The sequence below is a fragment of the Xenorhabdus ehlersii genome, from assembly GCF_003610465.1.
In the GTDB taxonomy this organism is placed as follows: Bacteria; Pseudomonadota; Gammaproteobacteria; order Enterobacterales; family Enterobacteriaceae; genus Xenorhabdus; species Xenorhabdus ehlersii.
In genome coordinates this window covers 57,672-173,014 of sequence record NZ_RAQI01000007.1, presented here as the reverse complement: position 1 = coordinate 173,014, position 115,343 = coordinate 57,672, and the positions used below count along the sequence as shown (strand labels likewise).

Below are 115,343 nucleotides of genomic sequence, written 5' to 3'. Positions count from 1 at the left end.
CAGAGCAGCTTCGCCCACGTTAGGGATGTCAGCCGTAATCTCTTCAGGCCCCAGTTTAGTGTCACGAGACACACAAGCCAGTTCTTGAATGTGAATGGTGGTGAAACGGTCTTCCTGAACAACACGCTCAGATACGAGGATGGAGTCCTCGAAGTTATAACCATTCCAAGGCATGAACGCCACACGCATGTTCTGACCCAGTGCCAGTTCACCCAAGTCAGTGGATGGACCATCAGCCAGCACGTCACCGCGTTCTACCAGTTCGCCCAAAGAAACACAGGGTGTCTGGTTGATACAGGTGTTTTGGTTTGAGCGGGTATATTTGGTCAGGTTATAGATATCAATGCCCGCTTCACCTGCGTACATTTCATCTTCGTTCACCTTGATAACAATACGAGATGCGTCAACGTACTGAACCACACCACCGCGTTTAGCAACAGAGGTTACACCGGAGTCAACCGCTACCGCACGCTCCATACCTGTTCCGACCAGCGGCTTATCTGCGCGCAGAGTTGGAACCGCCTGACGTTGCATGTTCGCACCCATCAATGCACGGTTGGCGTCATCGTGTTCAAGGAATGGGATCAGAGAAGCACCGACGGACACGATCTGTTGTGTCGAAACGTCCATGTACTGAACCTGATCACGGTTGAACAAGCTGGATTCATCGTAATGACGGCAAGTGACCAATTCTTCAACGAAGTGGCCTTCTTCATCCAATACGGTGTTCGCCTGAGCAATGACGTAGTTGCCTTCTTCGATTGCTGACAGGTAGTGGATTTCATCAGTCACCACACCATCACGAACTAAGCGGTAAGGTGTTTCAAGGAAACCATACTCATTGGTACGCGCATAAACAGACAATGAGTTAATCAAACCGATGTTTGGACCTTCAGGTGTTTCGATTGGACATACACGACCATAGTGAGTTGGGTGTACGTCTCGAACTTCAAAGCCTGCACGCTCACGGGTCAGACCGCCTGGACCCAACGCAGAAATACGGCGTTTATGGGTGATTTCAGACAGTGGGTTGTTCTGGTCCATGAACTGGGATAGCTGGCTCGAACCAAAGAACTCTTTCACCGCCGCAGAAATTGGTTTGGCGTTGATCATGTCCTGTGGCATCAGGGTATCCAGATCGCCCAGAGACAAACGCTCTTTCACTGCACGTTCTACACGAACCAGACCGACGCGGAACTGGTTTTCAGCCATTTCACCCACGGAACGGATACGACGGTTGCCCAAGTGATCGATATCGTCGACTTCACCTTTACCGTTACGGATATCGATGAGCTTCTTCATCACGTCGATGATGTCTTCTTTGCTCAGGATACCGGAACCTTCAACCTCGTCACGATCCAACGAACGGTTGAACTTCATACGACCAACCGCAGACAGATCATAACGATCTTCAGAGAAGAACAGGTTCTCAAACAGGTTTTCTGCGGCTTCGCGTGTTGGTGGTTCACCCGGACGCATCATGCGATAGATTTCAACCAGTGCGCTCAGGCGATCATTGGTTGGGTCAACACGCAGGGTTTCGGAAATATAAGCGCCGTGGTCCAGATCATTGGTAAACAGAGTCTCGATAGATTTGTAACCAGCCTGACTTAAACGGGCCAGCAGATCCAAAGAGAGTTCCATGTTAGCAGCACAGATGATTTCACCTGTGTTCTGGTCGATGTAATCTTTTGCTACAACTTTACCCGCGATATATTCAACAGGCACCTCAATACGGTCTACCTGCTCTTTTTCTAACTGGCGGATATGGCGAGCTGTGATACGACGGCCTTTTTCAACATAAACTTTGCCGTTTGCTTCGATATCAAATGAAGCAGTCTCGCCACGCAGACGTTCTGGAACCAGCATCATCTGCAATTTATTGTCGCGAATTTCGAAAACGGTTTTTTTGAAGAACAGATTCAGGATGTCTTCAGAGGAATAATCCATCGCGCGCAGAATAATCGAAGCCGGTAACTTACGGCGGCGGTCGATACGCACAAACAGGTTATCTTTTGGATCAAATTCGAAATCTAACCACGAACCACGGTAAGGAATGATACGTGCATTATACAGTACCTTACCGGATGAATGGGTTTTACCCTTATCGCTATCAAAGAAAACGCCTGGGCTACGATGCAACTGAGATACGATAACGCGCTCAGTACCGTTGATAACGAAAGTCCCGTTATCAGTCATGAGTGGAATTTCACCCATGTAGACTTCTTGTTCTTTGATGTCCTTAACTGTGCCTTCTGGCGCTTCGCGCTCATAGATCACCAGACGCAACTTAACGCGCAGAGGTGCGGAGAACGTCACTCCACGGATCTGACACTCTTTGACATCAAAGACAGGTTCGCCAAGACGATAGCTTACATATTGCAGCTCTGAATTGCCGCTGTAGCTCTGAATTGGAAACACTGAACGGAAGGCCGCTTCCAGTCCATTTTGGCCTTCAGGATCTTGCTCGATAAACTTCTGGAACGAGTCAAGTTGGATAGAAAGAAGGTATGGAACATCCAAAACTTGTGGACGTTTACCAAAATCCTTACGAATACGTTTTTTCTCGGTATAGGAGTAAACCATAGGGTTCCTCAGCTCGCTGATAAGTGACCCACTCTGTCCGCCCTTAAGGACAGCACTCTGCAACACTATTTTTTCGAACAGAAAACAGAATATTTTCCGTAATACTCATTACTATTACTCTTAAATCATTTCATTGCGTTACCTTACTACCGAGCTACCCGAGTGGATCGTAGCTGAGAACGCAGTATATTAAGTCGTCAATAGGAAGAAGTATTTTGGGTTTATTAGCAGCCAAACAGTGTGAAATGCTACTAACTCCCTATTAATGCCTTTCAGGCAAATCTGATTTTCAGACAATGCCCTTACAGCGCAAAAAGGCTGGCGATTAAAAAACCGCCAGCCGCCAGCCTTAAAAAATCAGGCTGCGAACTTCAAACAGATCTTACTTGATCTCAACAGAAGCACCTGCTTCTTCCAGAGATTTTTTCAGAGCTTCAGCGTCGTCTTTGCTGATGCCTTCTTTCAGAGCTGCTGGTGCGCTTTCAACCAGGTCTTTCGCTTCTTTCAGACCCAGGCCAGTTGCGCCACGTACTGCTTTGATTACAGCAACTTTGTTAGCACCAGCGCCAGTCAGGATTACGTCGAATTCAGTTTTTTCTTCAACGGCTTCAGCAGCACCACCAACTACAGCTACAGCTGCAGCAGCAGAAACGCCGAATTTTTCTTCCATCATGCTGATCAGTTCAACAACGTCCATTACAGACATTTCTGCAACTGCGTCCAGAATTTGTTCTTTAGTGATAGACATAACAAGTGTTCCTAAAATTCAGAAAAAATTTATACGTTAAAAAGCAACGAAGGAAATAAGCAATTAAGCAGCTTCTTTCTGATCGCGTAGCGCAGCCAGAGTGCGAACCAGTTTGCCTGCAGCGGCTTCTTTCATGGTTGACATCAGGCGTGCGATTGCTTCTTCGTAAGTTGGGAGTGTTGCCAGACGATCGATGTTGCTCGCTGGGATAAACTCACCTTCAAAGGCTGCTGCTTTAATCTCGAATGCTGGGTTCGCTTTCGCGAAATCTTTGAACAGACGAGCAGCTGCGCCCGGATGTTCGTTAGAAAAAGCAATCAAGGTTGGACCAACAAACGCTTCCTTCAGGCACTCAAATTCAGTACCTTCAACAGCACGGCGCATCAGGGTGTTACGAACAACACGCATATAAACGCCAGCTTCGCGACCTGCTTTACGCAGTTCAGTCATTTTATCTACGGTAACGCCGCGAGAATCCGCAACAACCGCAGACAGCGCGCCTTTGGCTACTTCGCTGACTTCAGCAACAATCGCTTGTTTGTCTTGAAGATTTAGTGCCATTAGCTTCTTGCTCCTGGATTAACCGGGCAAACCCGGGACTCACTTCACTCAAAACACCAAATGTGCCTGAGCGCTGAAACACGGTGAGCAGAATCCAGAAAATAAATTTCATTTGGCTCTGTCACCGTCTACGCAGGATATTAAGTAATTACTTACGCCTGCGGTCTTGGACGGGGCTTGGATTAGGCCAAGCTCCAACCGAAAACTTGTTATTTGCCGATACGGCCTTATTTTTCGAAGGTTGTATGTTATAAAACACACTGATCAGCAAATTTGAAGCGTCAGATTTTAGACAAATCTGACGCTAAGGTAAAGCGTTATTCTCAGCTTAAATCATTAAACTGATGCGTTCAGACTAGACTGGTCGATCGCAACACCTGCACCCATGGTAGTAGACAGGCTAACTTTCTTAACGAAAACGCCTTTAGCAGAAGATGGCTTAGCTTTTTTCAGCGCAACCAGCAGAGCTTCCAGGTTTTCTTTCAGTTTGTCAGCGTCGAAGTCAACTTTACCGATAGTGGTGTGGATGATACCGTTCTTGTCGTTACGGTAACGAACCTGACCCGCTTTAGCGTTCTGTACAGCTTCAGCAACGTTAGGCGTTACAGTACCTACTTTCGGGTTTGGCATCAGACCACGTGGGCCCAGGATTTGACCCAGTTGGCCAACAACACGCATTGCATCTGGAGATGCGATAACAACGTCGAAGTCCATCTCGCCTTTCTTAACCAGTTCAGCCAGATCTTCCATACCTACCAGTTCAGCGCCAGCAGCTTTAGCTGCTTCGGCGTTTGCACCCTGAGTAAATACAGCAACACGGACTGAACGGCCAGTACCGTGTGGCAGTACAGTTGCACCACGAACGTTCTGGTCAGATTTACGAGCATCAATGCCAAGATTAACAGCTACGTCAACGCTTTCTACGAATTTAGCAGTAGCCAGTTCTTTCAGCAGAGTAACAGCTTCGTTGATGTCATATTGTTTAGTTACATCAACTTTTTCACGGATAGTGCGCATGCGCTTGGTCAGTTTAGCCATTGATTAATCCTCCACTACCAGGCCCATGGAACGAGCAGTACCTTCGATTGAACGCATCATCGCGTCAACGTCAGCACCAGTCATGTCCGCAGCTTTAGTTTCAGCAATTTCACGAATCTGAGCGCTGGTTACTTTACCAACTTTATCTTTGTTCGGTTTGCCAGAACCAGATTTGATACCTGCTGCTTTTTTCAGCAGAACAGCCGCTGGTGGGGTTTTGGTAACGAAAGTGAAAGAACGGTCTGCGTAAACAGTAATAACAACTGGAATTGGCAAGCCTTTCTCAATGCTTTCAGTTTTAGCATTGAACGCTTTACAGAATTCCATGATGTTAACACCCTGCTGACCCAGAGCTGGACCAACTGGTGGGCTTGGGTTAGCCATGCCAGCTGCAACTTGCAGCTTAACGTAGGCTTGTACTTTCTTAGCCATTTATTTTTTCCTCTATGCGGGTCTTATCGCCTCAAGATGAGGCTCCCCTGACAATTTGAACCCCGTCTATTAAAGACCAGGCCCCTAAGACTTTAACTAACCTAATATTATCTAAGTATCATCTAAAAATGATGCCTGGATAAAAAACAAAAGGCGCGAAATTGTACGCTAATTTCACACCCTTTGCAAGCATAAGCGCTTACTTAATCACCAGGTTAGGCTTTCTCTACCTGGCTGAAATCCAGCTCAACAGGTGTAGCACGACCAAAGATAGAAACCGATACTTTCAAACGGCTCTTCTCGTAATCAACTTCTTCCACCACACCATTGAAGTCTGCAAACGGACCATCGCTGACTCGAACCATTTCGCCTGGTTCGAACAGAGTTTTTGGCCGTGGTTTATCACCAACCTGTTGAAGGCGATTCATGATCGCATCAACTTCTTTATCGCTGATTGGTGCTGGGCGGTCAGAAGTACCACCGATAAAACCCATTACGCGAGGTACACTGCGAACCAAATGCCAAGTCGCATCGTTCATTACCATCTGTACCAAGACATAGCCAGGGAAGAATTTACGCTCGCTTTTACGGCGCTGGCCACTACGGATCTCAACAACCTCTTCTGTCGGCACCATCACTTCGCCAAAAGAATCTTCCATCTCTTGTAATTTGATATGTTCACGCAGAGATTGAGCGACGCGACCTTCAAACCCAGAAAATGCCTGGATGACATACCAACGCTTTTTTGGGGATTCAGACATTTTTAAAACCTCAGGCCTGTAATAAATGAAACTAAACGCACCAGAATACCATCAAGCCCCCATAAGATAAGAGACATGACAGCCGTCACAACTGCAACAATTAAAGTCGTATGCAGTGCTTCCTGGCGAGTTGGCCAAATGACTTTACGCATTTCAATGCGGGCTTCACGGGCAAAGGCTAATGCAACTTTACCTTTTACAGTCCACAATGCAACTGCTCCTGCAAGGGCAACAATAGCAACCACGGCTATCGCGCGCAGAGGCAGGTTATACTCTCGGTAATAGTAATTACCCACAATAGCAACCACCAGTAGCACTGCTACCAATAGCCATTTTGCTATATCAAGACCACGCCCGCTTTCTTGAGCATCGCTATTCGCACTCATAAACCAACCTGTAACTATATGTAAGTAACTATGATGTAAATAGATAGCCAGCTTGCCTCGCAAGAGCAAAACAAATCAGACCGAACCCAAAGATAATTGTAATTGTATCTGACTCGGCACCATAATTCAGCAGGACTTTTGTATATCGATGATATCTAAGCCCATCCGTTGTATCAGAGCCTATCTCACCAATAATTAAGAATAGCAATCAAATAGCAATTTATCTGCCATTAATTATCCAATTATGAACAACTATTGATGAGATAGGTTCTTCTTAAGACAACGTATAAAAAGGGCATCTATCGATGCCCTTCCAAAATGAACACATTAAAAAAATTATGCGATCACTTTAGCAACAACACCGGCGCCTACAGTACGACCACCTTCACGGATTGCGAAACGCAGACCTTCGTCCATGGCGATTGGCGCAATCAGGTTAACTACCATGTTGATGTTGTCACCTGGCATTACCATCTCTACGCCTTCTGGCAGTTCGATAGTACCGGTTACGTCAGTAGTACGGAAGTAGAACTGTGGACGGTAACCTTTGAAGAATGGCGTATGACGGCCACCTTCATCTTTGCTCAGGATATACACTTCAGATTCGAACTGAGTGTGTGGGTGGATAGAACCTGGCTTCGCCAGAACCTGACCACGCTCAACGTCATCACGCTTAGTTCCACGCAGCAGAACACCCACGTTCTCACCCGCACGACCTTCGTCCAGCAGTTTGCGGAACATTTCAACGCCGGTACAAGTGGTTTTAGTGGTTTCTTTGATACCCACGATTTCAACTTCGTCACCGACTTTAACGATACCACGCTCTACACGACCGGTAACTACAGTACCACGGCCGGAGATGGAGAATACGTCTTCGATTGGCAGCAGGAATGGCTTGTCAATGTCACGCTCTGGTTCTGGGATGTAAGAATCCAGTGCTTCTGCCAGTTCGATCACTTTCGCTTCCCACTCTGCATCGCCTTCCAGCGCTTTCAGCGCAGAACCACGGATGATTGGGGTGTCGTCGCCTGGGAAATCGTACTGAGACAGCAGCTCACGTACTTCCATTTCCACCAGTTCCAGCAGCTCTTCATCATCAACCATGTCACATTTGTTCAGGAACACGATGATGTAAGGAACGCCTACCTGACGACCCAGCAGGATGTGCTCACGAGTCTGTGGCATTGGGCCATCAGTTGCCGCAACTACCAGGATCGCGCCGTCCATCTGAGCCGCACCGGTGATCATGTTTTTCACGTAGTCGGCGTGGCCTGGGCAGTCAACGTGTGCGTAGTGACGAGTTGGAGTATCGTACTCTACGTGAGAAGTAGAGATGGTGATACCACGTGCTTTTTCTTCTGGTGCGTTGTCGATCTGGTCGAATGCACGCGCGCTACCACCGTAAGTTTTTGCCAGAACGGTAGTGATTGCAGCAGTCAGGGTAGTTTTACCGTGGTCAACGTGACCGATAGTACCAACGTTAACGTGCGGTTTTGAACGTTCAAACTTTTCTTTAGACACGACTCTATTCCTTAATACTGCTCCCCCGTCACAGAAATGAGGGAGCTAAAAAGATAGTAAACTCGAAAATTTATCTAGATTTACGAGCTTCGATAATAGCCTGAGCGACGTTGCTCGGCGCTTCGTTGTACTTCAAGAACTCCATGGAGTAAGAAGCACGACCTTGGGTCTGAGAACGCAGGTCAGTAGCATAACCAAACATTTCAGACAATGGTACTTGAGCACGAACAATTTTGCCCGTAGCTATATCATCCATACCATCGATCATACCACGGCGACGGTTCAGGTCACCGATGACGTCACCCATGTAGTCTTCTGGGGTTTCCACTTCGACTTTCATGATAGGTTCCAGCAGAACTGGTTTCGCTTTCATGAAGCCTTCTTTAAATGCCATGGATGCAGCAATTTTAAAGGCGATTTCTGAGGAGTCAACGTCATGGTAAGAACCATCGAACAGGGCAACTTTAACGTCAACGATTGGATAACCAGCCAGAACACCGCTCTTAAGCTGTTCCTGAACGCCTTTATCGACGCCTGGGATGTATTCTTTAGGAACAACACCACCAACGATTTCGTTCGCGAATTCGTAACCAGCACCACCTGCTTCCAGAGGCTCGATACGTAGCCAAACGTGACCGTACTGACCACGACCACCGGACTGTTTAGCGTGCTTACCTTCCTGCTCAACAGAAGCACGAATGGTTTCACGGTAAGCAACCTGAGGTTTACCTACGTTCGCTTCAACGTTGAATTCACGACGCATACGGTCAACCAGAACGTCGAGGTGCAGCTCACCCATACCTGCGATGATAGTCTGACCAGACTCTTCATCACTGCTCACGCGGAAAGATGGGTCTTCTTGAGCCAGACGGCCTAAAGCGATACCCATTTTTTCTTGGTCAGCTTTAGTTTTTGGCTCGATTGCAACAGAGATAACTGGCTCTGGGAATTCCATGCGCTCCAGAATGATTGGGGCGTTCATGTCACAGAGAGTATCACCGGTGGTTACATCTTTCAGACCGATAGCAGCAGCGATGTCGCCTGCACGGACTTCTTTGATTTCTTCACGTTTGTTAGCGTGCATCTGAACGATACGGCCAAAACGTTCTTTTTTGTCTTTCACCGGGTTCAGTACGGTGTCACCAGAGTTAACAACACCAGAGTAAACGCGGAAGAAAGTCAAGTTACCCACGAATGGGTCAGTCGCGATTTTGAACGCCAGTGCTGAGAATGGTTCATCATCGCTGGAGTGACGCTCAGCCGGAGTATCTTTACCGTCTGGCAACATACCTTTGATGGATTCAACATCAGTTGGTGCTGGCAGATATTCGACAACTGCATCCAGCATTGCCTGAACACCTTTGTTCTTAAATGCAGAACCACAGGTAACCAGGATAATTTCGTTGGCCAAAACACGCTTACGTAGAGCTGCCTTGATTTCTTCTTCAGTCAGCTCTTCACCGCCCAGGTATTTATCCATCAGCTCTTCTGATGCTTCTGCGGCGGATTCAATCAGGTTCTGATGCCATTCCTGAGCCTGCTCAAGCATGTCAGCCGGGATATCTTCGTATTCGAAGGTAATACCCTGATCTTCGTCGTTCCAGTTGATCGCTTTCATTTTCAGCAAATCAACAATACCGGTGAAAGTATCTTCTGCACCAATTGCCAATTGCAGAGGAACAGGGTTAGCAGCCAGACGAGTTTTGATCTGCTCAACAACGCGCAGGAAGTTCGCTCCCATACGGTCCATTTTGTTAACGAACGCGATACGTGGAACATTATATTTGTTCGCCTGACGCCATACAGTTTCAGACTGTGGCTGAACACCACCAACTGCACAGTAAACCATTACTGCACCGTCAAGAACACGCATAGAACGTTCTACTTCGATAGTGAAGTCAACGTGGCCTGGGGTGTCGATGATGTTGATACGGTGTGGCTCATACTGTTTAGCCATACCAGACCAGAATGCGGTAGTCGCAGCAGACGTGATGGTAATACCACGTTCTTGCTCCTGCTCCATCCAGTCCATAGTAGCAGCGCCATCATGAACTTCACCGATCTTATGGCTTACACCAGTGTAGAACAGAATACGTTCGGTGGTAGTGGTTTTACCCGCGTCAATGTGCGCACTGATACCGATATTACGGTAACGAGTTATAGGGGTTTTACGAGCCATTTTTTCCTCTCTCGTGGGCGTTCAATTTAGAGAACGGGTAGCCGGACAGCTACCCAGAACATATTCACTGCCGATGAAATACCCAATAAGGGATTACCAACGGTAGTGTGCGAACGCCTTGTTAGCTTCTGCCATACGGTGAACGTCTTCACGTTTCTTCACAGCAGCGCCTTTATTTTCAGCCGCATCAGATAATTCATTTGCCAGGCGCAGAGCCATGGACTTATCACCGCGTTTACGAGCAGCTTCAACGATCCAACGCATTGCCAGAGCATTACGACGAACCGGACGAACTTCAACTGGAACCTGATAAGTAGAGCCACCAACACGGCGGGACTTAACTTCTACAGTCGGGCGCACGTTATCCAGTGCCAGCTCGAATGCTTCCAGATGATCTTTACCAGCACGCTGAGCCAGGGTCTCAAGCGCACCATACACAATTGCTTCTGCGACAGACTTCTTACCGTCTACCATCAGGATATTTACAAATTTGGCCAGCAGTTCAGATCCGAACTTTGGATCTGGCAGAATTTTACGTTGACCAATTACACGACGACGTGGCATGGAAATACTCCGTTTCGAATTTCAGGGTTGTCCAAAACTCTACGAGTTTATTTTGACATTAATGTGAAAAATGTTTGGCCTTACTTAACGGAGAACCATTAAGCCTTTGGCTTCTTCACACCGTACTTAGAACGACCTTGTTTACGGTCTTTAACACCGGCACAGTCCAGAGCGCCGCGAACGGTGTGGTAACGCACACCTGGCAAGTCTTTAACACGACCGCCACGGATAAGGATAACGGAGTGTTCCTGCAAGTTGTGGCCTTCACCACCGATGTAGGAAGAAACTTCGTAACCGTTAGTCAAACGCACACGGCATACTTTACGCAGTGCGGAGTTTGGTTTTTTAGGAGTGGTGGTATATACACGAGTACATACGCCACGTTTTTGCGGGCAAGCTTCCAGAGCAGGAACGTTGCTTTTCACAACTTTCGAGCTACGAGATTTGCGAACCAGCTGATTAATAGTTGCCATTATTAAAAAAGCTCCTGGTTTTTTGCTTCGTAAACACGGATTTTACCCTCTCTCTGTCATTATGACAAAACAAGAGGACGCGGAATTTTATTGCTGACTTAACGAGGTGTCAAGAAATATACAGTTTTTCTATATCGGCAAAATATTATCGGTAAGGTACTGCCAGTAAAGCGTTAGGCTGGTAAAGTTACTGAAAAGTGCAATTCAGATCTACCAATCACATCTACCAGGCAAAATTTTGCTGATGTTTTACCGTTAAGCTAACAAAACCATTATAATCAATCACCCTTACACGGTCTGAAATTTGTTCAATCAGCCCCCGTGCATCGAGATCTTCCTTCAAAACATAGATGCCTGCCCCGGTACGGAGCAGTTCAGCCAAATAACGGTTATCATTAATACCTGATAACACACCATTCTGCATCAATAGAACATCATCGGTATCAGATACAAGGCCAAGCATTGCATTGAAGTCATCATGGTAAGGTGAGCGACTGACAGTATATAACATGTTACCCGCCTGAAATAGATTAAAATTTCAACACAAAATCATAACCCGCCAACAATTCTCGGATTGCTGCGGCAGAAAGAAGTTCAGCTTCCAGCACAAAATTATTTGCCGGGCTGCCTCCCCGAATCACCAGATCATCCAGACAAACGTAAAATTTATCAATGTCATAAAGCGGCAAGACCTTAAAGGTTGAGATATAGTCACGGGCCAGGATTTTATCCGGCTGCTGATTGGCTAATAATTGAAACACGCCATCAGAAATAAAAAATACACCGATCTGCTCAGTCAATGCCGACGTTGCAAGCAATGCATCCAGCCCTTCCCTGCCGGCAGAAGAGCCATGAGGAGCTTCAGTAAAAACAAAGGCAATTTTTTTCATCGATACCCACGAAGATTCTCAAACCTAACCAGCGCTAGAATTGTATGACACGATCACATAACATCATGGCTTCTGCCAATGATCCCAACCCACTAAGCTCAAACCCTTCGGCTAAATTAGCGGCAGGCAGATTCAATTCACGGGCTTGCTGTTCATCTACAACACCACGGCGCAATGCCGCTGCAACACAGATAAACAGATCGAATTGATGTTGGACTGCCAATACCTGCCAGGCCCTGACCAAATCAAACTCATCATTGGCAGGGGCAACCAATTGATTGCCGTTTTGGACACCTTCGCGATAAAAAAACACGCTATGCAGTTTATGACCTGAGGCGATCAATGCCTGAGCAAATTGGTAAGCGCTGCTGGCTTGTTGAGTACCGTAAGCTGGCCCAGTGACCAGCAAACAATAAGACAATGACAACATTACTTCTCCGAACCCGCACATTCACCATTTTTAAACTGACGAATGTAGAGGTATACCGTATGCTTGGAGATATTCAAACGATCAGCGACCTGATTGATGGCATCTTTAATATCAAAAATACCTTTCTCATAAAGGTTCAGCACTACCTGTCTGTTTTTCGCATTATTGGAAACATTACGATCAGCATTCACTTCTTCAATAGTGAATTCCAGAGTTTGTGCTACCAGATCATCCACGGAAGAGGCAAAATTGACGTTTGAAGCAACTTCATGCGTTTTTTCCGGGATAAAGGTCTGAATAATTTCAGAGAAAGGCACATCAAGGTTCATATTGATACACAAAAGCCCAATGACTCGACGCTGGCGATTGCGGATAGCAATCGTGACAGATTTCATCAACGAGCCACTTTTTGCCCGTGTGAAATACGCCCTGGAAACGCTACTGTCTTCATCTGTAATATCATGCAGCATTCGCAACGCCAGATCGGTAATCGGAGAACCAATTTTACGCCCCGTATGTTCGCCATTAGCTATTCTGACGGCTGAACATTTAAGATCTTCCAGTGAATGAAGAACTATTTCACAATGCCCACCAATCAACATAGCCAGGCCATCAACAGCAGCTTCGTAAGATTTTAAAATTTCGTGATCAGTTTCACTAAATGGTTGGTTTTCCAGTAAATCAATATCACTGTTATCACTAGAGATATTATCACCAGTTAATAGCGGGGTAGACATGTAATACACCATCCTTCAAATTCTGACTTTGCCTCACCAAAAACATCAGGGCAAGATTTATTATAAAATCACATGACTGCAACTCAGCATCTACTTCGGTAAACACCTATTGTTACAAGAAAGTTAAATAGCCTTATGTGATAAGCGCTAAAAACAAACAGTTAAAAATGTTTGTTCTATATTATTCTATTCGGACTATTCAGAGTAGTGACGTTAAAACCACATCGAACTGCCGTCAAGCTCTTGCTGAGTATAGCGCGGGGTTCTATCACAGCTTTATGCCGAATCCACCTGAAATACGAAAAGCAATATCTCATTTAATACCGTGGGAAATAATAAGCAAATAAATTTATTATTTTTTATCCATGCTTATTACTAATCAAATAGAGGTAAATATCAGCAGCAAATCGAAAGGTGGAAGAAATATGTGATAAAGCAGGAGCCTTAATCCCCTGCTAATATCTTTTAATTACAAGAATTATTTTGCCTTGGCAACAGGCTTAATATCCAGTAATTCAACATTAAAAACTAAAGTGGAGTTAGCTGGAATTTTAGGTAAATTTGCCTGATCATAAGCCAGCTTAGGAGGAATAACTAATGTGATTTTTCCACCTTTCTTCACATGCTGTATACCTTCTTTCCAGCCTGGAATAACGCTGTCCAAACGAATTGCCAGCGGCTCTTTACGGTCATAAGAGCTATCAAAAACCTGACCATCAATCAAAGAACCTTTATAGTTAACAACTACAGTATCAGTCTCTTTAGGTGCGTTACCAGTACCTTCTTTTTCAATTTTGTAAAGAAGCCCCGTTTTGGTTTCCACTACGCCCGCTTGTTTAGCAAACTCTTTGCGATATTGGGCACCTTTTTCACCATTTTCACTGGCTTCTTTTTCTGCCTTAGCCAATGCTGCACTTTTCACTTTAGATTCAAAGGCCATCAAGGTTTCCTGAATCTCTTTATCCGTCAGTTTGGCTTTATTATTTAATGCATCTTCAACACCAGCCAACAACTGTTCTTTTTCTATATTGATACCGAGCGCTTTCTGCTCTTGCAATGAGTTGGCCATGTAGCTTCCCAGAGAAGCACCCAGAGCATAAGAATTTTGCTGTTCTGCTGTTTTAAAAGCACTATTTAGTTTTACTTCGCCTTTGGTTTCGGTGTTAGCAGCCAAAACCTGAGGTATGCTAAATACCACCGCTAGAGTTGTTGCCAACAGAGTGGTTTTAAACAATGATTTCATCCTATTCTCCAATAAGTTTGGGTGGGGTTACCATCAGCATAGGTCATAACGTTTACTATAACCGCCTAAGGAAACCAATGACAATATTTGCTATACCTTGCCATAAAAATCGTTGAGACAACATTAAAGCAAAGAGATTTCGTGAAATCCTATTTCACTGGATATATGAGCATTATAGTGGCATCTTGACCGAATCATCGGTCCGTCATTTAAATTAATTGATTCAGAAGCAGGAGGAAAGATAATGGAGTTATCTGAATTTGAGCGAAGATTTGAGCAACTAGAAACCAAGCTGGCTTATCAAGAAGCCACCATTGAAGAATTGAATCAGGAAGTGATAAAGCAACAGCTCGAAACTGACAGATTGAAAGAACAACTAAAATTAATCGCTGAACGTCTGCAAACTCACCAGGCATCCATCATTGCACCGCTTTCTGAAGAAACACCGCCCCCCCATTACTGATATTCATCAGGGAAGCTCTCTGCCAAGGAAGGCTAGACGCAAAATAAAAAAGAGAAGCTGAAAACCCGCTTCCCTTTTTTTGCTTACTGATATTTCAGGTGACTAACGATTTTCAGTTATCCCCGATTAATCTTAATGGCAGCTACCGCCGCAGCATCCATGATCGTCGTGATCGTGATCACCACAGCCACCCTGACCGTGTACATGGCCATGAGCCAATTCTTCTTCGGTCGCCTCACGGATCGCTACAATTTCAACATTGAATTTCAGATTCTGACCAGCCAGCATGTGGTTCGCATCAACAACCACTTCATCACCTTCTATGGCAGTGATTTCTACTGGAATAGGCCCTTGATCCGTGTCAGCCAGGAAACGCATACCAACCTGAAGATCATCAACGCCAACAAACACATCTTTTGGTGCACGCTGAACCAAGTTATCATCATACTGACCGTATGCATCTGCTGCTTCTACACTAACATCAAAACGTTCACCCGCCTCACGGCCTTCCAGTGCTTTCTCTAATCCGCTGATCAGAGAACCACGGCCATGCAGATAGTCTAACGGTGCACTCACCGAGGACTCATCAACTAAAACACCATCTTCTGTTCTTACTTGATAAGCCAGGCTGACCACCAAGTCTTTTGCTACTTTCATGACAACTCCTACATACCCGAGGGAAAAAACCGTGAGGGAAAATTTTTACTGCTCAAAAAAATGCTGCCAATTGTAACGGAATTCTACGTTACTGTACCTAGGTAATGGCAAAATTTATCCACAATTCATTGTATATGTATTGAGTTACTGTGGTGTAAAGATCCCAATGACCTGTTCCTGCTCTCTGATATGAGATGTGACAGCTTCATCTGTCTGCCTCTGTATATGACCACAATGGACACACTCAACAACATCAACCTTATTTTCCTGCCACATTGCCAGCGTATCCTGTGATTGGCATTTTGGGCAAACCGCTCCTGCAATAAAACGCTTACGACTAATTGACATAATTCCCCCTAAGACGTGTCAGAACATCTATTTTCCGCTACCATGCACACCAGGCACTTAAAATTGAATACATATACCCAATAGCTTTCAAATTGCGGCACATCGATCACTATACGTATCAACGATCACTATGCATATCAATATACGATTGGTATGGGGAACGCAGTCAACAAAGCAGCAACTTGAAAGATGAAGGATATATAAATCTAACTATTAATTAACCTAACACATTATATATAGACGGCATCTATGATTGTTTTCTCTTCACTGCAAATCCGTCGTGGCATTCGCGTCCTGCTGGATAACGCCAACGCAACCATCAATCCCGGACAAAAAATCGGATTAGTTGGCAAAAATGGCTGTGGTAAATCTACCCTGCTTGCATTACTGAAAGATGAACTTCAAGCTGAAAGTGGCTCTGTCACCTTTCCCAACAACTGGGCACTGGCTTGGGTTAATCAGGAAACGCCAGCCCTGGAAACATCAGCGCTGGAATATGTCATCGATGGTGACCGTGAATTCCGGCAACTGGAGCAAAAACTCAAAATAGCCAACGAACAAAACGACGGTCACGCCATCGCCCATCTTCATGGCTTGCTTGATACTATTCAGGCGTGGACAATCCGCGCCAGAGCCGCCAGTCTGCTGCATGGATTGGGTTTTTCTCAGACTCAGCTAGAGCAACCTGTACGTTCGTTCTCTGGTGGCTGGCGTATGCGCCTCAACCTGGCACAAGCGCTGATCTGCCGCTCTGATTTGCTATTACTCGACGAACCGACCAACCACCTTGATCTGGACGCGGTTATCTGGCTCGAAAAATGGTTGAAGAGTTATACCGGCACCTTGATTCTCATTTCCCACGATCGCGATTTTCTCGATCCAATCATCGATAAAATTCTGCACATTGAGCAGCAGGATCTATACGAATACACCGGCAACTACTCTTCCTTCGAACGGCAACGTGTGGCCAAACTTGCTCAGCAACAGGCGCTATACCAAAGCCAACAGGAAAAAGTAGCTCATTTACAGAGCTATATTGACCGCTTCCGCGCCAAAGCCTCTAAAGCAAAACAGGCACAAAGCCGCATCAAAATGCTGGAACGCATGGAGCTTATCGCTCCCGCTCATGTTGATAACCCTTTCCATTTCAGTTTCCGCCAGCCGGATAACCTGCCAAATCCACTCTTAAACATGGATAAAGTCAGTGCTGGCTATGGTGAGAAAACGGTATTGAACTCGATCAAATTAAATCTGGTGCCAGGTTCACGGATCGGCCTGCTAGGCCGCAATGGTGCGGGTAAATCCACGTTGATCAAGTTGCTGGCAGGAGAGCTTGCACCTCAGCAAGGAGAAATTGCCTTATCGAAAGGCATTAAACTGGGTTACTTCGCACAGCACCAGTTGGAATACCTACGGGCAGATGAATCTCCATTACAACATTTAGCCCGCATCGCTCCCCAAGAAGCGGAACAACAGCTTCGGGATTATCTGGGAGGATTTGGCTTCAAAGGCGATCAAGTGACCGATCCAAGCGGACGTTTTTCCGGTGGTGAAAAGGCCCGTTTAGTACTGGCTCTGATTATCTGGCAGCGCCCTAACCTCCTTCTGCTTGACGAACCGACCAACCACCTTGATCTCGACATGAGACAAGCATTAACTGAAGCACTTATTGATTTCGAAGGTGCTCTGGTCGTCGTATCGCATGACAGGCACTTACTGCGCTCTACAACAGACGAACTTTATCTGGTACATGATGGCAAAGTAGAACTTTTTAAAGGCGATTTAGAAGATTATCAGCAATGGCTCACTGAACTGCAACGCCAGCAAATGCGGGATAGCCAGGAAAAAGAAAAATCAGAGACCGAATCTTCAACGAATAGCACTCAAAATTACAGTGCCCAAGAGCGTAAAGATCAAAAACGGCGTGAAGCTGAATTCCGTAACCAAACGCAGCCATTGCGTAAACAGCTTGCAGCCCTTGAAAAACAGATGGAAAAACTGGGTACGGCATTGACGGAATTAGAAGAGAAACTGTCAGACAACACGCTTTACGACAATGATCGTAAAACTGAACTGACTGAATGCCTGCATCAGCAAACGCAAACAAAATTCAAACTGGAGGATACTGAAATGGAATGGTTGGACATTCAGGAACAGCTCGAACAAATGACAGCAGAATTTAATGCGAGTTAAGGAGTCAGTTAATTTTTCAGGTATAAACCTGTAGGTATATAATCGGGTATTGCCATTCAACACCCGATTATTCCCTGATTACAAAGCAAAAATATAAAATTGCTTGCAAACAGCAAGAATACTCGCCGTAAAAAATAATAACTCATCAATTATGCAGGAGATTATTTATAATTGAAAAATGTTTCAGATTCTCATTTTTCGCTCCTTACTGAGAAAACTTTTACAAATTACACCTCAAGCTTGATTATCATAAGAGACAAAACAAAAATATTCCGTATAAAACAAAAAATAATCACGACTTATACATTAGCAACTAAGGCAGAAAAGTTTTCAGCATCTTCAATCAAAGACTCATCTATGGATTTTGCCCATACCACACCAAGATCAATTTTTTTATCCGTTTCAACAATTTCTAAAAAATTCATATAATACTCAGGAATAGAGCTAATAATCCGTTTAGGCACACAAGTATAGGCATTATTTTTTGTGATCATCTCTACTATCAACATGATATCATTTGTTTTTAATAGCAAATGCATATTGTCACCAGCACCAGTATAAATAGGAAAAACATTGAGACACTCCGTTAACTCAACCATCTCTTTTTTTTCTGGTGAATTTGTCGGAGTAACTCCGTTCCCAAACTTACTTAAGGCTGTTCTGCATTTAGATACCAGATAACTTCCTTTCTTAAAGATATAGATCAATCTTTCCGTAAACACCTTTTTTGGCTCTAACTGAGCAATAATAGATGATAGCGGCATCACTGCAACATGTAACATCCCTGCATTCAATAAATTTATCTGCTGCTCAACTGACAGTCCAGTCACCAATGACAGCACGACATTCCCTTTTTTTTCCACTATCTGATTCTCTATTTGAGAATAATTGTGGATAGGAAAACAAGAGCCGACGTATAAGTGCCTGACCATATCCTCTTTTGAATCGAAATGAACCTGACTTTTGAAGTGTTCATAGTGAGATAAAAACTTCCGGGTATTTTCCAACGTCTTCTGCCCAAAATCTGTCAACCTCGTTCCATTTGGTCCCCTTGTAAATAGTGACGCCCCAAGAATATCTTCCAACCCGTGGATTTTCTTCGTCAAGGCCGGCTGAGAAAGATAAAGCCTCTCAGAAGCCTTATGATAATTAAGAGTTTCAGCCAAAACGATAAAAGCTTCAAGATTGCGTATATCCATGTTCTTTAGCCCAATGATTGTTGAATAACTACAAAACATTACAGATTCATGGTGATAGCATTTTAACTTAGTGTTTTGCCAAAGGTTTTATCAGGTCAAATGGTCAAAATGTTAACTAATAAAATGTTAGTTAATAAGGGTACAATTCGCAAAACATTTATTATAATTATGTTTTAATTTCATTGTAAAATTATTTCAATAGTAACTAATTATTCTCGCAATATGGATATATTCCTTACTACCCATATTGTTTATCACTCTATTTCATTTTTTAAACTACAGCGTCATTAATATTTATGAAGTTTAAAAATAATCGAGATATAGCATACAAACAGATCCACAACTGATAACTTTTATTTATTGAGAATCTGCCAAATCAAATACCAGAGATCATGAAAGTTAAAATATCATGTTGTGAAACTATTGTGTGAATAATTTAATTGGAAAATATAAAGAAAAGCATATATATCTGGCTTACTCGTATAATGTAACAAACAGCAGATAATTCACACCAATTATATTATTAACAATTCATCCATACTTTACTTTTATGGCCATTTTAATATTTACTCTTATTACGTGTTAATAAGGAAATGTAATATTAAAAAATAGCAATACGACAATGGCAGGCTTTATAATGTGTTGCTAGTGATAGTGTATACTTATTCTTAACAAGTTTAAGATCTTTTTTATATCGGAATATTCTGTATTGACTTGTTATTTTATGGATAAAGCATGTTGATTTTTATCGAAAAAATAAAAAATACAAACAAAACAAAGTTGATGACCAATATAGTATATAATTTTACTTTCTCTCCAGTCGCATAGTTATCTAATAAACCGCCTTTAAACATGATATCGACAATTTTTGCCAATATAAAAGAGAAAGCGGAAAATAGTGTTTTTAATCTATTTTGGTGTATATTTTCTATTAAATGCTCAGTAAGATAATCTGACCCACATAAATCACTTCTTAGTTTCGATAAAATATGGCAGAAAAATGATGAAAATCGACTTGAGCAATATGATAACAGAGAGTCGTAATCCCGCCAGTACCCACATTGATCAACTCTCAACTCTCGATATGCTGCACGTCATCAATGATGAAGATAAAAAAGTGGCTATTGCTGTTGAAAAAACATTACCTCAAATTGCCAGTGTGGTTGATAAAGTTGCCGAGGCATTTCGTCAGGGTGGGCGCTTAATCTATAGTGGAGCTGGCACATCTGGACGCTTAGGTATCCTGGATGCCAGTGAATGTCCACCAACTTATGGTACAAAACCAGAACAGGTAATCGGCTTAATTGCCGGAGGGCATCAAGCCATTCTACAAGCTGTCGAAAATGCAGAAGATAATCGGCAATTAGGCACAGAAGATCTTAAGGCTCTACACTTTAACCAAAGAGATGTCCTGGTAGGGATCGCTGCCAGTGGCCGAACACCCTATGTATTAGGTGCAATGGAATATGCCAAATCAGTTGGTGCTACTGTCGCCTGTATCAGCTGCAATCCAGATAGCTCAATGGTGCAATTGGCTGATATTGCCATCACGCCTGTCGTAGGGCCAGAAGTGATAACGGGTTCATCCCGTATGAAGGCAGGAACGGCACAAAAATTGATACTGAATATGATCACAACAGGCACCATGATCCGTATTGGCAAAGTATATGGTAATTTGATGGTTGATGTAGAAGCTACCAATGCCAAATTAATCGAACGCCAGAAGAATATTGTCATCGCCGCCACGGAGTGCAGCAGAGAAATGGCAGAACAGGCCTTAAACACCTGTGGTGGTCATTGCAAGACCGCAATCGTCATGATTTTATCGGGCGTCAGCGCCAAAGAGGCCAAAGCATTATTGGCAGAACACCAAGGGCTTATCCGGCCAGCTATCTCAACAGACCGATAATCATTGCCTCTTTAGAGGGGGTTTAAATGGCTAAAATTCGTCAGGAAATGTTGGCTGAAATACTCAACGCCATTGGCGGAGCGGGTAACATTGCCCGTTGTGGAAATTGCATGACCCGCCTGCGGTTGACACTACGGGATGATTCACTTGCCGACATATTCTACTTGAAGAAGATTACCGGTGTCTTGGGCGTCATAGCGACTGATGACCAACTCCAGATTGTCCTTGGCTCCGGTAAAGCCCAAACAGCAGCAGAGATGATGAAAACGCTGTTAAGTGATACACGTCATCCCAGTGGATCTGAACTTTCCCCTGCTAAACCCCATTCTGACACACTAAAAGATATCGCCACCTCTAACAAAAAACATCTCAAAGAAAAACAAACCAGTTCAGTCCATAAATTTCTGGCTAAATTTGCCACCATCTTTACTCCCCTGATCCCTGGATTTATTGCCGTTGGCCTGTTATTGGGTTTTGCTACTCTGTTGGAACAAATTTTTATTAAAGAAGTCACTCATCCCAACGCTATATTGGTTGAGATGGTTGGCTATATGAAAATTTTCAGCAAAGGCATGTTCAGTTTCTTAGGTATCTTGATTGGCTACAATGCACAAAAGGCATTTGGGGGATATGGGGTTAACGGAGCCATCATCGCTTCTCTATTTGTGCTGGGTTATAACGCCGAAGCTACCAGTGGTTTCTACTCTGGTATCAGTCATTTTTTTGGCTTCGCCATTGACCCGCGAGGCAATATTATCGGGATACTGATTGCCTGTATTCTCGGTGCCTGGGTGGAAAAACAGATCCGAAAAATCATGCCCTCTGATCTGGATATGATCCTGACTTCCACAGTCACCCTACTTATTATGGGCGCTGTTGCATTTATCGTCATTATGCCTGTCGGAGGTTATTTGTTTACCGTGATGTCATGGCTGTTCATGAATTTGAATGGCAACCCATTCGGTACAGCCATCTTGGCAGGGCTATTCCTAATCGCCGTGATGTTTGGTGTACATCAGGGCTTTGTCCCCGTCTATTTTGCTTTGATGGAAGCACAAGGATTTAATTCCCTTTTTCCCATTCTGGCGATGGCAGGGGCGGGGCAAGTAGGTTCCGCACTGGCGTTATATGTCAAAGCCCAAAAAGGCGCGTTACTGCGCGCTCAAATCAAAGGCGCCATCATTCCAGGTTTATTGGGAATTGGCGAGCCCTTGATCTATGGTGTCACACTTCCCCGCGTCAAACCTTTTGTCACCGCCTGTCTCGGCGGTGCCATAGGTGGTTTTTTTATCGGTCTGATTGCCTGGTGGGGATGGCCTGTCGGATTGAATAGCGTTTTCGGCCCTTCCGGGCTAGTCGCACTGCCGCTGATGACATCCGACAGCGGCATATTCACGGGCATAGCAATATATGGTGCCGGGCTAATCGTCTCTTATATCGCTGGCTTCACGCTAACGCTATTCTTCGGCAGCAAAAATATCGATTTAAGTTAACTCAGCCAAACCAGATTAAAGGCACACAAGCGGCGGTCAGGACACCCATTGCGATATTAAATGTAAACCACGCGCGACGGCTTTTCAGTAACTGTCCAATCAGTGAACCGAGAACAAGCCAGATTGCACCAGCAAGGGTATTGACGATTAACATCACGATACTGATAACAAAAATGGAATGGTTATACAACTCTCCAGCCAGACTGTAACTACTGATTGCACCCAATCCCATCAACCATGTTTTGGGATTTAAGAACTGCAATAACCAACCTTGATAAATCTTTATTGGCTCTCCTGCCGATGTTGTGGTGTCCAGCCGCTTATAATGCGAAGTAGCTGTTTTCCAGGCTAGCCATAATAAATACAGACATCCGAGTATTTTCAGGCCCATGTGTATAGCAGGATAAATCAACAGTAACGCCGCAACACCAAACGCAGACAGCAGCAAAATTGTCTGCATTCCCAGAATAATGCCCAGACAAAGCGGGATAGAGCGGCGAATACCAAAATTAGCTCCCGATGATGTCAGTAACAAATTGTTTGGGCCCGGTGTGACAGCGGAAATAAACATAAATATACTAAGCGAAAATATCAGGCTTAAAGTCATGGGTAGATTCCCCTCCCACCCAGATAGTTGGCATTTCTTTTCAAGAAAAATAACAGTATGTTATTTCATATACAAGATAACTAATCATGAAATCAATTCATTATGAATCCCAGACTACAACTCCATTGGCAACATCTAAATTTACCCGATAATGAATTACAGTATTTTCAGGAGCAATCACAATGATTATCCCGTGGCAACAATTGGAAGCCGATACACTCCACAGCTTAATTGAAAGTTTTGTCCTGCGGGAAGGTACTGATTATGGTGAACAGGAAAAAACGCTCGAACAAAAAGTACAGGATGTAAAACGTCAGCTTGAACGAGGCGAGGTTCTGTTGGTATGGTCTGAACTACATGGAACCGTTAATATCTTGCCTAAAGAGATGTTCCGTCCGTAAAGCTCAGCTTGCTTTATTCATTCTAATTGACTGATTCGCCAGTTTTATTGATTAAGGAGTCTGTTCATGTCTGCCAAACACCCCGTCATCGCAATCACTGGCTCCAGTGGAGCAGGAACAACCACCACCAGTGTCGCTTTCCGTAAGATTTTCCAACAACTTGACGTAACCGCCGCACTGATAGAAGGGGATAGTTTCCATCGTTACACTCGTCCTGAAATGGATGCCGAGATACGCAAAGCAAGAGAACAAGGCAGACATATCAGCTACTTTGGGCCAGAAGCTAATGATTTCGGTATGTTGGAAAAAACATTCTTTGAGTATGGGGAAACGGGCAATGGCCGCTGCCGAAAATATCTCCATACCTATGATGAAGCCGTTCCCTATAACCAATCACCAGGTACGTTCACACCGTGGGAACCCCTGCCATCAAAGACAGACGTCCTATTTTATGAAGGGCTGCACGGTGGTGTTGTCACGCCACAACACAATGTCGCCAGTCATGTGGATCTATTGATTGGCGTTGTGCCTATCGTCAATTTAGAATGGATACAAAAACTCATCCGTGATACCGGTGAACGTGGGCATTCCAGAGAGGCTGTCATGGATTCCGTTGTCCGCTCAATGGATGACTATATCCGCTACATCACTCCTCAGTTTTCACGTACTCACATCAATTTCCAGCGTGTCCCCACCGTTGATACCTCCAATCCCTTCTCTGCCAAAGCCATTCCCTCGCTGGACGAAAGTTTTATCGTGATCCGCTTCCGTGGCCTCACTCAAATTGATTTTCCTTATTTACTCGCTATGCTTCAGGGCTCATTTATTTCCAGCATAAATACTATCGTCGTTCCAGGTGGAAAAATGGGGCTGGCAATGGAATTAATTATGGCACCGCTTGTTAAGCAATTACTGGAAGGCAAAAAAATTTCGTAATTTAATCCCTATTTAATTTTTAATAAGGCAGGTAACAAAAAATAACGTTACCTGTTTTATTTAAATAAACAGACCATTTTTTGTGACATAATTTTTTCCCTTTTATAAATGTAAAATCAATAAAACCAACTCTTCTGCCTGATTTCTGGTAATCTACCAGTCAGTTTAATATGCTGAAGCGATACAGGAGGAGACAGAAATGCTTTCCTGTGTTACAAACAAGGTTACAAGCGCGAACTGGCAAGGTATATGGGTTAAGATCAATATACCTACATTTTGACATCCTTATAATCCATATAAAATTCCCGCTTGTCAGTTTTTCAGCAGGTTAATATGTTAATCTATTGACTTTAAAAGCTAGCCTGAAGAGGAACTACCGTTTCTCACACTATAAAGGCAGAAATAACAACAGAGGATAAAGCGAATGGTTCTCGGCAAGCCACAAACAGACCCTACTCTTGAATGGTTTTTGTCACACTGCCATATTCACAAATATCCATCCAAGAGCACGCTTATTCATCAAGGCGAGAAAGCAGAAACGCTTTACTACATTGTTAAAGGTTCGGTTGCTGTTCTAATAAAAGATGAAGAAGGTAAGGAGATGATTCTCTCTTATTTAAATCAGGGAGATTTCATTGGTGAACTTGGATTGTTTGAAGAGGGACAAGAGCGTACTGCATGGGTGCGAGCAAAAAGTGCCTGCGAAGTGGCTGAAATTTCCTATAAGAAATTTCGCCAGTTAATTCAGGTGAATCCTGATATTCTGATGCGTTTATCTGCTCAGATGGCAAGTCGCCTACAAACCACTTCCGAAAAAGTAGGTAACTTAGCCTTTCTGGACGTTACAGGTCGTATCGCCCAGACGTTGCTCAATTTGGCCAAACAGCCTGATGCAATGACTCACCCTGATGGTATGCAAATCAAAATCACACGTCAGGAAATTGGGCAGATTGTGGGTTGCTCCCGTGAAACGGTTGGCCGTATCCTGAAAATGCTGGAAGATCAAAACCTGATCTCTGCACATGGCAAAACCATCGTCGTTTATGGGACACGTTAATTCCCGATAAACCAGAAACTACTCAGCCAGTGCAATCCGTTACTTCGCACTGGCTTTTTTTACTGTTATTTGTTTAACCAGCGGGATATCGCCATTTCCAGCCGCATCATACCCTCTGTGATTTCGTCCTCAGAAATGATCAATGATGGTGTAAAACGCAAGATGCTGTCTCCTGCACTTAATAACATCAATCCCAGTTCCACCGCTTGCTGCAATATTTCTCTGGCCTTACCCTGATATTCGGCTTTCAATACGGCCCCAATCAGCAAGCCTTTTCCACGAAATTCATGGAAGATACCATATTTTTGGTTCATCTTTTCCAGAGCATGAACGTACATATCGTGCCGTTTTTCCACGCCCATCAGCACTTCTGGCGTATTGATGATATCCAGTACGACACAACCGACGCTACAAGCCAATGGATTTCCACCATAAGTCGTTCCATGTGCCCCCGTTTCCATTGCCGCCGCTATTGTATCTGTCGTTAACATTGCACTAATTGGAAAACCGCCCCCCAGCGCTTTTGCTGTCGTCAAGATATCCGGCTGTACGCCATAATGCTGGTAAGCATATAACTTACCCGTGCGCCCCATCCCACTCTGAACTTCATCAAAGACCAACAAAGCCTGATGCTTATCGCACAATTCACGCACCCCATGCAGAAACTCCATCGTCGCAGGAGTAACCCCCCCTTCTCCTTGAATTGGCTCCAAAACAACAGCACAAGTGTGATCATCGATTTCCGCCCTGACGGCATCCAAATCATTAAAAGGCACGTGAACAATATCAGCAGGTTTAGGTCCAAACCCTTCGGCATATTTCGGCTGCCCTCCTACCGAAACAGTGAAAAAGGTACGACCATGAAACGCCTGATGGAATGCAATGATTTTGGTTTTATTGGGATAATGACGAGTAATCGCATAACGACGTGCTAATTTAAATGCCGCTTCATTGGCTTCCGCTCCCGAATTAGCGAAAAAGACTTTTTGAGCAAAGGTCGCATCAATCAATTTTTGCGCTAAAGTTAAGGCAGGCTCATTGGTAAAAATATTGCTGACATGCCACAATTTTTCACCTTGCTGTTTCAAGGCGTTCACCAAAGCCGGATGACTGTGCCCCAAAGCCAAGACAGCGATACCCCCGGCAAAATCAATATATTCTTTACCCTGTTGATCCCATACCCGACTTCCTTGCCCTCTGACAGGAATGAAATTCGCCGGTGCATAAATGGGCAACATCACTTGATCATAGGTATTTCGGTTTGCTGCTTTATTTTCTACCATTTCCCTCACCTTATTTTTATATTTGCCATTTCGAAGTGAAATAATAGTCATAAAATATGAATAAAAAATCACTTAAGGGCAAATAAAAAAATAACAGAATGAGGGAATGCGGAGGTATCTAACTAATATTTGAGGAAATTATTCAACAATTCGTGTCCCTGCTCACTAAGAATGCTTTCTGGATGAAATTGCACTCCTTCCAGTGGCAAAGTACGGTGACGAATTCCCATGATTTCATCTACGTCACCATTGCGCTGACTCCAGGCTGTCACTTCAAATGAAGCCGGAAGCGTTTCTGCGGCAATGACCAGAGAGTGGTAACGCGTGACCGTCAATGGACGATCTAATCCTTTGAATACCCCTTGCTGGCTATGGTGAATCAGGCTGGTTTTTCCATGCATCACTTCACGCGCTTTAACAACGCTCGCACCAAAAGCCTGACCTATCGCCTGATGTCCCAGGCACACACCGAGGATGGGCAATTTCCCTGCAAAATGTGAAATTGCTTCCAGCGAGATCCCTGCTTCATTCGGCGTACAAGGACCCGGCGAAATGACTAAATGAGTAGGCGCCAAATCTTCGATATCTTCAAGCTGGATCTCATCATTACGCTTAACTAAAACCTCTGCCCCTAACTCACAAAAATATTGATATAAATTGAATGTAAAAGAATCGTAGTTATCTATTATTAGTAACATAGGAGTATATCCTACTGATTATTATAGTCTTATAAGTTGCCCTACCCCATTGGGGTATTATGCATTCTGTATAATAGTAAAATCAGGTAAAGCAGTATTAACAGCAATGGGGGGCTAATCATACCACAGAAGCACTTTTAAAATAGTGGTACGGCGACCGCATTACCATAATGCAACATGATGTAACAACGTAGAAATGGCGGAGAGAAGGGGAATGCAAACGGTACTCAAACAACCAGTAATGATTATCCGAATACCGTATTATGTCGGTGTTCGGGCTGTTAAGATTCAACCTTGGCAGATAAGATCACAATTGGTTTTGCCGGTACATTTTGATAAGGGCCAACATTTTCTGTTTTGACTTGAGAAATTTTATCAACCACATCCATGCCTTTGACGACTTTGCCAAAGACCGCATAACCGAAGTCACGCTGCCCGTGGTCAAGGAAAGCATTATCAGTCACGTTAATAAAAAACTGGCTGGTTGCGCTGTCCTTATCTGCGGTACGTGCCATAGCAATAGTACCCCGCAGATTCCGCAGGCCGTTATCTGCTTCATTTTTGATTGGCTCTCTGGTAGCTTTTTGCTTCATATCCTTTGTAAAGCCACCGCCCTGGATCATAAAGCCTGGGATAACACGATGAAAAATAGTGTTGTTATAAAATCCCTCATTGACATATTCAACGAAATTCTTGGTAGTAATTGGTGCCTTATTGCTATCTAACTCAAGTTCGATTTCTCCAGCCGATGTTACCAGCTTCACGTGAGTTTCAGCGGCTAATGCTGGGACAGCTATCGCACTGATAGCACATGCAGTCATAAGCGACACAAAAATACGTTTAAACATTGATGGTTCCTTTATTTTTGAGGTCAACAATAAAACTCATAACAACAAAACTCATTAAGTGTAATTCCCAATGGAGTGAAGTTCCAAAGATTTACCTACATTTACGAGTATCTCAACTGCTCAAGGTGAGTATACACACTATTTTCCGACTATCTGCGCCATTCATTATCGGAAAAAATATCGGTATAAATGACGGTAAAATGTCGGTATAAAGTTACGCCTGTCCACAAGCGGTTGCTCTCGGTATAATCACCGCGCTATTTTTGTGTATTCCTCAGGGAGATAACCATTTTGACCATCAAGAACTACAACTATCATATGACCCACTTTATCACGAGTGCACCTGACATTCGCCACCTGCCTCAAGATGTGGGCATTGAGGTCGCGTTTGCCGGCAGGTCAAATGCGGGTAAATCTAGCGCCCTGAATGCACTAACCCGCCAAAAGAGCCTTGCGCGTACCAGTAAAACCCCTGGCCGTACCCAGTTGATTAACCTGTTCGAAGTAGAAGAAGGTGTTCGTCTGGTAGACTTGCCAGGCTATGGTTACGCTGAAGTCCCAGAAGAGATGAAACGTAAATGGCAGAAAGCCCTAGGAGAGTATCTCCAAAAGCGTGAATGCCTGTTAGGGCTGGTGGTTTTGATGGATATCCGCCATCCGTTGAAAGATCTGGATATGCAAATGATCGAATGGGCGGTCGTGATGCAAGTCCCCGTCATGGTATTGCTCACTAAAGCCGATAAACTGGCTTCCGGTGCCCGTAAAAGCCAACTAGCGAAAGTTCGTCAGGAATTGTCCTCTCTGAATGGTGATATTCAGGTCGAATACTTCTCCGCCCTGAAAAAAATCGGCACCGATAAACTAGAGCAAAAACTCAATCTTTGGTTCAATCAGCCTGCTATTGAGGCGGAGTAACATCCGCCTTCTGCCTTACTGCACTTCCATTAATCGGACATAAAAAAACGCCCCAGTCAAAAAATATGACTGGGGCAGCTAATATTCAGCTAAATCCGATTACGTGAAGTAAAAGGTCTGAAAGATAGAACATCTTACCTCTGTACCCTACATCGACAACTTTAACCTATTCTTTTCATCAAAAAAAGACTTTTTTGTAATTAATTTTCACTAATTACCTCGATTCAGCTGTTAACATTTAAGCAGAACAGGTTATTATGGCGTCATTCATGTAGTTTAATTACATATTTATGAGATCTAGATCTAATCTAAAATCTAACTGAAATTCTTGTCACACGCCTTTTCGCGGTGTAATTGAGATAATTCCAGTTCATTAAACACGCAGTATTTTCATAAAAATCATTCAATAAAAAAAGAACCGCATTTCTGCGGCTCTTTTTCAGCTTCTAAGATAAAAGGGACATCAGTGTGCCTGATCCCAATTATCACCAATCCCAACATCCACTTTTAACGGCACATCAAGCTGCATACTTTGTTCCATCAGCTCTCTGATTTTCTGCCCTGCTATCTCCAGCTCTGATTCATGTACTTCAAATACCAGTTCATCGTGAACCTGCATGATCATGCGCACATTTGGCTGTTCACTGACAATCCAGTTATCTACCGCAATCATCGCCAATTTGATGATATCCGCTGCCGTCCCCTGCATAGGTGCATTGATGGCTTCACGCTCTGACGCCTTGCGGCGCATGGCATTACGCGATTTGATATCCGGCAGGTACAACCGACGGCCTTCCAGCGTTTCGACAAATCCATGATCAGCCGCCTGCGCCCGTGTACGTTCCATATAAGCCAACACTCCTGGATAACGTTCAAAATAGAGGTCCATATAGCGCTGTGCTTCACCACGCGGAATACCTAACTGACGGGACAGGCCAAACGAACTCATGCCGTAAATCAGACCAAAGTTAATCGCCTTAGCACTGCGACGCTGTTCACTGGTCACTTGTTCCAATGGTACGCCAAACACTTCCGCAGCCGTCGCACGGTGGATATCTTTGCCTTGGGCAAATGCCTCCAACAAGCCTTTGTCCTGTGACAAATGCGCCATAATGCGCAATTCAATCTGTGAATAGTCCGCGGCCATAATGCAGTAACCTTCCGGCGCAACAAATGCCTGACGGATACGGCGCCCTTCGTCATTACGAACAGGGATGTTTTGCAAGTTTGGATCACGGGAAGAGAGGCGCCCCGTCGCAGTTACCGCCTGATGATACGAGGTATGAACACGATTTGTCAGTGGGTGCACCATCTGAGGCAGTTTATCAGTATAAGTGGTTTTCAGTTTTGCCAGACCACGATGTTCCAAAATCACCCTTGCCAATTCATGGTGCTCTGCCAACTCTTCCAGCACTTCTTCATTCGTTGATGGTGCACCATTTGGCGTCTTTTTCAATACAGGCAAGTTCATTTTTTCAAATAAGATGACTTGTAGCTGTTTTGGTGACGCCAGATTGAATTCTTCCCCTGCCAACTCATACGCAGATTTTTCCAGTTCATCCAAACGCGCAGTGATTTCCCTTGAATGTTCTGCCAACGTTTGGGCATGGATCAACACCCCTGTTCTTTCCATACGGGACAGCACCGGCACCAGTGGTATTTCGATCTTCTGGAAAACTTTTTGCAGAGTTGGAGCATTCTCTAACTGAGGATACATGGCCTGATGTAGCCTAAGAGTCACATCCGCATCTTCTGCTGCGTATTTTGCAGCTTCCTCCAATGGAATTTGATTGAAGGTGAGTTGCTTTTTGCCCTTGCCCGCAATTTCTTCAAATGTGGTGGTTTTATAGCCCAGATGACGATCAGCAAGGCTATCCATGTCATGCCGCCCTGCTACGCTGTTCAAAACATACGATTCCAGCATGGTATCGAAAACAATGCCATTTAAAGCAATGTCATAACGCGCCAAAACACCACGATCAAATTTCAGGTTTTGACCAATTTTAGGCAGATTGGCATCTTCCAGCAGCGGTTTTAATGCTGCGAGGACTTCATGCAGCTCCAATTGCTGTGGCGCATCCAGATAATCGTGTCCCAATGGCAGATAAGCGGCTTCAACTTCTGATTCCCCCACTGCAATGGCAAAGGACATCCCCACCAGATTAGCTGTTAGGGTATCAAGACTGTCGGTTTCAGTATCAAAAGAGAATGCCGGAACTTGTTTCAGCTTTGCAATCCATTCATCAAGGATCTGGCGCTCAAGGATGGTTTGATAATTTTCCGGTGAAATTTTAACAGCGGCTGGTGCAGCAGCCACTGATTCTGACTTAGTGCCAGCTGCAACAGGTTTCTGCCCATTACCTTCCAGCCAACTGCCATTCTGTACGTCACTGATCCAACGTTTGAATTCATAATGATTGAACAGAGACAGTAACTCATCCGTATCCGGAGGCATAACAGAAAGATCTAAACAGGTTCTATCCAACTCAACGTCGGTTTTGATTGTTGCCAATTGGTAGGAAAGATAAGCCACCTCTTTATGCTGTTCCATTTTACCACCCAGTGTTTTGGCTCCACGGAAACCAAGTGTGGCAATATCATCAAGCCGGGCATAGATCTCATCCAATCCGCCAATACCCTGCAATAGCCCCAGAGCGGTTTTCTCACCCACTCCCGGCACCCCCGGAATATTATCGGAAGAATCCCCCATTAGGGCGAGAAAATCGATCATCAGCTCAGGAGGAATACCATATTTTCCCTCAACCTCTTCCGGCCCCAAAATAGTGTTGGTCATGGTGTTAATCAGCGTGATATTTGGCGTCACCAATTGCGCCATATCTTTATCACCAGTGCTAATCAGCACCGAACGGTCCTCTTTTTCAGCCTGCAAAGCCAATGTACCGATAACATCGTCAGCTTCAACCCCTGGCACAACCAGAATTGGCAGTCCCATTGCCTTGACCATTTTGTGCAACGGTTCAATCTGCAAGCGCAAATCATCCGGCATTGGTGGCCGATGGGATTTATATTCAGCAAATAGCTCATCACGGAACGTTTTGCCTTTGGCATCAAACACAACCGCCACATGGCTGGGTTTATACTGAATAATCAAACTTCGCAACATGTTCAGTACACCATACATGGCGCCCGTCGGTTCTCCCGAACTGTTTGTCAGTGGTGGAAACGCATGGTATGCACGATAAAGGTATGAAGAACCATCAACCAAAATCAGGGGATTGTCTGCTATCTGTGCCATAAAATTTTCTTCGTCGTTCTGTGGGATGAATAAAGAATAGAATGCCATACTGTGTCGTTCTAGACGAATTTTGCGGGAATTTTCTCGTACTAACTTGCATTTTATGGCAAATATTCTGATAAGCACTCTGTGGATAACTTTGTGCACAAAAAAATGGCATATAAAACAGATTTATGTTTATTCCCACAAAAAATGGATAACAGAAGATAAAAAATCAATGAATTACGCGGAATATTAAATAAATATTACAACCGCTTTAAAATCACTGACTTGTGGATATTACCGGAGTTAATGAGATGGTCTTCCCCACCTTGTGAACCATACTCTTTATAGAGTATTTTTTCTGGAGAGTCCATCATGCAAAACGTCACCCTTATTGGTATCGATCTCGGCAAGCATTCTTTCCATATCCATTGTCAGGACAAATTCGGCAAGACTATGCTGCGTAAAAAATTTACCCGCCCAAAATTAATGGAATTTTTAGCTGGGTGTACATCGACTACCGTCGTGATGGAAGCTTGTGCGGGTGCACATTTTCTGGCTCGTCGGATCGCTGATTTAGGCCATGATGCGAAGCTGATATCTCCGCAGTTTGTTCGTCCTTTTGTCAAAAGTAACAAAAATGATTTCGTTGATGCAGAGGCGATATGTGAAGCGGCATCACGCCCCTCAATGCGTTTTGTCCAGCCGAGAACGGAGACGCAACAGGCGATGAGAGCACTGCATCGTGTCAGAGAATCACTCATCAAAGATAAGGTAAAGACCACTAACCAAATGCACGCCTTTTTGCTGGAGTTTGGTATCAGTCTGCCAAAAGGCGAGGCGGTCATTAAACGGTTATCTCTGGTTCTGGCAGAACACGACGTGCCCGATTATCTGAGCCGTTTACTGATGAAATTACATGCCCACTACCTTTATCTTGTCGAGCAAATAACCACGTTGGAATTAGAATTAAAACAGTCCATCAAAGCGGACGATGCGACTCAACGCATGATGACAATACCGGGGGTAGGACCCATTACCGCCAGCCTACTTTCATCCCAGCTTGGTGACGGAAAACAATTTTCATGCAGCCGGGATTTTGCGGCTTCGATGGGGCTTGTTCCCCGACAATACAGTACAGGGGGAAAACCGACTCTGCTGGGTATCAGCAAACGCGGCAACAAAAATTTGCGCCGATTGCTGGTTCAATGCGCCCGGGCGTTTATGATGCGGCTTGAGCATCAGCATGGGAGACTTGCCGAGTGGGTTCAGGCACAACTGAGCAAGAAACATTCGAATGTGGTTGCCTGTGCATTGGCTAATAAGCTGGCAAGAATAGCCTGGGCAATCACTACTCGACAAAATGAGTATCAGGCCTAATAGAGGCTGGCTGATTCAATAACTTGATGATTAAACAGTGAAATACACGTTACCTATCTGGTTTTGCGAAGACTGATTATTGATGACATGAACGGCCAATCGGCCTGATGAATAACCTAAGAAACAAAATGGCTCATTGAAGCCGGGGAGTTTTTAAGGTTCATCAGGCGCAGAACTCATCGTGGCGCGGGTATCCATACTCATAGAGACGCCGGATAGATTTAAGCAAGCCAACCATACATCAAAATGAGTGTTGCAAAAACGGGGAAGACCATAGATTATGTTACGAAAGGTGCTTTTTGGCAAGTATTGTGCCAACTCTCTCATGATCGGCACAATACCTATATTATTTTATATTAATCCTAGCGTTTTTATTTCGTTACGCCACCCTCTTGCAACTTATTTTTTATTCACCAGATAGTTCACTACCTCAGAGAATTTCTGCGAGTAATCTAAAGCTGAACGAGTTTCAATTCCACCGTTGTTAATCAAATACTTGCCATTAACAAAGATCGACGGAACACCGCGCAAGTTGAAATCCTGGGCTGACTGACGCTCTTTAGCGGCTACTGATTGCACGATAAAGCTGTTCAGGGCTGCATCATACTCTTCACCAGATACACCCGCTTTGATGAAGGCATTGCGGATATCTTCCTTGCTATTGATGGTTTGGCTTTTCTGAATGCCATCAAACAAAATAGGTGTGACTTTATCTTCAATCTTCATGACAATGGCGACTGCCCAGGCATCAGTCAATGCTTTTCCCAAAGGCCCCAGAAAATCCACATGATAACGTTCATGAGTCACACCTGCTGGCAGGTTTTTCTCAACAGTAGCAGGAACATGATAAATATTTTCAAACTGATAGCAATGAGGACAATAAAAAGAGAAAAACTCCACCACCTGAGGTTGATTTTCAACCGGATCTTTTAACTCGGTATACTGTTTGCCTTCAGAAAAACCGGAAGCAGATGCATTAAATGCCATAAACGCTCCCACCAGTGCTAGCCAAAATTTCTTCATAATGGTCTCCAAAAAAATTAATACATCGGGTTGAGCTGTAAAGGCGGCTCTTGTAACAGCCGGACTTGTTCAGAAAAAAGACTCAATTGCTTATGCCAAAAATCACTATCAGCCATCCACGGAAACGCTTTTGGAAAAGCCGGATCTTGCCAGCGACGAGCAACCCAGGCTAAATAATAGACCATTCTCATCGCACGCAGAGGCTCTATTAATGCCAATGTCTTGGGATCAAATGTCATAAACTGACCATATGACTCAAGCAAGATATCCAACTGGATCAACCTTTCTTGCCGTGAGCCATTGAGCAACATCCACAAATCCTGGATAGCGGGACCATTGCGGGCATCATCAAGATCCACAAACCATGCTTCATCACGCCACAAGATATTACCAGCATGGCAATCACCATGCAGCCGCAATACCTGCCAGTTATCATGCCATTGGCTTGCAACAGCCTGGTTCAATTCATCTAGTGCAGCCAGAAAACCCTGTTTATGCCTGGCGGAAATGAGTTCACATTCAGCCAAATATTGATACGGCTGATATAAATATTCATTCAGGTTAAGGGTGGGACGAGCAGAAAATGTTTTTTTTGCCCCAATTTGATGCATTCTTCCCAGCAATCGCCCAACATCTTCCAATTGGTCAAAACTATCTGACTCGTACTGGCGCCCTCCCACACTGGGAAAAATGGCGAAAAAGAAACCACCATAATTCAGTACCGTCTGCCCATCAAACATCAACGGTGCTGCCACGGGCAAATCAGCCTGTTGCAATTCATGTGCAAGATCATGTTCCTCCTGAATTTGCTGCTGGCTCCAGCGCAGGGGCCGATAAAATTTCACAACATAGCGTCTGCGATTCTCATCCATGAACTGATACACCCGATTCTCATAGCTATTCAGTTCGGTTAGACCAGAATCAAGGTACAGGCCAGACTGCCCCAATGCATCCATGATTAAATCTGGCGTAATATTTTGGAAATTAAAAGCCTTCGGTTCCGTCACAACACAGTTCTCTCTTCATTAATCTTTAATAATGCCCCGAGCACGCAACAACGCCGTCTTAAAATCTTCTTCATAATCTTTTTTCAACCCAGGGATTTCTGCATGGCTATCCGTACCGCGCATTTTCAGGTGATAAATCAGAATATCATCCGTCAATTCAGACAACTGCCCTGTGAATCCCGCTTCATCAGCCAGTTTTTGCAATAGCGCCAGCAGATTTAAATCCGGCTCATTCTTCCATACTGGATGTAAAAGTTCGATAACTTCATTGAGGCGGTGATAGGTCATTTCCAGTTCCTTATAAATCACGATACAAATTAGCAGGGTTAATGGCTCTGAGAAAGCATTGGTCTGTCAACCAGCGTAAAGTTATACTGCCACCTCAAGCAGCATGGTTAGATATTGATTCACAATTGAAAGACAAAGGGTATACCAAACATTAAATATTTCATTGCCCAATATCAGGTGATTTAACATGACGCATCCAAAAATAAGTGGCGCAATTCTGGCAGGGGGATTATCCACCCGCATGGGGGGAAACGACAAAGGATTACTGCAATTTAACAATGCACCACTATACCAACACATTGCTACAAGATTACAGCCGCAGATTCATGAACTGTTGATTAATGCCAATCGCAATCTGGAAATTTATCATCAGAGTGGCTATCCCATCATACCGGATATCATTGCCGATTTTTCCGGACCATTGGCAGGTATGTTGGCGGTTTTAAAAAGCGCCATCCACGAATGGGTGGTATTTGTCCCTTGCGATGTCCCCAATTTCCCTGAAAACCTAGTCGCAAAACTGTGGCACTACAAACAAAACGCTTGGGCTGCTTATGCACATGATTGCGTGCGTGCACATCCTACCCTGGTATTAATGCACCGCAGTCTAATCCCTCGTCTGGAAAGCTATCTCGCTTTGGGAGACAGAAAACTTATGTTCTTTATGCAGATGATTAAGGCAAAGGCGGTCTATTTTCCCAATCCCAGCGCTTTCACTAACTTAAATACACCTGAAGAATGCCATAACTGGAAACATCGTCATTGGGAATGCCTTCAGGAGCCAGCATGAACCACAGCAGCAATAACACAGCACTGCCTATTCTGGCTATCACCGCTTATAGTGGAACCGGAAAAACGACACTATTAAAGCAAGTCATTCCTCTGTTACGCCAGCAACATATCCGCGTTGGACTCATTAAACATACTCATCACAATATGGATGTCGATAAGCCAGGCAAGGACAGCTATGAACTCCGCAAAGCGGGTGCTGCACAAACGTTAGTCGCCAGTCAGCAACGCTGGGCTTTGATGACTGAAACCCCAGAATTACCAGAACCAGATCTTTACTATCTTGCCAGCCGATTTGATGCAAATTCGCTGGATCTGATTTTGGTTGAAGGATTCAAACAAGAACCAATCCCCAAAATAGCTCTTTATCGAGACGGCCTGAATCATACCGTTGATGAGATCCTCGATCCCTATGTAATAGCAATTGCCAGCGATATTGCGCTGGCAACACCACTTCCACAACTTAATATCAATCAGCCGGAACAAGTGGCAGCGTTTATTGCCGAGTGGTTACATCAATAACCGTGTGGGATGGTGAAAATATAGAAAAAATTCTAGTCAATATAAAACGCTTTAATTTAAATACCGTAAAACATTCCCGTTCAGATAGACATCCCGAATGTTACCTCCTCAACAATGGCTATTAACCAATTACAGAAGAAAAAAGCCGGCAGTGTTGGCGAGACAGAATGGAATCCGACTGATATCAATACATTTTTGGAGAATTGGAAAACTATTGTCTTACAAGACATCCTAACTTCAATAACCGCTCAACACACTATTACGATTTAAAAATCGCCTCTAACATTTGAAAGGATTTTCAATCTGGTTTATTGGCTCCAATGATAAAAACCATGCTTATCAGATTCACAGTAAAGAAGCAGAAATAATCATTTATGAATGATACGGAAAATAAGATAACGAAATGTGGGCTGTGATTGCAGAGTTTGGGTCATACAGAATCGAACTACTTTATGAAACACAGTCTTTTATAATGCATTTTCAGTAGTGACAAGTCAGGCTGATATTAAGACAATTCTGTTGAAAAATTTGCCAAAAACTATCCGAATAGAGTTTGATATCACTATCTAAAACGCTTGCCTTTTTCCATTCAAACTGACTGAATCCAGCTTTTTCAATAGCACGCTCATAATCTTCACGACTCCATTGGTAAAATGTGAAAGCACTTGGAGGTGTGCTAAGAAATTCCGCCTGATAACGGTACCCTCCTTGCCACGGTTCTTTGCTCAAAATATGTATGCCATAGATATCATAGTTATCTACTTCTAATTGATAATCAGGTGAAATCGTATAAGCGACTAATTTACCAGAAGGCTTGAGATGATTGGCAACTGACTGGAACATTTTCTCAAGATCTGCACACGACTCCGCATAATTGAACAACCAAGCAGCAACAACGAGATCAAACTTGCCAAATAATTCCATGTCGCAAACATTTCGAACATGAAAAATTCCACATCATCACCACATTGTTTCGATTTTGCTCTAGCAAGCGCTATCATTTTTTCTGAAATATCTATACCAACAACTTTTGAAGCGCCAAGATTACGTAGCTTTCGGCCAAAGTAACCATTTCCACAAGCCAAGTCCAGAACTGATTTACCCTGAGCATCACCAATCCTGTCCAGGATGGCACGAACTTCGACTTTAATATGGGGAGCTGTCTTCATGAAATCTAAATAACGCTCTCCGATAGAGTTATAATCTAAATCTTGCTTTGCCATAATTAACCTGAGTCCTAGATAAGAAGCTGAACTAAGTGCCTGTTCCAAGATCCAGAATTTTCGACCAAGAAAAAATCGATCTTAATAAAAAACAAGCATGGACAAATTAATTGAACTTTGTTGTGTTGTCGACAACATTTGTTGGATTTTTATTCGAAAGCGGGAGCCATTTTGGCTCTAACATGGACAGAGCTATTACCAAGGCTAAGTGGATATGAGCTCAGATTAATTATTAACCCCCTGATAAACAGAGGGTTACCTATTCCATTTTTCCTATTATATCCTTACATTACTTCCCTTCCGGCATCAAACCAATAAACGTCGTTTTTTTGCGGGGCTCAGTCATCAATGCTTCCAGTTTTTCGACACAGCGCAAGTAATGAGACGTTTTCTTATGCGCCGCAACAGCCTCTTCATCAGCATAGGCTTCATAGATATAAAAGCGGGTTGGGATATTTTCATCACGCAATACATCGAACCGTAAATTACCCGGCTCTTTAACAGAGCCAAGGTGATTATCCCGAAATACTTCGATAAATTCGTCTATCTTGTCGGCTTTAACATTAATTTCCACTAATGTGACGTGCATATTATTCTCCCCTGGCTTTTTCACTCAGGAAAAGCTCATAAGCCTGAGCAGGTTTCTCATTATGATGCACCACGGCCTGCACAGCTTTCAGCATTGCAACAGGTGCTTCCGACTGGAAAATATTGCGTCCCATATCCACACCAGATGCCCCTTGATCAATCGCCTGATAGCACATATTCAACGCATCCAGTTCCGGTAATTTCTTACCACCTGCAATCACAATCGGCACTGGACAGCCCGCCACTACTCGCTCAAAGCCGCTATCGACATAATAAGTTTTGATAATGTTCGCCCCTATTTCAGCTGCAATGCGAGTCGCCAGAGAGAAATAACGTTGGTCACGCGCCATATCTTTACCGACGCCCGTCACCGCCATTGTTGGCATACCATAACGTGTTCCCTGATCCACCAGCTTAATTATATTTTTAATGGATTGATGTTCGTGTTCTGAACCGATATAAACCTGTGCCGCAACCGCACAAACGTTGAGACGAAGTGCATCTTCCATCGCTACCGCAACAGCTTCATTGGAGAGTTCAGCCAGAATCGAGTTGGCTCCAGACGCACGCAGAACTACAGGTTTATTGGTTGCAGGCGGAACCTGGCTGCGCAGGATACCGCGGGTACACATCAACACGTCGGTGTGTTCAAACAGCGGAGCGATATTGATATCAATACGCTCCAAGCCGGTGGTTGGGCCCTGAAAATAACCGTGGTCAAATGCCAGCATCACCGTTTTATTGGTGGTGGGATTGAAAATTCGTGACAAACGGGACTGCATCCCCCAATCCAGCGCACCACAGCCTTTCAGTTCAAACAGCGTGTTCTGTTGCGGTGTATTAATGCCAAAATCTTTACCATCTTTGATATCATCTAAATCTGCCATTTCTCCCTCCAGAAAGGTGTCAGGAGCTGTATACCAGCCCCATGAATTAGAAATCGTACTGATTGATATTGTCTTTGGTGAAAATTACCCGCTCCGGCATGACAATAATGCCATTACCTTTCGCTTCATAACGGTATCCCTGTACACTGTTGGGTGAGATTTCAACGCTGCCAATACCAGGAATATTCAATTTATCTCCCACATTCAGCTCGTCTTTTTGCAATATCTCATTGGTAACATGGATGGCTATCTTGCCCTGCTTGACCACATCCCACAAAGCGAACTGTTTGACCGTACCATTTTCAACATAAGGACGCATGACATTCGGGGTACTGAACCCAACAATCGCGACATCTTGACGCTTCAGGTTTTCTGCTGCCTGAGCCGCAGCAGGTAAGGCATTAGCATCTGGAGCGATAATCACATCCAGGTCCTCCCACGCTTTCAAAATGCCTTCCGCTGTCTGCAAAGATTTGGTGGCATCGTTATAGCCAAATCGGGTAGTGACAATTTCCCAATTCGGATGTTCCTCTACAATTTTCGCCTTAGCCTCTTTAACCCATTGGTTTTGATCCGTCACTGTCGGGCTGGAATAGAAAAATGCTACTTTCGCTTTTTCTTTTTTAATCTGATTTGCAGCCATATCCACCAGAATCCCCCCTAACTGCTTTGGCGTTCCTTGATCGATATAGATAGAGCGGCATTCTGGCGCAGTATCGGAATCCCACGTCAATACTTTGACACCACGCTTCATGGCGCGTTTCAAAGCCGGACACAATCCATCTGGTGACACAGCTGAAACCACAATCGCATCATAGCCTTGGTTAACAAAGTTATTAATAAGCTGAACCTGCCCCGCAACGCTCGGCTCTGTCGGGCCATCGTAAGTGACTTCAACACCCAGCTCCTTGCCTGCTTCCACCGCACCTTGCCCGCCACTGGTAAAGAACCCAACACCGACCAATTTAGGTATAAATGCAATTTTCTCTGCCGCCTGAGCCCAGGAAACACATCCCAGGCTTAATGCAGCAGCCAAAGCCAGTTTTTTCATTGTTGGTGCTTTCATGCCTATCTATCTCCATTTATTTTTATTTCAAGATCGTCTTTTATGTTTCAGAAATATGTTGTTGTGAAACAGAAGCCCTTCGACGTTGCCACCAATCACAGATTTGATGACGATGCAACGAAGCAGATCGTCCTATCACAACTACAATCAGCAAGGCACCAGACAACGCACTGGATATCTGGTTAGGAATCCCCACCATCTGCAATCCTTGCTGCAAATAACCCACCAGCAAAACAGCCAGTGCCGTACCCATAATCGAGCCAGCACCACCATAAATATTGGCTCCTCCCAGCACTACAGCAGTAATGGCTGGCATCAGGAAAGAACTTCCCAAATCGGAACGCGCCGAACCAAAATAAGAGACCAAAACAATCGCCGCTACTGCCGAAGCCACCCCTGTCAAAGCGTATAACAAGCACAAAGTTTGATTTACAGGGATAGCACCGTAACGGGCAACACGGCTGTTCTGCCCAATAAGAAAAATATTACGACCACGATGGGTACGATGCATAAATAACCAGCACACCAACGCAAAAAGTATAAAGATGATCAAAGGAACAGGTAGGTCGAGCAGTGTCAGGTTGGCAAAATCTGTAAATGTATCAGGAAAACCACCAATGCCTTCATATCCCGTCGCGCCAGATAGTCCCGACAACAATAAGGCACTACCACCAAACAGGTACATCGTGCCGAGGGTAATTACCAACGGATTTACACCCGTATAGAAAATCAGGGCAGCATTAATCAGACCACACAGCCCCCCGACAAGTAAAGTCAAAGGAATTGCCGCAATCATCGGTAAACCAGCTTGATACATGACACCCAATGCAATAGCACACAGACCGATAATCGAACCAAAAGAGATATCAATACCACCACTGACAATCACCATCGTTAACGGCAACGCGATAATACCGATGCAGATAAAATCGCTGGTACTAAACAACAGCACGTTAATATCCAGCATCCTTGGATTAACTATGCCAAACAGTAAAATTTCCGCCACCAACAACACCAAAAGCGCCGTTTCCCAACCATAGCGTTGTACCCTATTCATTATGGCCTCCCGTTTCTTCCGGTATGTTTGTTTATTGGTTCAAGGAAACGGGCGTAACGTTGCTGACGTAAATTCTTGCCAACGACATTGCGTAAACGCCCATCCAGCACTAACACCACCAACAGGACAAGGCCAGCAATAAAATCATTCCACCAGGCCGATAACTTGAGTAATACCAACACACTATCAATTTGCGTCAGAAAATATGCCCCGAAGATCGCCCCAATGACGGTTCCTACTCCCCCCAGCAAACTTACTCCACCTAATACACAGGCAGCGATGGCTTTCATCTCCAACCCATTCCCCGTTTGATTTGGAATAAAGCCAATCTGTGCCACAAACACAATGCCTGCCAATGCTGCCATCACACCATTTACGGTAAATGCAGTGATGCGAATGCCATTAACGGGAGCACCAAGCTGACGAGCGCCTTGCAGGTTATCACCCGTGGCATAAAACCCACGGCCAAACTCAGTCTTCTTTAACATCCATGCCATAGACAAAATTAATAACATCAACAACCAGCCGATTGGTGAAATACCAAATAGCATTGGTCTGGCGAGATCTTTAACCCCAGCAGGCAAACCTTCGATCCATTTACCACCAGTTAACAGCAGCATTAGTCCACGGTATAAGCCGAGCGTACCCAACGTGGCAACAATCGCTGGAATTTTCAACCATGCCACCAACACACCATTAATCAACCCTGCCATCATTCCAATCAGCAACGTAATTAAACAGGCAACCGCCAACGGAAGCCCTGTATTAAGCAACATTCCCAACACTACAGCACATAATCCGGTAGTCGAACCAACAGACACATCAATATTGCGCGTCAACATTACCAACGTGGCACCCATTGCTAATAAAATAAGGATTTGGGCATTACCGAAGATCATAGTGACAGTTTGGAGACTAAAAGCATGGCGATCGAGGCTCCCTAACAAAGCAAACAGCCCCAAAATGGCGATCAATGCTGTGGCTTCTCGGTTATTCTGGATGAATTTCAATATGACGTTCCCCAAAAGAAAGGTGCATAATCTCGTCCACATTCATGTGGTCTTTATCAAGCTGTCCACAAAGCTCACCGTGATGCATGACCAGTACGCGATCAGATAACTGAACAATTTCATCAAGATCAGAAGAAATCAGGAGAATCGCCACCTGCTGGCTGGCGATGTTATGAATAAGCTGATAGATATCATTACGCGCCCCAACATCAACACCACGCGTTGGTTCATCAATGATCAGCACGGTCGGCTTGGCTTCCAAACATTTAGCAATCAGAATCTTTTGTTGATTACCGCCAGACAGCGTACGTACAAACTGATTTACATTGTGGAATCGAATATTGAGCGCTTGACAATATCGTTCCAATACTCCGATATCGTGGGTGGGACGCGTCCAGAAAGTGCTTCGGTTGTGCATCAGCGAACAAACATTCCAACTCAAAAAGGCGTCAAGAAACAATCCTGAAGCCTGCCGATCTTCAGGCAGATAAACCAACCCACGCTGCAATCGCTCTGCTGTATCTAGTTTATTGATTATTTGCTGTCGGAAACGAATTTCACCACCTGCAATCGGGCGCAATCCATATAGCGTCTCCGCCAGTTCCGTACGACCTGCTCCCACAACGCCAGACAAACCAACAATTTCCCCCACCCGTAGCGTCAAAGAGATATCACGGAACCCTTCTCCACACAGAGAGTTCACTTCCAAAACGGGGATTTCTGACATGTTATCCGATACATTACCACTAGCTTTCAAGCTCAATTTTTGATTATCAGCCAACGCAATTGATTTTACCGTAGGTGTAATCGCCTGAATTATTGCTTCCGTTGTAAAGTGTTCAATCTCGCCGCTAAGAGCGATACCCCCATCTCGTATCACACTGACATAATCCGCAATCTCACGAATTTCAGGTAATTTGTGGGAAATGAAGATAATCCCCACTTGCTGCTGCTGTAATTCCCGTATTCGCGCAAACAAACGTTCGGTTTCTGCGGGCGTCAACGCGGCAGTTGGCTCATCCAGAATCAAAATGCGAGAATTACGCATCAAACCACGCATAATCTCCACCAACTGCTGATCTGCTACATTCAAACCACCTGCTGGTGCCTTTAAGTCAATTTGACAATCAAGCTGAATCAGTAATTCATGCATGCGACTTTTACTAGCTTGATGTTTTGGCAAACGAAACAGGATATTTTCCTGAACGGAAAGATTGGGAAATAACAAAGGTTCTTGTGGAACCAGATAAATGCCCAGTTGATGCGCTTTCGCTGGTGTCAGATAGCTGACAGTAGCACCATCCACAACCAAGGTTCCGGCATCCGGCTGTTCAATACCAGCAATGATTTTCATCAAAGTTGATTTACCAGCACCATTTCCACCTAATAATGCATGAACCTGCCCTGACATCAGAAAGAAATCAATCTGCTTCAACACCACCAAGCCAGAAAACTGCTTACTGATCCCACGAGCAACTAAAAGCGGAGCACTGTTAGTAGGGTTCAGGCAAAACGGATCATTGGTATTAGTGGCAGTATTGCTCTGTGACATCACGTACCTCATGGCCTTTTGGGTTTGCGTTTCTGACACCGATGCGAAATTGAACATTTATTTATTTTAAATACATTTGTTCAAGACTCTAATGTAAAACTTAAGAATTTTTCAATAATTAGATCACATTTTGTGAAAAAATTAGATCTACATTAAAATATGTTCAAATTTTGCGATAAGCCTCTAGTACATTAGAGATATTTATGCTTATTCTTTCCTCGTGGATAAAGAAGTTATTATGTCGATCAAATCAACCAAGAAACAATCAGTATCAGAGAAAAGCGTATTATCCGAGGAAATTGACTATTCAAGCTACAACTATCCAGGAAACAGCATGAGTGAAGAAGAGCTGATGGCCCGCATTGCCTGGTTTTACTATCACGATGGTCTGACGCAAGGAGACATCGGTGAATTACTCGGCCTCAGTCGCCTGAAAGTCTCCCGTCTGTTAGAAAAAGGACGGCAGTCTGGCGTGATCCGCGTTCAGATCAATTCACGCTATGAAGGGTGTTTGGAGTTGGAAAATGCTTTGCAAAAACGCTTTAATCTCAAACAGGTTCGCGTATTACCTACCCTTGATGGCATGAATCTGAATGCCCGTCTCGGCATCGGAGCCGCTCATCTGTTAATGGCGCTGATTGAACCTCACCAGCTATTGGCGATTGGATTTGGTGAAACGCCCATGTGCACTTTGCAGTATCTGAGCGGTTTTATCTCATCCCAGCAAATTCGGTTGGTGACGCTGTCAGGCGGTGTTGGCCCTTATATGACTGGCATTGGCCAGCTTGATGCGGCCTGCCCTGTCAGCATCATTCCTGCACCACTACGAGCCTCCACCCATCAAGTCGCGGCAACATTCCGCGAAGAACGCAGTGTACGGGACGTGATTTTGGCAGCTTGTGCGGCCGATATCGCCATCGTCGGTATCGGTGCCATCAAACAGAAGCAACATGCAACTATCATGCGTTCCGGCTATATCAGCGATGGTGAACAATTGATGTTTGGCCGCAAAGGTGCTATCGGCGACATTCTTGGTTACTTCTTCAATATGGAAGGTGAATTGGTTAGCAATATTGATATCCATCAGGAACTGATCGGTATCTCATTGCCAGAAATGAAAACCATCCCGAACGTGATTGGTGTGGCAGGTGGCATCGAAAAAGCAGACGCTATCGTTGCTGCACTGAAAGGAGGTTACATCAATTCACTGGTGACAGAAGAACAGACCGCGAAAGCTATGCTAATTTGATCGACGAATAATCTCTATCCATCCCCTGTGCCATATCGAATAAAAAGAAAATAACAACAGACGAGGATAGTATTATGAATCAATGCGCTCATGCTCACCCATCAAGGAAGTATTTGATGGCGCTTGATGCAGGAACTGGCAGTATCCGTGCAGTTATATTTGATCTCGAAGGGAATCAGGTTTCCGTTGGACAAGCTGAATGGATACACCATCCTGTACCGAATGTTGCAGGTTCAATGGAATTCGATCTGAAAAATAACTGGCAACTAGCCTGTCAATGCATTCGGCAGGCCCTGCAAAAGGCGGAATTGCCTGCCAATGCAATTCAAGGCGTTGCAGCCTGTTCAATGCGGGAAGGGATTGTCCTTTATAATCGCGAGGGCGATCCTATCTGGGCATGTGCCAATGTAGATGCCCGCTCCAGCCATGAAGTTAGCGAGCTGAAAGAACTTTACAATAATACCTTTGAATATGACGTCTACCGCTATTCCGGCCAAACATTAGCATTAGGCGCAATGCCACGCCTGCTTTGGCTAGCGCATCACCGTCCTGATATCTATCAACAAGCCAGTACCCTAACCATGATCAGTGATTGGCTGGCTTATATGCTAAGTGGCGAGCTGGCCGTTGATCCCTCTAACGCGGGCACAACAGGCATGCTGGATTTAACCAGCCGCGACTGGCGTCCCAGCTTGTTGGAGATGGCAGGCTTGCGCTCTGACATCCTCTCCCCCGTCAAAGAAACGGGAATCTTGCTCGGCTATATTACGGAAAAGGCAGCGGCAGAATGCGGCCTGAGCAGCGGCACCCCCGTGATTATGGGCGGCGGAGACGTTCAACTCGGCTGTCTTGGTATTGGTGTCGTTAAACCCGCCCAGACCGCAGTACTCGGCGGAACATTCTGGCAGCAAGTCGTCAATCTGCCTGAACCCATCACCGATCCAAACATGAACATTCGTATCAACCCACATGTTATTCCCGGCATGGCACAAGCAGAATCCATTAGCTTCTTCACTGGTCTCACCATGCGCTGGTTCCGCGATGCTTTTTGCGCAGAAGAAAAATTGCTGGCGGAACGACTGGGCGTTGATGCCTATAATCTGCTGGAAGATATGGCGGCAAGGGTTCCTGCCGGTGCCTATGGTGTCATGCCAATTTTCTCCGATGTCATGCGCTTTAAATCTTGGTATCACGCCGCTCCATCTTTTCTCAATCTCTCGATTGATCCGGAAAAATGCAACAAAGCAACGTTATTCCGGGCACTGGAAGAAAACGCAGCTATCGTCTCGGCCTGTAACCTCGATATGGTCTCGGCTTTCTCTGGCGTCCAACCAGATTCGCTGGTCTTCGCAGGCGGTGGTTCAAAAGGCAAACTCTGGAGCCAAATTCTGTCTGACGTTACCGGATTACCTGTTCGGGTGCCGGTGGTAAAAGAAGCAACGGCATTGGGTTGTGCAATAGCGGCCGGGGTCGGTGTTGGATTATATGATTCCATGCCCGCAACGGGAGAAAGATTAGTACGTTGGGAGCGGGAATATCAACCGAATTTAAGCCACCGTGAGGTTTACCAGAAAGCGAAAAAAGATTGGCAGGCGGTGTATGCAGACCAACTGCATCTGGTAGATGACGGGCTGACGACTTCATTATGGAAGGCGCCAGGATTGTGATTTTTTATTGGCCTCTTTAACAATTAGAGGCCAATGCTGGATCAACTGATAAGAGGAGATTTTCTAATCTCTCATCTCATAGTCACAAACTCTTCTGCCGCCGTGGGATGAATAGCAACCGTATTATCAAAATCCTTCTTCGTTGCCCCCATTTTCAGCGCAACCGCAAAACCTTGCAGTATTTCATCCATTCCAAAGCCGATACCGTGAATACCGACTATCTTCTCATTGGCTCCCACACAGACCAGCTTCATACGGCATGGCTGGCGGTGCTGTGTCACTGCAGTGTACATTGCGGTGAATGATGATGTATAAACCTTAACCTCATCTTCACCATACTGAGCTTTTGCCTGTGGCTCCGTCAAACCTACAGTACCAATTGGCGGATGGCTGAATACCACTGTTGGTATATTGGTGTAATCCAGATGCTCATCAGGTTTGTTGTTAAACAGACGCTCAGACAAACGACGCCCTGCTGCTATCGCAACCGGCGTCAATTCCACCGCGCCCGTGTTATCACCAACCGCATAAATACCATTAACATTGGTGTTCTGATATTTGTCGACTTGGATATAACCCTTTTCATTCAGTTCAACACCTGTTGCGACCAGATTCAGTTTATCTGTCATTGGCTCACGCCCAATCGCCCAAATAAGCGTATCAACAACCTGCTCCCGGCCATCCTGCAATTTAACCGTCAGGCTACCATCATGATTTTTAATTACAGACTGTAATATTGCTTCTGTATGCAATGTTGGCCCTTCAGTTTTAATGACTTCCAACAGCGTTTCCACAATCATAGGGTCGAAAGAGCGCAGAGGTGCATGTTTACGGACAAACAAATGTGTTTCACTACCCAACGCGTTCAAAACACCCGCGATTTCAACAGCAATATAGCCAGCCCCTACCACAGCAACACGCTTGGGCATTTCATTAAGCTCGAAGAAACCATCTGAATCAATGCCATATTCCGCACCGGGAATATCTGGACGTACCGGGCGACCACCTGTCGCGATCAGGATATGGTCGGCCGTGATTTTTTCGCCATTAACCTCGACAGTATGTGCATCAACAAAACGGGCAAATCCTTGGATGACATCGACCTTATTGTTATTCAATACACGTTCATATGATTGATGGATACGATCAATATAAGCAGTACGGCTGGCAATGAGTTTTTTCCAGTCAAAATGATTAACGGTGGTATCAAAACCATAATCGGGGCCATATTGATGAATAGATTCCGCAACTTGAGCAGCGTGCCACATCACTTTCTTTGGTACACAGCCCACATTAACACATGTTCCACCTAATGCCTTTGCTTCAATCAGGGCACATTTTTGCCCATACATGGCTGCACGGTTAATGGAAGCAATGCCGCCACTGCCGCCACCAATTGCAATATAATTGTAATGTTTACTCATCTTAGGTCACTTCCGTCTAATCAATTAAGTTACTGCCAAAGTTCAACCTAACGTCATTATTACAAAAAGTTATCATTGACGGTGGACGATTCTAACTCTTATTGCCATAGGCCACAGCTATCGAGTGATATCGCGTCACAGTTTATTCAGAGGTAATCTATTGAATAACGATACCTTTAATAAGGACGCCACGCTGAACCTTTACCTTATTCGGGGACAATCCACTCTACTGATGTATGTCCTGTACCTTCAGGAACCAGTACCTGATGCAACCACGGCAATACGGCCTTCATCTGTTGTTCTAATTTCCACGGTGGATTAATGACGATCATACCTGATGCCGTCATACCACGTTGATCACTGTCAGGGCGAACACCAAGTTCAATTTGTAAAATCTTACGAATACCAGCAGCTTCCAGCCCCTTCACCAAGCGTTTAATCTGCTGACGCAGAACAACGGGATACCACAGTGCATAAGTACCTGTAGCAAAGCGCTTATACCCTTCCTGAATACCCTGAACGACATTCTGATAATCCGACTTCAATTCATAAGGCGGATCAATCAGTACAAACCCACGACGGCTTTTTGGTGGTAGCTTTGATTTTAATTGCTGGAAACCATCTTCCCGCAGGACACGGGCACGTCCGTCGCGGGAGAATTCCGTACGTAACAGAGGAAAATCGCTGGGATGCAATTCACTCAGATTCAGCTCATCATACTCCCGCAATAAATGACGGGCAATCAGCGGAGAGCCTGGGTAATAACGTAAAGAGCCTTGTGGATTCAGCGCCTTCACAACATCCATGTACGCCGCCAATTCTTCGGGGATATCATCACGCTGCCAAATACGGGCAATACCTTCCAGATACTCTCCCGTGCGCTCGGCATGTTCCCCACTCAAGTGATAGCGGCCTGCGCCAGAGTGAGTATCCAGATACAGGAAAGGTTTTTCTTTTACTTTAAGCGACTCAATGATCAGGCTTTGTACTACGTGCTTTAACACATCAGCGTGGTTGCCGGCATGGAAGCTGTGGCGATAACTCAGCATTAATTTATTTCCTATTGATTTTTAATATATTTTAGTTCTACATAAGGTGAAAAAGTCATTTTATTACCCCACGCATTACCCCACAATTCATTGCACGAGCACTAAAACACAACGAAGCATAGTAACAAAGTAAGTACTGTCATCGCATCTTAAAAAGAGTAAATGTAGGTTAAAGAGACATGAAGTGTGGGGAAACTGATTACCCCACAGGGAAAAAATGAGGCCAGAGTGCTAATCAATGGGTTTAATGCGTAACCAAATTCTGTTTTTAAGTTCATTTAATTATCATACTTGAATAAGTACCACTACTTATTTTAATATTCTGAATTAAAAATAAATTTCGATTTAATCTGATAAATTTGGGATAGCTATGCGATTTACTCATGACAAAAAAATCAGGAAGTCAATAATTAAACTATTTACACTTACAGAACAAGTTACCTTACTCAAAAGTTTTGCATTAGTAAAAAATGAAACATCCTATGATTTTACCGCTTGGATAAAATGGCTGGCCTATGAAAATATGGAACCTGTAAAACGAGCCACTCTATTTTTTATTATAATCGCCATTGCATTATATATAATGACCTCCAAATTCAATTGGTTAAATTACCTTTTCTTTATCTATTTATCCGTTTCCTTTTTGAGAATATTAGAACAAGCTAAAGACATCGGTTACAGTTATTCCATAGGTATAAAACTGTTTTTGTTCGCTCTCACTAACAGAATATTTTTTGAGCCTCGATCAGAACACAAAAAATCAAGAAATGAATATAAAGATACTTAGCCATGAGTATCAAATTATAATTACAAGTATCATTTTATCTCATGACTGATTTCACTGAAATAGAACTATTCAATGGAAACTTTACGTACTGTCCGTTCAATAGGCTGACCATCGCCATCAAAATATCGACTAGGCCAGATTTCTGAGGGATGTATTTAAAGATAGTTGGCAATAATCCATCCGCCTTTCAGCCACGGACGACTAAGAGTGTTTGCCAGTGTAGATGAACTGAGTCCCGCTTCACGAGAAACAGCCGCTAAGGTTGTACCACGCTTACGCAATGCTGCGATAATGTCGGCTGATGCCAGTCATTTTTAACGTTACATTCCTGTTACCCCTTCCATTAATTAATATTGATGGTGGCGATAACTTAACATTGGATTTAACCCCGAGAGCAAAATATTGATAACTTGCCTGATGCCCTATCAGACAACTAAAGGGGCATTATAGCCTCATTCTCAATAAAAAAGATAAATGCCTCTTTTTGCTCTCTTCGTTGTGAATCTAAGGGGGAGTTTTCAGGATCAAAGCAAGATCAGCGTATAAAATTTCAGATAATTAATCTCAAAATCTTAGGAATAATTCATGATGTCGAAAACAGTGATCTTATCTGTATTGATCGTTTTCAGTATGAGTGTTACCTATGCAAACTGGGGTAAGACGGGATGTGAGATTAAGAAAAAACGTTGGAAAAACAGCTCCAGTATGCTCAAGCAGATGAAGATAATCGTCTGATAAAAGGATTAATTCGCACTTTGGAAAACATAAAGACTACATGTGCTCTGGAAGAACTTCTGCAAGAACAAAACAATAAGCCAGAAACAGTGAAAGACAATGCAAAAAATAAATAAAAAAGTGCAGGCCACATACAAAACACGGCCTGCATCTAATCCTGTATTTATTTTATCATCCAATAGATTTATAGCTCTCTCCCTCTAATTTGCTGCGCATTAGAAGGGGAGATATTGTAATAAATTTTATCACTCATAAGCGGTTCGTTTTCAATTTTCACTGAAAGAATGGAATTATCTTTAGAAATAGCATAATGACTAAAATAACTTCCTTCTCTTTCATGAGGATAATGAAAATTAGGCTTAATAAATTTTTTCATATAAGACTCACCTGGTGGATGATATTCATCTGAATAAATCACCTTCTGATCTCTGACAAAAATAATTTTATAAAAAAGGCTGGTTTCGTAATTAAACTTTGTCCCGATGATTTTTTCAATATCCTCCGGTGCGATGCCTTTGTCGATGATATACATTTTGTCCCAGTCAAAAGGAATAATTTTATTCATATCAATCAAACAGGTTGTATTTCTCTGGCAATGCTTATCGGCGTAAGCAATAATCCCTAATCTGCTGTTTCCAAAAGAAAAAAATAAAATAGCAATTCCCAGGATTAACGAAAAAATAATCATATTACTTTTGTTGACACCACGGAAAACCATCATTCCCCCCTTCATAATCAAATTTGATATGAGAAAACGGCCTTGGAATTTTAACCTTTAAAATCAAATAATTAATACTATTCCTTATGAATTTTACAACTTCATTTTTATTGCCACATCTTGCATCACGGCACTGATAAACCCAGGCAAAAAACACTCCCTTCTGCCTTTCCAACAGCAGCCTGATATTTTTAGAATTTACAATATGCTATGAAGGTATATCTTGAATTGTAGAGACAACTCCACATCACTTATTACTTACAAGCGTTTGTTATACAATTACTATTTGGTATCTTAAGTGCGGTTTACAAGATAAAAATAGATGCCTACTTCTAATATTTAGTACCAAGAGAGTTATACAGGGACACTCTGGATGACTAAAAAGTATAGTAATTGTACCCGCATTTTTTTTGATTTCAAATAGAAAAACATGGTAAGCAAATAATAAACTAGATAAATAGTTGCTAACGTGATTTTATGATAGTTTTAGGACAATCACGTGTGTCTAATTTGTTACATTAAGAAATCATCAGAAAGAGAAAGGAAATAACGGTAATTTATACATACCAGTGTACTTTTGCATTCACATATCTTACATGCCCTGTAGCAAAACGCAGATCTGTTGCCGGATACGGATCAATCAATAAGCCTTGATCGTGGTGCCTGACGGTTAAAACCCTGGACGGCTGTCTGGTGCTTATTCCTGACAATAACGAGACCCGAACTATCAAGCAACAGTACCAGCGCCAGCAAGACCAGCTCAGTGAGATTAAACTGAGGATGCGGGAACTGATTGAAGATTATAAGGCGGGATAGATAATTAAAAGGCCGAAATATTATGAAAATATTTTCAGATTATTAAAATAATGGCAAGCTCTATAATAAAAATACTTTTATTTTTATTTTTATTTTTATTTTTATTTTTATTTTTATTTTTATTTTTATTTTTATTTTTATTTTTATTTTTATAGGAGCCTGCCATACAACAAAAAAATTTATTGTTGACTATATATTATATTATAAAAAAATGATTCATTTTTTGTTGATTTCTTAATGTATTTTTGTAACTCCGGTTTAAACAAGAACTCTTCTTTTACATGAAACTTCCTTTTTACTATTGCTGTTAAAATATCTGAGAATATTTTATCATCTTTAATAATCCTCTTTAACTTCATGATATTTCTTGAATTATCCCTCAAGATATAATATGAATAATTCATAAGAATCATATTGGATATAAATAAATTACTGGTGGATTGCCAATTATTTGTTACATCTACTAATGACGATACTATTTTTTTATAGTTTACTTTATAGGTCTTTACAAAAACAGAAGGGTCTATTAAATGTAAGTTATAATCATTTAACTTTACAACCTCTTCAATATCTCTTGGTTTTGTCAGTAAATCAATAACACCTAATTGAAATTCCTTAATCAAAAGAAGTAAGTTTAACTCTTTATTTTTTTCTTCCTGAAAAGTGTCGTATATGAAATTTATCACATTGGAAAGCTTGTATTTTTTTCCACTATGAGAATAAAAGAATATATCACCTTCCTCAATTTTAAATCTCGTATATGAGTCATAATCCATGCTTAATTCAAAAAGAAGAAAACGAAACATAAAATTCTTTGTTTCATCATCTATATGATGGTCATGATCACCACTACAACAAGCCAATTGCAGGACATAATAAAATATAAATATATCCTGATTCATCCTTTCCCTGTTATTAATTTGAAACAAGTAAGAAAATCTAGAAAGAATTAATATAATGGATTCACAGTCCCCTTCATTGAATCCTTTCTCAATAAGCTTTTTCTTCAATCTTTTCAATGAAATTAGATCATGCCAGCGAGTAAAAGTAACGGCATTGCCGTTACTTTTTTTTGCTGCAATCAGAAATAGATCTTTTTCATCTTCTATATAGAAGATACCATCAAACGCTTTCTTACAGGATCTGACATTAAGAAAGTTTTCCAGTTTGTACGAGAATATATTATAAATATTCATTTTATGGTTTCGGGCATTTTTTCCACTTACCATCTTTTCCTCTGGATTCTATTTGGATTGATTTAATAGTTTCGTTGAATTTATCCTAAAACCTATTCCTTTTGCTTTAGGTTCGTTAGTTTTTGATAAAACTCCATCTTTAAATCCTGTTTCTTTATAATCGACTTTAGCTATATCTGTATGCTTGTTAAGTATATCTACACCATCTTTTTTGACAGTAATAACAGCACGATATTTTTCATTACCGGGGTTGCGCCCAGGGTTGTCATCATGGTTTACCCAAACAGCTTTTTCACCATCTTTATGAGGAATAAGCCCTCCTTTTCCACCTCTGGCAGCCATTGAACGCTGAGCCTCTAGTTTACTCATATACCGGATGATTTCGTCTTGCTTCAATCCGAGAGGATCTATCCATCCGGTCGGATTTTCCACATATGAATAATGGTTCAAACCACCTGTCAGCCCCAACGGATCAGGATGAGATATTTCATATGGTCACGGCGGGTACGGGTTTTGTCGGACATAAAGGTCAGTTGCGCGGCATAGGGATTCACCACATTCAACGGTTTAAGCAACCGTTGGGCGTTCTGGTGCAGGGCCGTGAGATACTCCCGCTCGTTCTCAGCCAACAGGCCTTCGAGCGTTTGTTTATGGCGCTGCACCGCATGGATCGCTTCGGTCTGTGCGCGGGATTCATTGACCGTCAGCACCAGACAGCGGTTCAGCAGCTCTTCATCCACATCAATGGCAGTCGTCGTCAACATCAGCATCACCGGGCCTTTCACCGTGTAGCTTTTGGTGACCAGTGTTCCGATCGTCTCATCTTTGCCCGTGCTTGCCATCGTCAGCTCGCCATCACTTTGCAACAACTTCAACGCATAGGCGGCCTGCCGCACGCCTTCTTCTTCCGCTATCGCCAAAATCTTATGCTGGAGATGGGTTTCCCCCAGATAAAACAGACTCTGCCCGGTCATGGCACTGTACTGCACCCGCTCTTCTGCCGGTATCAGGTTCAGCACCGCCGCCATCAGGCGGCTCTTGCCTGCGGCGCTGCTGCTCTGGATCAGGACCGCTAAGGGTTTGGGCAACTTGCGGCTCACGGCGGCCAGATACCCCGCTAACAGATTGGTTGATTCACCGACCACACCACAGGCGGCTAAATCAGCGGTGATACGACTGACCAGCGCCGGATCTTGCAGCAAGGCCAGTGCGGCCTCCCGTTCAGCTTCATTCAGTTCAGGTTGCACCGCCGCCGGGTTTTTCGCCTGCTGTAGCCACTGCTCGACAGCCAGCAACACCTGCCCCAGTGAACGCCGCAGTACCCCGTCTGCCAGCCCCAGTTCGGTAGCCGCCAGCCTGGCATAACTGTTCCGGCTGCGGGCACTCATCAGATCAACGCCATCCACGAACAGCACCCCGCTTTGCCTGTCCAGCACCTGCGCATTGAGTTTCATGGCGGCAGCACCGGCTTTGACTGCTCCCATGCCCCGCAGACACCATTGCAGTGTGCCGACCGATATCAGCAGCTCGCCATTCTCGCCGGACTCACAGACAACCCCCGGTGTGGTGTTGGGGGCGGGTTCGGGAACCGTGACGGGATCAGCCGTCTGAGGCTCAACCGCAACGAGGCCAGCCACATCCTGCATCGGTACAGCACTTTCAAGCAGCAGGGCAAAGGCGCTTTCCGGCTCGGCGACCTGACACAGATAACTGTTGGCATCCCTGCCCGGCGGGAACATCACCCGCAGCGGGGTGATCCCTTTGGCGGCCAGCGCTACGGCCAGTTTCACCGCGGCTTCATTGCCGGCGCTGTCATTGTCGAAGGCGATCAGCACCTGCTTAATCCCGTACTGGGCAAAGGCCTGCCAGTGATCGGCTGTCACCCCGTTCACACCGTAAGCCGCCGTGACAGGGCGGTGTCCGGCCACCCAGAACGACAGCGCATCAATCAGCGATTCACACAGGATCAGGCTTTTCGAGGCCATCAGTGCCGCCGCATTCCAGACGCCGCCATGCGCACCCGGCAGGTAGAGATGCCTGGGGGTGCCTGCCCGCAGACGGTCAAGGATTTTGCGGCCGTACATTTCCTGCACCTGACCTGCCAGACCGATCACCGGAATGACCAGCGAACCGCTGAAGTGTTCATGCCCGCTGTCACGCAACACCCCGGCCGCCTGGAGCTGTGCGCGGATCTCCGCCCCGGCTTTCAGTTGTCGGGCGGGCAGGCGATACCCCAGCGTGCGGTTGGCAAAGCCCAGCTTAAACTGCGCCACTAATTCAGGCTGGTTCAGCCGCCGTTGGGTCAGATAGGCCTGCGCTTCCGGGGCATTGAGCAGCGTATGGTGATAAAACTCAACCACCCGTGACAGCAGCGCCTGCTGCCCGGCCACATCGCTGAGCAGTTCCGACGAGTCAACCAGCGGCTCGACCGCCGGATTGCGGCCGAGCATCGCCCGCAACCGTTCACAGGCATGACGCAGGCTCAGATTTTCCGTTTTCATCACCCAGTCGAGCACCGAACCGCCGGCATCGCAGCCAAAACAATGATAGAGATTTTTCGACGGGGTGATCACCATCGAGGGGGTTTTTTCCTGATGGAACGGGCACAGCACAAGCCTGTCTTTACCGCGTTTAATCACCTGCCGCCCCTGCTGCTCAAGGACGGCGACTAAAGGAACTGCGGCTTTCAGGTGCTGTAATTCTGCGTCGGGAATGCGAGCCATGTCTTAATCCTTTAAAATGCGTCAAGGTCATTATTGACCTATATAATACAGGTCAATATAATACTTTCAAGCCCAGCACTCAAAAAGGACACTTATCATGATGAACAAACACATTAACTGGCTTTGTTCATTTATGACTGATTTTGGTAAACGCCTTGCCACGCTGCGCAAGGCCAGACAGCTTACACAGATAGAACTGGCGAATTTGCTGGATATCCAGCCCAGGATGGTAGGACGCTGGGAACAGGGGCAGGTTACCCCAGCGTGCGGTTGGCAAAGCCCAGCTTAAACTGCGCCACTAATTCAGGCTGGTTCAGCCGCCGTTGGGTCAGATAGGCCTGCGCTTCCGGGGCACTGAGCAGCGTATGGTGATAAAACTCAACCACCCGTGACAGCAGCGCCTGCTGCCCGGCCACATCGCTGAGCAGTTCCGACGAGTCAACCAGCGGCTCGACCGCCGGATTGCGGCCGAGCATCGCCCGCAACCGTTCACAGGCATGACGCAGGCTCAGATTTTCCGTTTTCATCACCCAGTCGAGCACCGAACCGCCGGCATCGCAGCCAAAACAATGATAGAGATTTTTCGACGGGGTGATCACCATCGAGGGGGTTTTTTCCTGATGGAACGGGCACAGCACAAGCCTGTCTTTACCGCGTTTAATCACCTGCCGCCCCTGCTGCTCAAGGACGGCGACTAAAGGAACGGCGGCTTTCAGGTGCTGTAATTCTGCGTCGGGAATGCGAGCCATGTCTTAATCCTTTAAAATGCATCAAGGTCATTATTGACCTATATAATACAGGTCAATATAATACTTTCAAGCCCAGCACTCAAAAAGGACACTTATCATGATGAACAAACACATTAACTGGCTTTGTTCATTTATGACTGATTTTGGTAAACGCCTTGCCACGCTGCGCAAGGCCAGACAGCTTACACAGATAGAACTGGCGAATTTGCTGGATATCCAGCCCAGGATGGTAGGACGCTGGGAACAGGGGCAGGTTAAGCCCCAGTTTGATTACATCATTAAACTGGCGCAGTTACTGGAAGTCAGTATTGACCATTTACTGTTGGGTGAAGAAGGGGCAACCGCGCCCGTTTTTGATATTAAAAACAAGCGGCTAAAAGAGTTGTGTAAGCAGGTTGACGGGTTAAAAGCAGAAGATCAGGATGTGATTTGCCGCATTCTGGACATGGCAATCACCCAAGAGAAGATTAAACAGGCAATTAATATCACACACTGAGATTTAACGCATTCTGACCGTGTTGGAGCACGACCAGAATGCTAACCACAAGCAACTAATAAGGAGTTGAATGATGGCTAAGGCGCATTCTAGGCAAAACCGTGCAGTAAATAAAGCTGCCAAAACAGAACGGTATTACACTGTGGGATACGTGCCGCAAAATGGCAGGCCAAACCCCCGACCCGCAATAAATTTAACAGGCAGATGGCTTAAAGCGGCGGGCTTTGAGATTGGCGGTACACTCACCGTCAAGATTATGGAGGGCTGCATTGTGCTGATCCCTGACAGCGATGACACCCGAACCATTAAGCAACAGTACCAGCGCCAGCAAGACCAGCTCAGTGAGATTAGGCTGTGTCCCTTAATGTAAATTGATAGTATTCTCATCTAAACTGTTTTCAATATGGGAAAAAGATGATGGCACGCTACGACATTCCTGATGACGCATGGATAGTGATAGAACCTTGTTTGCCCCCGGTCCATTCAGAGCGAGCAGGACGTCCACATGTTGAACACCGCCGTGTGATGAATGGGATGTTCTGGGTCTTGTGCTCCGGGGCACCGTGGCGTGATTTACCTGAACGCTATGGCCCTTGGAAAACGGTCTATAACCGATTTAATCGCTGGTCAAAATCGGGCATTATCAACAAGATATTTAATCGGTTACTGTCCATTCTGGATGAAAAAGGCTTGATTGACTGGGCTGAAATTTGCCTGGATGGCAGCAATATTCGCGCGAGTAAAGATGCCGCAGGCGCGAAAAAAAACATCCCGATATCACTGACGATCATGCGCTGGGTCGCTCACGCGGTGGTTATGGCACCAAAATCCACCTGGCAACCGACGGAAAGGGTTTTCCCCTCAACCTGATGTTGACCGCTGGGCAAGCTCATGAAAGTCAATCCGCCATCCCTTTGCTCGACGGCATTGGTATACAACGCAAAAATGGTTTCATGAAACGACGTGGCAAAGCCGTGCTGGCAGACAAAGGGTATTCGAGTAGAAAGCTCCGCGGTTATCTGCGTAAATTGAGGATCAAAAGCGTTATTCCTTATAAAATCAATGAAAAAGGCAGTGCTGATGGTCGTACGCAATTTGATGAACAGGCTTATCGTGACCGCAATGTTGTCGAACGCTGTTTCGGTTTTCTGAAAGGAAATCGGCGTATTGCAACCCGTTACGAAAAAACCGCACGAAACTATTTGTCCATGGTGAAATTAGGCTGTATTCGACTCTTTTACAGGCGGTTATCTAATTAAGGGACGCAGCCTAAATTGAGAATGCGGGAACTGATTGGGGATTATCAGGCAGGGTAATAAAAAACGTTCCACTACAAAAACATAGATATGGCTACCTTTAATTTCAAAAGTAGCCATATCATATTTTGCTAATTGGAAAACTCTAAAAGTATTCCCAACTTTTTAATCTAATCTGATTGATTCTTGAAAACTATTAGAATCACATTCGCCTTTTACTAATGAAATTCGTAAATTATCTTCTTCTTTTTTTACAAAAATTGTATAGCTACCGGGAGTTATAAATATTTTCTTTCCAGATATATATTCTGAGTCATCAGGCTCAAGATCCCCGCCTGTAGTATCTTCTCCTGCACCAATAAATATTTCTCCCGATGGGAATTTTATACACACTTCAACATCAGGATTTTCTATATTATCAACTAATTCAACAGAATAAACACCATCATCAACTAAGCCCACAAAGGCAATATTGCCTTCATTCATTTCATGTAGCTCATCATCAGGAATAGACCACCAATCAGGAGCGTCTGTTTTTCTATGTTTTATTGCTTGCAAATCAAATATAGCTAATGTTGCTGTATCTGTTGTGAAAGAAAAAGAATCTTTCATTTATATCATCCTCAAATAAATATTATTTCACTAATTTTATCACCGGCTTTTAACCCTGCTTTTCTGCCAGCGCTTTTTAAAGCACTACCAACACTTTTATTGATAGACTCATTTAACATTTTCAATCTTTGTGTTGCAGAACCACCGACTATAAGGTCAACCGGGTGATCAGCATTGAGTTTTGATAAGTTTGGTGCTTTACCAAATATTCTTTCATAACGTTCAGAAACCGCTTTCCTATAAGCATTTTGTAATGATGAAATCCTTACATTGTGCGTACCTGGAGACCAAACTAATTCGCCTCGTTTAGCAGCTCTATTCAACGCATTTTGTTTTATCCTAAATTCCCTTTCAAGGAACTTACGTTCAGCATCGGATAAGTTCGTACCCAAGATCTTTGGCTTATTAACTGTTAATGTGACACCACATCCTGCCAACCCAAGTGGGTCAATCAAACCTGTTGGGTTTGATACGTAACTATAAGGGTTAAACCCACCATGTAGACCAATCGGATCAGGCGTCAGATACTGTCCTGCCACCGGCGAGTAATACCGGAACCGATTGTAGACCAGCCCGCTCTCTTCATCCAGCCACTGGCCGGCATATTGCAGCCCCGGATTCAGTTCCGCATTTTCCCCCAACACCCCCAGCCGCAATCCATACAGACTCTGCGGCGGCCGGCGCCAGACCCGGTGCCCGGCGGCATCAAACAACGCCAGCGGCTCGCCGGTCGGGGCGCACACCGCGTACTGGGTCTGCACTTTTCCCGCGAGCTGTTCACGGCGGTTTTCCGGGTTCGGGCTAAAGAACTGCACCTGCTGCGCCAGCAACTGCCAGCCGTCGAACACCAGATGGCGGATACTGTACAGCCGGTTATGCCGGTATTCCCTAATCTCCGCCGGCACATCGCCATCCCACAGATAGGTGGTGCGCTGGCCCGCCCGTTCGCACACCTTCTCCGTGCGCCGCCCGAACGCATCATAGCGATAGGCCCACTGTTGCCCGCCCGGCGTTTGCACGCCGATGAGTTGATTCTGGCTGTTCCACCTAAACCGGGTCAGTTGCGGACGGTGACCGTCTTCCCACAACTGCAGGGCGGTCATGCGACCGGCATCATCATACTCAAACAGATGCTGCCCCAGCTGGCGTAACCGGTGCCCTTTCTGGTACAGCCGCTCCCCGTCTATCTCATTGAACCCATCAAACCGACGGGCGGGATAACCGGATGCATCATATTGATAATGCTCACGCAACCGTTCGCCATCACTGACTGATGTCACTTGTCCATTGCCGTTTACCACATAGCGCAGCCACTGCCGCTCATCATTCGCGGCCACCAGATTCAGTGCCGCATCATAGCAATATTCTCTGTCCAGTCCGGCCAGAGTTGGCTGGGGAATATCGGCCACTTCATGGGCGGCAAAAAACTCGGTGTTACTCCCGGCACGTTGTGCAGTCAGCTGTCCCATCAGGGAGTGTTCTTGCCGCAGGATAAAGCCTTTATCTGACTGGCGATGCCATTCATGGCCATCGTCATCCCGCTCAATATTGAGCGTGTGTTCACCGTTAAGATTGAATCTCCGTAGTTCACCCACCTTATTGGCTTCGAATGTGACCTGCCAGCATTGACCATCCCCTGTTTGCAGTGTTCTTGCCACAGTTGCGTTATCCGGGTAATCACGTTGGATGTCGCCGTGTGCCTGCGTTTCTTTCACTATGCGGTCTTGGTCATCGTATTCAAACGTCAGTGGCGTGTTTTCGGGGGCAATCACTTCCAGCAGCCGCCCCAGAATATCGTAACGGTAGGTGGTCGTGCCTTCTGGCGTATGCATCGCGGTCATGCGGCTGGCGGCATCGTACTCAAAACGCGTGACGTTGCCCAACGCATCCCGTTTTTCAAGGCAGTTGCCGTTACCGTCATAGGCATAGCGCCATTGCGTGCCGGCATAGTCGGTTTCAGTGATAACCCGCCCGTCCGCATCCAGCGTATAGCGGTAACTTTCGCCCTGCGGGTTAATGACTTCAACGAGTTGCAGGCTGTCGGGATCATAACGATACTGCCAGCGATGGCCTTCCCCATCGATACGTCCCACCGGCAGGTCAAAGGGTCCGTATTCGATATGCCATTGCACACCACGCGCATCCGTCCACGCGGTCAGGTTACCGTGGCGATCATGACGAAAACGCTCCAGGCTATTATTCGGGCGATCGCTTAACGCCACCCGATGATGGCGATCGTATTCCCACAGCCACAGTGCCCCGCCCCCCGATGCCAGTCGCTGCAACCGGTCATGGCTGTCGTAGCCCAGACGCAAGCTGCGGTTTTCTTCATCAAACAGCCGGGTCAGCCGCTTCTGTGTGTCATATTCCCAAGTCCGTTTGCTGCCCGCTGTATCTTCTGCCGCAATCACCAGTCCAAATGCATTGCGCGTCAGCGTGGTTTTGCTGCCATCCGGCGCGATAAAGCAGTCGGCATTGCCCTTGTCATCATACTGTTGCCACCAGACACGCCCCAGCGGATCGGTCATACTGATCAGGCGGTCAGCCTCATCGTAGTGATATTGCCAGGTTGCGCCGATGGCATCGGTAAAGGCGGTCACCAGCCCGGTATCCGCCAGATATTCCAAGGTCAGGATTTGGCCGGCCGGCAAAATTTGGCGGCACAGGTTGCCCCATTCATCATACTCGTAACGCGTAACATGACCGCACGGGGTTTCGACCTGTGTCACCTGCTGCTGGTCGTTGTAATGCCAGGTGGTGATATGGCCTTGCGGCGTGGTGGAACGGGTGATACCCGGCTCATAAGTCAGTTGTACCGGGTAAAACCCACCACTGCCCACACTGTGGATGCAACGGCCCTGCGCATCATAGGTATAATCAACCGCTGTCTGGTCACCATCCGACCAGCGGCTTATCAGCCCCTGCGCGTTATAGTTATAGAACAAATGAAAGTATTGGGTACTGTCCGCCTCGGCCAAAGCGCCATTGTCGTGATAACGGTAACGTGCCATCACATCATTCAGATCATTATCGGTACGGCGAATGTCCGCTAACAGACCATCTTCACGGTAGAACAGCCTCAGCTCTGCGCCGTCACTGTGGGTCACTTTGTCCAGTTGATGCATCTCGTTATAGTGAAAATGCACCGCATTCCCGTTCCGATCACGGTGTTCGGTCAGCCGCCAGCGCTGTACGCTCGTAGGTGCCTCTTTTTCCGTAAGTGCCCGCAACGAAAAGTATTTGCGGACCGGGTTATTGCGCTCAGTCAGTACAAAGCCGGATTTTTTCCGGCTGAGCTGGAATTCAGGGTGATCCGGGTTAATGCTGTGGTCAACGCTGGCAGGCAGTGCAAAATGCAGGGAAGCCCCTTCGATGGTCAGGATTTCTATCCGGTCTCCCGTCACCAGCACACATTCCGAGAAATTATCGAACCAGTTCTCCCCCAGTAAGCCCCGCTGCCCCGGTGACCAGCTGCGGGTAAAACGCAGCGGCAGCGTCTGCCCCAGTTCCATATCGGTGCGTTGATCAAACAGCGCCCCAGTGGTGACATCAATCGGGTCACCGGTAAAGAATTTTTTCGTACTGACCCAGTAACGTTTTAAGCCCCGGGTTTCTTTAAACGCTGTTTTGGCGCACTGGACGTTTTTGCGAACCGTACTGCCGACGGTTTTCGCTCCTTTAATCGCCCCTTTCAGCACCGCCTGCCGACCAGTTTTGGTCAGCAGTTTACCCAGCCCTTTGGCCAGCCCGCGCGAAGGTGGAACGATAAATTCCACGGCGATCAACAACGCCCGTTGCCAGCCGGAAAATTCTTCCTCAATGTCCAGATAGGTGCCCTGACCGGAGCCGATAAAGACCTTGCTTGCGCCGCTCTTGATCGTGGCGCCGCACACCAGCTTGTCATTCATCCGGGCGGCGGGTTCACCATTGATAAACACCGATTCACTGCCTTGTGCTATCAGCGGTGGCGGGTGTTTACTGCAGGCGGCTAAATCGACTGTCGCCCGGGCCGCCGGCTTGCCCTCAATCAGAACATTCGGTGAACCTTTGCTGATGGCGCCATCCGGCGGCCCGATACTGTCCACCATATTCGTCACCGCCGCACTGACATCACTGATAAACCCGCCCAGCGCCAGAGTGCCCGCGGTGCCTAATGCCAATACCGCTGCGGTGGCCAATCCGCCGGTACCGACGATCACGGCGGAGGCCGCCGCAAAAACGGCCGCCCCGATCAATGCCCCGACCACTGCGCCCGCCAGCGCGCCTAAAAAGCTCGAATGCTGGATAATATCACCCTCACGCGCGGCGGCCGGGCCACGTGGCTGTGCGGGGGGCATGACTCTACCCACCGCATGGGTTGCGCCCACACGGGCTATCCGTGTGACAATGTCGTCACCCAATCCCATGATGACCTCCTGTCACGCCGCCTGAAAACTGGTGATAACCGCCAGTAACGCCTTGAGTTGCCCTTCCTCAAACGGGTGCGGTGACGTCAGGTTAAAGGCCAGCAACTGGCTGCCCCGGATTTGCAAGACTACCGTCTGGTGCATTTCCCCTTCTGGGCTTTGCCACTGGTAATCCAGCCGCCAGGCGGGTTCACCACTGAGTACCAATTGTAAACGTTGATGCTCCTGATAGCCCGGCAGGTGAGTCGCAAATTGCGCCAGCGTTTGTGCGTAATAGGTCGCCGGATCGCTGCCCTGAGGAACCGGTGTGCGGTTAATCACCAGATTAACGCCACTGTCATCCGGCAGGACAAAAACCTGCATCGTCTCATCACGCCAGTTGGCTGGAATAGTCAGGGTGCCTTCATTCATCGGGTAAGTGTGTGCGCTCATGGGGGTTTCCTTTTTTAATCTTTCTCAAATCGCTAATGGGATCAGTTCAGGGTGATCACTTTCTGGCCGTTGATAATCACAGTGTCGCCGGTAATGTGGATGTTGCCGTTCTTGTCGATCGAAATACTCCCTTTGGCATTCCCGAGGTAGAGGCCATCTTCGGTGGACTGAATGGTAATGGCGCCTTTGGCACTGAGCACACTGGTTTTTTCCACCGTCACCTGCCGGGTCCCGATGCTGCTGACTTCCAGGCCAATGACTTCCTTATGACGATCTTTACGCACCGTGATCACCTGGTTGTTGCCGACACTTTCCGTGTGATCATGCATCACCCGGGTCGCGCGGTCATTGAGGACCTCGGTGCTCATATCCTTCTGCGCATGCAATGCCAGCCGTTCACTGCCTTTCGCATCCTCAAACAGCAATTCGTTATACCCCTCCCCCTTATGGGTTTTGGAGCGGAAGGCCATCTGGGTTTTGCTGCCCGGCAGCCCGCCGGGCGGGATATTGCTGGCGTGGTAGGTCCGACCGGTGACGATCGGCTGATCCGGATCACCGTGCAGAAAATCGACGACCACTTCCTGACCGATACGTGGGATCGCCAGCATGCCCCAACCTTGTCCGGCCCACGGCTGGGTGACACGTATCCAGCAGGAACTCTGGTCATCGCTCTTGCCATAGCGATCCCACGGGAACTGGAGGCGGATACGACCGTACTGATCACAGAAAATCTCTTCGCCTGCCGGCCCCACCACTTTGGCAATCTGCGGGCCGTCAATCACCGGTTTTGGCAGTTTCCAGCGCCTGTGGCTGGCTGCCGGAATGACTGGCGCTCACCACCTGCCACGGCTGGTTCAGGTCGGCACGCGGATGGTTGCTCAGGGTGAATAATTTACCCGGCTGGATGGCAATAGCCTGGCCGCTGCCTTGTCCGGTCAGGGCATTGTTACGCAAGGCTTCCAGCCGGTAACGGGTAAAATCTTTACCGTGCGCCTCATCCTTAAAACGGCCCGGGTAGTCGTAGTGCTCGTAATACCGCTGTTGCAGGGTATCTTCCTTCATCTGCTGACTGAATTCGGCCGGCCAGGCCGGGTTTTTAAAGGTGTAATCTTTCAGTTGCACCTGAGCCGGTCGCACCTGGGCGCTACAGGTCAGGCTGCTGATGGCGGGTTCGCCCACGGTGCTCGCTTCCCCCGGCTGATAAGGGAACACCTTGCCCGGCGGCACCGAGCCGGCATCATCGGCAAACACCAGCGTGTTACGCCCGTTACCACATTCAAAGAAGTAAAAAATCCCCTCTTCCGCCGTCAACCGTTGCAGGAAAGCGAAGTCACTTTCCTGGTATTGCACACAAAATTCCCGCTCCGGGTGAGCGTGGCGCAGACTGAAGATGACGTCACGAATACCATGCTCTTTCAAGATAGTGGTGATAATGGCGGCAATGTTCAGTTGCTGGAAGATGCGCGAGTTTTGCCGCAGCGTGGTGCGCCACAGGTCCGGGCGAATACTCATCTGGTAGGTAGTCTGGTGTAACCCGGTATTACCCTGTTCAAAGCTGGCGACCATACCGGTGATACTGCGGCTTTCTACCCCATCCTGGGTGATCGTCAGGGTGGCGGTGCGGTCGAGTACCACCGGAAAGTCGATGGCCGGATCCGCACTCGCCAGCCCCACTTCCAGCGTGAACGGCTGGGAAAAGTGTTCATCCAGGGTAAAATCGGTGACGACAAAGGTCTGCGGCGGCAATCCGCCCGCCGTCAGGGTAAATTGCAAGCCGCTCGGGGCGCTGTCCCCCCCCGTCGAGCAGCGTCTGGCTGGCTTTTTGCAGCGCCCTGGCGGCGGCATGCTGGCCGCTGGCAGCCCGCTCGGCCAGTCCCTGACCGCCGGACGCAGTTTGCCCTGCGCCATCGGGGACGATACCCCTGCTCCCCAAGATGCCGGCCATCTGCGAGGCCGGCTGCCCCTGCCGGACAAGAGTCTGCCCTTGCTGAAGTTTCGCCATGTTCTTTTTCAATGACATCGGATGTCTCCCTGATTAATGCCCGCCGTCCCGTGTCACGGCAGGGGGCTGGTCTTTGGCCGGATATTCGGCCGCATTGTTATCATGGCTTTCCCGTTGTTCGGTCGCCTGACGCAGCCGGTCATAGCGACCGAGCAGGGCGTTAAAGCGGTCATCGATCCCTTTCAGCAGTACCGGCGGTGCCAGCTCCCCTTTGGCCGCATAGACGCTCAACTGACGCAACTGTTCTTCCAGTGGCACTTCACTGCCATGGCTGCGCTGGATGTCATAGATAGCGGTTTTCAGGTAGGACAAAGTGAAGCTGCCCCGGGTACGCTCCTGCAACAGGATTTTGTCTGCCAGTTGCTGAAGCTGGTCGCGGGTGGTATTCCAGCTGCCTGTCAGCGGCACGCTGTCAATCCGGGCGGTCACCTGCTGCTGCCATTGGCGGGTCGCCTGCTGCTGGGCGGGCGATTGCGGCCACTGGTGTTCTGCGGTCGCCGTCAGGCGGCGGGCCGCTTCCCAGGTGACCCGGGGCGAGGTCTCCGTCAGCCGTTCAAGCTGGTGGACATAACTCGCCAGTTCAGGCTGATATAACCACGCCAACCGGGCTCCCGCGGGGTGGTCGGTGATGGCCTGGAGTTGTTGTTGCAGGGGCTTGTAGCACAGCAGCCAGCCGCCCACCAACACCAATAAGCCCAACAGGGTGCCCAGGCCAAAGCCCTGCCACGCATTGAGTCCCTGAGGCGGTTGTTCAGGAAACTGGACCCGCACCCGCGGTTGATTATCGGCAACAGGCTGAGGGTCATGGCGCAAGGGTGACGGGGACGGAGGCATTTCCGGCTCGGCTTCCGACTGGGACAGGTAAACCAGCGGTGGCATCTGCACCGATGGCGCCACCGGTTTCGCCGCCTGACGGGGTTTTTCCAGTTTTTTCGCTGCGTTCTGGAAGAACCATAACAGGTTTTCCACCCGCGGCAGGCGTTTCAGGTCGGATTGCTGCAACCGGTCGATAATCAACTGGAGGGCCCGTTCGGCGCGGTAAATCATCCGCAGATCGCTGGCGGCAAAATCCAGTTGGCGCAGCACACTGCTGGTACGGGCATGGAACCACTCCAGCAGGTCGGTGCGCACCTGCGGCTGGGTCGGCCACAAGGTCTCCCATTCACTGACGATAACCCCCGCCAGCAGTTCACAGCCCTCGGTGAACCCCGCCAGCCCATTGAGTTGCATCCGCGCCAGGGTGTAGTAAATCGCGGTCTGTAAATCGACTCCGTTGGTTTTGAACAGCGTCAGGGACAGGGATTCCACCAGTGGCCAGTTCACTTCTGGCTGCGCCGGATGGCTGGTTTTGTTAATTTCATCGCGGATAACGGCAAATTCCGGCAAATTCAGCGGACTGCCGCCGGCCCGGATGATGAGGTTTTCAGGATGTTCGCCCATATTCTCGCTTTTCTCCTTAAAAAACCCCTGCCCGAAGGCAGGGGGCGGGTTTGCTCTCAAGACTGACGCGCTGCCTTCCCCTTAATAAAGGGTGTCCGGCAGTTTGAACTGGCTGAATAGTCCGCCCGCAAACGGGTTATCCGATTCATCCACATAGATGCGGTAGGTCATTTCGCCATTATCGACGCTAAAGCGCACATCAAAGAAGCCCGGCTGGACGTTAGTCAGCTTGCCGCTGTTAATCAGCCGCAACTGGGCCCACGGGCCGCTAAAGCTGACAGAGCGCGGCGCCTGATTGCTTTTCGCTGGCATCAGGGTCAGTTGGCTTTCCGTGCCGGTACGCATCGAGTTTGGCCAGACCAGACGTGCCACATTGCTGCGCCCGTGGGAATAATCCACCAGCTGGCCGTCGAGGTTCAGCAAGGCCCGGCGTTTGTTGCCAGTCAGGCTCACCGGTTCAACGGCAAACTGGGTGCCGAGGCCGTTTTGGGGGGTAAAGAAGGTGGTGCGAATACGGTTCGCCACGGCCAGCTGTTTCATGACGTCGGGACGGATCAGCATCTTGCCGTCGGTGCCCGTAGTCAGGTTGTTTTCCACAAACGGTTTCAGGCTTTGCTGATAGAAGGCGTCCAGCGTCCCGCCCGGCCGGAAGAAGCGGTCAAACTCGCTCAACGGCACTTCTTCACGGGCGTTCGGATTGAACGGATAGCGCCCTGCCAGATAGGTCTTGTACTGCCTGACCACCGTGCCGTTCCATTCCACTTCCAGCGAGCGGACCGCTTCCATCATCACCACGCGCCACGCCTGCTCAGCCAGCTCACCAATCCAGCGGTTCAGCGGTTCCGGCAGGTTTTTCGCCATCTGCTGCACTTCAAAAATGGCGTCACTGTTGTTCTTGTCCAAACGCATCTGGACGGCCTGCAAGGCAGCCTTACCCGGGACCGGTGAGTTTTGGATCGCCAGCAGGTAACGGTGCAGTGCCATCAGTTTTTGGTAGACACTTTGTAACGTGCTGCCCTTATCACCATGCTCAATCAGCACTCCCGTTTCCGGGGCAAAGTCGCGGCTAATGCGGTTTAACAGGCGGTAGTCTTCTTTCAACGTCAGTACCTGTTTCTCCTTGTCACTCAGCGAGTTGCTTATCAGCGGCGGATTGGTGTTATCGCTCAGGATTTGCAGCGCCCGCTTGAGGGGTTGCTCACCACTGATCACCTGTTCGATGGCACTGATGGCTTGCGGCAAATCATCAAAGTCACGAACTTCAAGGTTGTTCATCGCTGCCCGCCAGGTCGCGGTGTACTCGGCCACGTACAGTTCGGTGATTTCGCGCTGGATCCGCGACTGATCGGTGTCACTGTACTTATCGTTCACCGGTGACGGCGCCTGTTCAGAGTATTTCTCCGGGCTGTTATTCTTGATGTTCAGCACCCAGCTATCCATCGCCGTCAGCTCCACCAGCTCATTGCCCTGCTGGACGAAGTAATCCATCAAGCCGTGGCGGGTCAGGAATTGCGGTACCACCAGCCGTTTTTCGTTGCTGGCCACAAACACGCTGTCAAAACTGGGACCAATCTGGTCACGCAGGTTGATCGGTGCGGGCAGGGCATCCTGGGCCTTGATACGCAGGTTCTGGTACACTCGCTGGTTGACGGAGAGCGCTTTCAACTCCTGCTGCGCCTGCCGGATCGGTTTGACAAACGGAGAGAAGCGATCCATCGCATCCTGTTCACCTTTATCCCGTTTGTCCTTCCAGTCAGTACGCTCCAGCGCGTAATTCAGGTGGGTCAGCAACGCTTCCTGCACATCACGCTGGCCGTGGAATGCCTTACTCCAGCGCTCACGCATATACTGGGCGACCAGGCCGCTATTACGTTTGCTGGCATCTTCCATCATGCGCATCACACGCAAGATCTCGAGTTTTTCTTCGCTGCCGGCCGGGGCCTGATTTAAGTCATCCAGTAACCCCAGCATTAATGCCGGCAGGAAACGCTGCTCCAGCAGTTTCAGGTAGGTGCCTTCCACATACGGCCCGACCCCGCCTCCCTGGTATAACGCCATGTCAGTCAGAAAGGATTTGTTGTTGTGATAGTTACCGTAAGCCAGGGTCGCATCCCGGATGGGATTGAGTAGCGGCAACTGGAGGTTACCATAGCGGTCATCCCCTTTCGGGGGCGGGACGGACAGGAAGTTTTTCGCCTGCGCCAGCACTTCTTCACCAGCCCGATAGTTTTTCTGGTAGAAGTAATGCCAGCCCCCCCACATCGCCAGAATGACCGACGCACTGACCACGGAGAAGGTATATAACTGGCGACGATTGCGGCTCAGCCAGATTCGGTTTTCCGCCGCCAGATTCGGCTCGGCCAGCAAGACATTTTCGAACAGCGAATGGGTGAAGTACGGCAGGGTATCGCCAGCCGGCCAGGTCGGGTACGCCTGCGATCCCAGGTGATACTGGGCCGAAGCGGACTGGGTGAACAGGTCATCCATCTGTCCCCGTTGATGGGCCGACGTCAAATAGACACCCCGCAAAGTAGGGCGGTGGTGTTCATCGTTATACAAAATATCTTCCAACATCTGGGTGATATAGCTGTACAGCCCCTGAATCTGACGAGTAAAACTGAACAGGGCGCTGCGCTGGTTAGCGTCCACATTGTTCAGCATCATGTCCGGCATCGCTGAATTCAGGTTGTTCATCCACTGCTTCCAGAACGCTTCCAGTTCACTGCGCCACGCTTTTTCATCGCGGTTGTTAAGGCTGAACGTCACGCCCAAAATCTGGTCGCGCAGTTTGCGATCCAGTGACTGGTACATCGCCTCAAAGCCGTGCAATAAGTCAATTTTAGTCATCACCAAATAGAGCGGCAACTGGCTGTGGAAGGTCAGACGAATGTCTTGCAGGCGCTGGTGGATCTCCCTCACATAGCGTTCACGCTGTTCACGGCTATCAGCCATCAGACGCAGGGTATCCACGGTCAGAATAATGCCGTTGAGTGGCTGGCGCTGACGGTTTTCAGCCAACCAGTTCAGCAATGCTTCCCACAGACGGCTATTGATTTGCGGTTTGTCGCTGTTAAGCGGGACTGGCTGGTCAATTAACTGGCCTTTCGGATCGATGATGACCGCTTTTTCCCCTAACCAGCAACGCAGCATCAGGGGCACTTCGCTATCCTGACGTAAATATTCCGGTGCCGCGATTTCGGATAGTTTATAACCTTCCTTGATCAGTGAGGATTTACCGCTTTTCTGGCTCCCGATGATGATGTACCACGGACGTTCATACAGGTAATTGTACGAATCCAGATGGCGTTGCAACTGGGATTTCCAGTGATCGAGATAGCGATCCTGATGTTCAATATCCACCCGTACCGGATCAACCACTTTCAGTTCAACATCAAGGTTCAGTTTTTCCAGTTTCCGCAAACGACGCCATGCTTTCATGCCAACCCAGAATACGACCATCATGACAATGATAATTGTTGCCAGCCAGCGCGCTGCAAGGCTTTCCAGTGGATAATCGTTGCGCAGTTTCCATTCCGGCCCCCACCACCAGACCGCAATTAACAGCAAGCAGGGGATAAGTGCCAGAACCAGTGCCATCAATGCCTTGAGGCGTGGCAAGGATTTAAACTTTGCCAGTGTCGGCAAGGCTGATTTCAATGGAGCCAAAGATGACAAAGAGGGCCATTTCATGGGTTAACACTCCTGTTTGAAGCCGTATCCTTGAGAGGAGAAGGGAGTTTTTCAGCCAATAAAGCCAGCAGGCTGGGTTCCCATTGAATAAGTTGCATGTGTTGTCCCGTGTGTAACAAATTCCGGTAATGCTGTTGGGCCAACGCTGTCATGCCGGCTTCTTCAAGCAATTGGGCATTGAGCAATTGGCCATAGAATTGATCCCGTGGCTCCGTTAACTGTTGCTGATGTTCCTCCAGCATTTTCAGGGCTGCTTCCAATCCCTGTTGCTGGAAACATTGCCAGATAACTTCCTGATCAGCAGAAACGGAACCCTTGCCCATTGCCACAGGCTCAAGCGTGAGCCAGTCGAGGGTTTCAGGGGAAATAAACGCACTCATGTCAGAAAAGCTTAAGGTTTTCAGCACGGGCAACCGTTTCAGAAAGGCATTCAGCTCATCACGAATAGCCTGAGCGACGTTCCCGTACCCCAATTGCAATGCGGCTTGTGCAGCAATGGCATGACCATCCAGCCAGTAAGGAGCAAGCATCAGGCTTTGCTCGATTTGCTGGAGCAATTTGTTGTCCGCCAGCGGCAATCTCGCCAAATAGTCGGCAGTACGATCGGCGGAAGCCGGTGCCAATGGGGTTTTGCCTGTTGCATTCGCCATCGGGGCTGTAGTGATGGTGTGCCATACCGCGTGACGGCGTAGGGAATAACCAACAGGTAATTCGGGATACCGTTCACACAACAGATCTGCGACGGTTATCAAAGTCTGCTTCCACGCTTTTTCGCTCGAACTGTTGACGTCGACTTCTGGCATCGGTGCAGCTTGAAAACCCTGTGGCGTTTGCGCCATAGATTCGGCTGAAGAGGATGCTGGCACCGCAGCAGGAGCAGACTTTGTCTCCACAGGTACAGCTTCTGGCTGACGGTTATAACGAACGCGCAGTTGGTCAACTTCTTTAGCAAGATCCGGTTCATTGGCATGCCAGCATTGAGCGAGATGTGCCAACGCCCCTTGCGCATCATCCCGTTCACTTTTGCTTGCCTGTTCAATAAAACTGTTCTGGGCGGAGTCGAAACGCTTGAGTACTTGCTGTGCCAGCCGACGTTTTAACTGTAGCTTGGTTGGCCAGGTTTTTTCCCAGTAGTTTTTGATATACTCGGTCAGCAGCTCCATTGCGAGGATCAGTTCAGCCGCGTTGCCAGCATGTTGCAGGGTACGCAGCAGATGAACCACCAGCCGGAAGTCTTTGCTGTTTTCACGTAATAATTGCAGTGCCTGACGTTGGATCTCTTCAACATCCAGCGCTCCATGTGACAGCGAACCAAATTTGATCATTTCGCTGTCAATGTATTCCCATGCAGGTTCGTTGTCTCCCAGTGCCTTGCCAATCTGTTCGTCGGACAAGGGGGCCAGCAGGGAGCCGAACCAATCGAATTGTGTTCTGATGTCCATGTCGATTACCAACGGCAAGCAGCACGTAATGGCTTCGCTGCCTGCTCCAACTGAGAAATGTTAAAGGTTATCTGGCTACCATTACTGCCTGTAATACTCATCCGGTCGCTGTTCATCAGGCGCTTGATTTCTTCAATGCCCGGTAAACCACGGCTGGATTCCCATAAGTAACCCTGTTCCCGCACGAACCATTCAGTACGGTACTCAGTTCTGTCCGTCGCCACGGTGACAACCCCTGACTCTACGGGCTTAGGCAGTGCTACCTGCAAGCGGGTGATACTGTCAATGCAACTGAACATTAATACGGGACGTGGGGGAGGCACTCCAATCGCGGGCGTGGTCAAGATAATCGGTGCCGCACCATTCTCTCCCTGCGTCATAATGAAGCTGGTAGAGTAATCGGTACGTTTCATCTCCTGTTCCATCGCTTGCCGCCATAGAGGTCCCATATTTTCGATAGGGATTTGCACCGTTTTGAACTTGAGGTTATTCAACGCTCTGTCATAACATGCCAGCCGAATAAGAGGAGACGGCTCAAAGCGGCATTTATGCAACTCATCTAAATTTTGCTCTTCCTTTACCGCAACCACTTCCTTTGGTTCTGCCACCTCTGCAAGCTTGGGGTTCCCTATCAATGAAGCGAGCAATGAACTGATAATTAAAACAATATTCATAATCTACACCCGTACTTAGCCAGTTTGTAAACCAACGTCCGCTGAGCAATACCCAGGCTTTGTGCGATCAATCTGGTGTCGTTGCCAAACTGACGCTGACGTTGAATCAACACGGCGCTTTCAAATTCTTCTATGGCCTTTGGCAGATTATCGATATGACTGTAATCCACGGAGATACTGCTGACCACCGCCGGGTTTTTCGATTCACTCAGGGAAGCAAGCAATTCATCCAATTGTTTTTCTTTTTGGCGTTGAACCTGAAATACCTGGCGGATTTGGCGTAACTGCCCGCGCAGTTGTTCGAGTTCCTGCAATTTTTTCAGGCGATGCTGCATGACATGGCAATAGATGCCGAACATGTTTTCATTGTTGATGAAATAGCGGACATTTTCGGCAAAGATAGCGATCACACCACAAGCCTGCCCATTGCAATCAAACAGGGGAATGCCGTACAACCCACAGTTATGCGGAAGTTCTGCAATAAACGTGCGGAAATATGGCTCGTCAATGCGTGCCCCGTGATTAAGGAAATCCCAAACAGTTGGGGTTCCCTTGCGTAATACCTGTATCAACGGGTTATTGACGTCATCAATGTCCACTTGCAATCGGCGCGAACTGGTTTGCTGAGTCTCCGGCAAGTTGTAGCATTCCAACCTGTTTTCGTTGATGTTCAGCAGGAAAACCAACAGGGCATCAAAACGCGAGCTATGGCTGATCTGCAAAAAATGGTCAACCAGTTGTTCTACAGTGTCATTTTCCAATAACGCTAACGCGCTTTTCAGCCGCTGTTTCATTATTCTGCCTCCTCAACCTCTGCATGGAATTCGTGTTCAACCACGGTTAAGCGAATGGCCTTGATTGGTGTACCCGCAGCCATTTTCTGCAACAGCAGTAATGAAACTGGCGGTAGCAGTGCGCCATCAATGATGGACTCCAACATACGGGCACCATTTTCCGCGCGGGTAGCACGTTGCAGGATCTCTTCGGACACCTCATCGCTGATGGTGACTTCTGCGTTGAAACGTTGGGTCAGCAGGGTATCCAGTCGAGCCAGTTTGCCCTGAATAATGGTTTTCAGCGTTTCATGGCCCAACGGCAGGTACGGGATCACTTCCATACGCGCCAACAGTGCTGGTTTAAAGAATGCCGCTAATTCAGGGTAAAGCAGGTCGTTGATCTGCGCTGGCTGTTCGGCATTGTCTACGATAGTTTGATAGCCCAGGTTTGACGTCAGGAAGAACACGACGTTTTTACAGTCGATAATGCGTCCTTCTCCATCTGCCAGTTCCCCTTTATCGAAAGCCTGATAGAACAGGTTCAGTACGTCAGGGTGGGCTTTTTCCACTTCATCCAACAAGACAACTGAATACGGTTTCTGGCGAATGGCTTCGGTCAGTACACCACCTTCGCCATATCCTACGTAACCCGGAGGTGAACCGATCAGACGGGAAACCGTGTGTTTCTCCTGAAACTCGGACATGTTGATGGTGGTGAGGTATTGACGGCCACCAAACATCAGTTCCGCAATTTGCAGGACGGTCTCTGTCTTACCGACGCCACTTGGCCCTACCAACAGGAATGCCCCAAGAGGACGCCCCGGACGACGCAAATCTGCCCGAGCAGTCAGTAAGTGTTTGTGCAAGCACTGGATCGCAATTTCCTGCCCCTTGATGCTTTGTCCCAAGTGAGTAGGCAATTCAGTGACAATGGAAAGTTCGCTTTGTGACAAGCGGTTCAATGGTACGCCCGTCCACTCAGCAATCACCGCCGCAATCTGGGTTTTATCCACATGTGGGGAAACCAGCGTTTGCTTCTGCTGTAGTTCTGCCAACCGCGTATTGAGTGTCGCCAGTTTTTCGATCAAGGATTGTTCGTCGGCGACTTCTTCTATTACCTCGGCTTCTTCTGTTGTCTCGCCTGGCTTAGTCGCTTCATGTTTATCCTCATCCCCGGTAATCTCTTCAACCGCATTTTCAACGAAAGAATCATCAGCCAGTAATTGGTGGCGCAGTTCGATGATTTGTTTCACCAACTCTTGCTGCTGTTGCCAGCTAATTTCCAGCGCGGTGAGTTGCTGCTGAACGTCTTTCTGCTGGTTTTGCAACTCTTCCAATCGCTCAGTATGGATGTTCAATCCCATGCGTTGCTCCCTCTCCAGCACGTCGATTTCCATTTGCATCTGGTGCAGGTCGGTAGTTAATGAGGAGATCTGGCGCGGGGGTGAAGTCAGATTTATAGCAACACGGGCACAGGCAGTATCCAACACATCAATGGCTTTGTCCGGCAGTTGGCGACCGGAAAGGTAACGGTCACTCAATACCGCCGAGGCCTTTAGGGCTTCATCATCAATCAGCACGCCGTGCGCCTGCTCGTAAATGGCACGCAAGCCACGCATGATGACGGTTGCTTCATCCGCTGTTGGCTCAGAGACTTTCACCAGTTGGAAACGACGGGACAATGCTGCATCTTTTTCAAAATATTTCTTGTATTCGCTCCATGTGGTGGCTGCGATAGTTTTCAGCTCACCACGTGCCAAAGCAGGTTTCAGCAGGTTGGAGATATCCAAACCTCCCGCCTGGTTGCCCGCACCGATCAGAGTATGGGCTTCATCAATAAACAGGATGATTGGTTTTGCCGATTGGCTAATTTCAGCCATGATACCTTTGAAGCGTTTTTCAAATTCGCCCTTAACCGCTGCCCCTGCCTGCAATGCTCCCAGATCCAGTGTCATCAGTTCACTGTTGCGCAATTTTTCCGGTACGCGATCGTTAATAATGCGCAATGCCAAACCTTCAATCAGGGCACTTTTACCGACCCCCGCTTCACCCACGACGATGGGGTTGTTTTTACGGCGACGACAAAGGATGTCAATCATCAGATCAATCTCGTTATCGCGGCATAAAACCGGATCAAGCTTGCCCTGACGTGCCTGTTCGGTCATGTTCTGGGTAAAGCGTGCCAGCAAACTGTCGCTGTTTGCCGGATGTACGCCCTGCCCATCTTTATTACTGTTGTCCGCAAAAGGCTGCTCAGCCGAACCATTTGTCCATTCTGCAAAGTCTTGGCGCAATAATTCGCGGTTGATACCTGCCAGCAAACGCGCCGTTTGTGGTGCCAAGTAACGCAGTGGGCTGAATAACAACGCAATCAGCATAACGCCGCTGCGCAGTTCGGTGTGCTGCATCTCTGTGGAAGCCAACAGCCAGCTATCCTGTAACCACTCCACCAGCATTGGGGAAAAATTTGGGTAGGTCTGCACAAGCGATTGATGGTGCGTCATTACCTGATCGAGCTGTTCTTTCAGCAGATCTTTATCGATGTCTGCTTTACTGAGGATGAGTCGCACATCACTGAGTGGCGTATCGATCATTTGGAGCAGCAGCTGCGCAACCGTGATTTCAGGTTGTTGCAGGCTGACGCAGGATGCCGCAGCAGCTTCCAGTGCATGGCGCGTCATCGGGTTTAAACGATTTACAAGGGTAGGCAGATCAATCTGGATCATGGCGACTTCCTATCTCAATAAGTTACTTAGCTGCTTTAATATGTCTTGGGTCTGATCACCGAGGCGAATGGCATAAAAGCTGTAAACAGCCACCAGCAAGCCCACGCTAATCACAAACAGGTGCTTGATAGTCCATCGTCTGCTCAAACGATAACGCGCATTACTCTCGTTGACGTTGACATATAGCGTGGTCGGCGGAGTATCCCCGCGCAGTGAGTGAAGCTGTTGCTGCAACCGACGGAACAAGCGCTCAAAGTCATCGCTTTTCTGGGTGCTGACTTTGTAGCGCCCGCGATACCCCAGACAGAGGCAGAGGTAAATGAACTCCAGCAGATGCTGGTAGCGCTGTGCCTCTCCCATCAAACGTTCAAGCAATACGAAAACCTTCTCCCCTCCCCAAGTTTCATTGTGGAAGTGCACCAACAGTGATTGCTTCAACCAGCCATTCTGGCTGTTCCAGCCGTGCCCCAACGCAGTTTCATCAATGAAGGTGCACAGTACGTAACGGAATGAAACAATCGCGCCGGGTTCATAACCCTTGGTTTGCAGATACTGCTCAATGGCTCGAATGTCAGTAACAACCTGTTGGTAAAGCTTGTCTGGCAGTGCCTGATCAGTCATATCCTGCAAACGCAAGACCATCCCCAACAAAGGGGTGGCGGCATCGATCATTGGGTTGAGGCTTTCACCACGCAACGGTAGCTGGTACTGGCGCTGAAACGTTTTCAGCGTTTCAGACTTTTCCAGTGACGGACTGTCAACATTGATATCACTCATGATTATTCCTTACCGCCCCTGATAGCCCAGAGCTGCATATCTAAGTCAGGGAAATCCCCTGATACGTGGAACGCGATGGAATTTCCTTGCTGGATCTCTTTCCACGCCGGACTCTTCTGATCCAGACGGAAGTAGGTATATCCAGAGTGATACGGCAACTGGCGAGGCGCAGCGGACAGGGCAATCAATGGCACGCCCGGCAACTGGACGCTGACCAGATCGCGGATCCTTTCCATCGATGTGACTTTGGTTTGCTGGACGAACTGGCGACGCAGCTGCTCCTGTGGGGTGCTGGCACTGATTGCCAGTACGAATTCGGACTTGCGCAACAGATCGTTGTCGTGAAGCGTTGCCACACGAATGCCACCTTCGTTCTGTTTCAGCGCAATTGAAGTTGCACGTGGGGTCAGAACCACATTCAACGCATCACGAATTGCGAGCATCACATCCTGGAAGGTATCGGTCAGGTTATTGTGGTCATACGCCAATATATCCCCTGGCAGGCGGCTAGCATCGGTGAACGTCCTCAACTCGCCACAAGTCTGGAGTAGCTCGGTATATAAATGCAGTGGGTGCAAAACGGTTTGTTTGGCATAATGGTTGAACAACGGCTGAACGCGGTTGAGCAATTGCAGCATCATAAATTCTGCGACATCCGCCACCCCTTGCTGACCCGGCGAACCAATGCGTTTAGCCAGTGTTCTTGAGCGCTCGGTCAGCAGGCCATCAATTTCCACCATGAAACGCTTGAGCTTGTCGGCCACGAAGATCGACAAACAGGTCGGAACAAATTCGTTATCCAGAACAATGTTGCCATCTTTTTGCTTTTCTTTGATGCGGCACAGTGGAATGGTGGTGTAAGCACTCATGTCCTCAGAGCCTTGCATCAGAACTGGCGTCAGTTGGGCAAGGTTAAGGGCAAAGGAATCGCCGCCTTTGGTGTGAAGATCACGGACATCAGTGGAAAGTTCCCGATAACGCACTGCACTTTGCGTTTCTGCACCCTGATCAGCAATTTCCCGAATGGTATCGCTGGACATTGGCAACGCCAGATAAATATCTTTGCTTTTCAGGTCATTGATATTTTCGATATCCAACGGTTTTGGCAGTAAATCTTGGCTAGGGGCAGAAAAAACGGTGCCATCAGGCATAATGCCGCTGGCTTCGTTAATCCCGATACGGCCCAGTTTGAGCAAATCATCATTGATGCTCAGGGAGCTGAAACCGTGAGCATAAGGTGTCAATACTGAAACAAGGCTATGTGCCAGATAATCAATATGTTTTTGTTGTTGCTGAAAATGTTGTGGTTTGATGAATAATCCTTCGTGCCAAATCACCCGATTTTTGCCTGGCATGATTACTCCTCCTCTTTTCTAAGTTCGACGTCGTTATTTCTGACATGCACCAAGATGTGGTAATGGCGACCGATGTCTTTTACTCGGATGATCTTTTTCCATTCAGATTGATTTGCATCTGCATAGTGAACGATGACACCGATGTAACGGTTTTTCTTTTCCAATGCGATCTGTTCCAGAGGCTTGTATTGCCCTGGTAACAGGGTGTAATCCTGATGATCGATGTAGTTTTTCCCCAGTGCTTTTTCGAGCTTATCGCTATCAAGCTGGTCATAGTCGGCAGCCAGAAAGCGCGAATCCTCACTGAGATAAACCAAATGCATTTCAACAGGGGCCGCTTCACCACTTTCATTGGGGTTGATGTCGGGTTCGGCCAGCAATGTAATGTTGGCAACAGAAGCCTGCTCATCGGGTTTACCTACCGGTGTGGAAGGGTCCCAAATGACCTGGCCCACTTTTTTTGTTGCGTTCCATGCACTGCTACAGCCGTTTAGCAACATCACTGACAGCAATAAAATCCCTACAGCCCATATACGGCGACTAGCGGAATGTGTCATTGCTGGATTCCTCCAAGCCCTGACGCAATGCGCGGTCATAAGCCTGCTCATACACCTCGCGGAATAATTTTTCGAATCCTTGCTGGCGACTGGAAGATAATTCGCGGTAATAGTTGGTGTACATTTCCCAAGCCCAGGATGCGTCTTTATTCCTGACTTCGTTGCTACGACGATAGTGTGAGAAACGACGGAGCAATTGCTCTGGAGAAAAAGCTTCCAGCATGGTGTCCAGTGCAGCAGAGATGGCAATTCGGTTAGCCTGATAATGTAATTGCAGGTTTTGCAGGCTTTCCGCTACCGCGGCTGGAGCGGAGAGATGAACCGGGCTTTTCTGATCAGAGAACATCACCTGCATAGTCGTGTCATAATCCATATTCAGGCGCAGTGGATTATCTTCGATAGGCCGGAGCTGTTTATCACGCAACCCATGTTGTTCACGCTGGAGGGCCAATAACCCCTCAATGGCCGCTTTCATGGTCTTACCCATCTCCTGCAGAAAATCATTCGCCTGCTGGCTGTCGTGCAAAGGCAAACGAGCTTCCAGCCCACGCATGAGCGGAGTAATGGCGACATGGTCAACATCCATACTTTCGTACTGTCTGTCGGAATCGATGTCTGGTAAATCAAGGAACTCCTGATCCATAACACTGCCTCGGTTATCAGAAATAGGGTTAGCAAATGGGGGATTTTGGTAATGATCCGGCGGCAAAAGTTGTTCCGTATCATCAGCCTCAACCTTGGGTTTCAATGTAGTCAAGCTCTCGCTATCAAGTACCCGTAGCGGATCATCACTGAAACGATGCATAACCGTTGGAGCAATGCCTTCATCGTGGGCAAACACAGATTTTTGTACGGGTGCACCTTCCATCATGGCATCCAACGGATTGCTATAGCTGGAAACCAACGATTCGGGGGATATCATTGAAGGATCAACACGATCTGCCTCAGAAAAACTGATATGGCTCTTGATCGACAAATTCCCTACTTTGATTTGATCACCTTGTTGTAACAGGATCAAACCCGACTCAGGCGTCAAAGTTGCATTGTTGATTTGCACTGATTCAGCAAATACTTGCAGGCAAAATGCCCCATCCTGCCATTTAATGGCGAATTGTGACGGGCAGACATTGCCCTGCTGATCCTGCACAGACCAAAGGTGGCTTTCACTACTACCGACCGTACCCCCCTGTGTCGAGAACTGGCAGTTGGCGGCTTTACCACTTTCTAGCTGTTCACTGTTAAGAACCCGCAATGAAAGGATTGGTTGATGTTTTTCCATGGTCGTTATTCCATAACTGAAATGATGACAGAGGGTTTCTTTTCCGGTTCGCCGAGAAAACTGGTCCACCCCAAATGGTTATTCTGCTTTGCCCCCAATACCATACCGCTGACCTGATTTTCAGCCAGACTAAGACGCAGTTCCCAAGCAAACTGGCTGCGCATGACAAAAGATATGAACATCACCAACGGCAGATAGTTTTTGCCATCAGGCAGGAATGAGAGGAACCGATCACGAGGTAAGTCATTGATACTAAGCAAAAACTTACCACTATAATCCCCAACCCAAGAACCAATGGTGAAGTTATCTCCTAATACCGATAACTTGGTATCACCAATTGTCAGCCCTTTATTGGTTACCCCCAGACGGTTCTGCTGATCCACCGGGATGATGACTTTCCTGAATTGCCAGCCGTGCAGCGTAACGTCCTGCAAATCAAAACAGTGGGAAACAAGGCTGCATATGACTTCTGGCGAGCGTCCGGGGCTTGCCAGCAATCCAGCGTACGCCAGCATTTTGCTGTGGTTGATGTTCAGCATCCGGCGGTTGACATCACTGCCTAACCCAACGAGAGAGAACATACGCTGGGAAAAATAATCTTCTCCACCCTTCTTGAAACAAATGTAATAGCGGTATTTCCGCCAAATCTGATGCAGGATCGTAATTAAACGGTGGTTGAAAATGTTGAGAAAATCCGTCAGACGGTTTTCCCCCTGGGCCTCTTCCCATGCCAGTGAATCCAGATAATAGCCTGGCATCGGGGACTGGCTGCCATGCAATCCCATAAAGGAAACCTCCAGTTCGAAGTATCCCTTTTTGGATTGCGTAAGCGAGATGACATCCCGGGTCGGAAATGCCAGGCTGGCGCTGGAACGGAAACGGATAGATTCCAGATCAGGACGATCTGTCTCTCCGGTTTTATCCCACGCTACCGCTAACTGATTAAGCAGCTCAACCAATTGGTAAAAGTTGTACTGTGAGATATCCAATGCCAGCGGCGTGGCAGGATCCTGTTCAGTGATTACATCAACGAGTGTTGACCTATCTGTACCGGCCATTCATAACATTCCTGATTATCTAAATTGATTACCTTCAACATATGAAACGCATTGACGCTGGCATACAGTGAGAAAAACCGTGACAGAATCGTACTGAATAGATAAAGCTCGCCTTCTGAGTTGAATGCCTGTTGCCGGATATACAGTGTTGAGCGCAATCCACGTACAGGCTGACCACGGAACAGACGATCTGTCGGCTCTGTTTCAATTTTTTCAATAGCATCAAGCCGTTTTTGCGATGAACGCTTGGACTGTCGGTTATGAATACTTGGGAAATCGTAGGTACGCAGCACCTGCTTCAGTGCGTCCTTATCCAGCAATGACATATAGTTGAGCGACATATTTGATAGTAGTGACCAGTGCAAACCACCATCCAACAAGGGATAAAGAGGCACTGACGGCCGCGTAATATTGCGGAATGTCGCAAATGACGGGCTGCCGATTGAGGGGTAATTAATGTCGCCAACCCGCAACTCTAAAGGCAGTTCACGGTTGGTACAGGTCAAACTGATCGAAACATTTTCTTTCAGCTTGAGCCTGAGCAAATCTGCCTCATCTCCCCGTACCAATGAGATGAAATGTTCCAATCCCCGGCGGAAAGGTGACTCTTTCACCCGAATACGGTAATAACGCATCGAACGCTCATTTTCGTTATCTATTTGGTGATTGAAACTTTCAAACGGGGTATAAACTCGATCACCAATACGGGCACGACTGCGTTCACCATTTTCCCCTGTCAGCCAGCTTTCTACGCCATCAACGGAGAAAATGTCGTAGTTATCTGGAAAGCTGTAACTGGCTTTCAATGGGTATTCAGTCTGGCTGCCATTGAGTTCAATTGCTTCACTGTCCATGGGGAACAGGTTGATTGCGGGTGTGCAGTGCAGACGAAAAGTGTCATGGCGAATCTTGGCTTCTGGTGGCAATGCCTGAGAAAAATGTAAATTCAGTTTGAAATCTTTGGTCTTCAGATCTTCCGGCAGTTCCGGGAAGCCTTTCACATCAAAAAACAGGAAACTTTCCGCGAAACAGAAATATTCCTGCAAGATGCGATATCCCATATAGGCATTTTTGGGGTAAGGCAGTAACGCATCTTCCCGCTCAAATCCCACAGGCACAAAATCAAAATCTGGCAGAGGGATCACGGTATCGCCTGCCACCAACTCTGCTTTTCTGAAGTAGTAACAAAGCCAGAAATAGAGTTGGGAGGTGGTATAGTTATCACCGCTTAAATAAAAACGCAGTTTGTCCAGCTCCAACTCATGCAGATTCAGTTCTGTTTTCGACGTAAAATCCAGACCGATAATTCCGGTCTCATTACTGTTATTGACGGTAATGTCACGGATAGAAAGTGGAAAAAGCCAGACATCACGGCATAGCGTAAACGTACAACGATCATGATCGTCTTTTTTGCCGTCCGATTTTTCGTTCGAATAAATATCATCTTGAGTCGACAACGAATGGCTCATAATCTGTGTGCCACGCTTGACCTGTGTCGCTTTCGTCACCACACTTTCATCCGGGGTATACTCGATGATGGTCATACTGGGCGTTGGACGCAGATAATTCGGCCACAGCATATTGAGCAGGCCGTGGGTCAATTCAGGGAATTGATCATCAATCTTTGCCCGCAAGTTGCCCGTCAGGAAGGCAAAACCTTCAAGCAAACGCTCAACGTCGGGGTCAGAACCCTGTTCTGACAAAAATGCGGCAAGATGAGGGCGCTCAACTGCGGCTTCTTTCCCCAGTTGTCGCAGATAGTTCAACTCATCTCTGAAATATTTTTCAAATGACATTTATTGAGTTCGCTCCAGGCAATAGCGCCGGTTGTTATCCAGCTGGATGCTAAATTCCACAAGATCGTTGATATCATCCAGAGAGATTTCAGCGCTGATATGAAAGCTCAACAGCAACGGATCTGAATCATCATTGATGGCGCTGACAGAAACCGCTGATATTCTTGGCTCATAATTTCTGATGCACTCTTCAATCGCCCATTCGATACTTTGCTTGAAATCCACCGATGTCGCGGTCGCATCATTGAGATCAATGACCCCTAAATCAACGGCACTTTGGCAAGCACCGGGACGGGAATTCAGCACTTCATTCAAATGCTTCTTGATAGAATCAAGTAGTGCACGCATCCTTGATTGACGAGAAGAGCCGGAGCTCTTCCCTTGAATGCGCTCGAACAGACTGGCAGAGCTGCCTCTGTTCCAACTGTACAGCGCAGCCATGATTATTCCTTATCCAAACGTCCAACCAGAGACAGTTCGAAGCTTGCCCCCATGTATTTGAAGTGCGGACAAACTTGCATCGCTACCTGATACCAGCCTGGATCGCCTTCAACTTCCAGCACTTTGATTTCAGCAGCACGCAGAGGACGACGGCTACGAACGTCAGTTGGTGGGTTTTCCTGATCAGCAATATATTGTTTCAGCCACATGTTAAGCTCGCGTTCCAGATCCTGACGCTCTTTCCAGGCGCCAATCTGTTCGCGCTGCAACACTTTGATGTAGTGAGCCAGACGGTTAATGATGAACATGTATGGAAGCTGGGTGCCCAACTTGTAGTTAGTTTCCGCCGCTTTCCCTTCACGGGTATTTGGGAACACTTTTGTTTTCTGAACCGAGTTTGCCGAGAAGAACGCTGCGTTATCACTACCCTTACGCATGGTCAGGGTAATGAAGCCTTCTTCTGCCAGTTCGAATTCACGACGGTCAGTGACTAAAACTTCTGTTGGGATCTTCGCCTGAATCTGACCCATTGCTTCATACAGGTGAACTGGCAGATCGCTTACTGCACCACCGCTCTGTGGACCAATGATGTTTGGACACCAACGGTATTTAGCAAAGCTGTCAGTCAAGCAGCTAGCCAGCAAGTACGCAGTATTGCCCCACAAGAAATGTTCGTGGTCACGGCTGACATTTTCCTGATAGTTGAAGTTCTTAATTGGGTTTTCAACACTGGAATAAGGCAGACGCAGCAAAAAACGGGGTGCGGTCAGACCTAAGTAACGTGAATCTTCTGACTCACGCAGCACACGCCATTTAGTATGTGAAGGGCCTTCAAAGACGGACTTCAGATCCTTGATAGCAGGCAGCTCAGTAAAGCTGTTAATGCCAAAGAATTCCGGTGAAACGGAAGACAAGAATGGCGCATGAGCCATCGCACCAACCGAACTGACATACTGCATCAATTTAATATCAGGCGTAGTATTGTTGAACGCGTAGTTACCGATGACGGACGCAACAGGTTCACCACCAAACTGACCATAGCCTGAGGAATAAACGTGTTTGTAGAAGCCGGACTGAATAATTTCAGGGGAGAATTCAAAATCTTCCAACAGTTCATCTTTAGTGGCATGAAGGATGTTGATTTTGATGTTTTCACGAAAATCAGTGCGATCCACCAAAATTTTCAGTGAACGCCAGGAAGATTCCAATTCCTGGAACGGCTTAGCGTGCATGATCTCATCCATCTGCTCACTTAGCTTTTTATCCAACTCAACGATCATCTTATCAACAAGCAGTTTGTTGACTGGTTCGTCGTTAGAGCCAGTATCCAGGATGCTACCGATAAACGCAGCAACACCTTGTTTAGCAATATAGTAGCCGTCATTTTCTGGAGTCATTCTCGCTTGAGACATAATTTCATCAAGCAAGGAAGTCGTTGCGCCAGAAGCAATAGCTGTGCTGTTTTCTTCGTGCTGAGCCATTTAAAAATTCCTTTAACCAGTTATTTTTTATTGACGATTTCAAGTTCTTTCAGGAGTTGCTCACGAACGGATTCATCATCCAGCAGTGACTGCAAACGAGTACGAAATGCTGGGATATTTCCCAATGGACCTTTTAATGCAACCAATGCCTCACGGAGTTCGAGAAGTTTATTTAATTCAGGTACTTTCTTCGCGATATTATCTGGTGAAAAATCACTCAGCGATTTTATTTCCAGATTAACCGGCATATCTTCTTCGCTTTTTCCATCAAGACGATTAGGAACGTTAAAAGTTATGTTGATGTTCGCTTCATTCATTACGGCATTAAAGTTGTTCTTATTGATAGAAACTGCCTGCCGCTCTTCAATTGGCGTATCTTCGCTTTTTCCTTTCAAGTCACCCACAACCAGAAGATTCAGAGGTAATTCAACTTCTGCAGTCTGGTCACCATTATTAGGAACATACTTAATATTAATTCTTTCTTTCGGAGCTACGCTACCTGGACTATTCTTACTCATATTTGAATCCTTTGGCTAATACAACCATGAACTGTCTAACAACTCATTATTGGTGAGAGAATGATTCCAATGTTCACCCATATAATAAATACAGAAGATCTTCCTAAAAAAATAAGATAAAGAAGACAACTATATTTGAAGGTACGAATAGTTTTATATCAACATATAGTTAAATAATCAGATATACCCTATCCAATCGTGGAAATAACATCGATACGAAAAATCGTCAAGTTCGAGTTTGACATTTTATTTTTTTGATGTAAAGCCTAAACACAAATTGATAAAGACCTCTATTCAAGCTTTTAATCTTCCTATCAAAACCCATATCAAGTTATAAACATTTTTTTGCTCTAAAAATAGAGAAAAGTTTGGTTTTACTCTCTGTAAGAGTATGTAATTCGATTACCTATAATTTGCGTTAAAAGAAATATTTTTCATCTTCACTTGAATAAAATATAACCTTATAGGCCGTTATCAATAATCATCATCAATATCATTTTTTATTTTATCTTGATTAATTATGTGTCATAACAATCCAGGTTATTTTCATTTTTTTGATCTAGATAACACTTTTCAAATGATCATGAAAAACATTTAAACAAAAAAATAAAAAACAAGAAATATCAAAAAGTTAAAAAAACCAAAAAGTCATAGCTCATTTTTAAACCAGTTAGATAGGCTTATTGTTTATAAAAAATCAGCTATAAATTTTGTAACGGCAATAATTATAAAATTATTATTTGTCATTGAATTAGAGTGAATATTGCATTTTTCAAATGACTTTGCATCAGACAATTTCAGCTTTATTATTCGCCTCGAGTGTTTGGTAAGCGATAATTTCATTTGATTAACATATGGAATAATCACGCAAGGAATGAACACTTACACTAATATTGGTAAATTTTATAGGATATTCATATGCCAACTCCATGTTATATTTCCATCCGTGGTAAAACTCAGGGCCATATTACCGCTCGCTCATTCACTGCTGAATCCGTAGGTAATATCTTTGTTCAGGGTCATGAAGACGAAATGCTGGTGCAAGAATTTGACCACATTGTCACTGTCCCAACTGATCCACAGTCAGGACAGCCTTCTGGTCAGCGTGCGCATAAGCCATTCCGCTTTACCGTTGCATTGAATAAATCAGTTCCTCTGCTGTACAACGCTCTGGCTTCTGGCGAAATGCTGCCAACTGTAGAATTGAAATGGTACCGTACTTCAATCGAAGGTAAACAAGAGCATTTCTTTACTACAAAACTGGAAGATGCAACTATCGTTGATATCGATTGCAAAATGCCACACTGCCAAGATCCAGCTAAATCAGAATTCACTCAATTAGTTCGTGTATCTCTTGCTTATCGTAAGATTACCTGGGAACACACTACTGCGGGTACTTCTGGTTCTGACGACTGGCGCGCACCGATTTCTGCTTAATATCTTATTAATTAAGTATTAAGTAGTAACCTTTCAGCCAATGAATATTATTCATTGGCTGAATCATTCTAACATCTCAAAATTCCCGCCAATTTACTTTAATTCCTGTTTTTCTTTTTTATATTTATTTTTCTGATTTTTTTCCGATGTCAGATTTTCATATAGTAATTATTTTCACAATAAATAAAGATAGATGAATTTATAATTACATGCATGATTAATTTTCAGCCAAACAATCTGACTAAAAAATATCTGTTCTTACCTTTTACATTTCTTCCACTTCAATATATTTCATCAACACTCCATAAGTAAAACTTTTAAATTAATAGACCAGAAATACAGAAAAAGTTCCTAATTACACCTTATTATTCTGCTGATACATTGATTAACCAAATTAAATTTCACTTAATTCTTCACATTGAGATAATACATAACTAAAATGAATTATCATAAATCACTAATGTAAATTTATAACTAGAAATTATAATTCTTAACAAAACACATTTGTTAATCAGAACAACATAAAAGATTTTCTATGCTCTAATGCTTAATTAATAGACTAGGATGTTTAAGCCTAACCCAACACGATACATTTCCCATCAACTATTGTCATTTGGGTATTCCCATGATTAAAAGGACGACAATCTTCATCTTATTATGTACTGCATTTCAGGTGAACGCATCGCCTGATGCGCTTAATCCAGCTTTCCCTACAGATGAAACCGCTTTCTCTACAGATGAAGCAAGAAGAACCTTACAGGATAGTTCGCGGGAAATAGACCAATTAATTGAAGAGCGCCGTCATCAAGGATTGATTAATCGCACAGATAACGTTTCTCCACAAACCGTTTCACCCGTAGTGATGGAAGCACCGCCCTGTTTGGCGGTTAATGGGGTTTATCTTCAAGGCATTACCTTACTCTCTCTGGGAGATCTGAATACACTCAGTGCCCTGCCCGATAGCTGTATCACCAGCAATGACATCAACAAGCTGTCAGCGGAAATCACCAACCTTTATATTGCTAAAGGTTATATTACGGCGCGAGTTCAGTTTATTCCCCCCAACACCAATGGCGAACTGGGGATCAATGTCGTTGAAGGTTTTGTCGAGGCGATAGAAGGAGATGACCGTTGGGTCAATAGCCAAACACTATTCCCAGGTTTGACAAATAAACCACTCAACCTGAATCAACTTGATCAAGGGCTGGATCAAGCGAATCGCCTGCAATCAAACAAAACCACTCTCGATATTCTACCGGGTACCGTTAATGGTGGTTCTATCGTCAGGCTACACAATCGGCACGCTTCCCCGTGGAGAATAACCACCACAACCGATAATTATGGACAGAAAAGCACAGGAAAATGGATCACGCGACTCAATGCCAGTGTCGATAGCCCATTGGGGTTATCTGACTTTGTTAGCCTCAGCGGCGCCAGTACCGTAGATAAACCCAATACCCAATATAATCGCGCCTATACTCTACTCTATTCGCTCCCCTATGGAGCCGTAACATTGAGTGGATTCAACAGTTATTCCCAATACACCAGCCATCCCCGTTTACAAATACATTCGGCCAAATTGTACGGGAATTCACAACAAACAGGCATTCGCGCTGATTGGGTTTTTCATCGTAACCAGTCGCAAATTAGTACATTAAACACCCAGTTGGTTTATAAGAATTACACCAACCATTTCCAAGAAGCCAAGCTCACCGTTAGTAGCCAGACATTGAGTGTCCTCGAACTGGGTATTAACCACTTACAAATTATCCCTTCAGGGTTGATCTCCCTCAATATAAGTATTGAGCGGGGAATGCCGTGGTTTGGTGCCCAAACCGCTACAGCCAGCCTGAATAAGCAGTTTATCAAAGGGAAATTATCGGCAAATTTACAACAGCGTTTCACACTCTTAGATATGCCTTACCAATTTAGCAGCCAATTTTATGCCCAATATAGTCAAGATGGGCTACCAGGTGTTGAGTGGCTCAATGTGACCGACCGTAATGCGGTGCGAGGATTCAGCAAAAATGTGTCATCGGCTGATAACGGCTGGTATTTAAGAAATACACTTTCTCACTCAATCCCCATTGCCAAAGGTTCACTTTTATTGCGTACCGGCGTGGATATTGGCCAGGTTAAAGGCTATCGCAGTCAGGACGGCTGGAAAAGCAGTGCCGGATTAAGTGCAGGTTTGACACTACGCTATCAGAAACTGTTTGCGGATGTTGAGTTCAGCCGAGGCAAATTGCTTTCTCACCAAAATAGGCACACGGATGAACCTATGCAACTGTTAACCCGTTTCTCTTACACTTTTTAATTTTTTGAACCATTTGATTTTTTAACCGCAGCCAGTTGTGGGGATTATTAGAACAATGATCCCCAGAGCGCTGCACATGGCAATTAAAGAAGCAAATAAGGAAATTATATGAAAAGTAAAAAATTTAAACTGTCTCCCACGGGCAAACTTGCCGCCGCTATGGCAATTATTCTGGCAAGCTGTTCAGTCAGTTTTGCCAATGATATTACGCCTGGTGGAGATGCCACCCACAGCCCGGATGTTATGCAAGCTGATACCGGTGCAACAGTAGTCAATATCGTTGCGCCTTCCGAATCAGGGTTATCACATAACCAATACCAAGACTTCAACGTCAATCAAATGGGGGCGGTGTTCAATAACTCCCTGGAGAATGGAACATCACAATTGGCAGGGGAATTATCTGCCAACAGTAACCTCAATGGACAAGTTGCCAGTGTGATCTTAAATGAGGTGATTAGCCGTAACCCTTCATTCTTGCTCGGCGAACAGGAAATATTTGGTATCGCCGCCGATTATATACTGGCAAACCCTAACGGTATCACTTGTAACGGCTGTGGTTTTATTAATACCAATCAGGCGTCATTGGTTGTCGGTAATCCACTGGTGGAAAATGGGATCCTGCAAGGCTTCAACACCTTTGATAACCTGAACGCCCTGAATGTAAGAAACAATGGCTTATCCCATAATGACGTGCTGAATCTGATTGCCCCTAAAATTGACATTAATGGTCAGGTGATCACCACCAAAAACCTCAATATCACAACGGGGAATAACAAGATTTCGGCCGATGGTCGCATCCTAGATACCCAGCAAGCGGATATTGGCGCACTCGACAGCTATTATTTGGGCAGTATGCGGGCAGGACGCATTCGGCTGCTGAACACGGCGGAAGGGAGCGGAGTCAATTTAAAAGGCAAAATAACCGCTAGTGATGGCATTGATGTTGAATCCCACGGCGATGTGAAGTTGGAAGCTGCGGCGCTAAAAGGCGGGGATATCACCTTGCGCGGCAATAATGTGCTGTCCCAAGGACGCCTGAATCAATCTTCATCAGACAAAACAGGCAGCAATAATCACCAAAGCACTTTTAGTGGCATTTATACCGAACAAAAGCAAATCAGTGAATCTGTTGCCCGTACCCAATTGGCAGGCAAGAACATCACGCTGGTGGCCAAACAAAACAACCAAGTGATGGCAACCGATATTGAAGGGGATAATGTCAAACTGACTGGCGCCAACCTAAAACTGGATGGGCAACAGCTTCACCAGCTTGACCGCAACACTAATAATCAACAGAAATTTGTTTGGCAGTATGATGTCACCAATGAGAGTGAAAAATACCAGTACGAAGGCAATACCATCAACGCTCATGAAAATGTTCATTTGATCGCCGATGAAAGCAATGTAGAAGTCCTTGGCAGTAAGATCAAAGCCGGTAACCTGTTGTCCCTATCAGCCCAGAAAGATGTGAAGCTGGCAGGTCTGATAGAATCAGAAATAACCTCAGAGAAAGGATATAAAAAGAACCATTCTGCATCACTGCAAACGGGTCATTGGAATCAGGTCAATACCACACAAAGAAGTACCGGCAATGAATTAAGCGCAGGCGGAATTTTAGGTATTGATGCGAAAGGGAATATTGACATTGCAGGAACCCACATTAACTCAGGCAAAAACCTGATTATTTCTGCGGGTCAACAAGCCAATATTACTGTGCAATCCCTTGTTGATGATCAGATCCTTGCCAAAGATAAAACCTATTGGGGCGGTATTGCTGGTGGCAGCAAAAAAGATAACCGCGATAAATCAGAAACCCATCATATTTCCGAAGTGACGGCTGGCGAACTCTTGCTGCTGACTGGTGAAAATGGTGTCACCATTACGGGCAGTAAAGTCAAAGCCCAAAAAGGTGCCTATGTTAGAACCCATGAAGGGCAGCTGACTATCGATAATGCCGTCAGCCATATTTCTAAAGAGGTGGATGAAAGAAAGGGAACCATCTTCAATATCACCAAAAATACTAACCAAGAACACAACAAGCATGAAAAATCTTCCGGCAGTCAATTGATTTCTGATGCAGATCTGAAATTACTCAGTGATAAAGACATCAATGTCATTGGCAGTCTGACAAAAAGTGCTGGCGAACTACAACTGAATACGTCAGGCAATATCAATATCCTGAATTATGGTGAGAAGAATCAGTACCAACAGGAAAAAACCAATCTTGACTGGCAGTATTACGCCAAGGATATGAAAGATAACCAATACCGTGCTGGCGTAGGTTTTGAACACACAACTGACAAACAGAAAGATGAAAATACAACGCAACGCCCATCAGAACTGAATGGGGGTCATCTTAGCGTAAATGCGGGCCAGAATGTCACCGTGACTGGCTCTAAGTTGGTCACAACCCAGGGCGATGCGAAAATTACTGGGAATAACATTGCGTTGCTGGCTGGTGAAAACAGCACCTCAACCTCAACCTCACAAGAAAAACTGAGCAGCAGTGTGTTTGTCACTGGCGGTATGGACAAACTCGGCAGTGGTGTTGAAGGAACTTACAACAGCAATGGAAAGTCCGACAGCCGAACCACAGCAGAGGTGGCGAAAACCCAGATTTCAGGCAACCTTGAGCTGAATGCAATGGGTGAATTGAAGCAACAGGGTACGGATCATCAAGTGCAAGGTTCCTACCAGGCTAATGCCGGTAGCATTAAAAATGTGGCAACGGCCAATACTGAATCCAGCTCAACCAATCGATTACAGGTAGGTGGTGAGATCAGCGGAACTGCTGATTACAGTGCCACTACCCGCCCTGTAGAAAAAACAGCTAAGGCCGCCGCAGATAAAAAACTGGATGCTTCCATCACGAAGACGGGGTTGCCTAATGCAGGTATTGAACTGGCGATGAATGGCAACAGCCGTTACACCAACAATCATCAGTCTAATGCGGTAGTGACTACCATTAAGGCGGGTGATGTCAAAGTCACTACAAACGGTGATATCTATGACCAAGGTACGCAATACCAGGCACACAAAGGCGGTGTCTCGCTAACTGCTGGCAGCCATACCAGTGAAGCGGCAACCAACAGCCAAAACGCTCATGCCGCTGATACGACTGGCAATGCCAGCTTGCGCGTCTACACCACAACAGGTGCAGATATCTCCGTCAATGGCAAAGGCAATGGCAGTTACCAGGAAACATCCAACACCACCAGCAGCGCAGTGACCAGCAGTATCAACACCCAAAACGGCGTTCATGTTCAGGTGACCAGAGATGCGCGCTATCAAGGCACTTCAATCAATGCAGGTGAAGGTTCAGCCAACGTTAATGCAGGTGGAAATATTCAGTTTAACCAAGCCACCACTCGCAATGAGAAACAAAGCAATGGTTACAATGGGGAGATTTCCCTGACTGTGGGAACCAACCTTGATGGCAAGAATTTCAGTGGCAGCCTCGGTGGCGGTTATAACACCGACAATCAGAACAACACTACCGCCCAAATCAGCAATATCACTGGTGGACAAGGGGTAAATCTGAATGCAGGCAATAATCTGACATTACAAGGTGCCAACGTTTCCGGCAAACAGGTAGATTTAACCGCACAGCGTGGGAAAATCGAACTGACTTCGGCTCAGGATACTGCCAACGCCAATGGCTGGAATGTCGGTGCTAAAGCTAAAGGTGGTATGTCTTCTACCGCCCGCAAAGAAGGGGGTGATGGTGCGACAGGTGATGCTGCAACAACAGACGATCCGGCCAACAGAATTATCGATAGCAAATATAACATTGGCGGTGAATTGAAATTTGGCGTTAACCAACTGGATCAGACTACACACCGTAACGCACAGGTTTCCGGCGGCAATGTCAACCTGACCAGTGCAGGAGATACCTCACTTAAAGGCGCCAATGTCGATGCTGACCAGGTAACGGGCAACGTCGGTGGCAATTTCAATGTCGAAAGCCGCAAGGACAGCACTCATAGCCTGAATGTAGGTCTGGATGCTGGCTTGGGTTATAGCAAAACCATCAAAGGAGATGCCGCTTCTAAAGAAGCTATTCCTACCGTAGCGGAAGGCTCTCCAGAAAACCCAGCGACGGCCACAACTGAAACCGCGACTGCCGACAACGCTCAAACCGGAGATAAGGCACCCAGTTTGACAGATCAATTGAAAGCCACATTCAAGGGCTTCGATGGCAAATTCAAAGGCAATTACGATACTCTCGATCGAGAAGCTGTAGGTAAGCAAACAACATTAACCGGTACTCAAGGGGTTAATCTGGATGTTTCTGGAACAACCTCTTTAGTGGGCAGCAAAATTGATAGCGCACAAGGTGCTGTCTCGCTGAATACCCCGCAAATTAACCAACAATCTATCGCAGGATACGATAAAGGCAAAAACTTAGGCATTGATGTACCAGGTTCCTTCACAGGTCTGGCAGCCTCTGCACAAAAAGATATTTTCTCCGGTAAAGTACCTTTTGTGAAAAATGAGAACCACGATACGACACTTCCGACAGTCCACAGTGAAGTTAAGGGGCGTCAATTAGATTGATCATCGTGATCAACGGTTGATTTTCTGTACGGTAGCCATATAAGGTTACCGTACTTCTTCACGTTCCCTGACCAGTTGCCTTTTTCATTTTGCCTGTTACTCTTTTTTCGCATATATATTTTTTCGCCAGGGGATGTAATGCCAGCTAACCATGAAAAAAGGGAACAACTCAATACAGGGAAGGAACTTACACCATTAAAGAAAGGGCTATATGGCAGTAAAAAAGCACTTTCCGTAACCATCCGTATTGGCAATGCCATCCGCCGAATTTCTTTTATTGCCCACTTTATTAGGGCAGCACAACGTTTCAACGACCGAATGGGTAGCCAATTTGGTGCTGCCATCACCTATTTCTCGTTTCTATCCTTAATCCCAATCCTGATGCTCTCTTTTGCCGTCGTAGGTTTTGTATTGGCCTCTAATCCTGACTTACTGGCACGTTTGATCAATGGCATCGCCAACAGCATCAGTGATCCCGCTCTCGCCACTACCCTGAAAAACAGCGTAGACACGGCAATCAACCAAAGAACAACCGTGGGATTGACGGGTCTGGCGATTGCACTTTATTCAGGGATGAACTGGGTTGGTAATTTACGTGAGGCAATACTCGCCCAATCCAGAGATGTCTGGGAACGTAATCATGAAGATAAAGAGAAAATTTACTTTCAATATATTCGCGACTTTTTCTCCTTATTCGGTCTGCTATTTGCGTTGGTCATCACCCTTTCGCTGACTTCCATAGCAGGCTCTGCCCAGGCCACCATCGTCCACGCCCTCGGACTGGAAGGTATAGAATGGCTCCGGCCGGTATGGACATCAATTGGCATGACTATTTCCATTTCAGCCAATTATTTGCTATTCCTTTGGATATTGTGGATCTTGCCGCGTCATCGCCCTGAAAGAAAAGCGCTGTTTAAAGGCACTCTAATGGCCGCAATTGGATTTGAAATTATTAAATATATTATGACTATGATGCTGCCACGCCTTGCCAGTTCCCCTTCGGGTGCTGCTTTTGGTTCGGTGATTGGCTTAATGGCATTCTTCTATTTTTTCGCTCGTCTGACACTGTTTTGCGCCGCCTGGATCGCCACTGCGGAAGAGAAGAAAGCCAGATAAACATCCATATATCAATAAATAAGACTGTTCTTTCTGTACCCACTTGTCTATAACAAACCAAAGAGGAGTCATTTTTATGCCATTTGTGAACATCAGAATTACCCGTGAAGGCGCCACCGCTGAGCAGAAAAAACAACTGATTGAAGGTGCAACCCAATTGCTGGTCGATGTACTTGGGAAAAACCCGGCAACGACTTTTGTGATCATTGATGAAGTAGAAACAGATAACTGGGGCATTGGGGGTAAAAACGTGACTGAGTTACGGGCTGCCGCGAAGAAATAAATTAATGGTTTCAGAAAACATTAATTATTTAAATCGGGGCGGGTTAAACCGCCCCTTAAGACGATAGATAGAATCCATTTTCCGTTTTTCGCATATCAGGCACGATTATCTTATTCCTTTCCCATCAACGGATCGCTGATGCTGTGCTCACCGTTTTCCAGTCTGCCAGCCAGGCGGCGGTGCCATCCTTTCGGCCCTGCCAGTGAAATATCGTACCAGCCACCACTGATACGGGTGTCAAAAGTCTGGCTGTGACAGCTTCCCGCTGGCATTTTAATGCGCCACGGCCCCTGCAATGTATAAGGGCAGCGTTTTATGATGATCTCCACCGTTTTGTCACTCGGATTGTTCAGTTCCAGGTGCAGGTAGGTATCATTCATGATTTGACGCACTTCTGGCTGCCGCTGTGTCAGTGAACCGCTCAGCGCACGGTGAAAGCCGTTGGGTCCTAGCAACCAAAGATCATAGTCATCTGCCGTCTGCCAGTCATCACTGAGCGACTTACCTGCTTCAACGGTATAACGCCGCGGGATCTCATCCAGATGTAGCTTATCGTAAACGTGGAATACCACACCCTGTTCGCCCGTGTTGTGAAAACTCAGTGTCAGTAAGCCCTTATCAGGATAAGCCGAGACTTCAACATTAAGTCGGTAAGGCAACGCGCGGGACGGGCGAATCTGTCGCCGTTGATACGGCAATTGCTGCTTTTCAACCTCCGGTAACGGCACCCGTGGTAACGCCTCCTGGCTCCGGCGCAGGTTGTCTGCTGTTTGTCGCGTGATGTCAGGCAAATGGGGCACTTCACTGTTGGGATTGACAAAGTTGAACGCTGAAGTGAGATCACCGCACACTGCACGCCGCCAGGCACTGATATTCGGCTCGCATACCCGGAAGCGTTTTTCCAAAAATTGCAGGACTGAGGTGTGGTCGAATACCTGTGAGTTAACCCAACCTCCGCGACTCCAGGGCGACAGGATTAGCATAGGCACTCTCGGTCCAGGACCATAAATACGTCCATCTGGTGGCGGTTGCCCCTGCGATCCCTCTGGAGCTACGTGTTGAAAGATTTCGGTGTCGAAGGGTAGCGTGGACTTGCCGGCGAAACTACCGTCTTCCCGTAGCGACGGTGCGGAGGGTGAAGGAATGTGGTCAAAGAAACCATCATTCTCATCGTAATTCACCAGCAATACCGTTTTGCTCCACACCTGCGGATCGTCTGTCAGCGCATTGAGGATCTCCTGAATGAACCAGCCACCCTGTACAGGGCAGGAAGGCCCTGGGTGCTCACAATAGGCCGCCGGTGCAACGATCCAGCTTACCTGCGGCAGCCTGCCTTTCTTCACCTCGTCGCGGAATCCGGCCAGTATCGTCTCCAGATCGCCATCACTGGCAGCCGGCAGAGTATTGCCGTTGCCCTTGTACAGTGGAATTCTCTCGTCAAGTTCATCACTGTAAGGCACAAAATCGTGGAAACCTTCCGGTGGTTGTGCCGGATTACCGGCTCTGACACTGGCGGCACGGTACTGGCGGAAACCGGCCAACGGGTTATCACCGAAGTTGTCCGGCAGGTATTGATAAATTTTCCAGCTAATGCCGCTCTCCTCCAGTCGTTCTGGGTAGGTTTTCCATGTATACCCTTCCTCTGGAGGGCCGGGAGAGTCCCATTCGTTGATCACTGCAGCAACGTTAGCGGCACTGGGACCGTTGGTGCCGGTCCAGTGGAACAGACGATTGGGATCGGTTCCTGCATGGATCGAACAATGGTATGCGTCACACAAGGTGAAGGCGTTGGCCAAAGCAAACTGGTACGGCAGCTCAGTCTGGCAGTAATAGCCCATTGAGGTTGTCGTTTTATAGGTTGGCCAGGCACTCATACGGCCATTGTCCCAGGCGGAATGTTCATCATTCCAGGAGTGAGGCGTACCTCCAGCCCGCTGTGCATTACCGCGTCGGCTGTCCAGATAATAAGGCAAGACCAGCCGCCAATTTCCCTGCTGCTGCCAAATGTTGCGACCACCGGAGAGTGGAATAGTGATGCGATCGCTAAAGCCACGTACGCCAGGCAACGTGCCGAAATAATGGTCGAAGGAGCGGTTTTCCTGCATCAGAATCACCACATGTTCTACATCATCAATAGTACCAGTACTGTTATTGGCGGGTATGGCTAGAGCCTTGCGAATCGAAGCGGGCAGTAATGAACCCGCTGCTCCGACCACAGCTGCTTGTAATATTTTTCTGCGGGAAAAGTCAGGCATAAGTTATTAACCTCCTGAGACGTGTTTTGAAAAGAGTCTCGAGGGTAATGCCCAAATATTACGGGGGGAATGAAACCAGAGTTCCCGTTTACCCTCTTACTCCCTACCGTTCACTGTTTTAGGCTCTTTCGGTTTCTCCGGCTGTGGCCCCGGTCTCATAATTTGATTAAAGCTATTTTTGATGTGATTAACATCAATCGTCGCTTCACCTTTTGGTTGCACCAGAATAAAAGAGATTTCTTGAGACAACATCTCTTGCAGCTTTTTATTCAAAAGTTGTGGTGTCAGGGAGGATAAAAACGCTTGTCTTAACCGTTGGAATTGTTCAGGGGCAATATCTATCACATTATTTTGCTGTGACAACAGACGTTGGTTTATCAAAATATCGGTATCTGTGCGGGCATACATGGCAAATAGCTGCTGGAGCTGACCCCGCTTCTGAGCATAGAGTTCATCAAATTGTGCCTGCGGCAATCCATTTTCCCGCAATGATGACAGTTGTGAGGCCAGATAAAGCGTGGACTCCATCAACTTGTCCGCAGGGGAATCCAGATTTAAGGAGCAGTTCGCCCGCTGGTATAGCACACGGCAATCCAGGCCTAATTGCATGTCATTCTGTTTGTCTTTAAGCCCTAATTGCAGGTAACGATAAAGCGCTTCACGCGTCAGGTCATTTAACCAGTACTGAATCAGGGTTTGCGAATCGTTAATCGGCAACCAGTTCAGGTTCCAGGTCAAAGACAAGCGATCTTGTTTGGCCTTATCACTCACTACGCCAATCGTTGCTGCTTTCAGCGGTAGCAAGGTAGGAACAGGCTCTGGTGTCTGACGTTTCCCCTCCAATGACGCAAAGGCCCGATTAATCCGCTCTGACAGTAATCGGTTGTCAACATGTCCTGCGATATACAGCGTCATCGCATCCGGCGTGTACCATTGATGATAAAAATTTTCGACTTTTTTTACATCGACAGGCACTGATACGGCCATCCCAGGATCATGGTCGATAAGCGTCGAACCTTGCAGGCGCATACGCCACACTGGGTCTTGGATATCAGATGGGAAAGTCGTCACAAGATGTTCATCCCCTTTTATGGCCTGTGCCAGTGTCTCTGGTGTAAATACCGCACCACCAGCAATATCGGATAACCATATCAATGCATCTTGCAATAACTCGGGACGATTATTTGGCAGGCTCAGACTGTAAAGGGTGAAATCATAGGAAACAATGGCAGGTGGAAAGAGATTTTTAGTATCTATCGCATTGTGCCATAGATTTTCCAATTTCTGCGATGATAAATCTTTGCTGCTGGATAAGACGATTTTCGGAATCAGGTAGGTATAGCCCCGTTGTTGGGTTTTTTCAGACAAGGAGCCGGTCTTTACCAATAACCGCAACTGCACTCTGTCATTAGGCCGCTGTGGTGTTTGCAGGATTTGCCAACTAAATCCATTTTCGAGTTTGCCTTGTTGCCAGGCTGGATCAGGTTGCAAGGTCTCAGCCTGTGCCAAACAAGTCGTAGCCAGAATCGCACCACCAATAAGATATTCGATTTTGTTGCCCAGCATTCTCACTTACCCCTACCTGTTTAATTTTATCCTGCGAAACCTAAGACAATCCGCCATTCCTGAATATTATCATCAAGGATTAGACCGTTATTCATCTTGTAAGGTTTCATTTTGATGGCGTTTTCTGCTTATTAACCTGACGATTATAGCCTTTTACCAGCAACCCCAATTCATCATCCTGATGGCTTTTAGGGCAAGACATAGTCACTGGCGGCTGTTCTTCATTCAGTTCCCGCGCAACATCGCGCAATGGATGGATGATAATGCGATTTACACACCAGCTTATCGACACCGTAAGAATAAGTACGAGTAATAAATAAGTGGTCAACATTAATGCAAGTGTATTCAAGGCAAAACGATACACCCGATTGGAATCAACCTGCAAAATAAGGTGTCCCTGTGATTCTGCTGTTTTTGGCGCAACACCATAAACGTAGAGAGGAATATTGACCTCAACAGGAATACCAAAAACCTTCTTTGCCAGTTCAGGTATGGGGCGATGAGTGGCAAAATCCAGGCTCATTACCCGAACGTTATCAGGTAATAACACATCGGCTCGCCCCAGAATGCCTGAGGTCTTCAACCCAATCAACAGCGTTTTCGCTTTATTGAGATCTGAACTTAACAACGCTTCCGCCAAAGGTGTCTGGATTTGTACAGCCGCATTGTTAAGCTGGCTGATATAGTCATCTTTCCGCTGCTGTAATAGGTGAGATAACTGGATGGTGATGAAAATAGCAATGGTAACCAAAGTGACTCCGGTCACTGCGGCCATCTGTTTAATGGTTAACGAACGTTTGACACGCAATTTCATCTTATCCAAACCAATACCAAACTAATAGTGAAAACACTGACCAACACATCTTAATAATGTGAGTGAGTATACTTGATTTTACTTGCGGTCGTCTTATTTTGATGAATGGCAATGCAACAGAGAAAATGACCGGGATATAACGGCATCAAATAAAGCGATGGTATAACGTTAACCGGCGTTCAGAGGATGTCAAACGTTATACCACGGTCAGATATGATTAGGTGAATGGGGTTTCATCCTGTTCGACCGCGAAACACGCGATCAGTTGTCCGCCATATTGCTTTAACTTAGGCTGGAATTGGGTACACTGGCTAAATGCGCGACGACAACGAGCAGCAAAAGCACACCCCGCTGGCGGATTCATCGGGCTTGGCAGCTCTCCCGTCAGCTTAATACGTTCACGGCGCAGTTCAGGATTAAGGCGAGGCGTCGCCGACAATAATGCCTGTGTGTAAGGATGGCGCGGATTGTTGAAAATCATTTCCTTATTGCCTTTTTCAACACAGCGCCCCAAATACATCACTATCACTTCATCAGCAATATGTTCGACGACCGAGAGATCATGGGATATAAAAACATAAGACAATCCCAGCTCCTGCTGCAAATCCATCATTAAATTCAGAACCTGTGCTCTCACTGAAACATCCAACGCTGAAACGGGTTCATCTGCGATCACTACGTCTGGGTTTAACATTAACCCACGGGCAATGGCGATACGCTGACGCTGACCACCAGAAAACATATGTGGATAACGCGCATAATGTTCCGGTTTTAGTCCCACTTTCTCCATCATCTGTAAGACTTTTTCCTTGCGTTCACCCGCGGTAAGTGAAGTATTAATCAGCAATGGCTCTTCCAAAATCTGTCCCACTTTTTTACGGGGATTTAAGGAAGCGTAAGGATTTTGAAATACAATCTGGATTTTCTGGCGACGAAGTTTTTCTGCTTCTTTATTTGGCACCAACAGGTCTTGCCCCAGATAATAAAGTTCCCCATCGGTCGGTTTTTCAATCATGGTCAGCAGGCGGCCCAATGTGGATTTTCCACAGCCCGATTCGCCGACAACCGCCAGCGTCTTACCTTTTTCCAGTTCAAACGAGACACCATCCAACGCCTTAACCATACGTTCAGGCGAGAATAAGCCTGTTTTCACCGGATAATATTTCTTCAATTCAGTGGCTTGCAGTAAAGGTGCTGTCGTTTTCTCTTGTTCCCTGTTTTGTGGAATGTTCATACTGTTGGCCTCCCCTCATCATCTAGTGGCATGTGACATTTAACCTGACGCCCTCTCATTGATTGCAATGACGGCTCCTCCTGACGACAATGCGCATTGGCATAGGGACAACGGGGGTTGAGCAGACATCCCATTGGGCGATCATATTTTCCGGGAACAACGCCGGGCAACGATGCCAAACGGGATTTATCCACCGCAAATTCCGGCAAAGCCCGCAATAATGCTTGTGTATAAGGATGGCGTGGCGCACGGAAGATTTCCGTGGCCTTGCCAATTTCCACCACCTGTCCGGCATACATCACAATAATATGATGGGCGGCTTCCGCCACCAGCGCCAAATCGTGGGTGATCAAAAGTAATGCCATGTTTTCCTGCTGCTGCAATTCCAGCAACAATTCGATGATTTGCGCCTGAATGGTGACATCCAGAGCCGTCGTCGGCTCATCGGCAATCAGGAGTTTTGGACGACACGCGATAGCCATCGCAATCATCACACGCTGGCTCATCCCTCCCGATAATTGATGCGGATAAACATCCAGACGAGAGACCGGATCAGGGATACCCACCAGGGTCAATAAGTCGATTGCCCGTTGGTATCGCGTTTTCCGGTTGCCACCCTGATGAACTTTCAAGGCTTCCATAATCTGATAACCGACGGTGTAGCACGGATTCAAACTGGTCATGGGATCTTGGAAAATCATCGCCACTTCCGCACCCACCAACTGACGGCGCTCTTTTTTCTGAAATTTTAGTCAGGTCACGGCCACCGAATTCCAGTTTTTTCTGCCATAACTCTGCCCGGATAATCAATCAGCCCCATAATCGCCAATGAACTGACTGATTTACCTGAGCCGGATTCTCCAACGATGCCGACAACCTCCCCCTGCTCAACACGGTAGCTAATACGGTCAACGGCGCGGAATGGTACACCTTCATCCCCGAAATGCACCGACAATTGGTCTACATTCAATAATGCCATTTCTCAATCCCCCCTACTGCTTGAGCTTGGGATCAAGTGCATCACGCAACCCGTCCCCCATCAGGTTAAATGCCAGTACCGTCAACAGGATAGCCAGCCCCGGAAAGGTCACAACCCACCACGCACTCTGGGTAAATTGCAAAACATCGGCCAGCATGGTTCCCCATTCCGGAGTCGGTGGCTGTGCCCCCATTCCCAGAAACCCTAAGGCCGCCATATCAAGAATAGCGTTTGAAAACCCTAATGACGCTTGCACAATTAACGGCGCAAGGCAGTTTGGCAGGATATTGATAAACATCTGACGTGTGGCTCCCGCACCGGCTACTTGGGAAGCCATCACATAATCACGATTAACTTCCACCAATACCGCTGCCCTTGTCAGGCGGATATAATGAGGCAAGGCGACAAAAGTCAGTGCCAATGACGCATTGATAATCGATGGGCCAAAGATCGCCACCAACACCAATGCCAGCAGTAGGCTTGGCAAGGCTAACATAATGTCGACGATACGCATGATAATGGTATCCACCACACCGCCGAAATATCCAGCCAATACCCCCAGAATGATACCCATGATGAGTGACATCACCACGACCAGACAGCCAACCAATAATGAAAGGCGTGCCCCATACATTAGACGGGACAAAATATCGCGCCCAACATCATCAGTGCCGAGAATAAATTGCCAGCTTCCACCTTCCTGCCATACCGGAGGCATCAGCAGGGAATCACGAAACTGTTCTGCCGGACCATGCGGCGCTAATACCCCAGCCAATAGTGCAACCAGCAGCATCAGAACAATATAGACAAGACCAATCACTGCGCCTTTGTTACGTTTAAAGTAATGCCAGAATTCTTGTATCGGCGTCATTATTTTCGGTGCACCCGATACTGCAGGCTCAGTTGTTTGAGTCATCATGTGCTCCTATTTCTTATGACGAATGCGCGGATTGACAATGCCGTACAACAAATCAACCACCAGATTGACCAGAATAATCATGGTCGCCACCAACAATACTCCCCCCTGTACCACCGGATAGTCACGACGTTGCAGGGCATCAATCAGCCAACGCCCTAATCCTGGCCATGAGAAAATCGTTTCTGTCAAAATGGCACCTGCCAACATGATGCCCACTTGCAGACCAATCACTGTGACTACGGGTAATAAAGCATTACGCAACGCATGAACGATAATGACACGAAGGCGGCTCAACCCTTTTGCCCGGGCAGTACGGATATAATCTTCGCCCAGCACTTCCAGCATGGAAGAGCGAGTCATACGCACGATGACGGCTAACGGGATCGTTCCCAGCACAATGGCAGGCAGGATTATGTGCATTACAGCATCAGTGAAATCGCCCTCCTCACCCCAAATCAGCGTATCAATCAGCATAAATCCCGTCAGGGGATTGCTGTCATCAATAAATACACTATCACCGATTCGGCCAGAAACAGGGGTTAAGTTCCAGTGAACGGAGACCAGCATGATCAACATGATCCCCCACCAGAAAATTGGCATGGAGTAGCCTGTCAATGACAAGCCAATCGCAGTGTGATCAAAGACAGAACCCCGTTTGACTGCCGCCAATACCCCTACTGGAATACCGACAGCGATGGCGAATAACATGGCACACATGCCCAGTTCGAAAGTCGCTTTAAAACGCGGAACAAACTCATCCCATACAGGAATGCGGCTTTTCAACGAGATCCCCAAATCACCATGCAATACGCCATTGATGTAATGAAAATATTGCTCCCAGAGAGGCTTATCTAACCCCATTTCAGCCATTAATTGGGCATAACGCTCAGAAGAAATACCACGCTCTCCCGCCATAATCAGCACGGGATCACCAGGTATCATGTGCACAAACGCGAAAGTCAGCAGCGTAATACCAATAAACGTCGGGATCACTAACCCTAGACGTCGGAGGATAAATTGCAGCATATCCTGAGTTCCCTTTTTAAATACCAGTGCGGCTCTTCGGACCGCTTGGTGTATACAGAGTCGACTTGCCCATCAGAGAAGCGAAACCATCCCCACAGAAAGCTCTGGGGGATGGTTAATCACAACAGCTCAACAGCAAGAATTATTTGAGATCAACGTAGTAGAAAAGGTGTCTGCCAAGTGGATCAACCAAATATCCTTTCACTTCTTTACGGATTGGTTCATAAACCGTGGAGTGGGCAATGATCAATGCGGGTACTTGTTCATGCATGACAACCTGCGCTTGCTTATAAAATTCCGTGCGCTTGTTAATATCAGCGGTTGCACGCGCGGGTTGGATAGCGGCCTCAAATGGCTTGTAACACCATTTTGAATAGTTAGAGCCTTTCTCTTTAGCTGCACAACTAAACAGAGTTGCGAAGAAGTTATCAGGATCGCCATTATCCCCTGTCCATCCCATCATCACGGTCTTCGGTTCACCATCTTTGGCTCGTTTCAGGTATTCACCCCATTCATAGCTGACAATCTTGGCCTTAACACCAATTTTCGCCCAATCGGCCTGAATCATTTCCGCCATGCGACGGGCATTCGGGTTATACGGACGCTGTACTGGCATCGCCCACAGATCAGTTTCGAAACCATTCGGGAAGCCAGCTTCTTTCAACAGTTCCTTCGCCTTGGCCGTATCGTAGGAGTAGTCTTTGATATCTGTGTTATAGCCCCACATGGTAGGCGGGATCAGGTTTTTCGCTTTCTGCCCAGCACCCTGATAGACAGCCTCAATGATGGCGTCTTTGTCCACTGCCATTGCTAATGCCTGACGCACTTTCACATTATCCAGTGGCGGCTTGGTGACATTGAAAGAAAGATATCCCACATTCAAGCCAGCCTGTTCCGTCAAGACGATATTTTTATCCTGCTTCATACGGGATATATCCGCAGGGTTTGGATACGGCATAACCTGACATTCATTTTTCTGCAATTTTGCATAACGCACAGAAGCATCAGGAGTAATAGAAAATACTAAGCGGTCGATTTTTGCTGGTCCTTCCCAATAATCCTTAAAGGCCTTATAGAGAATCCGTGAGTCTTTCTGGTATTGCACTAGCTGGAATGGACCTGTACCAATTGGATTCAGGTCAACTTTTTCGGGAGTTCCTGCTTTCATCATCACATCAGCATATTCCCCGGACAGGATAGAAGCAAAATCCATCGCCAGATTAGCGATGAAAGGTGCTTCTGAGCGTGAAAGAATAAAGCGAACAGTATAATCGTCGACTTTTTCTATTTTGCTGATGATATTCCCCATATCCATACCGATGAAATATTCATAGCTGCCCCCCGAAACCTGATGGTACGGATGATTTTTATCTTTTTGGCGTATAAAAGTAAAAATCACGTCATCAGCGTTAAAATCACGGGTAGGTTTGAATTCCCTATTACTTTGCCACTTCACACCTTTGCGCAAATGAAAGGTATAAACCTTGCCGTCGTCACTCACATCCCAGCTTTCGGCCAGACTTGGAATAACATTGGTTGTACCCGCTTTAAAATCCACCAGACGGTTATAGATTTGTCTGGAAGTTGCATCATAAGTTGTACCAGAAGTGAATAACTGTGGGTTGAAGCCTTCAGGAGAACCTTCAGAGCAGTAGACCAATGTTTTTGCCTGAATACTGGCTGTAACAGCCAATGCGACAAAACCGACACCCAGTTTTAACAAACTGGACTGTTTTTTCTTGGAAATTGTCATTACTTGAACCCCGTTTGTGATGTTTAGCTTGTTTTATTATTTTTCGCTTACCAATTAATCAATTGTTATGCCTGACGTCAATATCATCAAACACAACACCAGAAACATAAGAAAAACATAAAAGAAAAGAATCATTAACAATGATGGTTAAAAAACATGACATGAAGCACATTAAATAGACAAATAAACCAAAAATAAAGCAAATAGAAAGAATAAATCTCTGGTGATGATAATTTTGAATTTGTGACCACATGCTTAAATGATGAGCAGAATAGCTTATAAAAAAGGCGGGAATATATAAGATGAGAATATGAGCTAATCAGGAGAATTGATTTAAATATAAACAGTTAAGTTAACGAGGAAAAAATACACTTGAGCAAACTTGCATATAAAACTTTTGACGGAGTTCACCAATCAGAAAAAATATCAGGAGGATTCGACGATGATGTCAACATAGATGAAAAATTTTTCTAAGCTTGCGGCAATATACAAGAAATGTTTGCAAGGTCTTTATGAAAAGGCTTTTATTTGGTTGTCTGATATATAAAAAAAACCCTGCTTATAAAAAGCAGGGTTCTGAATTCTGGTCGGCGAGAGAGGATTCGAACCTCCGACCCACTGGTCCCAAACCAGTTGCGCTACCAAGCTGCGCTACTCGCCGAAAACGAAGCGCATATTACTGCCAGCGCCACAAACCGTCAATACCTTTTTAAAGATAAGCGATTGTTTGACGACAAAGCATCCAAAATAACCGTTGTAAACGATATCACGGACATTATTACAGGCCACAAAAAGCCCTACCCCAAAAGGTAAGGCCTTTCAATTAAACTGATTTATACTATTTCAATAAATCAGAAATTACTGGAGCAGTGAAATATCTGCGACACGCAAGAACAAATCACGCAATTCACTTAACAACGTTAAACGATTGACCCTGACTTGGCTGTCTTCATCCATAACCATCACATTGTCGAAGAACGCATCCACCACTTCACGCAGGGAAGCCAATTCAACCAACGCATCCTGATAGTTACCTTCGTCAAACAAAGGAGCCAGTTTCTCTTTCAACACCACAAGGTGTGTCGCCAGTTGGATCTCTTCTGCTGCTTTCAATACGGAAGCAAGAACAGTGTCATTCAACTGTTCTTCTGATTTTGCCAGAATGTTGGAAACGCGTTTATTGGCCGCAGCCAAAGAAACGGCTGCATCCAGGGTGCGGAAATGCGTAACCGCTTTCATACGGGCATCAAAGTCTGCCGGTTGAGTCGGACGACGTGCCAATACCGCCTGAATAGCATCAACGCTATAACCCAATTCTTGATACCAAGCGCGGAAACGGCCGAGCATAAACTCAACCACATCATCCACCGCTTTTTCGTTGGTCAGCTTGTTGCCATACAAACGCACCGCTTCTTCTGCCAACGTTTGGAGGTCAAGAGGTAATTTTTTCTCAACGATAATGCGCAGAACACCCAGTGCCGCACGGCGTAAAGCGAACGGGTCTTTATCCCCTTTCGGATGCTGACCAATCCCGAAGATCCCAGCCAAGGTATCCATTTTATCTGCAATGGCAACGGCACAGGAAACCCCCGTTGATGGCAGTGCATCACCAGAGAAACGTGGCTGATACTGCTCATTCAGTGCCAGCGCCACATCTTCCGCTTCTCCATCATGACGTGCATAGTGCATCCCCATCACGCCCTGCGTATCGGTGAATTCGAACACCATATTGGTCATCAGGTCACATTTGGACAATAGACCCGCACGAGTCGCATGATTGACATCTGCCCCGATTTTTTCCGCAATCCAGCCAGCCAAGGCTTGAATACGATCAGTTTTGTCACGCAAGGTGCCCAATTGTTTCTGGAACAGTACAGTTTCCAAACGAGGTAGGTTGTCTTCCAAACGTTGTTTACGGTCAGTCTTGAAGAAGAATTCCGCATCCGCCAGACGTGGGCGAACAACTTTTTCGTTACCTGAAATAATTTGCTGAGGATCAGAAGATTCAATATTGGTGACAAAAATAAAGTTCGCCATCAATTTGCCGGCTTTGTCGTAAACCGGAAAATATTTCTGGTCACCTTTCATGGTATAAACCAATGCTTCAGCAGGAACTTGCAGGAATTTTTCTTCGAATTTCGCAGTCAGTACAACCGGCCATTCCACCAAAGAAGTCACTTCTTCCAACAAACCATCGCTCAGATCTGCAACCCCACCAAGCTGCATTGCGGCCTGTTCTGCATCATGCTTGATCATCGTCTTACGAGCGTCATAATCTGCGATAACCCGACCACGCTTCTGCAAAATAGCGGGATACTGCTGCGCGTTCTCAATGGTAAATTCCGCCTCACCCATAAAGCGGTGACCACGAATAATACGATCCGATTGAATACCCAGAATTTCGCCTTCAACCACGTCGCTGCCCAGCAACATAGTGACCGTATGGACCGGACGAACAAACTGGGTCTGTTTATCGCCCCAACGCATCAACTTAGGGATTGGCAACTTACTCAGAGAACTGCTTACCATATCCGCCAGCAACTCTTTTGCTTCGCGGCCTTTGACCTGGGCACGATAGAGCAGCCATTCCCCTTTATCCGTTACCATGCGTTCAGCCTGATCAACGGTGATACCGCAACCACGCGCCCAACCTTCTGCGGCTTTAGTTGGCTTACCTTCTGCATCGAACGCCTGAGCAATCGCAGGGCCACGCTTTTCAACTTCACGATCAGCCTGTGCTGCCGCCAAATTTGCTACTTTCAGTGCCAAACGGCGAGGAGCCGCAAACCAACTCACTTCACCATGACCCAGATTGGCGTTATTCAGTTCGGCTTCAAAATTGGCCGCAAAAGATTCAGCCAATGAACGCAGCGCCTTTGGCGGTAGCTCTTCCGTACCGATTTCCACAAGGAAAGTCTGTTGAATCATGATGGCCTCTTATTTCTTGTTACACATAGGGAAGCCAAGCGCCTCGCGGGAGGCATAATAAGCTTCAGCAACCGATTTAGTCAGGGTACGGATGCGCAGGATATAGCGCTGACGTTCTGTCACAGAAATCGCTTTGCGGGCATCCAGCAAATTGAAGGTATGACCCGCTTTTAAAATGCGCTCATAAGCGGGCAATGGCAGCGGAGTTTCCAGCGCCAGTAATTCCTGTGCCTCTTTTTCGTATTGCTCAAAGCAGGTAAACAGGAAATCCACATCGGCGTGCTCGAAGTTGTAAGTAGACTGTTCAACTTCATTCTGGTGGTAAATATCACCATAAGTGGTTTTACCCAACGGGCCATCACTCCATACCAGATCGTAAACGCTATCCACGCCTTGAATATACATCGCAAGACGTTCCAACCCGTAAGTAATCTCACCAGTTACTGGCTTACATTCAAGGCCGCCAACTTGCTGGAAGTAAGTAAACTGGGTGACTTCCATACCATTCAGCCAAACTTCCCAGCCCAGCCCCCATGCGCCCAAAGTTGGGTTTTCCCAGTTATCTTCAACAAAGCGGATATCATGAACAGTCGGATCGAGCCCTAACGCTTTCAAAGAGCCAAGATAGAGTTCCTGAATGTTATCTGGAGATGGCTTGATGATAACCTGAAATTGATAGTAGTGCTGGAGGCGGTTTGGGTTTTCGCCATAACGACCGTCAGTTGGACGACGAGAAGGTTGCACATAAGCTGCAGCAATAGGCTCTGGCCCCAAAGCACGCAGACAGGTAATAGGATGAGAGGTTCCTGCGCCGACTTCCATATCCAGTGGTTGGACAATGGTACAGCCTTGACGCGCCCAGTAATCCTGTAGTGTCAGGATGAGCCCCTGAAAGGTTTTGGTATCAAACTTTTGCATGTTGAACCCGCACGCGATACATATGAATTTAAACGAAAGAGGCCAGTATACCCTTTGGATGTAAGATATACAGCACTGATCACTCTCAATTTCGCCGCGATATAAAAAAATCTTATTCAAGTCTCTTTACTTGTATATTTATACAGCTAACATTGGTGTAATTATCAACCATTATCTGAGGCAAGTGCAGTTCATGAGCAAAGAAATAACTCGCTGCGGTTGGGTAACATCTGACCCTGATTATCTGGCCTATCACGACAACGAATGGGGAACCCCTTTAAGAGATAGCCAACAACTTTTCGAACTAATTTGTCTGGAAGGACAACAAGCGGGTTTATCATGGTTCACTATTCTGAAAAAACGGGAAGGGTATAGAAAATGTTTTCATCAGTTTGATCCGGTCAAAATAGCCAAAATGGATGAAACAGACGTTAGGAGACTGATGGAAGAACCGACCATCGTGCGTAATCATGGCAAAATCAATGCAATTATTCACAATGCCCGCGCTTACCTAAAAATGGCTGAACAAGGTGAAGACTTCAGCGCTTTTATCTGGAGTTTCGTTGATGACTCTCCACAAATTAATCACTGGCAAAATTTATCAGAAGTTCCTGCCAAAACTGCAACTTCCGATGCACTTGCAAAGGCACTGAAAAAACGGGGATTTAAATTTATTGGCAGCACCACCTGCTATGCTTTTATGCAAGCAGCAGGTTTAGTAAATGATCACCTCATAAATTGTTTATGTCGAAAATAACTTACTGTGGTGAAAAATTAAAATTCTTGCATAAGAATAAACAGAAATAACACTTTGACCCCATTGCACCCTAGTAATGAGCAGAGTATGGTGTTTTCTTCTCATACAAAAAACAGACGCTAACGCCATTATGAAATTTTCGCAATTCGGAAACAAATTTACACAAAATTCGGGAATTACCCGTCTGATGAATGATCTCAACCAAGGTCTGAGAACGCCTGGTGCAATTATGCTAGGCGGCGGTAATCCTGCACATATCCCAGAAATGGATGAGTATTTCCAGCAGATATTGGCTGACATGGCGTTAGGCGGTCAATTAAGCGAAACCCTATGCAACTATGACGGGCCACAAGGGAAAAATACCTTGATAACGGCACTGGCCCAAGAGCTAAGAGAAAAGCTCGGCTGGGATATCCAACCACAAAACATTGCTCTGACTAATGGCAGCCAAAGCGCCTTTTTCTATCTGTTTAACTTACTGGCAGGTCGCGCTAAAGACGGCTCAATGAAGCGTGTTTTATTTCCTCTTGCTCCAGAATATATTGGCTATTCAGATTCAGGTTTGGATGAAGGATTATTTGTCGCTAATAAGCCGAATATTGAATTACTGCCCAATGGCCAATTCAAATATCACGTTGATTTCGATCACCTGAATATTACCGAAGACATTAACCTGATTTGTGTCTCTCGTCCTACCAACCCAACAGGCAACGTGATCACCGACGAAGAACTACTGCGCTTGGATAGTCTGGCTCAACAGCACCAAATCCCCCTACTGATAGACAATGCCTACGGTGTACCATTTCCCGGTATTATCTTCAGCGAAGCTACCCCGCTGTGGAATCACAATATTATTCTGTGCATGAGTCTGTCCAAACTGGGTCTGCCAGGCTCCCGCTGCGGTATCATTATCGCTAATGAAAAAATCGTCAGTGCTATCAGTAATATGAATGGTATTATCAGTCTGGCTCCTGGAGGAGTTGGGCCCGCTATCGCTCTGGAAATGATTAAGCGCAACGACCTATTCCGTTTGTCACAAAATGTTATTCAACCGTTTTACAAGCAGCGGGTAGATAACGTAATTACAATCATTCGGCGCCATATATCGGAAGATCGCTGCCTTATCCATAAACCGGAAGGTGCCATATTTCTATGGCTTTGGTTCAAGGACTTACCAATCACGACAGAAGAGCTTTATCAGCGATTAAAGAAACGTAACGTGCTGATGGTGCCGGGACATTTCTTCTTTCCGGGACTGGAACATGATTGGCCACATGCCCATCAATGTATGCGAATGAACTATGTTCCTGATATTGAGAAGATCGAAGAAGGTATTCGTATTCTGTCTGAAGAGATTGAGATCGCACATCAAGAAGCAGGACGCTAATCTTGCATCGCAATCTGTCCTTAGCAATAAAATAAAAAAAAGCTCCCTCATTTTAGGGGGGAGGGAGCAAGATGATAACGAGGACTTTTACCTGCGAACAGGACAGTAGTTATTAGAATCCCAAAAGAATTCTTCACACACAATAGGAAAGGAAAACACTCCCTGTTTTTATACCTTCCCTGAACTGCGTATATTTAACCAGAAAAACCTTATTCTAATGAATTGAATAGGCAGGAATTTTTTACTTTAAATTGCCTCTACTATCTCAAATTGAAGTCAAATTAAGACAATTGGACAGCATTCTGTGATCTAAAGCACATTTAATAAATCAAACAATTATACTTAATGAACTAAATCATAAGGCCCAGAAAATAACGGCCAAAATTTGGGGAGACATAATCCTTAAAAACATTGCCAATGGATAAACTGTCGCATATGACAACGCAGCAGCCCCGTTGGTACTATGAATTCCATTAGCAAAAGCCAGGGCGGGAGGATCGGTCATGGCACCTGCCAGCACCCCACATAAGCTGAGATAATTCATTTTTATAACAACACGTGCCAGCAGGCTTACAACTAACAGGGGGACTATTGTTATCAATGCACCATAACCAATCCATGCCAGCCCTTCGCCATGCACCAGTGTATTAATAAAATTACCGCCAGATTTCAGCCCTACAACCGCCAGAAACATAACAATCCCCAGTTCGCGTAATGCAAGGTTCGCACTGGGAGGCATAAACCAATAAAGTTTACCGATCGTGCCAATTCGTCCCAAAATTAACGCAATAACCAAGGGCCCTCCTGCCAATCCCAAGCGTAACGCGGCTGGAAAACCAGGAATAAACAGAGGAATCGAACCTAATAAAACCCCTAACCCTATTCCAATAAATACAGGCAACATCTGAACTTGCTGGAGTTTTTGCTGTGAGTTACCCAAAAGCTTTGTGACAGCTTCTACAGCTTCAGGACGACCGACAATGTTCAGGATATCGCCGAACTGTAAACTGGCATTATTACTGGCAACCAGTTCAATTCCTGCACGATTAAGGCGTGTCACGACAACATCATATTTCTGTTTTAAATTGAGCGCCCCAAGCCTCTGGCTCAATACTTCATCATTCGTCACCACAACCCTGACAGATTGAAAAATATCACCGGCAGTAGACAAGGAAACATCAACCTCTTCCCCAATGACCAGCCTGACCTGGTTCAACGCTTCCCGCTGCCCCACCAGATACAGCAGATCCTCACTCTGAATCACGGTAGTTGGCTGGGGAACCATCAACAAATCCTTCCGTTTTAGGCGGGAGCATACCACTGCATCATTATTATTGAGCAACGGAATGTCTTGCATCATTAATCCATTCAAATTTGGATTACGTACAGCGATATTCATTGTCTGGAGCAGTTCTCGCCCCTGATTGTTTTGGTTATCAAACGAATTAGCCTCCTGTTCAATTCTCACTCTGAAAAAAAGGCGAACCAACCACATAACCAGCAAAATACCGCAAATTCCCATAGGATACGCCATCGCATACCCCATACCCATTTGGCTGACCAGTGAAGAGTCAGATCCTAAAT

At 46.2% G+C, this 115,343-nt stretch carries 97 protein-coding genes, 1 tRNA gene and 4 pseudogenes (2 of these 102 cut by a window edge); 26 read left to right on the top strand and 76 right to left on the bottom strand.

Annotation, left to right across the window (positions count from 1 at the left end):
• The 16 genes from rpoB to fkpA form a co-directional block, all read right to left on the bottom strand.
• Window positions 1-2,586: the 5' portion of a DNA-directed RNA polymerase subunit beta gene (gene rpoB, locus BDE27_RS18340; RefSeq protein WP_099130912.1), read on the bottom strand. 1,443 nt of this gene lie to the left of the window's left edge; the window shows 2,586 of its 4,029 coding nt (coding positions 1-2,586); the start codon lies at window positions 2,584-2,586; its stop codon lies beyond the left edge, outside the window.
• Between the two features lie 382 nt (window positions 2,587-2,968).
• Entirely contained in the window at window positions 2,969-3,334 is a 366-nt protein-coding gene (rplL, locus tag BDE27_RS18335) for a 50S ribosomal protein L7/L12 (RefSeq protein WP_045972989.1), read from the bottom strand.
• A 63-nt stretch (window positions 3,335-3,397) separates the two neighbouring features.
• A complete protein-coding gene (rplJ, locus tag BDE27_RS18330; RefSeq protein WP_074020846.1) occupies window positions 3,398-3,895 on the bottom strand; it encodes a 50S ribosomal protein L10 in 498 nt (165 codons plus the stop codon).
• Between the two features lie 336 nt (window positions 3,896-4,231).
• Complete coding sequence (rplA, locus tag BDE27_RS18325) at window positions 4,232-4,933, bottom strand: 50S ribosomal protein L1 (protein WP_074023706.1); 702 nt, start codon at window positions 4,931-4,933, stop codon at window positions 4,232-4,234.
• A gap of 3 nt (window positions 4,934-4,936) precedes the next feature.
• Entirely contained in the window at window positions 4,937-5,365 is a 429-nt protein-coding gene (gene rplK, locus BDE27_RS18320; RefSeq protein ID WP_074020842.1) for a 50S ribosomal protein L11, read from the bottom strand.
• Window positions 5,366-5,580: 215 nt separating this feature from the next.
• On the bottom strand, window positions 5,581-6,126 hold the full coding sequence (gene nusG, locus BDE27_RS18315) for a transcription termination/antitermination protein NusG (protein ID WP_092519796.1): 546 nt from the start codon (window positions 6,124-6,126) through the stop codon (window positions 5,581-5,583).
• A gap of 2 nt (window positions 6,127-6,128) precedes the next feature.
• A complete protein-coding gene (gene secE, locus BDE27_RS18310; protein WP_099130913.1) occupies window positions 6,129-6,512 on the bottom strand; it encodes a preprotein translocase subunit SecE in 384 nt (127 codons plus the stop codon).
• A 336-nt stretch (window positions 6,513-6,848) separates the two neighbouring features.
• Window positions 6,849-8,033: an elongation factor Tu gene (gene tuf / locus BDE27_RS18305; RefSeq protein ID WP_099117318.1), complete on the bottom strand. Its 1,185-nt coding sequence runs from the start codon at window positions 8,031-8,033 to the stop codon at window positions 6,849-6,851.
• A 70-nt stretch (window positions 8,034-8,103) separates the two neighbouring features.
• Entirely contained in the window at window positions 8,104-10,212 is a 2,109-nt protein-coding gene (gene fusA, locus BDE27_RS18300) for an elongation factor G (RefSeq protein WP_099130914.1), read from the bottom strand.
• Window positions 10,213-10,305: 93 nt separating this feature from the next.
• Window positions 10,306-10,776 (bottom strand): 30S ribosomal protein S7, encoded by a 471-nt coding sequence (gene rpsG, locus BDE27_RS18295; RefSeq protein WP_074020838.1) that lies wholly within the window; start codon window positions 10,774-10,776, stop codon window positions 10,306-10,308.
• 98 nt (window positions 10,777-10,874) lie between these two features.
• Entirely contained in the window at window positions 10,875-11,249 is a 375-nt protein-coding gene (gene rpsL / locus BDE27_RS18290) for a 30S ribosomal protein S12 (protein ID WP_010848548.1), read from the bottom strand.
• A gap of 223 nt (window positions 11,250-11,472) precedes the next feature.
• A complete protein-coding gene (tusB, locus tag BDE27_RS18285) occupies window positions 11,473-11,760 on the bottom strand; it encodes a sulfurtransferase complex subunit TusB (protein ID WP_099130915.1) in 288 nt (95 codons plus the stop codon).
• 19 nt (window positions 11,761-11,779) lie between these two features.
• Complete coding sequence (tusC, locus tag BDE27_RS18280; protein ID WP_099130916.1) at window positions 11,780-12,139, bottom strand: sulfurtransferase complex subunit TusC; 360 nt, start codon at window positions 12,137-12,139, stop codon at window positions 11,780-11,782.
• Between the two features lie 34 nt (window positions 12,140-12,173).
• Window positions 12,174-12,569, bottom strand: a complete 396-nt coding sequence (gene tusD / locus BDE27_RS18275; RefSeq protein ID WP_099130917.1) for a sulfurtransferase complex subunit TusD — start codon at window positions 12,567-12,569, stop codon at window positions 12,174-12,176.
• Entirely contained in the window at window positions 12,569-13,306 is a 738-nt protein-coding gene (locus BDE27_RS18270; protein WP_099130918.1) for a helix-turn-helix transcriptional regulator, read from the bottom strand. Before BDE27_RS18270 ends, tusD begins: the two co-directional genes overlap by 1 nt.
• Before the next feature lie 478 nt (window positions 13,307-13,784).
• The gene (gene fkpA / locus BDE27_RS18260; protein WP_099130919.1) at window positions 13,785-14,549 is read right to left on the bottom strand and encodes an FKBP-type peptidyl-prolyl cis-trans isomerase; all 765 of its coding nucleotides are present in this window, start codon (window positions 14,547-14,549) and stop codon (window positions 13,785-13,787) included.
• Window positions 14,550-14,793: 244 nt separating this feature from the next.
• On the opposite strand from fkpA, the gene BDE27_RS18255 reads away from it, so the two are divergent.
• On the top strand, window positions 14,794-15,012 hold the full coding sequence (locus BDE27_RS18255; RefSeq protein ID WP_099130920.1) for a SlyX family protein: 219 nt from the start codon (window positions 14,794-14,796) through the stop codon (window positions 15,010-15,012).
• Between the two features lie 132 nt (window positions 15,013-15,144).
• Here BDE27_RS18255 and slyD read toward each other — a convergent pair whose 3' ends face one another.
• Together slyD and BDE27_RS18245 are read right to left on the bottom strand one after the other, a co-directional pair.
• Complete coding sequence (gene slyD / locus BDE27_RS18250) at window positions 15,145-15,669, bottom strand: peptidylprolyl isomerase (RefSeq protein ID WP_099130921.1); 525 nt, start codon at window positions 15,667-15,669, stop codon at window positions 15,145-15,147.
• Window positions 15,670-15,813: 144 nt separating this feature from the next.
• Window positions 15,814-16,017 (bottom strand): YheV family putative zinc ribbon protein, encoded by a 204-nt coding sequence (locus BDE27_RS18245; RefSeq protein WP_074020827.1) that lies wholly within the window; start codon window positions 16,015-16,017, stop codon window positions 15,814-15,816.
• 249 nt (window positions 16,018-16,266) lie between these two features.
• Here BDE27_RS18245 and BDE27_RS18240 point away from each other — a divergent pair, with 249 nt between their 5' ends.
• Entirely contained in the window at window positions 16,267-18,210 is a 1,944-nt protein-coding gene (locus BDE27_RS18240; RefSeq protein ID WP_099130922.1) for an ABC transporter ATP-binding protein, read from the top strand.
• A 299-nt stretch (window positions 18,211-18,509) separates the two neighbouring features.
• Here the strand turns inward: BDE27_RS18240 and BDE27_RS19680 are convergent, their stop codons facing one another.
• Complete coding sequence (locus BDE27_RS19680) at window positions 18,510-19,409, bottom strand: LysR family transcriptional regulator (RefSeq protein ID WP_187651030.1); 900 nt, start codon at window positions 19,407-19,409, stop codon at window positions 18,510-18,512.
• A 1,003-nt stretch (window positions 19,410-20,412) separates the two neighbouring features.
• Here BDE27_RS19680 and murQ point away from each other — a divergent pair.
• Window positions 20,413-21,318 (top strand): N-acetylmuramic acid 6-phosphate etherase, encoded by a 906-nt coding sequence (murQ, locus tag BDE27_RS18225; RefSeq protein ID WP_187651040.1) that lies wholly within the window; start codon window positions 20,413-20,415, stop codon window positions 21,316-21,318.
• Window positions 21,319-21,344: 26 nt separating this feature from the next.
• The gene (murP, locus tag BDE27_RS18220) at window positions 21,345-22,811 is read left to right on the top strand and encodes a PTS N-acetylmuramic acid transporter subunit IIBC (protein WP_099130924.1); all 1,467 of its coding nucleotides are present in this window, start codon (window positions 21,345-21,347) and stop codon (window positions 22,809-22,811) included.
• Between the two features lies 1 nt (window position 22,812).
• Here murP and BDE27_RS18215 read toward each other — a convergent pair whose 3' ends face one another.
• A complete protein-coding gene (locus BDE27_RS18215) occupies window positions 22,813-23,418 on the bottom strand; it encodes a LysE family translocator (protein ID WP_099130925.1) in 606 nt (201 codons plus the stop codon).
• A 182-nt stretch (window positions 23,419-23,600) separates the two neighbouring features.
• On the opposite strand from BDE27_RS18215, the gene BDE27_RS18210 reads away from it, so the two are divergent.
• From BDE27_RS18210 to crp, 3 genes are all read left to right on the top strand, one after another.
• Complete coding sequence (locus BDE27_RS18210) at window positions 23,601-23,819, top strand: YheU family protein (RefSeq protein WP_099130926.1); 219 nt, start codon at window positions 23,601-23,603, stop codon at window positions 23,817-23,819.
• Window positions 23,820-23,885: 66 nt separating this feature from the next.
• Complete coding sequence (locus BDE27_RS18205; protein ID WP_099130927.1) at window positions 23,886-24,755, top strand: phosphoribulokinase; 870 nt, start codon at window positions 23,886-23,888, stop codon at window positions 24,753-24,755.
• 424 nt (window positions 24,756-25,179) lie between these two features.
• Entirely contained in the window at window positions 25,180-25,812 is a 633-nt protein-coding gene (gene crp / locus BDE27_RS18200) for a cAMP-activated global transcriptional regulator CRP (protein ID WP_004240730.1), read from the top strand.
• A gap of 65 nt (window positions 25,813-25,877) precedes the next feature.
• On the opposite strand, the gene BDE27_RS18195 is transcribed toward crp, so the two are convergent.
• The 3 genes from BDE27_RS18195 to ppiA form a co-directional block, all read right to left on the bottom strand.
• Complete coding sequence (locus BDE27_RS18195) at window positions 25,878-27,095, bottom strand: aspartate aminotransferase family protein (RefSeq protein WP_208638615.1); 1,218 nt, start codon at window positions 27,093-27,095, stop codon at window positions 25,878-25,880.
• 122 nt (window positions 27,096-27,217) lie between these two features.
• Window positions 27,218-27,793 (bottom strand): aminodeoxychorismate synthase component II, encoded by a 576-nt coding sequence (locus tag BDE27_RS18190; protein WP_099130929.1) that lies wholly within the window; start codon window positions 27,791-27,793, stop codon window positions 27,218-27,220.
• Window positions 27,794-28,074: 281 nt separating this feature from the next.
• Window positions 28,075-28,641: a peptidylprolyl isomerase A gene (gene ppiA / locus BDE27_RS18185; RefSeq protein WP_099130930.1), complete on the bottom strand. Its 567-nt coding sequence runs from the start codon at window positions 28,639-28,641 to the stop codon at window positions 28,075-28,077.
• 291 nt (window positions 28,642-28,932) lie between these two features.
• Here ppiA and yihA point away from each other — a divergent pair, with 291 nt between their 5' ends.
• Entirely contained in the window at window positions 28,933-29,556 is a 624-nt protein-coding gene (gene yihA, locus BDE27_RS18180; RefSeq protein WP_099130931.1) for a ribosome biogenesis GTP-binding protein YihA/YsxC, read from the top strand.
• Window positions 29,557-29,641: 85 nt separating this feature from the next.
• On the opposite strand, the gene spfP is transcribed toward yihA, so the two are convergent.
• Window positions 29,642-29,689 (bottom strand): small protein SpfP, encoded by a 48-nt coding sequence (spfP, locus tag BDE27_RS20635; protein WP_438361642.1) that lies wholly within the window; start codon window positions 29,687-29,689, stop codon window positions 29,642-29,644.
• Between the two features lie 330 nt (window positions 29,690-30,019).
• Window positions 30,020-32,812, bottom strand: a complete 2,793-nt coding sequence (gene polA / locus BDE27_RS18175; protein ID WP_099130972.1) for a DNA polymerase I — start codon at window positions 32,810-32,812, stop codon at window positions 30,020-30,022.
• Between the two features lie 357 nt (window positions 32,813-33,169).
• On the opposite strand from polA, the gene BDE27_RS18170 reads away from it, so the two are divergent.
• The gene (locus BDE27_RS18170; RefSeq protein WP_099134140.1) at window positions 33,170-34,174 is read left to right on the top strand and encodes an IS110 family RNA-guided transposase; all 1,005 of its coding nucleotides are present in this window, start codon (window positions 33,170-33,172) and stop codon (window positions 34,172-34,174) included.
• A gap of 399 nt (window positions 34,175-34,573) precedes the next feature.
• On the opposite strand, the gene dsbA is transcribed toward BDE27_RS18170, so the two are convergent.
• From dsbA to BDE27_RS18155, 3 genes are read right to left on the bottom strand one after another with little or no spacing between them, the layout of a single operon-like run.
• Window positions 34,574-35,197 carry a thiol:disulfide interchange protein DsbA gene (dsbA, locus tag BDE27_RS18165; RefSeq protein ID WP_099130932.1) on the bottom strand — a complete coding sequence of 208 codons (624 nt, stop codon included), beginning with the start codon at window positions 35,195-35,197 and terminating at the stop codon, window positions 34,574-34,576.
• A 17-nt stretch (window positions 35,198-35,214) separates the two neighbouring features.
• A complete protein-coding gene (locus tag BDE27_RS18160; RefSeq protein ID WP_099130933.1) occupies window positions 35,215-36,204 on the bottom strand; it encodes a serine/threonine protein kinase in 990 nt (329 codons plus the stop codon).
• Between the two features lie 18 nt (window positions 36,205-36,222).
• Window positions 36,223-36,492: a YihD family protein gene (locus BDE27_RS18155; RefSeq protein WP_099130934.1), complete on the bottom strand. Its 270-nt coding sequence runs from the start codon at window positions 36,490-36,492 to the stop codon at window positions 36,223-36,225.
• Window positions 36,493-36,679: 187 nt separating this feature from the next.
• Here BDE27_RS18155 and mobA point away from each other — a divergent pair, with 187 nt between their 5' ends.
• Both mobA and mobB read left to right on the top strand, forming a co-directional pair.
• Window positions 36,680-37,282, top strand: a complete 603-nt coding sequence (mobA, locus tag BDE27_RS18150; protein WP_099130935.1) for a molybdenum cofactor guanylyltransferase MobA — start codon at window positions 36,680-36,682, stop codon at window positions 37,280-37,282.
• On the top strand, window positions 37,279-37,803 hold the full coding sequence (gene mobB, locus BDE27_RS18145) for a molybdopterin-guanine dinucleotide biosynthesis protein MobB (RefSeq protein ID WP_099130936.1): 525 nt from the start codon (window positions 37,279-37,281) through the stop codon (window positions 37,801-37,803). The genes mobA and mobB overlap by 4 nt, the downstream gene beginning before the upstream one ends.
• Before the next feature lie 480 nt (window positions 37,804-38,283).
• On the opposite strand, the gene BDE27_RS19675 is transcribed toward mobB, so the two are convergent.
• The 8 genes from BDE27_RS19675 to lsrA form a co-directional block, all read right to left on the bottom strand.
• Window positions 38,284-38,646 (bottom strand): hypothetical protein, encoded by a 363-nt coding sequence (locus BDE27_RS19675; RefSeq protein ID WP_208638614.1) that lies wholly within the window; start codon window positions 38,644-38,646, stop codon window positions 38,284-38,286.
• Entirely contained in the window at window positions 38,601-39,026 is a 426-nt protein-coding gene (locus tag BDE27_RS20310) for a class I SAM-dependent methyltransferase (protein ID WP_208638613.1), read from the bottom strand. Before BDE27_RS20310 ends, BDE27_RS19675 begins: the two co-directional genes overlap by 46 nt.
• Window positions 39,027-39,315: 289 nt before the next feature.
• Window positions 39,316-39,615 (bottom strand): (4S)-4-hydroxy-5-phosphonooxypentane-2,3-dione isomerase, encoded by a 300-nt coding sequence (lsrG, locus tag BDE27_RS18135; protein WP_099130937.1) that lies wholly within the window; start codon window positions 39,613-39,615, stop codon window positions 39,316-39,318.
• Window position 39,616: 1 nt separating this feature from the next.
• Window positions 39,617-40,501, bottom strand: a complete 885-nt coding sequence (lsrF, locus tag BDE27_RS18130; RefSeq protein WP_099130938.1) for a 3-hydroxy-5-phosphonooxypentane-2,4-dione thiolase — start codon at window positions 40,499-40,501, stop codon at window positions 39,617-39,619.
• Window positions 40,502-40,547: 46 nt separating this feature from the next.
• The gene (gene lsrB / locus BDE27_RS18125; RefSeq protein WP_099130939.1) at window positions 40,548-41,567 is read right to left on the bottom strand and encodes an autoinducer 2 ABC transporter substrate-binding protein LsrB; all 1,020 of its coding nucleotides are present in this window, start codon (window positions 41,565-41,567) and stop codon (window positions 40,548-40,550) included.
• A gap of 40 nt (window positions 41,568-41,607) precedes the next feature.
• Complete coding sequence (gene lsrD, locus BDE27_RS18120) at window positions 41,608-42,627, bottom strand: autoinducer 2 ABC transporter permease LsrD (protein WP_274539993.1); 1,020 nt, start codon at window positions 42,625-42,627, stop codon at window positions 41,608-41,610.
• Window positions 42,624-43,637: an autoinducer 2 ABC transporter permease LsrC gene (gene lsrC, locus BDE27_RS18115; protein WP_099130973.1), complete on the bottom strand. Its 1,014-nt coding sequence runs from the start codon at window positions 43,635-43,637 to the stop codon at window positions 42,624-42,626. The genes lsrD and lsrC overlap by 4 nt, the downstream gene beginning before the upstream one ends.
• Window positions 43,615-45,186: an autoinducer 2 ABC transporter ATP-binding protein LsrA gene (gene lsrA, locus BDE27_RS18110; protein ID WP_099130941.1), complete on the bottom strand. Its 1,572-nt coding sequence runs from the start codon at window positions 45,184-45,186 to the stop codon at window positions 43,615-43,617. Before lsrA ends, lsrC begins: the two co-directional genes overlap by 23 nt.
• Before the next feature lie 238 nt (window positions 45,187-45,424).
• On the opposite strand from lsrA, the gene lsrR reads away from it, so the two are divergent.
• Window positions 45,425-46,435 (top strand): transcriptional regulator LsrR, encoded by a 1,011-nt coding sequence (lsrR, locus tag BDE27_RS18105; protein ID WP_099130942.1) that lies wholly within the window; start codon window positions 45,425-45,427, stop codon window positions 46,433-46,435.
• Window positions 46,436-46,509: 74 nt separating this feature from the next.
• Window positions 46,510-48,102: an autoinducer-2 kinase gene (lsrK, locus tag BDE27_RS18100; RefSeq protein ID WP_167450635.1), complete on the top strand. Its 1,593-nt coding sequence runs from the start codon at window positions 46,510-46,512 to the stop codon at window positions 48,100-48,102.
• Between the two features lie 71 nt (window positions 48,103-48,173).
• Here lsrK and gorA read toward each other — a convergent pair whose 3' ends face one another.
• The 3 genes and pseudogenes from gorA to BDE27_RS18080 form a co-directional block, all read right to left on the bottom strand.
• Complete coding sequence (gorA, locus tag BDE27_RS18095) at window positions 48,174-49,526, bottom strand: glutathione-disulfide reductase (protein WP_099130944.1); 1,353 nt, start codon at window positions 49,524-49,526, stop codon at window positions 48,174-48,176.
• A 206-nt stretch (window positions 49,527-49,732) separates the two neighbouring features.
• Window positions 49,733-50,575: a 23S rRNA (adenine(2030)-N(6))-methyltransferase RlmJ gene (locus tag BDE27_RS18090; protein WP_099130945.1), complete on the bottom strand. Its 843-nt coding sequence runs from the start codon at window positions 50,573-50,575 to the stop codon at window positions 49,733-49,735.
• Between the two features lie 852 nt (window positions 50,576-51,427).
• Window positions 51,428-51,684, bottom strand: a pseudogene (locus BDE27_RS18080) (helix-turn-helix domain-containing protein); the annotation flags it as partial.
• 364 nt (window positions 51,685-52,048) lie between these two features.
• Here BDE27_RS18080 and BDE27_RS20100 point away from each other — a divergent pair.
• Window positions 52,049-52,213: a DUF1090 family protein gene (locus BDE27_RS20100; RefSeq protein ID WP_222941668.1), complete on the top strand. Its 165-nt coding sequence runs from the start codon at window positions 52,049-52,051 to the stop codon at window positions 52,211-52,213.
• Window positions 52,214-52,281: 68 nt separating this feature from the next.
• On the opposite strand, the gene BDE27_RS18070 is transcribed toward BDE27_RS20100, so the two are convergent.
• Entirely contained in the window at window positions 52,282-52,818 is a 537-nt protein-coding gene (locus BDE27_RS18070; protein ID WP_244208835.1) for a hypothetical protein, read from the bottom strand.
• A gap of 690 nt (window positions 52,819-53,508) precedes the next feature.
• Here BDE27_RS18070 and BDE27_RS20240 point away from each other — a divergent pair.
• Window positions 53,509-53,631, top strand: coding sequence for a hypothetical protein (locus tag BDE27_RS20240; protein ID WP_255430702.1), 123 nt, complete (start codon window positions 53,509-53,511; stop codon window positions 53,629-53,631).
• A gap of 34 nt (window positions 53,632-53,665) precedes the next feature.
• Here BDE27_RS20240 and BDE27_RS20235 read toward each other — a convergent pair whose 3' ends face one another.
• The 4 genes from BDE27_RS20235 to BDE27_RS18055 all read right to left on the bottom strand — a co-directional run bounded on the left by BDE27_RS20235 (window position 53,666) and on the right by BDE27_RS18055 (window position 57,550).
• On the bottom strand, window positions 53,666-53,797 hold the full coding sequence (locus tag BDE27_RS20235) for a hypothetical protein (protein WP_274539992.1): 132 nt from the start codon (window positions 53,795-53,797) through the stop codon (window positions 53,666-53,668).
• Window positions 53,798-53,810: 13 nt separating this feature from the next.
• Window positions 53,811-54,860, bottom strand: coding sequence for a hypothetical protein (locus BDE27_RS18065; RefSeq protein ID WP_099130948.1), 1,050 nt, complete (start codon window positions 54,858-54,860; stop codon window positions 53,811-53,813).
• Window positions 54,861-54,875: 15 nt separating this feature from the next.
• On the bottom strand, window positions 54,876-55,196 hold the full coding sequence (locus BDE27_RS18060) for a hypothetical protein (RefSeq protein WP_143707503.1): 321 nt from the start codon (window positions 55,194-55,196) through the stop codon (window positions 54,876-54,878).
• 89 nt (window positions 55,197-55,285) lie between these two features.
• On the bottom strand, window positions 55,286-57,550 hold the full coding sequence (locus BDE27_RS18055) for a CHC2 zinc finger domain-containing protein (protein ID WP_420882884.1): 2,265 nt from the start codon (window positions 57,548-57,550) through the stop codon (window positions 55,286-55,288).
• A 97-nt stretch (window positions 57,551-57,647) separates the two neighbouring features.
• Between BDE27_RS18055 and BDE27_RS18050 the strand changes: the two genes are divergently transcribed.
• Window positions 57,648-57,839: a helix-turn-helix domain-containing protein gene (locus BDE27_RS18050; protein WP_120211393.1), complete on the top strand. Its 192-nt coding sequence runs from the start codon at window positions 57,648-57,650 to the stop codon at window positions 57,837-57,839.
• Here the strand turns inward: BDE27_RS18050 and BDE27_RS18045 are convergent.
• A pseudogene (locus BDE27_RS18045) lies at window positions 57,811-58,299 on the bottom strand (CHC2 zinc finger domain-containing protein); the annotation flags it as partial. The gene BDE27_RS18050 and the pseudogene BDE27_RS18045 overlap by 29 nt on opposite strands.
• A 97-nt stretch (window positions 58,300-58,396) precedes the next feature.
• Here BDE27_RS18045 and BDE27_RS18040 point away from each other — a divergent pair.
• The 3 genes from BDE27_RS18040 to BDE27_RS18030 all read left to right on the top strand — a co-directional run bounded on the left by BDE27_RS18040 (window position 58,397) and on the right by BDE27_RS18030 (window position 60,054).
• A complete protein-coding gene (locus BDE27_RS18040; protein ID WP_099130951.1) occupies window positions 58,397-58,795 on the top strand; it encodes a helix-turn-helix domain-containing protein in 399 nt (132 codons plus the stop codon).
• A 73-nt stretch (window positions 58,796-58,868) separates the two neighbouring features.
• Window positions 58,869-59,165, top strand: a complete 297-nt coding sequence (locus BDE27_RS18035; protein ID WP_099130952.1) for a SymE family type I addiction module toxin — start codon at window positions 58,869-58,871, stop codon at window positions 59,163-59,165.
• Window positions 59,166-59,212: 47 nt separating this feature from the next.
• Window positions 59,213-60,054, top strand: a protein-coding gene (locus BDE27_RS18030) for an IS5 family transposase (protein WP_120211323.1) whose coding sequence is annotated in 2 segments (ribosomal slippage) — window positions 59,213-59,555 and window positions 59,555-60,054 — 843 coding nt in all. Because the reading frame shifts where the segments join, the coding sequence is not laid out codon by codon here.
• Window positions 60,055-60,216: 162 nt separating this feature from the next.
• Here the strand turns inward: BDE27_RS18030 and BDE27_RS18025 are convergent.
• The 19 genes and pseudogenes from BDE27_RS18025 to tssB form a co-directional block, all read right to left on the bottom strand.
• Complete coding sequence (locus BDE27_RS18025; RefSeq protein WP_099131720.1) at window positions 60,217-60,663, bottom strand: DUF6386 family protein; 447 nt, start codon at window positions 60,661-60,663, stop codon at window positions 60,217-60,219.
• A gap of 11 nt (window positions 60,664-60,674) precedes the next feature.
• Window positions 60,675-65,069 (bottom strand): RHS repeat-associated core domain-containing protein, encoded by a 4,395-nt coding sequence (locus BDE27_RS18020; RefSeq protein WP_099131721.1) that lies wholly within the window; start codon window positions 65,067-65,069, stop codon window positions 60,675-60,677.
• A gap of 12 nt (window positions 65,070-65,081) precedes the next feature.
• A complete protein-coding gene (locus BDE27_RS18015) occupies window positions 65,082-65,501 on the bottom strand; it encodes a DUF1795 domain-containing protein (protein ID WP_099131722.1) in 420 nt (139 codons plus the stop codon).
• Window positions 65,502-65,542: 41 nt separating this feature from the next.
• Window positions 65,543-67,289 (bottom strand): annotated as a pseudogene (locus tag BDE27_RS18010) (type VI secretion system Vgr family protein); the annotation flags it as partial.
• Between the two features lie 247 nt (window positions 67,290-67,536).
• Window positions 67,537-68,943 carry a VasL domain-containing protein gene (locus BDE27_RS18005; RefSeq protein WP_099131723.1) on the bottom strand — a complete coding sequence of 469 codons (1,407 nt, stop codon included), beginning with the start codon at window positions 68,941-68,943 and terminating at the stop codon, window positions 67,537-67,539.
• An 81-nt stretch (window positions 68,944-69,024) separates the two neighbouring features.
• Complete coding sequence (tssM, locus tag BDE27_RS18000; protein WP_099131724.1) at window positions 69,025-72,633, bottom strand: type VI secretion system membrane subunit TssM; 3,609 nt, start codon at window positions 72,631-72,633, stop codon at window positions 69,025-69,027.
• The gene (gene tssA / locus BDE27_RS17995; protein WP_099131725.1) at window positions 72,630-74,075 is read right to left on the bottom strand and encodes a type VI secretion system protein TssA; all 1,446 of its coding nucleotides are present in this window, start codon (window positions 74,073-74,075) and stop codon (window positions 72,630-72,632) included. The genes tssM and tssA overlap by 4 nt, the downstream gene beginning before the upstream one ends.
• A gap of 5 nt (window positions 74,076-74,080) precedes the next feature.
• Window positions 74,081-74,749, bottom strand: a complete 669-nt coding sequence (vasI, locus tag BDE27_RS17990; protein ID WP_099131726.1) for a type VI secretion system-associated protein VasI — start codon at window positions 74,747-74,749, stop codon at window positions 74,081-74,083.
• Window positions 74,746-75,543, bottom strand: a complete 798-nt coding sequence (locus BDE27_RS17985; RefSeq protein ID WP_099131727.1) for a Fis family transcriptional regulator — start codon at window positions 75,541-75,543, stop codon at window positions 74,746-74,748. The genes vasI and BDE27_RS17985 overlap by 4 nt, the downstream gene beginning before the upstream one ends.
• Window positions 75,543-78,251, bottom strand: coding sequence for a type VI secretion system ATPase TssH (gene tssH, locus BDE27_RS17980; protein ID WP_099131728.1), 2,709 nt, complete (start codon window positions 78,249-78,251; stop codon window positions 75,543-75,545). Before tssH ends, BDE27_RS17985 begins: the two co-directional genes overlap by 1 nt.
• Before the next feature lie 9 nt (window positions 78,252-78,260).
• The gene (icmH, locus tag BDE27_RS17975) at window positions 78,261-79,028 is read right to left on the bottom strand and encodes a type IVB secretion system protein IcmH/DotU (RefSeq protein ID WP_099131729.1); all 768 of its coding nucleotides are present in this window, start codon (window positions 79,026-79,028) and stop codon (window positions 78,261-78,263) included.
• Window positions 79,029-79,030: 2 nt separating this feature from the next.
• Window positions 79,031-80,383, bottom strand: coding sequence for a type VI secretion system baseplate subunit TssK (gene tssK, locus BDE27_RS17970; RefSeq protein ID WP_099131730.1), 1,353 nt, complete (start codon window positions 80,381-80,383; stop codon window positions 79,031-79,033).
• A gap of 2 nt (window positions 80,384-80,385) precedes the next feature.
• On the bottom strand, window positions 80,386-80,940 hold the full coding sequence (gene tssJ / locus BDE27_RS17965; RefSeq protein ID WP_099131731.1) for a type VI secretion system lipoprotein TssJ: 555 nt from the start codon (window positions 80,938-80,940) through the stop codon (window positions 80,386-80,388).
• Window positions 80,924-82,219 carry a type VI secretion system-associated FHA domain protein TagH gene (gene tagH, locus BDE27_RS17960; RefSeq protein WP_099131732.1) on the bottom strand — a complete coding sequence of 432 codons (1,296 nt, stop codon included), beginning with the start codon at window positions 82,217-82,219 and terminating at the stop codon, window positions 80,924-80,926. The genes tssJ and tagH overlap by 17 nt, the downstream gene beginning before the upstream one ends.
• Before the next feature lie 5 nt (window positions 82,220-82,224).
• On the bottom strand, window positions 82,225-83,277 hold the full coding sequence (gene tssG, locus BDE27_RS17955; RefSeq protein ID WP_099131733.1) for a type VI secretion system baseplate subunit TssG: 1,053 nt from the start codon (window positions 83,275-83,277) through the stop codon (window positions 82,225-82,227).
• Window positions 83,241-85,073: a type VI secretion system baseplate subunit TssF gene (gene tssF / locus BDE27_RS17950; RefSeq protein WP_099131734.1), complete on the bottom strand. Its 1,833-nt coding sequence runs from the start codon at window positions 85,071-85,073 to the stop codon at window positions 83,241-83,243. Before tssF ends, tssG begins: the two co-directional genes overlap by 37 nt.
• Entirely contained in the window at window positions 85,074-85,514 is a 441-nt protein-coding gene (gene tssE, locus BDE27_RS17945; RefSeq protein ID WP_099131735.1) for a type VI secretion system baseplate subunit TssE, read from the bottom strand.
• A 2-nt stretch (window positions 85,515-85,516) separates the two neighbouring features.
• On the bottom strand, window positions 85,517-86,995 hold the full coding sequence (tssC, locus tag BDE27_RS17940; RefSeq protein ID WP_099131736.1) for a type VI secretion system contractile sheath large subunit: 1,479 nt from the start codon (window positions 86,993-86,995) through the stop codon (window positions 85,517-85,519).
• A gap of 20 nt (window positions 86,996-87,015) precedes the next feature.
• Window positions 87,016-87,513: a type VI secretion system contractile sheath small subunit gene (tssB, locus tag BDE27_RS17935; protein ID WP_099131737.1), complete on the bottom strand. Its 498-nt coding sequence runs from the start codon at window positions 87,511-87,513 to the stop codon at window positions 87,016-87,018.
• A 918-nt stretch (window positions 87,514-88,431) separates the two neighbouring features.
• Here tssB and BDE27_RS17930 point away from each other — a divergent pair.
• From BDE27_RS17930 to BDE27_RS17910, 5 genes are all read left to right on the top strand, one after another.
• A complete protein-coding gene (locus tag BDE27_RS17930; RefSeq protein ID WP_099131738.1) occupies window positions 88,432-88,950 on the top strand; it encodes an Hcp family type VI secretion system effector in 519 nt (172 codons plus the stop codon).
• A gap of 625 nt (window positions 88,951-89,575) precedes the next feature.
• Window positions 89,576-91,267, top strand: a complete 1,692-nt coding sequence (locus BDE27_RS17925) for a ShlB/FhaC/HecB family hemolysin secretion/activation protein (RefSeq protein WP_099131739.1) — start codon at window positions 89,576-89,578, stop codon at window positions 91,265-91,267.
• 108 nt (window positions 91,268-91,375) lie between these two features.
• Window positions 91,376-95,824 carry a hemagglutinin repeat-containing protein gene (locus BDE27_RS17920; RefSeq protein WP_099131740.1) on the top strand — a complete coding sequence of 1,483 codons (4,449 nt, stop codon included), beginning with the start codon at window positions 91,376-91,378 and terminating at the stop codon, window positions 95,822-95,824.
• Window positions 95,825-95,962: 138 nt separating this feature from the next.
• Complete coding sequence (yhjD, locus tag BDE27_RS17915; RefSeq protein ID WP_099131741.1) at window positions 95,963-96,940, top strand: inner membrane protein YhjD; 978 nt, start codon at window positions 95,963-95,965, stop codon at window positions 96,938-96,940.
• Between the two features lie 76 nt (window positions 96,941-97,016).
• Window positions 97,017-97,223, top strand: coding sequence for a 2-hydroxymuconate tautomerase family protein (locus BDE27_RS17910; RefSeq protein WP_045957420.1), 207 nt, complete (start codon window positions 97,017-97,019; stop codon window positions 97,221-97,223).
• 110 nt (window positions 97,224-97,333) lie between these two features.
• Here the strand turns inward: BDE27_RS17910 and BDE27_RS17905 are convergent, their stop codons facing one another.
• From BDE27_RS17905 to glyQ, 11 genes and pseudogenes are all read right to left on the bottom strand, one after another.
• Window positions 97,334-99,478 (bottom strand): phosphocholine-specific phospholipase C, encoded by a 2,145-nt coding sequence (locus BDE27_RS17905; RefSeq protein ID WP_099131742.1) that lies wholly within the window; start codon window positions 99,476-99,478, stop codon window positions 97,334-97,336.
• Window positions 99,479-99,574: 96 nt separating this feature from the next.
• A complete protein-coding gene (locus BDE27_RS17900; RefSeq protein ID WP_099131743.1) occupies window positions 99,575-101,044 on the bottom strand; it encodes an insulinase family protein in 1,470 nt (489 codons plus the stop codon).
• A 106-nt stretch (window positions 101,045-101,150) separates the two neighbouring features.
• Complete coding sequence (locus tag BDE27_RS17895) at window positions 101,151-101,858, bottom strand: HAMP domain-containing protein (RefSeq protein WP_099131744.1); 708 nt, start codon at window positions 101,856-101,858, stop codon at window positions 101,151-101,153.
• Between the two features lie 217 nt (window positions 101,859-102,075).
• The gene (gene dppF / locus BDE27_RS17890) at window positions 102,076-103,092 is read right to left on the bottom strand and encodes a dipeptide ABC transporter ATP-binding subunit DppF (RefSeq protein ID WP_099131745.1); all 1,017 of its coding nucleotides are present in this window, start codon (window positions 103,090-103,092) and stop codon (window positions 102,076-102,078) included.
• A pseudogene (gene dppD, locus BDE27_RS20230) lies at window positions 103,089-104,071 on the bottom strand (dipeptide ABC transporter ATP-binding protein). The gene dppF and the pseudogene dppD overlap by 4 nt, the downstream one beginning before the upstream one ends.
• 13 nt (window positions 104,072-104,084) lie before the next feature.
• Window positions 104,085-104,987, bottom strand: a complete 903-nt coding sequence (gene dppC / locus BDE27_RS17880) for a dipeptide ABC transporter permease DppC (RefSeq protein WP_099131747.1) — start codon at window positions 104,985-104,987, stop codon at window positions 104,085-104,087.
• Between the two features lie 9 nt (window positions 104,988-104,996).
• Complete coding sequence (gene dppB, locus BDE27_RS17875; RefSeq protein ID WP_099131748.1) at window positions 104,997-106,016, bottom strand: dipeptide ABC transporter permease DppB; 1,020 nt, start codon at window positions 106,014-106,016, stop codon at window positions 104,997-104,999.
• Window positions 106,017-106,158: 142 nt separating this feature from the next.
• Window positions 106,159-107,769 (bottom strand): dipeptide ABC transporter periplasmic-binding protein DppA, encoded by a 1,611-nt coding sequence (dppA, locus tag BDE27_RS17870; protein ID WP_099131749.1) that lies wholly within the window; start codon window positions 107,767-107,769, stop codon window positions 106,159-106,161.
• A 584-nt stretch (window positions 107,770-108,353) separates the two neighbouring features.
• Window positions 108,354-108,430 (bottom strand) — tRNA-Pro (locus BDE27_RS17865).
• A 197-nt stretch (window positions 108,431-108,627) separates the two neighbouring features.
• On the bottom strand, window positions 108,628-110,697 hold the full coding sequence (glyS, locus tag BDE27_RS17860; RefSeq protein ID WP_099131750.1) for a glycine--tRNA ligase subunit beta: 2,070 nt from the start codon (window positions 110,695-110,697) through the stop codon (window positions 108,628-108,630).
• Between the two features lie 9 nt (window positions 110,698-110,706).
• Window positions 110,707-111,615 (bottom strand): glycine--tRNA ligase subunit alpha, encoded by a 909-nt coding sequence (gene glyQ, locus BDE27_RS17855; RefSeq protein ID WP_074020078.1) that lies wholly within the window; start codon window positions 111,613-111,615, stop codon window positions 110,707-110,709.
• A gap of 193 nt (window positions 111,616-111,808) precedes the next feature.
• On the opposite strand from glyQ, the gene BDE27_RS17850 reads away from it, so the two are divergent.
• Together BDE27_RS17850 and BDE27_RS17845 are read left to right on the top strand one after the other, a co-directional pair.
• Window positions 111,809-112,372, top strand: a complete 564-nt coding sequence (locus BDE27_RS17850; RefSeq protein ID WP_099131751.1) for a DNA-3-methyladenine glycosylase I — start codon at window positions 111,809-111,811, stop codon at window positions 112,370-112,372.
• Window positions 112,373-112,502: 130 nt separating this feature from the next.
• Window positions 112,503-113,759 carry a valine--pyruvate transaminase gene (locus BDE27_RS17845; RefSeq protein ID WP_099131752.1) on the top strand — a complete coding sequence of 419 codons (1,257 nt, stop codon included), beginning with the start codon at window positions 112,503-112,505 and terminating at the stop codon, window positions 113,757-113,759.
• Window positions 113,760-114,114: 355 nt separating this feature from the next.
• Here BDE27_RS17845 and BDE27_RS17840 read toward each other — a convergent pair whose 3' ends face one another.
• Window positions 114,115-115,343, bottom strand: partial view of a putative transporter gene (locus tag BDE27_RS17840; RefSeq protein ID WP_099131753.1) — the 3' portion only. The gene runs 433 nt beyond the window's last position; the window shows 1,229 of its 1,662 coding nt (coding positions 434-1,662); its start codon lies beyond the right edge, outside the window; its stop codon occupies window positions 114,115-114,117.

Coding starts and splice junctions, on each gene's coding strand:
- rplL (WP_045972989.1), bottom strand. CDS start 3,334: ATGTCTATCACTAAAGAACAAATTCTGGACGCAGTTGCAGAAATGTCT.
- rplJ (WP_074020846.1), bottom strand. CDS start 3,895: ATGGCACTAAATCTTCAAGACAAACAAGCGATTGTTGCTGAAGTCAGC.
- rplA (WP_074023706.1), bottom strand. CDS start 4,933: ATGGCTAAACTGACCAAGCGCATGCGCACTATCCGTGAAAAAGTTGAT.
- rplK (WP_074020842.1), bottom strand. CDS start 5,365: ATGGCTAAGAAAGTACAAGCCTACGTTAAGCTGCAAGTTGCAGCTGGC.
- nusG (WP_092519796.1), bottom strand. CDS start 6,126: ATGTCTGAATCCCCAAAAAAGCGTTGGTATGTCATCCAGGCATTTTCT.
- secE (WP_099130913.1), bottom strand. CDS start 6,512: ATGAGTGCGAATAGCGATGCTCAAGAAAGCGGGCGTGGTCTTGATATA.
- fusA (WP_099130914.1), bottom strand. CDS start 10,212: ATGGCTCGTAAAACCCCTATAACTCGTTACCGTAATATCGGTATCAGT.
- rpsG (WP_074020838.1), bottom strand. CDS start 10,776: ATGCCACGTCGTCGTGTAATTGGTCAACGTAAAATTCTGCCAGATCCA.
- rpsL (WP_010848548.1), bottom strand. CDS start 11,249: ATGGCAACTATTAATCAGCTGGTTCGCAAATCTCGTAGCTCGAAAGTT.
- tusB (WP_099130915.1), bottom strand. CDS start 11,760: ATGTTATATACTGTCAGTCGCTCACCTTACCATGATGACTTCAATGCA.
- tusC (WP_099130916.1), bottom strand. CDS start 12,139: ATGAAAAAAATTGCCTTTGTTTTTACTGAAGCTCCTCATGGCTCTTCT.
- tusD (WP_099130917.1), bottom strand. CDS start 12,569: ATGTTGTCATTGTCTTATTGTTTGCTGGTCACTGGGCCAGCTTACGGT.
- BDE27_RS18270 (WP_099130918.1), bottom strand. CDS start 13,306: ATGTCTACCCCGCTATTAACTGGTGATAATATCTCTAGTGATAACAGT.
- fkpA (WP_099130919.1), bottom strand. CDS start 14,549: ATGAAATCATTGTTTAAAACCACTCTGTTGGCAACAACTCTAGCGGTG.
- BDE27_RS18255 (WP_099130920.1), top strand. CDS start 14,794: ATGGAGTTATCTGAATTTGAGCGAAGATTTGAGCAACTAGAAACCAAG.
- slyD (WP_099130921.1), bottom strand. CDS start 15,669: ATGAAAGTAGCAAAAGACTTGGTGGTCAGCCTGGCTTATCAAGTAAGA.
- BDE27_RS18245 (WP_074020827.1), bottom strand. CDS start 16,017: ATGTCAATTAGTCGTAAGCGTTTTATTGCAGGAGCGGTTTGCCCAAAA.
- BDE27_RS18240 (WP_099130922.1), top strand. CDS start 16,267: ATGATTGTTTTCTCTTCACTGCAAATCCGTCGTGGCATTCGCGTCCTG.
- BDE27_RS19680 (WP_187651030.1), bottom strand. CDS start 19,409: ATGGATATACGCAATCTTGAAGCTTTTATCGTTTTGGCTGAAACTCTT.
- murQ (WP_187651040.1), top strand. CDS start 20,413: ATGAAAATCGACTTGAGCAATATGATAACAGAGAGTCGTAATCCCGCC.
- murP (WP_099130924.1), top strand. CDS start 21,345: ATGGCTAAAATTCGTCAGGAAATGTTGGCTGAAATACTCAACGCCATT.
- BDE27_RS18215 (WP_099130925.1), bottom strand. CDS start 23,418: ATGACTTTAAGCCTGATATTTTCGCTTAGTATATTTATGTTTATTTCC.
- BDE27_RS18210 (WP_099130926.1), top strand. CDS start 23,601: ATGATTATCCCGTGGCAACAATTGGAAGCCGATACACTCCACAGCTTA.
- BDE27_RS18205 (WP_099130927.1), top strand. CDS start 23,886: ATGTCTGCCAAACACCCCGTCATCGCAATCACTGGCTCCAGTGGAGCA.
- crp (WP_004240730.1), top strand. CDS start 25,180: ATGGTTCTCGGCAAGCCACAAACAGACCCTACTCTTGAATGGTTTTTG.
- BDE27_RS18195 (WP_208638615.1), bottom strand. CDS start 27,095: ATGGTAGAAAATAAAGCAGCAAACCGAAATACCTATGATCAAGTGATG.
- BDE27_RS18190 (WP_099130929.1), bottom strand. CDS start 27,793: ATGTTACTAATAATAGATAACTACGATTCTTTTACATTCAATTTATAT.
- ppiA (WP_099130930.1), bottom strand. CDS start 28,641: ATGTTTAAACGTATTTTTGTGTCGCTTATGACTGCATGTGCTATCAGT.
- polA (WP_099130972.1), bottom strand. CDS start 32,812: ATGGCACAGATAGCAGACAATCCCCTGATTTTGGTTGATGGTTCTTCA.
- BDE27_RS18170 (WP_099134140.1), top strand. CDS start 33,170: ATGCAAAACGTCACCCTTATTGGTATCGATCTCGGCAAGCATTCTTTC.
- dsbA (WP_099130932.1), bottom strand. CDS start 35,197: ATGAAGAAATTTTGGCTAGCACTGGTGGGAGCGTTTATGGCATTTAAT.
- BDE27_RS18155 (WP_099130934.1), bottom strand. CDS start 36,492: ATGACCTATCACCGCCTCAATGAAGTTATCGAACTTTTACATCCAGTA.
- mobA (WP_099130935.1), top strand. CDS start 36,680: ATGACGCATCCAAAAATAAGTGGCGCAATTCTGGCAGGGGGATTATCC.
- mobB (WP_099130936.1), top strand. CDS start 37,279: ATGAACCACAGCAGCAATAACACAGCACTGCCTATTCTGGCTATCACC.
- BDE27_RS19675 (WP_208638614.1), bottom strand. CDS start 38,646: ATGTTCCAGTCAGTTGCCAATCATCTCAAGCCTTCTGGTAAATTAGTC.
- BDE27_RS20310 (WP_208638613.1), bottom strand. CDS start 39,026: ATGGCAAAGCAAGATTTAGATTATAACTCTATCGGAGAGCGTTATTTA.
- lsrG (WP_099130937.1), bottom strand. CDS start 39,615: ATGCACGTCACATTAGTGGAAATTAATGTTAAAGCCGACAAGATAGAC.
- lsrF (WP_099130938.1), bottom strand. CDS start 40,501: ATGGCAGATTTAGATGATATCAAAGATGGTAAAGATTTTGGCATTAAT.
- lsrB (WP_099130939.1), bottom strand. CDS start 41,567: ATGAAAGCACCAACAATGAAAAAACTGGCTTTGGCTGCTGCATTAAGC.
- lsrA (WP_099130941.1), bottom strand. CDS start 45,186: ATGTCACAGAGCAATACTGCCACTAATACCAATGATCCGTTTTGCCTG.
- lsrR (WP_099130942.1), top strand. CDS start 45,425: ATGTCGATCAAATCAACCAAGAAACAATCAGTATCAGAGAAAAGCGTA.
- lsrK (WP_167450635.1), top strand. CDS start 46,510: ATGAATCAATGCGCTCATGCTCACCCATCAAGGAAGTATTTGATGGCG.
- gorA (WP_099130944.1), bottom strand. CDS start 49,526: ATGAGTAAACATTACAATTATATTGCAATTGGTGGCGGCAGTGGCGGC.
- BDE27_RS18090 (WP_099130945.1), bottom strand. CDS start 50,575: ATGCTGAGTTATCGCCACAGCTTCCATGCCGGCAACCACGCTGATGTG.
- BDE27_RS18070 (WP_244208835.1), bottom strand. CDS start 52,818: ATGATGGTTTTCCGTGGTGTCAACAAAAGTAATATGATTATTTTTTCG.
- BDE27_RS20235 (WP_274539992.1), bottom strand. CDS start 53,797: ATGGCAGGCTCCTATAAAAATAAAAATAAAAATAAAAATAAAAATAAA.
- BDE27_RS18065 (WP_099130948.1), bottom strand. CDS start 54,860: ATGGTAAGTGGAAAAAATGCCCGAAACCATAAAATGAATATTTATAAT.
- BDE27_RS18060 (WP_143707503.1), bottom strand. CDS start 55,196: ATGAGTAAACTAGAGGCTCAGCGTTCAATGGCTGCCAGAGGTGGAAAA.
- BDE27_RS18055 (WP_420882884.1), bottom strand. CDS start 57,550: ATGGCTCGCATTCCCGACGCAGAATTACAGCACCTGAAAGCCGCAGTT.
- BDE27_RS18050 (WP_120211393.1), top strand. CDS start 57,648: ATGATGAACAAACACATTAACTGGCTTTGTTCATTTATGACTGATTTT.
- BDE27_RS18040 (WP_099130951.1), top strand. CDS start 58,397: ATGATGAACAAACACATTAACTGGCTTTGTTCATTTATGACTGATTTT.
- BDE27_RS18035 (WP_099130952.1), top strand. CDS start 58,869: ATGGCTAAGGCGCATTCTAGGCAAAACCGTGCAGTAAATAAAGCTGCC.
- BDE27_RS18025 (WP_099131720.1), bottom strand. CDS start 60,663: ATGAAAGATTCTTTTTCTTTCACAACAGATACAGCAACATTAGCTATA.
- BDE27_RS18020 (WP_099131721.1), bottom strand. CDS start 65,069: ATGGGATTGGGTGACGACATTGTCACACGGATAGCCCGTGTGGGCGCA.
- BDE27_RS18015 (WP_099131722.1), bottom strand. CDS start 65,501: ATGAGCGCACACACTTACCCGATGAATGAAGGCACCCTGACTATTCCA.
- BDE27_RS18005 (WP_099131723.1), bottom strand. CDS start 68,943: ATGGGCGAACATCCTGAAAACCTCATCATCCGGGCCGGCGGCAGTCCG.
- tssM (WP_099131724.1), bottom strand. CDS start 72,633: ATGAAATGGCCCTCTTTGTCATCTTTGGCTCCATTGAAATCAGCCTTG.
- tssA (WP_099131725.1), bottom strand. CDS start 74,075: ATGGACATCAGAACACAATTCGATTGGTTCGGCTCCCTGCTGGCCCCC.
- vasI (WP_099131726.1), bottom strand. CDS start 74,749: ATGAATATTGTTTTAATTATCAGTTCATTGCTCGCTTCATTGATAGGG.
- BDE27_RS17985 (WP_099131727.1), bottom strand. CDS start 75,543: ATGAAACAGCGGCTGAAAAGCGCGTTAGCGTTATTGGAAAATGACACT.
- tssH (WP_099131728.1), bottom strand. CDS start 78,251: ATGATCCAGATTGATCTGCCTACCCTTGTAAATCGTTTAAACCCGATG.
- icmH (WP_099131729.1), bottom strand. CDS start 79,028: ATGAGTGATATCAATGTTGACAGTCCGTCACTGGAAAAGTCTGAAACG.
- tssK (WP_099131730.1), bottom strand. CDS start 80,383: ATGCCAGGCAAAAATCGGGTGATTTGGCACGAAGGATTATTCATCAAA.
- tssJ (WP_099131731.1), bottom strand. CDS start 80,940: ATGACACATTCCGCTAGTCGCCGTATATGGGCTGTAGGGATTTTATTG.
- tagH (WP_099131732.1), bottom strand. CDS start 82,219: ATGGAAAAACATCAACCAATCCTTTCATTGCGGGTTCTTAACAGTGAA.
- tssG (WP_099131733.1), bottom strand. CDS start 83,277: ATGGCCGGTACAGATAGGTCAACACTCGTTGATGTAATCACTGAACAG.
- tssF (WP_099131734.1), bottom strand. CDS start 85,073: ATGTCATTTGAAAAATATTTCAGAGATGAGTTGAACTATCTGCGACAA.
- tssE (WP_099131735.1), bottom strand. CDS start 85,514: ATGGCTGCGCTGTACAGTTGGAACAGAGGCAGCTCTGCCAGTCTGTTC.
- tssC (WP_099131736.1), bottom strand. CDS start 86,995: ATGGCTCAGCACGAAGAAAACAGCACAGCTATTGCTTCTGGCGCAACG.
- tssB (WP_099131737.1), bottom strand. CDS start 87,513: ATGAGTAAGAATAGTCCAGGTAGCGTAGCTCCGAAAGAAAGAATTAAT.
- BDE27_RS17930 (WP_099131738.1), top strand. CDS start 88,432: ATGCCAACTCCATGTTATATTTCCATCCGTGGTAAAACTCAGGGCCAT.
- BDE27_RS17925 (WP_099131739.1), top strand. CDS start 89,576: ATGATTAAAAGGACGACAATCTTCATCTTATTATGTACTGCATTTCAG.
- BDE27_RS17920 (WP_099131740.1), top strand. CDS start 91,376: ATGAAAAGTAAAAAATTTAAACTGTCTCCCACGGGCAAACTTGCCGCC.
- yhjD (WP_099131741.1), top strand. CDS start 95,963: ATGCCAGCTAACCATGAAAAAAGGGAACAACTCAATACAGGGAAGGAA.
- BDE27_RS17910 (WP_045957420.1), top strand. CDS start 97,017: ATGCCATTTGTGAACATCAGAATTACCCGTGAAGGCGCCACCGCTGAG.
- BDE27_RS17905 (WP_099131742.1), bottom strand. CDS start 99,478: ATGCCTGACTTTTCCCGCAGAAAAATATTACAAGCAGCTGTGGTCGGA.
- BDE27_RS17900 (WP_099131743.1), bottom strand. CDS start 101,044: ATGCTGGGCAACAAAATCGAATATCTTATTGGTGGTGCGATTCTGGCT.
- BDE27_RS17895 (WP_099131744.1), bottom strand. CDS start 101,858: ATGAAATTGCGTGTCAAACGTTCGTTAACCATTAAACAGATGGCCGCA.
- dppF (WP_099131745.1), bottom strand. CDS start 103,092: ATGAACATTCCACAAAACAGGGAACAAGAGAAAACGACAGCACCTTTA.
- dppC (WP_099131747.1), bottom strand. CDS start 104,987: ATGACTCAAACAACTGAGCCTGCAGTATCGGGTGCACCGAAAATAATG.
- dppB (WP_099131748.1), bottom strand. CDS start 106,016: ATGCTGCAATTTATCCTCCGACGTCTAGGGTTAGTGATCCCGACGTTT.
- dppA (WP_099131749.1), bottom strand. CDS start 107,769: ATGACAATTTCCAAGAAAAAACAGTCCAGTTTGTTAAAACTGGGTGTC.
- glyS (WP_099131750.1), bottom strand. CDS start 110,697: ATGATTCAACAGACTTTCCTTGTGGAAATCGGTACGGAAGAGCTACCG.
- glyQ (WP_074020078.1), bottom strand. CDS start 111,615: ATGCAAAAGTTTGATACCAAAACCTTTCAGGGGCTCATCCTGACACTA.
- BDE27_RS17850 (WP_099131751.1), top strand. CDS start 111,809: ATGAGCAAAGAAATAACTCGCTGCGGTTGGGTAACATCTGACCCTGAT.
- BDE27_RS17845 (WP_099131752.1), top strand. CDS start 112,503: ATGAAATTTTCGCAATTCGGAAACAAATTTACACAAAATTCGGGAATT.